The following is a 115,343-nucleotide window of genomic DNA, read 5'->3' as shown; positions in this document are numbered from 1 at the left end:
CGCTGCCGTTGAGCGCGTCGTCCAAATGGGCGCCGGTGGCGCTGGTGCGGCAGTGGCCCACGCGTTATTGAGCGAAGGCGTACAACAGCTGAGCATTTTCGACGTGGAAATCAGCCGTGCGCAGAGCCTGGCGGACAATCTGAATCAGCATTTCGGCAGCGGCCGCGCAGTGGCCGGTCACGACCTGGCACTGACGCTGGCCGAGGCTGACGGCCTGGTGAACACCACGCCCATGGGCATGAAAAAACTGCCGGGCATGCCCGTGCCGGTGGAGTTGCTGCGGGCGGAGTTGTGGGTGGCGGAGATTGTTTACTTTCCGCTGGAAACCGAACTGCTGCGCAACGCCCGCGCCCTGGGCTGCCGCACCCTGGATGGCGGCAACATGGCGGTGTTTCAGGCGGTGAAGGCGTTCGAATTGTTCAGCGGCGTGGTGCCGGATGTTCAGCGGATGCTGGCGCATTTTCAGAGCATGAATGGCTGACGTAACCTGTAGGAGCCGGCTCGCTGGCGATGGCGATCGTACAGACGCAATCGCCAGCAAGCCGACTCCTACAAAGGCGCTTCACACAGCTGAATCAGGCCTGTAGATATCGCAGAACGGACTCGCAAATCATCTCCCGATGACGCTGCTTGATGCTTTCGTCCGGCAAGTCGATCTGAAAAATCTCACCAAAGGTATGGCGGTTCGAGACGCGATAGAAGCAGAACGAGCTGATCAGCAAATGCACGTCCAACGGATCAAGCCCGGTGCGGAACAACCCTTCCTCGGCACCGCGACGCAAAATTTCGCCCAGTGAATCGAGGATGGTGTTGTTCATCGCCTTGATTGCATCGGAGCGCTTCACAAATTCAGCATTGTGAATGTTCTCGATGCTGACGATACGCACGAAATCGACATTGCGATCATGGTGATCGAAGGTAAATTCCACCAGCCGACGAATCGCGTCTACCGGTGCCAGTTCGGCCAGATGCAGGCGGTTTTCGGTATTGCGGATGTCGCCGTAGAGTTTCTCAAGCACCTCGACGTAGAGCTGTTCCTTGCTGCCGAAGTAGTAATAGATCATGCGTTTGGAGGTGTGGATGCGCTCGGCGATCGCATCGACGCGAGCGCCGGAAAGCCCCTGCTGCACAAACTCGACAATAGCCTCTTGCAGGATATTTTCGCGGGTCTTTTCCGGGTTGTTCTTGCGACTCTTGCGCGGCTCGGCAAGCGGCTGGTCGGGCGTTACGGAGAGTTCTGGAATTATCGTCATTGCGGGCTCACGGCCGTCACTGCACAGGCTGGCGATTATGGGCTGCGCCGCACACTGAAGGAAGCCGTGCGGCAGCGGATTACCCCCGCGGTTACGAATTTCCTACAACTTTGCCTGACGGACGGCACCACTGCGGGATTTGGCCATGGCCGCCAGTCGTACCGCGACGTTGGCCGCACCGTAACCGGCATAGCCGCTCTTGCGCTGGATGATCTCGAAGAAGAATCGCCCTTCAAACGGCTCGGTGTAAACGTGGAACAGTTCGCCACCCTGGGCATCGCGGTCGTACAGCACGTTGTAATAAGCCAGTTCGCTGAGGAACTCGTCGTCGAAATCGAAGCGCGCGGCCAGGTCGTCGTAGTAATTGAGCGGGATATCCAGCAGCGGTACGCCCGCCTCTTTCGCACGACTGACTTCGGCAAAGATATCGTCGCAATCGAAGGCGATGTGATGCACGCCGGAACCGCGATAACTCGACAGCGCGTGTGAGATCGCGGTGTTGCGGTTCTCGGAAATGTTCAGTGGCAGGCGAATCGAGCTGTCTCGACTGCGCAGTGCACGGCTCTTCACCAGACCATACGGGTCGGGCAACACCACTTCGTCGTCGGCCTCGAAATCCAGCAGGCTCTTGTAGAACAGCACCCAACTGTCGAGGCTGTCGGCCGGCAGCGCCATGGCCATGTGGTCGATGCGCTTGAGGCCGCCAGTGCTCACTGCGTTCGGCTGCAGATTGAAGTCGGTGCCGTAGACGTCGGCGTCCTGATCCACCAGGTAAATCAGGCTGCCATCCGGCGCGCGTACAGCGGCGAGTTCCAGTTCATTGGGGCCGACCAATCCGCGATACGGCTGACCTTTGTAGGCCACGGCCCGAGCCAAGGCACTGGCGCTGTCCTTGACCCGCACGGCCGTGGCGCACAGCGATGGACCGTGCGCCTCGAAAAAGCTGTGGCCGAATGAATAAGGCTCGGAGTTGAGAATCAGGTTGATATCGCCCTGACGCAACAGGCTGACGCTCTTGGAGCGATGCTGGCCGGCCTTGACGAAGCCCAGGCGTTCCAGCCAATGGGAGAGTTTGGCACCGAGGCTTTCGTCCACGGCAAATTCGAGAAACTCGATGCCGTTGTATTCGCTGGCTTTGGGCGTCTCGAACAGAATTTCCGGATGGCCGGCAGGCTTGGCTTCCTGCGCCAGACGCTCGCGGGTTTTCTCTTCGAGGTACAGCAACGAACGCAAACCGTCGGCGGCGTTGGCCCGTGGCGGTGCGGCGCGGAAGCCGTCGTTGAAGATTTCCAGCGACAGCGGCCCGGTATAGCCACTCTTGATGATCGGCGCGAGGAAACCCGGCAAATCGAACTCGCCCTGACCCGGGAAGCAGCGGAAATGCCGGCTCCACTCCAGCACGTCCATAGCCAGGATCGGCGCGTCGGCCATTTGCACGAAGAAGATCTTGTCGCCAGGAATGTCGGCGATAGCGCTCGGGTCGCCCTTGAGCGACAAGGTGTGGAAGCTGTCGAGCAACACGCCCAGGCTCGGGTGATCGGCCTGACGGACGATGTTCCACACCTGTTGATAGGTGTTTACGTGACGGCCCCAGGCCAGCGCTTCGTAACCAATGCGCAGGCCTCGCGCGCCGGCGCGTTCTGCCAGCAGGCGCAAGTCGTCGACCAGAATCTGTTCATCACCGATGGAATCGGCTGAGGCGTTGCTGCACACCAGCACCAGGTCGGTGCCCAGCTCCTGCATCAGGTCGAACTTGCGCTCGGCGCGCTCCAGGTTGCGCGACAGACGGTCACGGCGGCAGCCTTCGAAATCCCGGAACGGTTGAAAGAGGGTGATGGCGATCCCGAGATCGGCGCACATCTGTTTAATTTCCCGCGGGCTACCGTCGTAGTAGAGAAGGTCGTTTTCGAAAATCTCGACACCGTCGAAACCGGCGGCGGCAATGGCTTCGAGTTTTTCCGGCAGGGTACCGCTCAAGGATACGGTGGCAATGGAACGCTGCATATTTCGACTCCCGGTGATGGAGGCAATCTTGTTAGGGACATCGCACGCTTGGCTCTTTGTAGGAACCGGCTTGCTGGCGATGGCGATTTCGCGGGCGCCATCGCCAGCAAGCCGGCTCCTACAAGAATTGCGTTTAGCTTTGAAGGAATTATTGGCCTGGCAATCTCTCACGGCAATTCAAAGTGTACTACCCGGTTAGTTTTGCGTGCGATTATCGAACAAAATGCCCTTTGGCGAATTGACGATTTTTCGTCCACTGCGCAACATCAACACCACATTGGGTCCGGTCATGAATCATCGGTTCCAGTTAACAAGACCCAGAACACCACATAAAAATTTCAAAAAACGGGTATACGCTCATGCGCTCCTTCAACGCCTTGCTCGATTGCACCACCGTCATTACGCCTTGCCTGGCGTCCATCCGAATCCCGCGCACCGATGGCACCCACGTGCCGCTCGCTGAATAACTCGTCAGCCGACGAACACAGTCGATCAGTCCAGCCGCGCCTGTCGCCATCGATTGATCACGCGCCCTTGAAGTCCCGACGAGCTTCGCTTGTCAGTCATTGAACGGATGGCACACATGAATCCTACACATAGCTCACGCATGGCTCCGGCCATGAGCGCTGCCACTGGCGGCATCGGCGACAAAATCCGCGGCGCCATGGCGGTCGGCAAGACCCGTTGGGGCATGCTGGCACTGGTGTTTTTCGCCACCACCCTGAACTACATCGACCGCGCCGCCCTCGGCGTCATGCAGCCCATCCTGGCCAAGGAAATGAGCTGGACGGCGATGGACTACGCCAACATCAACTTCTGGTTCCAGGTCGGTTACGCCATTGGTTTCGTGCTACAGGGCCGCTTGATCGACCGGGTCGGCGTCAAGCGCGTGTTCTTCTGCGCCGTGCTGCTCTGGAGCCTGGCGACTGGCGCCCATGGCCTGGCTACTTCGGCGGTTGGCTTCATGGTCTGCCGCTTCATCCTCGGCCTGACCGAAGCCGCCAACTACCCGGCCTGTGTGAAAACCACTCGTCTGTGGTTCCCGGCCGGTGAACGTGCGGTGGCCACCGGTATTTTCAACGCCGGGACCAACGTCGGCGCAATGTTCACCCCGATGCTGCTGCCGCTGATCCTCCACGTGTGGGGCTGGCAGGCCGCGTTCCTGTGCATGTCGGCACTGGGCGGGATCTGGTTGCTGTTCTGGGGCCTGAAGTACTTCAACCCGGAAGATCACCCAAGCGTCAAACAGTCGGAACTGGACTACATCCAGAACGAAGTCGAACCGGAACAAACCCGCGTACCGTTCTCGAAAATCCTGCGCATGCGCGGCACCTGGGCCTTTGCCCTCGCCTACTCGATCACCGCGCCGGTGTTCTGGTTCTACCTGTACTGGCTGCCACCGTTCCTCAATCAGCAATACAACCTGGGCATCAACGTGACCCAAATGGGTATCCCGCTGATCATCATCTACCTCACCGCCGACTTCGGCAGTGTCGGTGGCGGGATTCTGTCCTCGTTCCTGATCGGCCGCGGTGTCAACCCGATCAAGGCGCGACTGATGTCCATGTTCCTGTTCGCCTGCTGCATCATCGGCGTGATCATGGCGGCCGGCTCCAGCAACCTGTGGGTCGCAGTGGCCGCCATCTCCCTGGCCATCGGTGCGCACCAGGCCTGGACCGCGAACATCTGGAGCCTGGTGATGGACTACACGCCCAAGCACATGATGAGTACGGTGTTCGGCTTCGGCGGCATGTGTGCCGCGATTGGCGGGATGTTCATGACCCAACTGGTCGGCCACATCCTGACAATCACCAACAACAACTACACCGTGCTGTTCACCATGATTCCGGCGATGTACTTCATTGCGCTGACCTGGATGTACTTCATGGCACCGCGCAAGATTCCGAAAATCGAAGACTGATGTTCCCTCGGCGCAGGCCCGGTTTCGGGCCTGCGCTTTTTTTGTGCCTGCGTTTTATGAATTCACCCTTTCGCTCAATGCCAAGGAAGTCAAACCATGTCGCCAGGTCACCTGAGCATCGCCAAACGCGCCGTGATCAGCTTCGGCCTCATCGCCCTGCTGGTTCTGTTGCAAGGCTTGTTCGCCCTCAAGCAAGTCGCCCAAGTGCGCGCCACCGGCCAACACACCGAGAACGTTTCCCTGCCCAGCACCCGCTATCTCGGGGAAATCCGCGACTACGTCCTGAGCATCCGTGTGCTCAGTTTGCGCATGGCGCTGAACCGCGAGCCAAAAGTGCTAGACGCCACCGTCACGCGCCTGCATCAAGTGCAAGGCTGGCTCGAACAAGCCCTGGAAAAATTCACCCCGCTCGTAGGTGACTACAACCGCGTGCCGTACGAAAAATTCGTCGCGACAGTCAGCAGTTACCGTCAGGCGCTGGCGCAATACGAGACCCTGTCGCAGGCCAATCGCCTGGACGAAATGACCGCGCTGCTCAACGGCAAGATCCAGGAGTACTCGACCCAGACCGGTGACCAGTTCGCCGAACTGGTGACGCTCACCGCCAACCAGGTCAGTCAGTCGGCACAGCAGGCCGACGCACTCTATACCCAGGTGAAGGTCACGGTCATCGGCGCCTTGATCGCCGTGTCGTTGCTGACCGCTCTCCTCGCTTGGCTGTTGATTCGCAGCATCGTGGTGCCGATCCGCCAGGCCGTGGCGGTGGCCGAGCAAGTGGCCGCTGGCGATCTCGGCACGCCGATCCAGAGCCACGGCGCCGACGAAACCGCGCGCCTGCTCACTGCCCTGTCGGTCATGCAAACCAGCCTGCGCGAAACCCTGCAACGGATCAGCGCCGCTTCCACGCAACTGGGCGCAGCCGCCGAGCAAATGAATCACAGCACCCATCAGGATTCCGGGCGCCTGCAACAGCAACACAATGAAATCGAACAAGCCGCCACCGCCGTGAATGAGATGACGGTTGCCGTGGAAGAAGTCGCACGCAATGCCGTCTCGACGTCTGACAGCACGCGCCAATCGACGCAGCAAGCCAGTCAGGGCCAGGCGCGAGTCATCGAAACACTTGATTCGATCCAGGCCATGAGCGCCGACGCCGGCACGGCCCTGCAACAAGTTCAAACCCTGGCCGAGCAATCCCGGGAAATCGGCAAGGTACTGGACGTGATTCGCGCCATCGCCGAGCAGACCAACCTGCTGGCGCTCAATGCCGCCATCGAAGCGGCCCGGGCCGGGGAAGCCGGGCGGGGTTTTGCGGTGGTCGCCGATGAAGTGCGTGCACTGGCCCATCGCACCCAGCAATCGACCCGGGAAATCGAACAGATGATCGGCCGGGTTCAGGGCGATACCGAGAGTGTGGTGCTGTCGATGCACGGCAACAGCCAGCGCGTTGCCGAAACCCTGTCGATCGCCGAGCAGGCCGGCATCGCGTTGGCGGAAATCACCCGGGCCATGGAGCAGATCCACGAGCGCAATCTGGTGATTGCCAGTGCCTCGGAAGAGCAAGCCGCCGTGGCCCGCGAAGTCGACAGGAATCTGCTGAACATCCGCGATCTGTCGCTGCAAAGCGCCGATGCTTCGACCCGCACCAGTGCCACCAGCCAGGAACTCTCGCAATTGGCCGCGGGCCTGCAAAACCTGGTGGTACGTTTCAGGTTTTGAGTGCGCTCAGCGGCGGCTTTGTTGCCATGCCGCCGCCAGGCCACTGCAGCAAATCACGGCGATCCCGACGACGGTGGTCAGGGTTGGCGTGTGGGAAAACAGCAGCCAGCCCAGCAGACCCGCAAACACGATCTGGCAATAGCTGAACGGCGCCAACAAGGCTGGCGCCGCAAGGCGAAAAGCCTGGGTCAGAAACAGGTGTGCAGTCATCCCGCAGGCGCCCAGCGCCAACATCATCGCGCCATGCCCCAGGGTCGGCACCTGCCAGAAGAACGGCACCAGCGCACTCATCACCAAGGTATTGCACAGCCCGGCGAAGAAGTTGCTGGTGGTCGGGCTGTCGATCTCGCTGAGCTTGCGCGTCAGCAGTTGATAGAAGCAGAAAAACAGCGCCGAGCAGAACGGCAGCAACACCGCCGGCGTGAACAAATCACCGCCGGGATGCACGATGATCAAAACCCCGATAAAACCGAAAATCACCGCCAGCCATTGCCCACGGGTCACCCGCTCCTTGAGCAGCGGCACCGACAACGCCGTGACCAGCACCGGCGCGAGGAAGTTGACCGACGTCGCCTCGGCCAATGGGATGTACATCAATCCTGTTGTGAAAAACAGGCTGGTGCCCAGCAGGCATAACGCCCGGATCAGCTGAAGCATTGGCCGTTTGGTCCGCAACACTCGCAGCCCGGATTGCGGCAGGAAAATCCCGGCCATCAACAAGGTGTGCACCACGTACCGCGCCCACACCACCATGACGATCGGATAGAACCCGGAAAGGTATTTCGACAACGCGTCATGACTGGAAAACAGGAAGGTCGCAACAACGATCAGCAGGATCCCCTTGAAGGGTTTGTTGACGCCGGATAGCGGGGTGCTGACGGTCATGAAAGCCTCTGAGTGAAATCAATATGTGGCGAGGGAGCTTGCTCCCGCTGGACTGCGCGGCAGTCCCAAAGCATGCCCGCAACGACACGAAAGCTGTGTACGGCCATAAATCCCCTGTAGGAGTTGGCTTGCCAGCGATGGCGGCGTTTCAGTCACCAGTGATGTTGGATGTGCCGACCTCATCGCGAGCAAGCTTGCTCCTACAGGTGCCCGCAGCGCACACGAAAGCTGCGGTCGAACGGGATCAAGCTCCCTCGCCACAACATCAGGTCAACGCCGCGCCAACAATTCCCGCGTCTTATCCAACGCCATCTGCGCCCGATCCAACCCACTCACACCCTGCTCCAGCAATCGCACAGTGGGAATCTCCAGGCTCAGGGGAATGTTAGCTGGCAAACAGCGCAACAGTCCCGACAGATCGCAATCACCGTCGCCCGGAAAACGTCGCTCGTTACGAGCCTGACGCAAGATCTCGGCCATATCCGCAGGCTTTGGCCCGGCAACATCACACAACTGCGCATACCGTAACCGTGAAGGGGCAACCCTGGCCAGATCTTCCAGCCGTGAACCCGAACGGTCAAAGTGAAACGCGTCAACCAGCACCGCACCATTTTCGCGCCCGGCGTTTTCGACGATGCGCTCGGCTTGCACAAGATCGCGAGCATCGGTCCAGGGCATGAACTCCAGATGCGGATGCAACCCATAATGCGCTGCCAAATCACAGAGCGCGGCAAAGTTTTCCGTCATGCGCTGTTCGTCAGAATCGTTACCGGCCACGAGCAATTCAGTGGCACCGAATTCCGCGCCGACAGCCAGAATTTTCTCGAAGTCGGCGACGACGGTGTCCGGTTTCAGACGCAGGATTTCAACATCCAGAACGCGTATGCCGGTATCGCGCAAACGCGCCAGGGTCTGACGGCGCAGTTCGCCATCGGCCACCAACGCAAAATGGTGTTCCTCCGCTGTCGCCGGCACCAGGCGCAAACCGACATGGCTGTAACCGGCCCGTGCCGCGACTTCGACCATGTCCGGTGGTGAAAGCTCCAGCACAGTCAGACTGGCCAGGGAAAAGATGCGTTCGCTCATGGTCAGCCCTCGATCAAGGATGGTGCGCAAGCGCGGCCAGTTTCGGCGGCCTCGCGGATGGCTTCGATCAATGCCAGCGTGCGGGCGGCATCAGCGACACTCACCAACGGCTCGACTTCCCGACGCGCGACGCGCACGAAGTGCTGCAACTGCAAACGCAAGGCTTCATCGGCACTGAACGTTTCCTCCGTCTGCAGCAACGACTCATGCCATCCACCGTCAGCTTCCGTGTAATGCCAGCGCTTGAGTTGCGGAATGCTCAGCGCCCCGCCCGTCCCGGCCAGCAAGTAGCAAGGCTGGTCAGCCTGACGCGGATAGACGGGGTTTTCCCCGGAATCCAGCTCCCAACTCCAGGGTGCCGCCACCGCGTCGGAACCGGTCAGGCTGCCCAGCGCGCCGCTATCGAATTGCAGCAACACCGCCGCACAGTCTTCATTGGCAAACCCGCGAATCGCGTTACTGGTGATGGCCTGAACCTGACGCACTTCGCCGCACAAATGCCGCAGCAGGTCGAGGTCGTGGATCAGGTTGGTGAGCAACATTCCCGCACCGGCCTCGCGGCGCCAGGGAATTTCAAAATAGCTGTCGGGCTTGCGCAATTGCCAGAGCGCCGTGACCGTGGTCAGTCGTCCCAGGGCACCGCTGTGGACCAGTTCATGGGCGCGGACGATCAACGGATTATGGCGTCGATGATGGCCCACCAGCACCGGCACACCCGTGGCCTTCGAAGCCGCCACCAGCTCGCGGACTTCATCCATGTGCACGCCCACCGGTTTCTCCAGAAGCACCGGCACGCCCGCAGCGAGGCAGTCGAGGGCGGTGCTGACGTGGAGCGTGTTTGGATTGGCGACGATGACGGCGTCCGGCCTCGCCTGCTCCAGCATCTGACGGTGATCGGCGAAATACGCCACGCCCCAATCAGCCGCGAGACTTGCCGCTTGCGGCCCGGGATCGGCCACTGCGCACAGGGTCGCTTCGGTCAGGGTTATCAAATGCCGGTAATGCTGCTGACCCATGTTGCCAGCACCGATCAGAGCGATGCGAAGGGGCGAACTCATGTCGCGGTCCTCTTGTGATTATTGTTGGAAGGTTTTTTCCAACAATTTAGAACCTGGTTCCAGATTCTTACACAGGCGCGAATTGAAAGTGTTCGAATAGCGCACAGCTTCTCGGACCTGCGCGATTGAAACTGTAGGAGCGAGCCTGCTCGCGATGAGGAATTTGAATTCAACATAGTCATTGACTGACACATCGCTATCGCGAACAGGCTCACTCCTACAGGGGACTTACGCAGGCCTCAACTGAATAGCTCCGAAGCCAGACTCGCCGCCGACAACTCGTCAGTAAACGCCAACAACAACGGCGCCAATTCATGCAGCCGCGCCCCCGGCATCCGTGCGCTCGGTCCCGCGATGCTCAGTACACCAATCACCCGCCCATCGCCCGGATGACGCACCACCGCAGCAATCGCCGAAGTGCCGACCGCCGAACTTTCTTCGACACAGGCGTAGCCCTGTTCCCGGGCCAGGCGCAGACGCTCAAGCAGTTCAATGTTGGAGCGCGGCGCATTTGGCCCCAGCTCCAGCGGCCGGTCTTCCGCCTGACGTTCGACCAGCGACAAGGCCTCGGCGTCACTCATGCACGCCAGCCACGCATGGCCCGAAGCGGTGTAAAACAACGGCGCGTCACGGCCCATGTCCGGGTCGTAACGCAGGCCGGATCGGGCACCTTGGGACTTGGCGATCCAGGTCTGCCGCTCGCCTTCGATTACCCCGAGGCGCACCAATTCGCCGGTCTCCTGAGCCAGGCGATCAAGCACCGGCTGCACGATATCGGCGCCGCTGCTCGACAGATAACGGAACCCCATCGCCACCAGCTTGGTCGACAAGTGGTAGCGCAGGTTCTCTGGATTCTGCCGCACATAACCCAGCCGGATCAGCTCGGCGAGCAGGCGATGGGTCGCACTTTTGGGGATGTCCAGTTGCTCCGCCAAAGCCTGCATCGGCAGGCCACGCGGGTCGCTGGTGAGGCTTTCGAGCACACTGAAAACACGTTCGATCTGACTGCCGGCCATGGGTATTTCCACGCAAAATTTTCTCGATTCTAGAAGACAAGCGGCCAAATGCGAAATGTGGAACTGAATGTCCGATAACCGCCCATTTTATCCCGCTTAAGCTTGCCCGTTACAGACGGACTCTTATATTTTTTGGAACATGATTCCAAAACAATAAACCGCTGGAGCACACACAAATGCCTGATGAACCGCACTTTCTTCCCGACGTCGACTGCGATGTGCTGATCGTCGGTTCCGGTGCGGCCGGGCTGTCCGCCGCGGTTACCGCGGCGTGGCATGGCTTGAAAGTCATTGTTGTAGAAAAGGACCCGGTGTTTGGTGGTGCAACAGCCTGGTCCGGTGGCTGGGCATGGGTACCGTGCAACCCCTTGGCCCGCCGCGCCGGCATCGTCGAAGACGTGGAGCTACCGCGTACTTACCTGAAACACGAATTGGGCGAGCGCTATGAACCGGCGATGATCGACGCATTCCTCGAGGCCGGCCCGCATATGGTCGCGTTCTTCGAGAAGTACACGTCGCTGCAATTCGCCGACGGCAACGCCATTGCCGACATTCATGGCGACACGCCCGGTGCCGGCACTGGCGGACGGTCGGTGATCGCCGCGCCTTACGACGGGCGAAAAGTCGGCAAACTGCTTAAGCGTCTTCGCAAAACCATGCGGGAAACGTCCTTCATGGGCATGCCGATTATGGCGGGCGCCGACCTCACGGCGTTTCTCAACCTGACTCGCTCAGTGTCGGCGGCCTGGCACGTCACCCGGCGTTTTACCCGGCACCTGCTCGACCTCGCCGTCCATGGCCGGGCGATGCAATTGGTCAACGGCGTGGCGCTGGTGGCACGCCTGGCGAAATCCGCCGAAGACCTCGGCGTCTTGCTTTGGGAATCGGCGCCGGTCACCGAATTACTGCGCGAGAACAATCAGGTGCGCGGCGCGATAGTCAGCACCGCCAAAGGTCCGGTGCGCATCAAGGCCCGCAAAGCCGTGGTGCTCGCGGCTGGCGGTTTCGCCAATGACATCGAGCGACGAAAAGCCCTGTTCCCGCGCACGCCCACCGGGCATGAACACCTGGCCTTGCCGCCGCTGGCGGTGTCCGGCGACGGGTTGCGCCTGGGCGAAAGCGCAGGCGCCAAAGTGAACACCGACATGGCGTCACCGGTCGCCTGGGCACCGGTTTCGCAGGTGCCACACGGTGATGGCAGCACGGGCCATTTCCCGCACATCATCGAACGCGGCAAGCCAGGCATCATCGGCGTACTGAGCAACGGCCAGCGCTTCGTCAACGAAGCCAACGGCTACTACGACTACGTCACGGCCATGGTCGCCGCCGCCCCGCCGGGCGAAGAAGTCGCCTCGTGGCTGATTTGCAGCCATGGGTTTCAGCGTCGTTATGGCCTGGGCATCTCTCGGCCGTTTCCGCTACCGGTGTCGTCCTTTGTCCGCAGCGGCTATCTGAAAACCGGCAAGACCCTTGAGGAATTGGCCTCGGCCTGCGGTATCGACCCCATCGGCTTGCGCACCACCGTGACGAACTACAACCGCCACGCAAGCAACGGTGAAGATCCGCAGTTCGGTCGCGGCTCAACGCCCTACAACCGCAAACAAGGGGACGCGTTGCAGCAACCCAACCCCTGCGTCGCGCCGATCGAGCACGGTCCGTTTTATGCCGTGAAGGTCCAGCCCGGCTGCTTCGGCACCTTCGCCGGGCTCAAGGTCAATGCCCACGCCCAAGTCCTCGACGACACAGGTCAGGCCATCGCCGGGCTGTATGCGGCGGGCGGCGACATGGCCAGCATCATGGGCGGGCACTACCCCGCTGGCGGCATCAACATTGGCCCGGCGCTTACCTTCGGCTACATCGCCGCGCGCCATATCGCAGGCATCACCGCTTATGAAAAGGAGATCGACCATGCAGCACATCGTTAATGCACAGGGTTTGAACATGCCCAAGCTGGGCCTCGGCACCTGGCCGATGCTGGGTGAGGAATGCACTCGGGCCGTGGAACAGGCCCTGGCGCTGGGTTATCGGCACATCGATACGGCGGCGGCCTACAACAACGAAGACGCTGTCGGTCAGGCGCTGGTGAGCAGTCCTACGCCGCGAGAGCAAATTCACGTCACCACCAAGGTCTGGTGGGACCAGTTGCACCCCGACGCCATGCGCCATTCCATGGAGCGCAGCCTCAAGGCGTTGCGCAGCGATTACGTCGATCTGTTCATGATCCATTGGCCGACCACCGATTGGGACCTGCCGAAAACCATCGAAACCCTGGTCTCGTTCAAGGAGCAAGGACTGGCGCGCAACATTGGCGTGGCGAATTTCCCACTGCCGCTGCTGCGCAAAGTCGTCGAGGAACTGGGCGCGCCGCTGTCAGCCATTCAGGTCGAATACCACGTGCTGCTCGGACAAAACGCCTTGCTCGATTACGCCCATCAACACGATCTGGCGCTGACGGCCTACACGCCGCTGGCACGCAACAAGGTTTCGGACATCCCGGTGATCCAGCAGATCGCCACCATACACGGCGTTTTGCCGACTCAGGTCGCGCTTAAATGGCTGCTGGATCAACCGAACGTGGCCGCCATTCCCAAGGCCAGCAGTGAGGCCAATCAACTGGCCAACCTGGCGGCGCTGCAAGTGCAACTGGACGAAGACGACCGTGCGTTGATCGCCGGGTTGTCAAAGCGCGAGCGTCAGGTCAGCCCGGACTTTGCGCCGGTGTGGGATGCGTTCGACAAGTAAGACCCCACATAAAAACCCATCGTCCGACGGAATTCGATGGGGGATCCGTGTTCAATACAAGCCTGAATGTTCTCGGTAGCCCTCCTTGGGGTTGCCGAGAATAGCCGCGTGCGCAGGAAAAGCCGGACGACCGGACTGGCGCCGCTCCCACTCAGCAGCAACACTCATCGCACGGACAACCTGAGGATTCCCACATGCTATGGAAAAAAGGCCGACGCAGCGACAACGTGGTCGATGCCCGTGGCGATGATGTCGGCGGCGGTGGCGGCGGGATGCGCTTTGGTGGCGGCAAGGGCCTGAGCCTGACCGCGATCATCCTGATTGTCGGGATCGGCTGGATCACCGGCCAGGACCCGATGCAAATCCTCGGTCAGTTGACGGGCCAGATGAGCGAGCAATCGGCGCCTGCCACTAACCAGACCCGCAAGGCGCCACCGGCCAATGATGAGGGCGCCGAGTTCGTGCGCTCGATCCTCGGCGACACCGAAGACACCTGGCGGCAGATTTTCCAGCAGGCCGGCAAGCAATACAAAGATCCGACCCTGGTGTTGTTCAGCAACCGCGTGAACTCGGCTTGCGGCCTGGCGACGTCGGCGACCGGCCCGTTCTATTGCCCGGCAGACCAGAAGGTCTATCTGGACACGAGTTTCTTTCAGGAGATGTCACAACGCTTTGCCGCCGCCGGCGACTTCGCCCAGGCCTACGTGATCGCTCACGAAGTCGGACACCACGTTCAGACGTTGCTCGGCGTTTCCGCGAAAATTCAGACAGCCCGCCAGCAAGGCCGGCAGATGGAAGGCGATGGCGGTTTGCTGGTGCGTCAGGAATTGCAGGCCGATTGCCTGGCCGGGGTCTGGGCCAACAATGCCCAGCAGCGGTTGAACTGGCTGGAACCGGGCGACATCGAAGAAGCGCTGAACGCCGCCAATGCCATTGGCGACGATCGTTTGCAGCAACAGGGTCAGGGCCGCGTGGTGCCGGACTCGTTTACCCATGGTACGTCAGCGCAACGGGTGCGCTGGTTCAAAACCGGTTTCGCCCAAGGCCAGGTTGGCCAGTGCGATACCTTTTCGGCGAAAAATCTGTAGATGAAAAAATGGTTGTTGGCGCTGCTGGTCACTTGCGCAAGTACTCAGGCTGCCGAGTTGGGGGTCAAGGAACTAAGCCCCGGTCGCCTGTTGTTGAAATCAGGTGAAATGGCGGTGGGCATCAGTCCCGCCCCGGCGAAAATCGAACGCGTGCTGATCATCGTCCACGGTCGCCCGCGCAATGCACAAACCTACCTGAAAACGGGCGAACACGCGGCCGAACTGGCCGGACAAAGTGCGACGACCCTGGTGATCGCTCCGCAATTTCTCAATGAAACCGACGTCGCGCTGCATCCCGTGTCTGACACGGTTTTGCGCTGGCAGGGCAATGAGTGGATGGCCGGGGGCGAATCTACCGCGCCGTTTCGTATGAGTTCTTATGAGGCGCTGGACGAAATCATCGCCCGACTGAGTGATCGCCAGCAGTTCTCGGACGTGAAGCAAATCGTCATCGCCGGGCACTCCGGCGGCGCTCAGGTGGTGCAGCGCTACGCCATGCTCGGCCGCGATCTGTCGGCCCTCGAAGCCGCTGGAGTGAAGGTGCGCTACGTGATCGCCAATCCGTCTTCATACGCCTATTTCGATGAGCGCCGGCCGGTGGCCTTCAACCACGCCGGATGTCCGCAGTTCAATCGCTGGAAGTACGGGCTGACAGACTTGCCTGCCTACGCTGAAGGACAAACGCCCGCGCAATTGCAGGAAAAATACCTCAAGCGCGACATCGTTTATCTGTTGGGGCAGCAGGACAACGACCCGAACCATCCGGCGCTGGATAAAAGTTGCGAAGCCAAGGCTCAGGGCCCGAATCGATTGGCCCGTGGGCGTTTTTACTTCGATTATCTGAAGCGCCTGCAACCGCAGGGGCTGAATCAGCAACTGATCGAGGTGCCCGGTGTCGGGCATAACGGGGATGGGATGTTTACATCGCCGGAGGGACAGAAGGCGTTGTTTCAGTAACCGCAAAAAGATCGCAGCCTTCGGCAGCGCCTACAGGGGTACGCGATTCCCATGTAGGAGCTGCCGAAGGCTGCGATCTTTTGACTTTAAAAAATCAAGCCGACAACATCTGCCGCAACTCGACACAATCCGCCGCATGCCAATCGGTCAATTCCGGCCACGGGTTATCCGGCAAATTCACCAACACCGTCCGCGCCCCCGCCGCTCGCCCGCAATCCAGATCAAAGCGGTAATCACCGACCATCACCAGTTCGCTCGCCGGCACGTTCCAGGCTTGTGCCAGTTTCAGCAAACCACCGGGATGCGGTTTTGGCGGTGCTTCGTCGCGACCCAATACATCGTCAACCGCGAAGCAATCGGCCAGGCCAATCGCCTCCAGCGTGACATGCGCCAGCTCGCGGGCATTGCGCGTGAGAATCCCCAGGCGATAACCGCGCCCGGCCAGGTCACGCACCAATTCCACGGCGCCCGGTGCCGGTTTCGAACCAAGCGCCAAATCCCGTTCATGCTCCAGCAACCAGGCATGCTTGGCCGCCGCTTCATCGGGCGGCAGCGCAGCGAGGTGAGTCAGGATGTCGTCTTCGGCGGGGATCGCCAACGCCACGCGAATCGCGGCGAAATCATGCACGGCCACCGTCAGGGTGCCGTCCATGTCGAACACCCAGTGGCGCACGTCGGCCAGACTCATGCCCAATCCTTGCGATGACGAATCAAGCCTTCCTGCGTCACCGACGCCACCAGTTGCCCGGCGCGGTTGAACACGCTGCCACGGGAGAAACCACGAGAGTTACCGGCCCAAGGACTGTCCATCGCGTACAGCAACCAGTCATCGGCGCGCAGATCAGCGTGGAACCACAACGAGTGATCGAGGCTGGCGACCTGCATGTCCTTATGCCAGACCGATTTGCCGTGAGGCTGCATCGAGGTGGTCAGCAGACCGAAATCCGACGCGTACGCCAGCAGGTATTTGTGCAGCGCCGGCGAGTCGGCCAACGCACCGTCGGCGCGAAACCACACGTACTTGATCGGGTCGGACGGCTGTGGGTTGTAGGGATCTTTTTCAGTGATCGGCCGGAACTCGATCGGCTTCGGGCACAGTAGCTTTTCGCGCATTTTCTCGGGGATCAGGTGCGCGCGTTGCTGAGTCAATTCCAGCTCCGACGGCAGATTCTCCGGGCCGACCACTTGCGGCATTTCGCTCTGATGCTGGAAGCCGACTTCGTCGTACTGGAACGAAGCGCTGCACGTGAAGATCGGGTGGCCCTTCTGGATGGCCGTCACGCGGCGCGTGCTGAAACTGCCGCCGTCACGCACCCGGTCAACCTGATACACCACCGGCAACCCGGCATCGCCCGGACGCAGGAAATAACCGTGCATCGAGTGCACATGGCGCGTCTCTTCGACGGTCTGACTGGCTGCCGACAAGGACTGGCCCAATACCTGACCACCGAACAACTGCCGAAAACCCAGGTCCTGACTGCGACCACGGAAGAGGTTTTCTTCGATCGGCTCCAGGGTCAGCAGGTCTACCAGATCTTCCAACACTTGGCTCATTCAGACTCTCCTCACACAACGCAATGCCGCGCAGTCTTGGCTGCGTCGGTCGATTCAGTTTCTGGCCCGGGCCATCATGAGGGCCATTGTAAACGTCCGTGACAGGTTATCCATGCAAGGTTTGCAGCCATTGTTCGCGATTGATGCGATACAGCACGTGATGGCGCAGGGGATGACCGACGGCAAGCTTCGGGTGTTCGAAATCATCAACCGGGTCATGGTGCATGCCGATGGCCTGCATGACTTTCTGCGACGGCAAATTGCTGTCAGCGGTGAAGGACACGACTTCATTCAGAGCCAAACGATCAAACCCGCAGCGCAGAGCGGTCCAGGCCGCTTCGCTGGCGTAACCCAGGCCCCAATGCTCGCGCGCCAGCCGCCAACCGATTTCGATGGCAGGGGTAAAAGGCGCATCGAAACCAACCACGCCGAGCCCGGTAAATCCGATGAACTGCCCGGTGTCCTTGCGTTCCAGCGCCCACAGGCCAAAGCCATGCTCGGCAAAATGACCGCGAACCCGCCCGATCAGCGAAGCGCTTTCCAGTCGGCTCAAGGGTGCCGGAAAATAGCGCATGACCTGTGGATCGGCGCACATCGCCGCAAACTCCGGCAAATCCTCATCGCGCCACTGGCGCAACAGCAATCGCGCGCTAGCAAGTTCCAGTATCGGCTCCATCGTGTTCCCCCGTTTCCGTGCCGCAAGTCTACATCGCTGGTAGGATCCTTCACTCATTCCCGTATGAAATCATCATGCCGCTGCCGCTGATTTATCACGAAGACTACAGCCCCGAGTTCCCGGCGGATCACCGCTTCCCCATGGACAAGTTCCGCCTGCTGCGTGACCACCTGGTGGACAGTGGCTTGACCCGCGACGCCGACCTGCTGCGCCCACAGCTTTGCCCGCCAGAGATTCTCGCCCTCGCCCATGACCCTTCGTATATCGAACGCTACATGGGCGGCGAATTGTCACGCGAGGATCAACGACGCCTCGGCCTGCCCTGGAGCGAAGCGCTTGCCCGGCGTACGGTGCGGGCAGTCGGTGGCTCGTTGCTGGCGGCCGAGCAGGCGCTGGAGCATGGCCTTGCCTGTCACTTGGCCGGCGGCACCCATCACGCCCACTACGACCACCCGGCCGGGTTCTGCATCTTCAATGACTTGGCGGTGATCAGTCATTTCCTGCTGGAAAGCGGTCGGGTCAACCGAGTGCTGATTTTCGACTGCGATGTGCATCAGGGCGACGGGACTGCACGCATCCTGCACAACACACCGGAGGCGGTGACCGTTTCCCTGCATTGCGAGAAGAATTTTCCCGCACGCAAAGCCGAAAGCGATTGGGACATTCCGCTCCCCAATGGCATGGGCGATGCCGATTACCTGAAGGTGGTGGATGACGCGCTCAATTATTTGCTGCCGCTCTATCAACCGGATCTGGTGCTCTACGACGCCGGTGTCGATGTGCATAAGGACGACGCCCTCGGTTACCTGAAGCTGACAGACGAAGGCGTCGCCGCCCGCGATGAAGCCGTCATGCGTCATTGCCTGGGTCGCGACATACCGGTAGTCGGCGTGATCGGCGGCGGCTACAGCAAGGATCGCAAGGCCCTCGCCCGCCGCCACGGCATCCTTCATCACAGTGCGCAGCGCGTCTGGCAGTCATCAGGCTGTCATTGAGTCGTGGATGCTTTACCCACAATGCCTGTGGAACTGCCTGTGGATAACCTGAGTGAAAGGGACTACAAGCCACGCGGAGCTTGGGCTACAGAACAGTGATCATTTTTTAATCACCTTTTAAATCATCTTCAACCCCCTGTGGGAGCGGGCTTGCCCGCGATGAGGCCGGCACGTTCAACATCCTCATTGACTGATAATCCGCAATCGCGGGCAAGCCCGCTCCCACAGTTATCGCGTACTGCTAGAATGCGCGGCTACTCCGCCACACCGCAGCTCTCATCATGACTCAGGCCAGCACTTCTCCCTCCTCCCAAGTCGCCATCATCGGCGGCGGCCCCGCCGGGCTGATGGCGGCTGAAGTGTTGAGCCGGGCCGGGATCAAGGTCGACCTGTACGACGGCATGCCCTCGGTTGGTCGGAAGTTTCTGCTCGCCGGCGTCGGCGGCATGAATATCACCCACTCCGAAGCCTACCCGGCGTTCCTCTCGCGCTACGCCGAACGCGCACCGCAGATTGCGCCGCTGCTGCGTAGCTTCGGCGCCGATGCGTTGTGCCAGTGGATACACGACCTGGGCATTGAAACCTTTGTCGGCAGCTCCGGCCGGGTGTTTCCCACCGACATGAAAGCCGCGCCACTGTTGCGCGCCTGGCTCAAGCGCTTGCGCGACAGTGGCGTAGTTATCCACACCCGCCACCGCTGGCTCGGCTGGAATGCCGATGGCAGCTTGAAAGTGTCGAGTCCCGAAGGTGAAAAAACCTTGACGCCTGACGCAACCTTGCTCGCCCTCGGCGGCGGTAGTTGGGCGCGTCTGGGTTCGGACGGCGCGTGGATGTTGCCACTGGAGCAACGCGGCGTAGGACTTGCTCCCTTGCAACCAAGTAATTGCGGCTTCGAGGTGCAGGCCTGGAGCGAATTGATGGTCAGCAAATTCGCCGGAGCACCGCTGAAAAACATCGCCATCGGCCTCAACGACGACGTGCCGCGACTCGGTGAATGCGTGATCACTGCCACGGGTATTGAAGGCAGTTTGATCTACGCGCTGTCGGCACCCATCCGCGAGGCGATCAACCAGCACGGTTCGGCAACCATTCACCTGGACCTGCTGCCGGGCCGGCCTGTGGATAAAATCCAGGCTGCATTGAGCAAACCGCGCGGTTCACGTTCGATGGCCAAGCATCTGCACAGTCAGTTGGGGATAGACGGGGTGAAAGCGGCGCTGTTGCGAGAGCTGACATCGGCCGAGACCTTTAGCGACCTGTCATTGCTGGCCAAGGCGATCAAGGCGCTGCCCCTGACACTGGTGAAAACCCGTCCACTGGACGAGGCCATCAGCAGCGCTGGCGGTGTGTTGTTCGAAGCAATGGATGAGCGCTTGATGCTCAAGCAATTGCCGGGGGTTTTCTGCGCAGGGGAAATGCTTGATTGGGAGGCGCCAACGGGCGGCTATCTGCTGACCGCGTGTTTTGCCAGTGGGCGTGCGGCGGGAATGGGGATGGTGGAGTGGTTGCGACGCAAGGGCTGAAAACCGAGTCGTCCCCATCGCCAGCAGGCTAGCTCCCACAGGGGATTTGCGTCGTTCACAAAAACCTGTGGGAGCCAGCCTGCTGGCGATGACGACCTACTAGACGCCGCCGCTAATCAAGGTTTGCGCTTACGCGGCCCAGTATTGAACACCGGCACTTTTCGCACAGGCTTGACCGAAGGTTCCGCCGGCGCAACTTCACCGCTATCAACCCATTTACCCAGATTGCGTTTGCCGCCACCACCCGAAGCCTTCGGCTTCTTCGGTTTTTTCGGCTTCTTGACGACCTGCCCACTGGCATCGGTATCCGGCACTCGGTGCTCAGGCTCGAAGTCAGGTTCGTTCTGACGCTTCAACGTCTGACGGGTCAACATCTCGATGGCCGACAGAAGATTCACTTCATCCGCGCAAACCAGCGAAATGGCCTCGCCGGTCGAGCCCGCACGGCCGGTACGACCGATGCGGTGGATGTAGTCCTCGGCCACGATCGGCAAGTCGAAATTGACCACCAGCGGCAAGTCTTCGATGTCCAGGCCACGAGCCGCCACGTCAGTGGCGACCAGGATCTGCACTTCACTCGCCTTGAAACGGTCCAGCGCACGCTGACGGGTCGCCTGCGGTTTGTCGCCGTGGATGCCGTCGGCATTGATGCCCAGGCCCTGAAGTTTTTCCACCAGCGCATCCACGCCGTTGCGGGTTTTGGCGAACACCAGCACCTGCTTCCACTTGCCCTTGCGCATCAGGTGCACGAACAGTTCCGGCTTGCGCTTCTTGTCCACCGTCACGATCCATTGCTTGACGGTGTTGGCAGCGACGTTGCGCGGGCTGACTTCGACTGTCAGCGGGTCGTTGAGCATCTGCCCGGCCAGCAGGCGGATCTCGTCGGAGAAGGTCGCGGAGAACAGCAGCGTCTGACGTTTCTTCGGCAGCGCGCGGTAAATGTTCGCCAGCTCCTCGGAAAAACCCAGGTCGAGCATGCGGTCGGCTTCGTCCAGCACCAGGGTTTGCAACTGGTTGAACTTCAGCGCGTTCTGGCGGAACAGATCGAGCAAACGGCCCGGGGTCGCCACCAGCAAATCGACGCCGCTGCGCAGCTTCATCATTTGCGGGTTGATGCTGACGCCGCCGTACACCGCGTACGTGCGCAACGGCAGGTTCTCGGCGTACTGGCGCACGGCTTCGTGAACCTGCTCGGCCAGTTCACGGGTCGGCACCAGGATCAGCGCACGCACCGAGTTGGCGGTGACTTTCGGCCCTTCCATCGCCAGCAATTGCAGAAGCGGCAGGGCGAAACCGGCGGTCTTGCCGGTGCCGGTCTGGGCGGCGGCCATCAGGTCGCGACCGGCCAGCACCGCGGGAATGGCTTGCGCCTGAACCGGCGTCGGAGTCTGGTAGCCGAGCGTCTCGAGGGAGCGCAGCAAGGGTTCGATCAGGCCAAGGGTGGCGAAAGTCATGGGAATACCGTAGGAAAATTCAGCGCGGTTGTGCGAAGCAAGTGTGCAAAAAAGATGCAATGCCGCGCAGTTTACCCTAATTCACACGGGATTCTGTCGGCACCACCTTCACCGTCGGTAGCGCCGGAGCACGGCGCCACTGCGGCAGGCCGATCAACACCACGGCGCTGATGATCACCGCCATCGCCAAAGCTTCTTCGATACCGATGGTCTCGCCGACGAACGCGATCCCCAGCAACACCGCCACCGCCGGGTTGACGTAGGCATAACTGGTGGCCGCCGCCGGGCGCACGTGTTTCAACAAGTACATGTAGGCGTTGAAGGCGATGATCGAACCGAACACGGTCAGGTACGCGAGTGCGGCCCAGCCTTCGATCGGCGGCACCTTTTCCAGGTGTTCACCGCTGACCGCGCTGGCAATCAGCAACACGACGCCGCCCACCAGCATCTCCACGGCACTGGCCATTGCCCCTTGGGGCAGCGGCAAGTGTTTGCTCCACACAGAACCGAACGCCCAGGTGGCCGCCGCAAAAATCAGCAACGCCGCCCCCAACGGGCTCGATTGCAGGTTGGAGCCGAGGTTGAGCATGGCAATGCCGATCAACCCGAGCACAATCCCCGCCCATTCGAGACGAGTATTACGCGCACCCCAGAAATATCCGCAGAGCAAGGTAAACAACGGCACCGTCGCCACGGCCAACGCCGCCACTCCAGAAGCCACACCGGTGTGCTCAGCCACGCTGACCGCACCGTTGCCACAGGCCAGCAACAAAATCCCGATGATCCCGGCGGCTTTCCACTGCGCCCAGGTCGGTGCCGGCGCGCCACGCCAGCGCAGGAAGGCGTACATCAAGGTCCCGGCAATCACGAAACGGATGCCCGCCAGCAGCAACGGCGGCCAGTACTCCACGCCGATACGGATCACTAGGTAAGTCGACCCCCAAATCACATACAAGGCGAAGAAGGCAGCGATCAAGGGCAAGGGAAAGCGACGAAGGCCGGACATGGGGGCAGCTCACAGGCAAGTACAAGTGAACGGCTATTCTAGAAAGGCCAGCGCCGGAAAATAAGTTACAAAACCTGTTTAAACCGCCAGTACACTTTTCAAAGCACGGAGTTCAGCGCTATATACCGTGTTTTCGAAAGTCGGCCATTTTCAGGAGTTCCCCCGATGGATAAGTACGACCGCATGCTGCTCAGCGCCCTGCTGGAAAACGGTCGCGCGTCCTACGCCGACCTCGCGCGCAAGGTCAACCTGTCCGCCCCGGCCGTGGCCGAACGCGTGGCCAAGCTCGAAGCCAGCGGCGTGATCACCGGTTATCAGGCAAAAGTCGACATGGCCAAGCTCGGACTGCCGATCCAGTGCGTCATCGAACTGCGCCTGAACCAGCACGGCAATCAGAAAGCCTACGACGACCTGATCAAAATCCCGCAGCTGACCGAATGCCACCGGGTGACCGGCGATCCGTGCGTGATCATGCAGGCGGCGGTGGGTTCGATGCCGGAGCTGGAAGAGTTGATCAACCGGATTGCCACGTTTGGGTTCAGCAAGACGTCGATTGTGTTGTCTAGCGCCATCGAAAAGCGCGTGCCGTTGGGCCACATCGAAAGCAACGGCAAATAACGTCCTACAGGATTAGCGATAGCGCTGGAGGTGCTCGGTTACTTTGGCCGCCGGCACTTTCTGCAGCTTGCACAGCAAATCATGGGACAGCTCGCGCAAGCCATGTTTGTGCCGCAGCTCTTCAGCCAGATGCGCCGTCAGGTTGGCTGCCATCTCGGCATCCGCCATCGCCCGGTGAGCCTTGCCGGTGTGCGGCAAGTTGGCAAACGTGGTGAGGGTGCCGAGTTTGTGGTTCGGCGCCGCAGGCATCAGGCGGCGGGCCAACAGTAGCGAACAGGCAAAGTTTTGCAGGCGGGTGCGTTTGATCCGGCCGAGTTCGAAGTCCCAGAACTTCTGGTCGAACGCAGCGTTATGCGCCAGCAACGGCGTGATGCCGACGAACTCATTCACTTCGTTCATCACCTGCTCCGCCGACGGTGCGGTGCGCAACATGGCGTTGCTGATGCCGGTGAGTTGTTCGATGAAGGCCGGGACGCGCACGCCGGCGTTCATCAGGCTCTGGTAACGCTCGACGATGCGCCCCTGTTCAAGGATCACCACGGCAATTTCCGTGGCCCGGCAGCTGCTGCTCGGGGAGATCCCGGTGGTTTCAAAGTCGATGACTGCGATGCGTTCCAAACCTGTTTCAACTCCGTAAAAATCAATTCTTGAGCAGCAAGGCGCCTTCGATCGGCACGTAGCGGCTGGCGGCGCGGATCAGCGAATTGGCGGTCAGGCCCGGTACGCCATAGGCCACCGCTTGTACGCCGTGCTTGCTGATGATGCGTTCCAGCAGCATGTCGAAATCACCGTCACCGGAAGCCAACACCACTTCGTCGACGTGGTCGGCGGCGTCCATGATGTCGAGGGTGATGCCCACGTCCCAGTCGCCCTTGGCCGAGCCGTCGCTGCGCTGGATGTACGGTTTGAGCTTCACGGTGAAACCGAGGTTGCGCAGGATCTGCTGGAACTGCTGCTGCTTGCTGTCACCACGGTCGATCGCGTAGGCGTAGGCCTCGACGATCTCGCCCTGTTTGCTGACATCAGCCCACAGCGCGGCGTAGTTGAAGTGACAACCATAGGCCTGACGCACGGTGTAATAGAGGTTCTGGACATCGGCGAACACTGCGATTTTTTTCACCGGAGTTCCTCAAGGCTGACTCAGGCACCAGGCCCGAAAAGTCGCCCAGTATGCCAGCCTGAAGGAGGGTTCCGCGAATAATCGGCCGCAAGCGCTTGGGCAGCCCAGACGAATGGCACTATGAAATGAAAACCCGTGGCGAGGGAGCTTGCTCCCGCTGGGCTGCGTAGCAGACCCGCTTCTTTCTAAACACAGAGCAGGATGCCGCTTCGCGACCCAGCGCGAACAAGCTCGCTCGCCACAGGTTCGGGGTTTTCAGACGTAGGAGTCGTCGTCTCCGCCAAAGAACGATGAGCTGTCATCGCTGTAGTTGGCGTCAGCAAAACCGCCCTGGTCATTGCCGTAGGAATCGTTACCGGCCATGCGCTGGTCGTCGCCCCAGCCGTTGTTGCTCTGGTCGTTGACCTGGGCCGGTTCTTCCTTGATGACTTCGACGATTTCTTCCGGTTGCTGATTGTGATGGAACAGGCTGCTGATGCCTTGTGCCAGCATCACGCCACCCGCGACGCCGGCCGCGGTTTTCAGCGCGCCACCGAGGAAACTGCTGCCCGCCGCTGCCTGCTGTTGCGGTGCGTAGTTTTGCTGCGGCGTGCCGAAGTTTTGCTGGGGCGGCTGCGAGTTGAATGCCGGACGCGCCGGCTCACGCCAGCCGCCACCGCTCGACACCGGCGCACTTTGCGCGGGCGCAGGTTGCGGATCACGATTGCCGCCACCAAAGATGCTCGACAGGAAACCACCGCCACTCGGCGCCGGAGCCGGCGCCGCTTGCGCCTTGGCCTGTTGCAGGTCGGCCTGCAATTGCCGGACTTGCGCGGTCAGTTGCTTGTTCTGTTCATCAAGGCTCTTGATCGCCGCCTCTTGCACCAGAATCGCCTGGGTCATGAAATAACCTGCCGCCGGCTGGCGTGTCAGGTGTTCCTTGATCCGCGCCTCGGCCTGGGCGTCGCGCGGGGCTGAGTCCGTTTCGGCCTGTTGCAGCCGGGAAAACAGTCCATCGATCAGGGTTTGTTCTTCGCTGTTCATGGCGACCTCGTAGATTGCCGGGGAAATCGTTGCCTTTATCCACAGAGGATAAGGTGCCCGACCTTAATGGAGGCTGAAACAAGTCGTTTCAATGTCCTTTACCGAACGTTTACGTTTGCGCCCTCCCTCACATCATCGGTTAAAGTGGGCCACTGCTTTCCACCTGCGATACCGACTGATGAATCCGTTAGATGTGCTGCGTGACTCCCTTTATTTCTTCAAGCGCAATCTGGGCCAGATCGTGCAGCTGTGCCTGCCGCTGGTGATTTTCGAGGCGCTGTTGCAGCTAGTGGTCGACCGCTCCACCGAGCCGGACAGTTTTCCCGGTATCAGCGTGATGGTCGGCCTGCTGGTTTATCCGCTGTACACCGCCGCGCTGATTCTGTTTCTCGACGCCCGCAGCCGTGGCGAATCGCCGAGCACTCGCGCCCTGCTGTCGAGGTCCGCTTACCTGTGGCCGCGCTTCGCCGTGCTGACGGCGCTCAATACCTTGCTGATTCTGCTCGGCCTGTCGCTGTACTTCCTGCCGGGTATCTACCTGATGGTGACCCTGGCGTTCGGCGAATACCTGTTGGTGTTGCGTGGCCTAGCCCCGCTGGCGGCAATGAAGGAAAGCCTGCGCCTGACCCGTGGGCATTTCCTGCGCATCCTGGTGTGCATCCTGTGTGTGATGGCGCCTTTGTGGCTGCTCAAGGGCGCGACGCTGGCGGTCTACCCCGAGCCGCAAAACCCGGTGGTCTCGCTGTTGATCGACAGTGCCCACAGCTTCCTGCAACTGTTCACCAGCGTGGTGCTGTTCCGGCTGTTCATGCTGATCAGCGAAGTACCGGAAAAAATCGATGGGCCACGTTGACCGTGGGCGACCGCCCGTCAGTCGGGTATGCTCGGGGTCAACTTTCGTAACGCTATAAGCCGAGCCATGACCCGACTACTGCGCTACACCCTGCTGGGATCGTTGATCGTCATCGGCCTGATCGTCGTGATGATCTACAGCCTGACCTGGCGCCCCGACGCCAAGGAAGTGTTGCCGGTCAGTTGCAGCACTCAGGCACCGACCCTGGCTCCCGGCCAGGCGCTGAAAGTCATGACCTGGAACGTCCAGTACCTGGCGGGCAAGCGTTACGTGTTCTGGAATGACCTGGCGGCCGGAACCGATGAATCCCCCACGACGGAAGACATGGCTTTCAGCCTCGATGAAGTGGCGCGCGTGATTCGCGATGAGGAGCCGGACGTCGTGCTGTTGCAGGAGCTCGATGACGGCGCCAAGGCCAGCGCTTATCAGAACCAGCTCAAATTGCTCCAGGAACGGGTCGCCGATCTTTACCCCTGCAGCACCCATGCCTTCGACTGGAAAGCCGACTTCGTCCCTGACCTGCACATCTTCGGCAGCGTCGGCCGGCAACTGGCGACCCTCAGCCGCTACCAGATCGAACACGCCGAACGCCTGCAACTGCCAGTCATCCAGGGCAACCTCGTCAGCCGCCAGTTCAGCCCGAGAAACGCCTTGCTGGTCACTTACCTGCCATTGAGCGACGGCGGCCAGATGGCCATTCTCAACACCCATCTGGACCGCGTAGCGCAACCTGACGATAGCGTGAACAGGCAAATCTCGGCCGTGGCCAGGTTCCTCGACAAATTTGAAAGCCGTGGCACGCAGTGGTTGATCGGCGGCGATTTCAATTTGCTGCCGCTGGGGCAATTTCAGCGCCTGCCCGACGAACAACGCACGCCCTACTCCGCCGACAGCGCGCTGCATCTGCTGTGGGACAAATACCCGATGATCCCCACCAACAACGAAGCCGGCGGAGCCGACCGCGCGCGCTGGCTGACCCATTACCCGAACGATCCGGGTGTGAGCGGCCCGGACCGCACGGTCGACTACCTGTTCTACAGCCCGCGCATCAAACGGGTCGAGGCAACGGTGAGACAGGACGATACCTTGCGCATCTCCGATCATCTGCCGGTGATTGCGCGGTTCCTCCTGCCCGCCGCGCCATAACCCGCCGGACACAAAACCTGTAGGAGCTGTCGAGTGAAACGAGGCTGCGATCTTTTGATCTTGATCTTAATAATCAAAGTCAAAAGATCGCAGCCTCGCTTCGCGAGACAGCTCCTACAAGTCAGTCTTTTTTCCAGTCGTCCGGGATGACCGCGATCACGTCGATTTCCATCAGCCATTGCGGTTGGCCGAGCCCGGAGATGACCAGGCCGGTGGAGATCGGGAACACGCCCTTCAACCACTTGCCCACCACTTGATACACCGGCTCGCGGTAGCGCGGGTCAATGATGTAGGTGGTGGTTTTGACGATATGGGACAGATCGCTGCCCGCCTCTTCCAGAAGCTGTTTGACGTTTTTCATCGCCTGTTCCGCTTGCGCGCCCGGATCACCAAGGCCCACCAGGTTGCCGTCGAAATCGGTGCCGATCTGGCCGCGTACATACACCGTGTTGCCAGCGCGTACGGCTTGGCAAAGATCGTTATCAAGCGACTGATTGGGATAGGTGTCTTTGGTATTGAACATGCGAATTCGCGTGTGAGTAGGCATCAACTGACTCCCCTGAAACTTGATTGATAAGGTTATGGGAATGGCCGGCAGGCCATTCCTTCGATCGATTCTCAGCGCTGCGATGGGTCGCGGTATTCCAGGTACTGGCGCTGGGTCGCGATGTGCCCGGCGACGTGTTTGGCGTCGTGCCAAACGCCCCAGATAAAGCTCGAACCCCGGCGCGACAGCCACGGCAGACCGACGAAATAAACCCCGGGCTCGCTCGACACGCCACGTTGATGACGAGGCTTACCCTTGTCGTCGAAGGCGTCGACTTGTAGCCAGCTGTAATCGACTGCATAGCCGGTGGCCCAAATGATCGAGGTGATACCCGCTTCCGCCAGATCCAGTTCAAGAATCGGGTTTGTAACGCAGTCAGGATCAGGAAGGGTGAAGCGAGCTTCGGGCTCTTCCGGCAGGTCGAGGCCGTTGCGCGCCACGTAGGCATCTGCGGCATCCAGCAGCGACAGGTAATTCTCGTCTCCGGCAGCGATGTTGCGCGCGAGGTCCTGCTGGAACGTCACCACGCCGTCGTTGAACGACTGGGTCAGCCCCACCAGTTTGACGCCTTGCTGGGCCAGCACTCTGAAATCCACGGTCTGCCCGCCACGCGCGCCGCTCACCGCAATAGTGACGTGCTCACGACCCGGCTCCATGGTTTCCAGATCCCACAGCCCCAGAACCCCGAGCCACCAGCAGAAGTCACGGTTGCGATAGGCGCGAGGCGGACGGTCATGCTGGCCGACCGAAAGATAAACCTGTTTACCGGCGCGCTGTAACTCATCAGCGATCTGCACCCCGGAAGAGCCTGCGCCTACCACCAGCACGCCGCCCTCGGGCAGTTGCTGCGGGTTGAAATATTGAGCCGAGTGAATCTGCGTGATCGTGCTGTCTTTCGGCGCAATCGGTGGGATGACCGGGCGCTGGAAAGGGCCGGTCGCGGCCACCACGCGATTGGCCTGAATCACGCCTTCGGAGGTTTCGATGGTGAAGCCTGGGCGATCGGCGTTGCGTACAACCTTTTTGACTTCTACACCGGTACGAATCGGCGCTTCGAATTTCTCGGCATAGGCTTCGAAATAAGCCGCCACCTGATCTTTTGAGGCGAAGGCATCCGGTTCCAGGTCTTCGAAAGACAATCCGGGAAAGCGGTCGTGCCAGACCGGGCCGTTGGCAACCAACGAATCCCAGCGCCCGGTGCGCCACGCTTCTGCGATGCGGTTACGCTCAAGGACGAGATGCGGCACACCGAGTTTGCTCAGGTGCTCGCTCATGGCGACGCCAGCCTGGCCGGCACCGACAACAAGCGTATCTATTTCTATCTTTTTATCATTCATGCTTGTGTCCTTCAGAGAGGCGACTATGGCGCGACATGTCGCGACAGTTCTGCTGTTTGAATAATTAATTCCGCGTAAACAACTTTGCAGGCGGGGTAGTTTTATTGTGCTTAGCGAATGCCAAGAACGAAATTATGATTTTTGTAGTTGCTGCCCATGAAAAAACTAACCAACAACTAAGTTCGGTACTTTCTGGATAAACACAGTCACTGTAGGAGCGAGCCTGCTCGCGATGAACTTGAAAGCACCGCATTCATTCATGCAATACGCATTATCGTTAACGACCATCGCGAGCAGGCTCGCTCCTACAGTAATGGAGCGAGCCTGCTCGTTATTTAGAGCACGTCGATTTCTTTAGCGGTTCTATCGACGGCAATTTTAGTCTTACCAACCAATTCATCAATTTCAGCGCGGGTCGCGATCAATGCCGGTGCCATGATCATGCGGCCAAGCGTCGAGCGAATAATCACGCCCTCTTCAAAGCCAATCGTGCGGCAACGCCAGGCGATGTCGCCTTCGTTGGCGAAGCGCTTGCGGGTCGCCTTGTCCTCGGCAAACTGCAACGCCGCGACCAGGCCGACACCCTGAATCTCACCCACCAGCGGGTGATTGCCAAACACCTCGCGCAGGCACTGCTGAAAGTACGGGCCAGTGTCGCTCTTCACTTGGCTGACCACGCCCTCATCGCGCAACGCCGTGAGGTTGGCAATCGCCACGGCCGCCGCCACCGGGTGACCGGAATAGGTCAGGCCGTGGGCAAACACACCGCCCTGCTCGACCAGCACTTCGGCCATGCGCCGACTCAGAATCAGTCCGCCCATGGGGATGTAACCCGACGTCAGGCCCTTGGCGATCGACAGGGTGTCCGGCTCGAAATCAAAGTGCTGGTGCGCGAACCACTCGCCGGTGCGTCCGAAGCCACCGATCACTTCGTCAGCACACAACAGCACGTCATACTTGCGGCAGATTCGCTGGATTTCCGGCCAGTAGCTCTCTGGCGGGAAGATCATGCCGCCAGCGCCCTGGAACGGTTCGGCGATGAAGGCAGCGACGTTCTCCGCGCCCAGTTCGAGAATCTTGCTTTCCAGTTGTTGAGCGGCGCGCAGGCCGAATTCGGCGGGCGTCAGATCACCTTCATGGCCGAACCAGTAGGGTTCATCGATGTGCGCGACGTCAGGAATCACCCCGCCCATTTCGTGCATGAACTTCATCCCGCCCATCGCGCTGGCCGCCAGGGTAGAGCCGTGGTATCCGTTCCAGCGACCGATCATGACCTTCTTCTGCGGCTTGCCGAGCACCTGCCAGTAACGGCGCACAGTGCGGATCAGCACCTCGTTGGCCTCGGAGCCGGAGTTGGTGTAGATCGCGTGGCTGTAGTGCTTGGGCAGCAAGCTGAACAGCAGTTCGGAAAGCTCGACCACGGCCGGGTGAGTGGTGTGGAAGAACATGTTGTAGTACGGCAACTGTTCCAGCTGACGGGTCGCCGCTGCGGCGAGATCCTTGCGCCCATAACCGAGGTTGGTGCACCACAAACCGGACATGCCATCGAGGTAACGATTGCCGTCGTTGTCCCACAGATGCAGACGGTCGCCACCGACGATCACGCGCGGCCCCTCTTCGTTCAACGCCTTCTGATCGAGGAATGCGTGAATGTGGTGGGCGGCGTCGGCCGCTTGATAGTCCTTGGTTTCGCGCTGGGGTTTGTAGTCAGTTGTCATCTCTTATTCTCCTGAATTGAATAAAGGTTCAGTTCCCGGACACCGTGGCGATCGGTGTCATCTTCGGCACGTCGTTGCCCTGGGATTGGTTTTGAATGAGTGGCTCTGGCGTGAACAGTGGTTTGCGCATCACGAACTTGACCCACACCACGGCAATCACCGATATCACGCCCAGCACCACACCGGCGCAACCGAAAATGCTGGCGGTCATCTCTGGCGTTGGCGACACGTGGTAGATCGCAAACAGCATGCCCAGAATGCCGACGACCTGTGGCCATGGATAAAACGGTGAGCGGAATGGACGGGCCAGATGGGGATAGCGCCGGCGCAAGGCGATTACATCGATGTGCACGATGATGTAGGCCAGTAACCAGGCGAGCGCGGCGGCTAACAGCAGCAAGCTGATCGCGGCAGCGTCGTGCCCCAGAATGAGGATCGGCAGGCCGGTGATCGCTGCAACGAACAACACCGCCACCCACGGCGTACGACCACGCGCCGTAAGCTTCTTGAATTGCGGAAATGCCTGACCATTTTGCGCCATGCCGTAGAGCATGCGCGGCAAGGCCGCCAAGGACGAATTCACGGTGCTGCAAGTCGCGGTAATGGCCGCTACCACCAGGAACAACTTGCCGGCCTCACCGAAAACCGTGGTGGCCAGCAGGTAATGAGGCAAGGCATCACTGGCCAATTGCTCACGCGGGATGCACAGCAAAGCGCCGAAGCAATACAAGGCAATCACGCCGAAAATCACCGTCAAGCCAATGGTCATCGAGCGTGGAATATTGCGCTCCGGATTGCGGGTTTCTTCCACCAGCGGGCAGACGAATTCCGCCCCGACAAAACCCCAGACAGCCATGGCCGCCAAGGTGATTGCGCCGAACTCCAGCGGGTTCCAGCCCTGATCCAGCGGCAGTTGCAAACTCGCCTGGCCGTTACTCAGTGACGCCAGGCCCATGGCGACGAGTATCACCACCATCACCAGCGCCAGCACATTCTGCAGTTTGGCGAAGACATCAATGCCGAACAGGTTCAAAACGGTGAACAACCCCAGCAAGCCGTAGGCCACCACCATGTGCGGAATGACATCGGGATAGACCTTGCTGATCACCAGATCCAGCAACAGCAGTTCGGCGGACAGCGCAAACATCGCCACCACCATGTAGCCCGAGAAGGTCGCGAGAATCGCCGGGAAATGCCCGATCGCCACTTCGGTGTAACTGCTGAGGCTGCCCGCCCGCGGGATCATCAAGGCCAGCTCGGAAAACGACCAGGCATAAGTGATCGCCAACACATAGGCGATGGCCAGCGGAATGATAAAACCGAAACCGGCGATGCCCGCGCCTTGCAGCATCAGCACCATCACGCCTTGCGACACCACGACGCCCACCGCAACGGCCAGCAACGAGCCCAGCCCCAGGACCCGGCGCAAACCACCGGACGGCGCCTGGATGGACGCGGTTGTACTTGAACTCATGACAAACTCCCCGTGTTTTCTTGTTGTTGATCGCCTTCGCGTGGAAGGCAGGGATAAACATCGCGACTCATCCTTGAGTGGCGATTGATGAGAGCAGCGGCTTAGCGGGCCGCCCAGGCGTTGAAACGTTCCTCCAACTCTTCGCCGTGATCGACCCAGAACGTGGCATCCACCAGTTGGCCTTCAGACAAATTGGCTTGAGCCGTGGGCAGTTGGGCGAGCGTGTCGGCCGGTAGTTGCGCCAGCACGTCCTTGCGGATCGGACCGTAAGGAATCTGCGTGGAGAAAGATTTCTGGCCGCTCGCCTGGCTGGCAAACACGATGAAACGCTCGGCCAGCGCCTTGTTCGGACTGCCGCGCACGATGGCCCAGTGATCAGGATCGTAGAGGTGACCGTTCCAAGAGATGGCCAGTTTCGAACCTTCCTTTTGCGCCACGGCAATCCGGCCGTTGTAGGCGGCCGACATCACGACGTCACCGGCCGCGAGCCATTGCGGCGGCTGGGCGCCGGCTTCCCACCACTGGATCGATGGCTTGATCTGGTCGAGCTTGTGAAACGCCCGGTCCACGCCTTCCTTGGTGCCCAGCACTTTGTACAGGTCATCCTGTTTGACCCCGTCGGCGAGCAGCGCCACTTCCAGCGTGTATTTGGCGCCTTTGCGCAGGCCGCGCTTGCCGGGGAATTGCTGCAGGTTCCACATGTCCGCCCAGGACGTGGGCGCTGCGCTGACCTTGTTCGAGTTGTAGGCGAGCACCATCGACCACACGTAACTGGCCACGCCGCACTCGCTGACCGCGCCCGGCAAATAGTTTTTTGAATCGCCGATCAGCGCCGGGTCCAGCCGCTCAAACAATCCCTCTTCACAGCCACGCAGCAGCTCAGGGCTTTCCACTTCGACCACGTCCCAGCTGACCTGGCCGACATCGACCATGGCTTTGACTTTGGACAGTTCTCCGCTGTACTCGCCGACCACCACTTTGCCAGCACCACTTTGTTCGAAGGGTTTGAAGTAAGCCCCCTCCTGCGCCGCCTTGGTCGCACCACCGAACGAAATAACCGTGAGACTTTCGGCCTGTGCAATAACCGGCACCGTACCGACCAGTAGCGCAGTTAAACCAGCCGCTGCTGTAACACTCGAAGTTGAATATTTGAACATGGAAGCTCCCTCACTTTTTAATTGTGATTAGTTACTGAGGCAGTCACGACCACGCGGCCGCAAGTACGCGCACTACAAGCCGCGCGAGAACATCTTTTTATTCTTTAACCGCACGCAAATAACGTGCGGCTATTCACTCAGGAAACACTCAACGCAATTGAAACCAGGTGGTTTTCAACTGGGTGTATTTATCAAACGAGTGCAACGACAGGTCCCGGCCGAAACCCGATTGCTTGCCACCACCGAACGGCACGCTGACATCGAGGGCGTCCACGGTATTCACCGAAACCGTGCCGGCCTTCAGTGCACGCGCCACTCGGTGTGCGCGATTCAGATCGTCGCTCCACACCGAAGCGGCCAGGCCATAGATGCTGTCGTTGGCCAGGCGCACCGCTTGTTCTTCGCTGTCGAAGGTGGAAATCGCCAGCACCGGCCCGAACACTTCTTCACGGGACAGGTGCGAGTCATGATCAACGTCGGCAAAAATGGTCGGCTCGATAAAGTTGTCGGAGCCGTTGAAGCTCAAGCGACGGCCACCGGTAAGCAGTCGGGCGCCGTCTTCGTGGGCGCGTTCGATCGCACTCATCACGCACGACGCCTGGGTCGAATCGACGATCGCGCCAGCCGGGCTTGCAGGGTTAAGTGGATCGCCGGGCATCCAGGCTTTGGCTTTCTCCAACAGACGCTCGATAAACTCATCTTTGACCGAGTTCTGCACATACAGCCGCGAGTTGGCCGAGCACACCTCGCCCTGATTGAAGAAGATGCCGAACGCCGCTTTCTCCGCCGCCAGATCAAGATCACGGCAATCATCGAACACCAGGCTCGGGCTCTTGCCGCCACACTCCAGCCACACCTGTTTGAGGTTCGATTGCGCGGCGTACTGCATGAAGTATTTGCCCACCTGAGTCGACCCGGTGAACACCAGGCAGTCGACGTCAGGATGCAAGCCCAGCGCCTTGCCGGCGGATTCGCCCAGCCCCGGCAGCACGTTCAGCACGCCCGGCGGCAAACCGGCTTCCAGCGCCAGTTCGGCCAGACGCAGCGCCGAGAACGGTGATTGCTCGGCAGGCTTGAGCACCACGCTGTTGCCGGCCGCCAGCGCCGGGGCAAGTTTCCAGGCAGCCATGTCGAGCGGGAAGTTCCACGGCACGACGGCCGCAACAACGCCCAGCGCTTCACGGGTGATGGTCGCCAGTGCCGATGACGCGGTCGGGGCGACCTGGTCGTACAGCTTGTCCAGCGACTCGCCGTACCAGGCGAACACATGGGCGGCACCGGGGACGTCGATGTTGTAGGCGTCCATCACTGGCTTACCCATGTTCAGCGAATCCAGCAGCGCGAGCTCTTCGCGGTGAGCCAGCACCAGCTCGGACAGACGCAGCATCACCCGCTTGCGCTCGACCGGTGCCATCCGTGCCCACGGGCCTTCGTTGAAAGCGCGACGCGCACTGCGCACGGCCAGTTCCACTTCCACTTCGCCACACGCGGCGACACGGGCAAGCAACTGATGGGTCGCCGGGTTGATCGAATCGAAGGTCGCGCCTGAAGCGGCAGCGACCTGCCGGCCATCGATCAAGGCTTTATCAGAGAAGGTTTGCCGGGCAGCTCGTTGCTGCCAATAGTCGAGGTCGAACACGCTACGCTCCCTTTACGACCGCCTGGGTGGTCGGGGTTGTTATCAGAGGTTGGAGAGATAGTGCGGCAACCGTACGCAGAGGAAAATTATTAAAAATGTGCTCGGGGTATAAGAAAAAACTGGGTAAGCGCTGCCCCAGTCCAGAACCCGCATAGGGTAAGGTTCAGTCAACAATCTGTGCGACGGCCATCCGGTCTTTCAGCGCAAAACAGTGCAAAACGAGGTGCGTGTGGCTTCCTATACATTGCGGCAACTCAAGTATTTCGTCACAACGGTAGAAGCCGGCAGCGTCGCCGAAGCCTCGCGACAGCTGTACATCGCGCAGCCTTCCGTTTCCACGGCGATCAAGAGTCTGGAAGAGTCATTCAACGTCCAACTGTTCATCCGCCACCACGCCCAGGGCGTTTCCCTGACGCCCACCGGCACGCGCTTCTACCACAAGGCGCAGGAACTGCTGCGGATGGCCCGGGAGTTTGAACAGAATGCGCTGGCGGATAACGACACGGTGTCCGGACAAATCGACATCGGCTGCTTCGAGACCGTCGCGCCGTTGTATTTGCCACAACTGATCGCCGGTTTTCGCAAGCTGTACCCGGGCGTGGACATCCGCATTCGCGATGGCGAACAACAAGAGCTGGTGCAAGGCCTGACCGCAGGCACTTTCGACGTGGCCTTCCTCTACGATCACGGGCTGGACGGCACCATCCAGACCACGCCGCTGATGCCACCGCAAAAGCCTTACATCCTGCTGCCTGAAGGCCACCGCTTTGCCGACCAGAAAGAAGTATCGCTGCGGGACCTGTGCAGCGAGCCGATGATTCTGCTCGATGTGCAGCCGAGCCGGACTTATTTCGTGAGCCTGTTCCACGAACTGGATCTGACGCCCAACATCGTGTTCAGCTCACCTTCGATCGAGATGGTGCGCGGCATGGTCGGCCAGGGTTTCGGCTTCTCGATCCTGGTCACCCGCCCGCACTCGGAATGCACCTACGATGGCAAGAAGGTGATCTCGGTGAACATCAAAGAACCGGTGACAATGTCCGGCCTGGCATCCGCCCACCTCAAACGCAGTCAACTGACCAAGCCTGCGCAGTTGTTCGTGGATTTCTGCCGTGAGCAACTGACCCAGAAAGTAGCAGAACCCCTGTAGGAGCGAGCCTGCTCGCGATGGTCGTTAACGATAACGCGTGTTTACTGGCTAAACGCGGCGCTCTTGAGCCCATCGCGAGCAAGCTCGCTCCTACAGTTAGATGTCGCCACACAGGTAGTCAGCCAATCGCACCAGCATCGCATCACAACCGCTCAACTGCTCCAGCGCAATAAACTCATCGGGCTTATGCCCCTGATCCATGCTCCCCGGCCCACACACCACCGTGGGAATCCCGGCCTGATCAAACAACCCGCCCTCAGTGCCAAACGCGACCGTTCCAAACTCTGATGAATTGCTCAACAGCGCCAGCAGCCGCGCCGCCTCACTCTCCGGCGGCGTCGCCAGCCCGGGGTAAGCGCTCAGTGGCCGCAATCGAATATCCGTGTCCGCCTGCACCGCGCGCATCTTCGGCAGTACATGTTCCTTGGCGTAGGTTTGGAGCTGGTCCGCAACGACTTGAGCATCAAAGTCCGGCAGCGCCCTGACTTCAAAATCGAACTCGCATTCAGCAGGAACAATATTCAACGCCCGGCCACCTTTGATCACACCCGTTTGCACCGTCGAAAACGGTGGATCAAATCGTTCGTCATGCTGATCAGGATGCGCGAGCCCGGCACCGATAACGCCCAACTGGCCAATCAACTGCGCGGCATATTCAATCGCGTTCACCCCGTACGGCGCATACGCCGAATGGCACGCGGCACCGCGCACCTCGCAGCGCATCGCCAACTTGCCCTTGTGACCCAGCACAGGTTTCAGCTCCGTCGGCTCGCCGATCAGGCACAGTCGGGGCTTGAACGGACGCTTCTCCAGCTCGGCGAGCATCGGCCTGACACCCAGGCAACCGACTTCTTCATCGTAGGAAAACGCCAGGTGCACCGGCCGCAGAAGCGGACGCTGCACAAAGCTCGGCACCGCCGCGAGCACCGAGGCAATAAACCCTTTCATGTCCGCCGTGCCGCGACCGTACAGGCGTCCATCCTTTTCCGTCAGCCGGAACGGATCGACCGTCCAGGCCTGCCCGTCAACCGGCACCACATCGGTGTGACCGGAGAGCACCACGCCACCGGAAATGAGCGGGCCGATAGTCGCGAACAGATTGGCCTTGGTCCCTTCTTCGTTGAAAAAGAGCTCGCTCTGAACGCCATGCCCGGCCAGATACGCCTCGATGAAACGAATCAATTCCAGGTTGGAATCGCGGCTGACGGTGGCGAAACCGATCAGGCGTTCCAGCAGGTCGCGGCTGGACGCCTCACTCATCGCCCGGCACTCCGTAGCTCGGCGCCGTCGTCGGGTTGAGTGCGCGCGTCAGGTAGTCCTGCATTTGTGGCTGATAGGCTTGCCAGAGGCCGTCAAGCTGTCCGATGGGATCTTCCTCGGCCCAGTCAACCCGCAAGTCGATGATCGGCCACGTATGGTCACCCACCACTTTCAGCGCGGCGGAATGAACCGGCCCTGCCTCGCCACCGGCCGCCATCGCCGCGTGCATGGCCGCCAGTAAACGGTCCGCCAACTGACCCGGCTCGGCCTCGAACGCCACGACCATGGCCTCGATGACCCGCACATCGCTGAGCAGGTTACCCGCCGCGACACACTGCTCGCCTTTCACCGCGTTGTGCACACCCAGCGACTCCTTGCCGCTGAACAGCGCAATCCGGCCCGACGCATCGATCACCGTCACTTGCCGGTACTGACTCCAGCCGTTGGACGTCAGCGCCCTGTCCAGCGCCGCTTCAGGTTCCAGATGCTGATGCTCCAGCAAGTCCAGGATCTGCGGCCCCAGCGCCGGCAGCGTAATGTTCTGCGTAGACACCGCACCGACACCCGCCCGCGCCCATGGGCAGCGAGCGCCAACCGCAATGCTTGAAGAGCTGATGGCAATACCGAGCTGCCCGGTTTCAGGGCAGCGTCCGATAATCGAGAACGTCATGACTCACTCCTTAAAATTCCAATGCACGCGCAACTGCATTCTGTGCATGCACTGGAATGGGAGAAAGCAGGTTTTTTGTGGCTTTGGGGAAGGAAAAAACTGGTCAGGCCTGTCGTGTTATTCAGGCGGATCAATCTGATCCAGCACGCGATTGGCCGTGATCTCCGCCAGCATCACGCTGTTGGAAATCCCTAGCAGGGCATTGCGTGAACCACCGTCCAGGTGATCGACCAATTGATGGACCATCACATCCACCGAGGCCAGCGTTTCGACCAGATACACCATAAGGGTTTCGGTCGTGGCTTCTGGGTCGACGGTGAACAGGGTGCTGACGGTACGCGGTGTAGCTTTGATGTCGGCGGTCGAGGGGAAGTGGAAGTTGAGGGCGCGTTCGGCGGCCTCGTTGAGTTTTTTGGAATCGGGGTCGTATGGGGATGCCGGATCGGTGTCTGGCGGGTTCGGTGTAGGTTTGAACATGGGCAATTAACCTCAAGTGAGGCCGTGACCATCTCGCGACTAAACGAAAGGGAGGCGGCTGTGCGCAAGTTAGTCGACCGGTAAACCACCCAAACCCGGCGCGCCCGAGGGCGCCATGCGCACAGCCACCATCAAGTACAGGTGAACACCTGACTGGATGACACTTATGCAACCGTGAATGGATAGCCGGGCGACTAAACCCGGTCACTGATGAGCAGTGACACGAATCAAGTTACCGATGGCCTCCAAAGCGCACAAGCCGGCGGATTCTGGCGTACCCGTAGGCAACGGCGCAAGGTCTTGTAGCTTGCAGGAAGTATCCTTAAACGCCTTTAAACACGAGCCCTGCGCCGGTAAACCTGTAGGAGCGAGCCTGCTCGCGAAAGGCTCAAGGACGCCGCTGAGCATCTGGATTTACGCGTTATCGTTCACGACCATCGCGAGCAGGCTAGCTCCTACAGGGGACGTGGGATTATTTGCGCGGTTTGATGCGTGCCGTGGCTTCGGCCACCAACGGATCATCCGGCCAATAGTGTTTCGGATACCGCCCCTTTAAATCCTTCTTCACCTCGGCGTAGGTACTGCGCCAGAAGTTCGCCAGATCCTGCGTCACCTGCACCGGTCGCCGCGCCGGGGACAGCAGGTGCAGCTTGACCACTTGCCGGCCACCGGCGATGCGCGGGGTTTCGGCCAGGCCGAACAACTCCTGCAAACGCACCGCGAGGATCGGCGGCTGCTCGCTGTAATCCAGGCGAATCGACGAGCCCGACGGCACGCTCAAATGATGCGGCGCCTGCTCATCGAGCCGCTGCGGCAGCGGCCACGGCAGCAGGTTGTGGACGATGCTCGACAGGTCGAGATTGGCGAAATGACTGAGCCGCGAAACTTTGCCCAGATACGGCATCAGCCAGTGTTCGAGGTTTTTGAGCAGCGCAGCGTCGCTGACGTCCGGCCATTCGCTTTCGCCCTTGCCGGCCATATCCAGCTGACGCAACAACGCCACCCGCGCCTGCCATTGGCGCAGGTCCGGTGTCCACGGCAACAGCTCCAGACCTTTGCGTCGCACCAAATTGACCAGCGCCTGACTGCGTGCAGTTTCATCGAGCCCGGTCAGCGGTTCGCGGCTGAGGATCAGCTCACCAACCTTGCGCTGGCGCTCGGCGCGCAACACGCCTTCGCGCTCGTCCCAATCCAGTTGGTCGACAACGCGCACCTGTTCGGCCAGCACCGAATCGAACAGCGCCGGATCGAAATCCGCCGCCAGGTAAATCCGCTCTTCACGCTGCCCCTGACGACTGCCCAGATCGGCAATCACCAGCCACGCTTGCTTCATCAAACTGTCTGCTTCAGCGAACAACGCCGCGCGACCGTTGGCCAAACGATACTCGGCACCACCGGCCCGCCGTTGCTGGGCAACGCGGTCGGGATAGGCCAGCGCCAGCAGCGCCCCGAGCCAACGCGGATGGTCCGGATCGCTGACCGGTTCCGACGCCTTGCCACGCAGATAACCGCGATATTGCCGCGCCAGTTGCCGCGCTCGCTGCACCCCGCCCTGAGCACCGCGAGCGGCGCGTTCTTCACCGGACAACAGCACCAGCCGACTGTGCAAATCCGCGCCAGCGCCGCGCAAGATATCGCGCTCGCCCAGCAACGCCGCGACATCGCAAGCCATGTCCGCCAACCCCAGCGCCTGACCGCGCAACAACAAATGGCCGATGCGCGGATGCGCCGGCAATTCGGCCATGGCCTGACCGTGACGGGTCAGCGCTTCGCCCTCCAGAGCACCCAGTCGATCCAGCAAGTCCTGCGCCTGTGCATACGCGGCAGCGGGTGGCACATCGAGCCACACCAATTGCCCGGGCGTCACGCCCCAACGACCGAGTTGCAAGGCCAATCCGGCCAGATCCGCCGAAAGAATTTCCGCACTGCCGTAGGCCGCCAGTTGCTCGTGCTGATCCTGCGACCACAAGCGATAACACACACCCGGCTCCAGTCGCCCGGCCCGACCCGCGCGTTGCGTGGCGCTGGCCTTGGAAATGCGCTGGGTGTCGAGGCGGGTCATGCCGCTGCCGGGATCGAATCGCGGCACCCGCGCCAGCCCGGCGTCGATCACCACGCGCACGCCATCGATGGTCAGGCTGGTCTCGGCGATGTTGGTGGCCAGCACCACTTTGCGCTTGCCCGGTGGCGCCGGATCAATCGCCGCACGTTGCGCGGCGAGGTCCAGTTCGCCGTGCAACGGGCAGAGTAAAACCTGAGGGTTATCGCCCAGCGCATCGGCCAATTGCTGATGCACGCGCCGTATTTCCGCCTGCCCCGGCAGGAACACCAGCACGCTGCCGGTTTCGTCGTTCAAGGCTTCGAGAATGGTCTGCACCAGTCGCGGCTCGATGAATTCACCGGCCTGAAACGGTCGGCCCCAGCGCATCGCCACCGGGTACATGCGCCCTTCGCTACGCAAAATCGGCGCGTCGTCGAGCAGCCCGGCCAAGCGTTCGCCTTCGAGCGTTGCCGACATCAAGAGGATTTTCAGCGGCTGGTCGTCACGGAACAGTTCCCGACCGTTCAGGCTCAGGGCCAACGCCAGATCGGCGTCGAGACTGCGTTCGTGAAATTCATCGAAGATCAGCAACCCCACGCCTTCCAGCGCCGGGTCATCTTGCAAGCGCCGGGTGAGAATGCCTTCGGTGACCACTTCAATTCGCGTCTTGGGACCCACCTTGCTGTCGAGCCGAATGCGATACCCCACAGTCTCGCCAACCTTCTCACCCAGCTCACTGGCTAACCGCTCCGCCGCCGCCCGCGCCGCCAAACGGCGCGGTTCGAGCATCAGAATGGTTTGCCCGGCCAGCCAAGTCTCATTGAGCAAGGCCAACGGCACGCGGGTGGTCTTACCGGCGCCAGGCGGTGCTTCGAGCACGGCTTCATGGCGCGTAGCGAGTGCTTCACGCAGGGCGGGTAAAACTTCATCAATCGGCAAAGAAATCATGCTGGCTCCCAAACAGAGGGCGCGAGTATACGGCGAACAAGCCCTATACCTTGAATGCTGAACGTATGCGCTCTGCGACTTCAGCGATAGTGACGCCACGGAGCCCCAAGGCTTTCATGTCGACGTCCAGAGAGGGCATAACGGCGAGAAATTTGCGCAAGTCAGTCGCGATGTCCTCCGGAAGACTGATATCTGAATCAGCCGACAGAAGACGAGACAAAAGCACAATGTCCAGGTCTCGCGTGGAACGGAACTCAATGCCCGCCTCTTCAAGGGCCAGGCTGGCTGCAACACCACCGATGAGCACATAACGCTCCGCGTGACCGGCAAAAGCTTCGCGGAAAGTATCCAATCCCTTCACCATTCAATCTTCTCCATCATTTCATCAAGGCTCAACTGAACTCTGTCGTCGACGTTGTCCCTCAGGCTCAGATAGAGAGACAGGGGATCAACGCTTTCTGGCGGCAATGGAATCCGGGTTCGACCTGACACGTGATCAGGGGAATAGCTCCAGATCTCGACCTCGACAACAGGGTCGTCGATGGGGTCAATTTCCGCACGACCTGAGCGAGCGACTTCCGAATCCCAACTTTCTTTGGTGAAGGCAATAACGGGTATCGATGGCTCGCCCAGCAAGGACGCCCTGCTGAGCGCTGACAACCCGGCAGCTCGTTGCACCGATGGATGCCAGTCTGCGTACACAACCCGTTTCACCGGACTTTGCAGAATAGGAAGGGATTTTTCCCATATCGCTTTTGGGTCTGCCACGAAATGCCAACGCGATGATTTCCCACTGGATGCTGGCTCTATCAATCCGAACGAATAAAGCTCTTTCATCGCCCTGGATATCGTCATTTTTGAGTAGAGGTCTGCGTCAGCGAGGTCCGTACCCCGAAAGGTTTGATTCTCCTCCCATCCTCGATTGAGGGTTGCGATCAGCACGGCCTGGCTGGCCGGACTCAAGGCTTCTTTTTCTATCTGCCTGCTGCGGTAGAACTCACGCAGATCGAGTCCAAGTTGTGGCGCGAACAGCTGGTTGCCAGGAACAACAAACTGAATCGCGGACTCGATGAGACGTTTACGCTCAAATGACTGGAGTGCGCCGGTCGCATAGAGAATCGGGTAATCGACCGTCTTTTTCAGTACGTCGATGTGCTTGCGAATCTTCGCTGCATTTTCGAAGGGTTCGTGAGCAAGTAGCAGCAGGCATTGGCAGCCATGCAACATCACGACGTCGAAGGTGTATTCATCCAGGAGATAGAAAGGCAAACCCTTGGATTTCGCCCAACGTTTGATCTCGGGCTTCGCCCCGAAAATCTGCTCGAAGTAATTCTGAATTTCTTGCCGACTGGTTTTCATCTCAGCACCAAGTAACACGATTTACGCACAGTAACAGCGACGATGTTACCGTGCAATAATCGCGTTACGAGCCTAAATGCTTTGCTTGATATTACTTGAGCACAGCTTCATGGCGTGTAGCGAGGGCTTCACGCAGGGCGGGTAAAACTTCATCAATCGGCAAAGAAATCATGCTGGCTCCCAAACAGAGGGGCGAGTATAACGGCGAACTGTTTGGCGTAGTCTGAGCTCAAACCAGTAACGCTCTTAGCGTTCTACTCAGGAGATTTCATATGCGTGTTCCCTTTCGCCTGATCGGCGGTGTTCTGGTCGCGACCCTGCTGACCCAGGTCACCGCGTGCGGTTCGATTTTCTACCCGGATCGTCGTGGCCAGATCGATGGCAAGATCGACCCGGCCATTGCCGTGCTCGACGCCGTGGGCCTGCTGTTCTACATCATTCCCGGCCTGATCGCGTTCGCCGTGGACTTCGCCACTGGCGCAATTTATTTCGAACCGGGCAAGACTGCGCAAGTCGACCCGGAAAAACTCAAGGACGCCATCGGCGCCGACGGCAAGGTCGATAATCTCAAGCTGCAGACTATTCTGGAGCGTGAGTTGGGTCGCAGCCTGCCGCTGGACGATCCGCGTCTGATCCAGCACAAGGGCAGCACCCAGCAACTGGCCATGTTCGGCCTGCAACCCGCCGCGTAATCGGGGCACGACAAGGAACATCCGCACCCATGATCTCAAGCGTTGAACACGCCCGCCTGCTGCGGCTGGCGACCCGTGCCTCGGTGGCGGTGGCCTGCGCGCTGATCATCGCCAAAGCCATCGCCTGGTGGCTGAGCGGTTCGGTGAGCATGCTCGCCGGGTTGACCGACTCGACACTCGACGGCGTCACAGCGCTGCTCAACCTGCTGGCGGTGCACTACGCCCTGCGCCCGGCCGATGACGATCATCGCTACGGGCATGGCAAGGCCGAATCGCTGGCTGGCATGGCGCAGGCGTTGTTCATTGGTGGCAGTGCGGTGCTGATTGCGTTGCAGGCCTTCGACCGACTCAAGCATCCGGAACCGGTGGGCGCGCCGTGGATCAGCATCGGGGTGATCGTGTTTTCCCTGGGCCTGACTTTGGCACTGCTGATGTTGCAACATCGGGTGGTCAAGGCCACTGGCTCCAACGCGGTGCGCGCCGACTCCCTGCATTACCGCTCGGACATGCTGCTTAACGGCAGTATTCTGGTGGCGCTGGTATTGGCCGGATTCGGCTGGCATCAGGTCGACGCCTGGTTCGGCTTGGGCATTGCCGCGTACATCCTCTGGAGCGCAATCACAATCGCCCGGGAAAGCTTTGCGGTGTTGATGGATGAAGAGCTGCCGCCGGACGTCAGCCAGCACATGCTGGAACTGGCGTGCAGTGTGCCGGGTGTCTTGGGTGCGCATGATTTGCGTACGCGGATTTCCGGCAATCAGTGGTTTGTGCAGTTGCACCTGGAACTGCCGGGGGAATTGACCTTGTCAGTCGCCCACGGCATCAGCGATCAAGCCGCCGATGCGATCCATGCCGCTTATCCGCGAGCCGAAGTGCTGGTGCACGCCGACCCGCAGGAAGTGGTGAAAGCCGCCAAGGCTCAGAAACTTACCTGATAGCCGCGACTGCTCAGGCAGTTGCCCTGGGCCTGGCGATAGTTCTGCACCACCGAAGGGTCCGGCTGATAGGTCGCGGTTCGCGGGTCGAAACCACTCTGTTGCACCGCGTATTGATAGCACTCGAAACCGTCCTGATTGACCTGTTCCTGAGACTGACCGTTGGCCGGATACGCTTCCACGTCATAACCGTTGCTGGCAGCTTGCGGCGGCTGTTGCGCTTGCAGGTTGCCCACCGGCGGCTCGACCACGACGTAATCCTGGGTGCTCTCTTGGTAGGCGTAATACGAACCCGCCGCCAGGAACAACACCGACCCGCCGATCAAGACTTGTTCGGCGTAATCCGGCAAGTAGCGAACGCGAATTCCGCGCGGTGGTTCGACCACCACATAGCGTGGCCCCAGCGGGCGATACCAGTAACCGCCGGAATAGAAATAGTCCATGCCACGGTAAGGCACGCGGTATTCGCGGTCCGGGAAGCGATCGATCACGTGCCCCGGGCGATATTGCGGGCCTGGGCCCCAACCATTGCCATGCCCGCTTGGGCGGCCTTGCCATTGATTGTTACTCGACGGCGCGCCGATGTAGCCGTTCCAGTGCTGGTTGTTATCGTTACGACGGGGCACGTCCTGATAGTAACCACGCTGCGGCGGCTGGGTCTGGCGCACGGCATCGGGCCGCGGCTGGATCGGTAAGTCATTGGCTGGCAGTTGTGGGGGTGGCGGTGGCGACCGAACCGGGCTGTTGAAGTCTGGCTGTTGACGAGGCGGGTGCTGGCCATTGTTCTGATTCTGGCCGTTGTGCTCGAACTGGCGACTGTTGTCGCCACGAATGACGTCGTTGTTCTGCTGGTGCGGCTGATTCTGTTGCTGGCCATTCTGCTGGTGCGGCTGATTGTTGCCGCCATGGCCTTGATTATTGTTGCCCTGATGGCCGCCCTCCCCGTGCTGCCCGCCGTCGGGACCCCGGTTCTGCGGCTCATCGGCGAACGATTGCGCAGTGACACTGACACACAGCAAACCAACACCGGCCAAACGCCAGATGCGCGACTTCATGCTTTTCCTCACTGAGGGTTAGGGCCTGTAGGTAAGACTTGGAAAGCACAGGCCGGTTCTGCAACAGGTTATCAGTCGCGAAACTTATTTATTGAGGCCGGAGGTCAAATTCCAGGCAAAGAAAAGGGGAGACCCGTCGGCCTCCCCTTGAGAACTTCGTCCGTGCTCGACGCTTTTGACGTCGGCTCACCTCACGCCGTCTTCTGGACAGTGTGTAGCTCGGGGGCCTGCGCATCCCCGGTGGGGGTGGTGGCCGCGACTGGCCTGATTGGGCGAGTCGCACTGGACTGTTTGTCCGAGCAGTGATTCTGGTGATAAGAATAAGCTCGAGGCGCTGGCAGAGGATTGCGAAGATTGCTGAAATAAACATCACTTGCGCAATTTTTAACCCTGGATAGATAATCTGTCGCAATAGTTACGACAAGGGACCGTTTGATGAGCAAACTCGACCGTTACGACCTGAGCATTTTGGCTGAATTGCAGCGCGATGCGCGCATCTCCAACCAGGAGCTGGCCGAACGCATCGGCCTGTCCCCTTCGCCCTGCTCACGTCGAGTCAAACAACTGGAAGACGACGGCTACATCTCCCGCCAGGTCGCCCTGCTCGACCGCAAGATGCTCGGCCTGAGCCTGACCGCTTACGTGCTGATCGGCATGGATCGACACACCCCGGAGCGATTCGAGAATTTCGAAGCGGCGATTCGCACGTTGCCGCAGGTGTTGGAATGCAGCCTGGTGACCGGGATGGATGCCGACTACCAGCTCAAGGTGGTGGTGCCGGACATGGATCACTATCAGAAATTGCTGCTGGGGCATCTGACACGGATTGAAGGCGTGACCAGCGTGCGTTCGAGTTTTGTGTTGAACCAGGTTCTGAACAGTACTGAACTGCCTTTAACTCATTTGCGCAGCTGATAGAGGGTGTGGGGCTGACTGTGGCGAGGGAGCTTGCTCCCGCTCGGCTGCGAAGCAGTCGCAGGCCCGATACATGCGGTGTGCCTGAGATAACTCGATTGCAGATTTCAGGGCCGCTCCGCGCCCCGGCGGGAGCAAGCTCCCTCGCCACAGCTGCGACACACTGCCGCAGGTCAATACTTCGCGCAACCTGCGAGGCGTATACTCCCCGCGCCCTTTTAGCCTCGTCCGCGCTGGAGATGTTCAATGGATCCTGCAGTTTTCGAAGAGTGGATGATGACCGGACTGGTCAGCATCCTGATCATTTTCATGGGTTTCATCGTCTGGGATCTGGCGAAGAAGTCCAAGGCCGGGCGCTTTGGCTCGTTCATTCTGTTCTTCGTGCTGGGCCTCGGCGTGGCCGCATTCGTGATCAAGAGCGTGGTGATCGGCCTGATCGAGTCCGGCACTTTATAAGCGCGCCGGCACTTCTTTCCACTGGCCCTGATCGAGCCCTTCGATTGTCCAGTCGCCGATCCTGACCCGTACCAGCCGCAATGTCGGCAGCCCGACCGCCGCCGTCATGCGCCGCACCTGCCGATTACGGCCCTCGCGAATCACCAACTCCAGCCAACTGGTCGGCACGCTTTTGCGAAAGCGTACCGGCGGGTTGCGTGGCCACAGCTCCGGCTCATCCAGTTGCCGCGCCTCGGCGGGCAAGGTCATGCCGTCGTTCAACTCCACGCCATCGCGCAAACGCTGCAATTGCTCGGCGCTCGGTTCGCCTTCTACCTGCACCCAATAAGTCTTGGCCAGTTTATGTTTCGGGTCGGCGATGCGTGCCTGAAGCTGGCCGTCGTTGGTCAGCAGCAGCAAGCCTTCGCTGTCGCGGTCCAGTCGTCCTGCCGGGTAGATCCCGGGAATCTCGATGTAATCCTTGAGCGTCGCGCGCCCTTCGCCGTCGCTGAATTGCGTCAGCACGTCGAACGGCTTGTTGAACAGGATCAGTTTCGGCTCCGCCGGTGGTGCCTTGGCGACACGACGCGGGGCTGAAGGGGTTGGCTTCGCGCCAGGGCGGCGGGAAACGGGACGTTGGGGACGGGACATGGCAGAGAGAACATCTAGCGATCAGGGCTGCTAATGCTAGTGCCCCGACCGCCAAATGACCATGACAACCGTTAGCGGAACGGCGGCTCGTCGAAGCTGCGCAGTTTGCGCGAGTGCAGAGAGTTGAGCTCGGTACGCAGCAGATCCACCGCCTCGATACCGATCTTCAAGTGCTGGCTGACCGCACGCTCATAAAACGCGTTGGCCGAACCCGGCAACTTGATCTCGCTGTGCAGCGGCTTGTCCGAAACGCAGAGCAACGTGCCGTAGGGCACGCGCAAGCGATAGCCTTGCGCTGCAATCGTGCCGCTTTCCATGTCCACCGCCACGGCGCGAGACAGGTTGATCAACGGCCGCTCCTGGGCCCAACGCAGTTCCCAGTTACGGTCATCGTAGGTCAACACGGTGCCGGTACGCAGGCGTTTCTTCAGCTCATCGCCCTTCTCGCCGGTGATGTTGGCCGCCGCTTGCTGCAAGGCCATCTGCACTTCGGCCAGGGCCGGGATCGGAATGTTCGGCGGCACCACGCGATCAAGAATCCCGTCGCGACGCATGTAAGCATGCGCGAGCACGTAATCGCCGATGGTCTGGGACTGACGCAAGCCGCCGCAGTGCCCGATCATCAGCCAGCAATGCGGACGCAGCACGGCCAGGTGGTCGGTGATGTTCTTGGCGTTGGACGGGCCGACGCCGATGTTCACCAGCGTCACGCCGTGGCCGTCGGTGGCGATCAGGTGATAGGCCGGCATCTGGTAGCGGTGCCAGACCACGCCCGCGGCAATCGCCGAGGCTTCGCCGTGGTCCATGCTCTTTTCGATGATCACGTTGCCCGGCAACACCATGCGCACGAAACGCGGATCGCTGCGCAGTTGTTCCAGGCCATGGACGATGAACTGGTCGACGTAACGGTGGTAGTTGGTCAGCAGAATCCACGGCTGCACATGCCGCCAGTCGCTGCCGGTGTAATGCACCAAGCGGCGCAGGGAGAAATCCACACGCGCGGCGTCAAACAGCGCCAGCGGCAGCGGATCGGTGTTTTCCCAATCGTACAGGCCATCGGCGATGCCATCGGTCGCCGCCGAAAGGTCGGTACTTGGGAACACCCGCGCCAGCACGGCAGCGGTCACGCCGGAGCCGGCCAGCTCATCGCCCTGCTCGACCACGTACGGATAAGGAATGTTCTGCTGGCTGACACCGACTTCGACGGTCACGGTGAAGTCGTGCATCAACGGCACCAGCTGTTCCAGCAGGTATTTACGGAAAGCCGATGGATGGGTGACGGTGACGCTGTAGGTGCCCGGCAACTGGACCTTGGCGTAGGCGCGGGTGGTCTGCGGGACTTCGCCATGGCAATGGTAGGTCAGGCGCAATTCGGGATAACGAAACAACGCACGCTGCTCGGCGTCCGGCTCAACTCGATCCTTGAGGTAACGCTTGAGCGCCTGATTGAGCGCTGTGGTTGCACGATTGTGCAAGAGTGCAAGCCGATCCACGGCTTGCTCGGCGGTTTGAACGACAATAAAAGCTTCGGTCACGATCAGCATCCTGTGTTCTGACTTGCAGACCTTCATCTTGCCTGCATCGTCGCTTCACGGGAACAGTGGCATGCAGGTACAAAATACTGAACACACCAAAAAAACTGTGGGAGCGGGCTTGCCCGCGATGAGGGTGTATCAATCGACATATTTGTTGACTGATACACCGCCATCGCGGGCAAGCCCGCTCCCACAGGTTCATGCAGTGTTTGAATGTACCTAATTAGAAACCTTGAGGCGTCGAACGGGCGACTATGGCCTCCACATCCAGCCCCCGCGGCAACGCACCATAGACCCGACCGCCGCCGTTCAGACGACTGGCGATAAAAGCATCACTGACCGCCGTATTCCCCGCTTCCAGCAACAGCTTGGCCTGCAGCCCCAACGCAATGTCTTCGGTCAACTGCCGGGCGCGATATTGAATGTCGCTGGTGTCCTTGAAAGCGACCTGCAATTGGCTGATGTGCGCAGCCAGTCGCTTGTCGCCATGTCCATCGCCCAATTCGCTGAACAACGCATCCAGCACGCCCGGCTCCTTCGACAGGGCGCGCAGTACATCGAGACACTGCACGTTGCCGGAGCCTTCCCACGTCGAGTTGACCGGCGCCTCGCGGTAGAGGCGCGGCAGGATGCTGTCTTCGACATAACCGGCACCGCCCATGCATTCCGCCGCTTCGTTGATCATGGCCGGCGCCCGTTTGCAGATCCAGTACTTGCCCACCGCCGTGACAAGTCGGGCGAATTTGGCTTCCTGCGAATCGTCCAGATGGTCCAGCGCCCGGCCCATGCGCAGACTCAACGCCAGCGCCGCTTCGCTCTCCAGCGCCAGGTCCGCCAATACGTTTTGCATCAAGGATTGTTCACTGAGCAACTTGCCGCCGACCGAGCGGTGAGCGCAGTGATGGCTGGCCTGGGTCAGCGCTTGGCGCATCAGGGAACTGGAACCGACCATGCAATCGAAACGGGTCATCGCCACCATTTCGATGATGGTCGGAACGCCACGCCCCTCTTCACCGACCATCCACGCCAACGCGCCACGAAACTCCACTTCGCTGGACGCGTTGGAGCAGTTGCCGAGTTTGTTTTTCAGGCGCTGGATGTAGAACTGATTGCGCGTGTCGTCCGGGCGATGGCGCGGCAACAGGAAGCAGGTCAGTCCCTTGTCGGTCTGTGCCAGGGTCAGGAAGGCATCGCACATCGGCGCCGAACAGAACCACTTGTGCCCCACCAGTTCGTAAGCCTGGCCGGGACCGCTGGCACCCACCGGATACGCCTTGGTGGTGTTGGCCCGCACGTCGGTGCCGCCCTGTTTCTCGGTCATCGCCATGCCGATGGTGACACCGGCCTTGTGCGCCATGCCGACGTTGCGCGAGTCGTATTCGGTGCTGAGGACTTTCGGCAGCCATTTATCCGCCAAATCCGGTTGCAGGCGCAGCGCGGGGACACTGGCGAAGGTCATGGTCAACGGGCAGCCGCTGCCGGCTTCCGCCTGACTGTGCAAATAAGTCATGGAGGCGCGGGCGACGTGGGCGCCGTCCTGCAGATGCGCCCAGGGCAACGAGGTCAAACCGTGCTCGACCGCCGTGCGCATCAGTTCGTGATAGGCCGGGTGAAACTCCACCAGGTCGATACGGTGGCCATAGCGGTCGTGACTGCTGAACAGCGGTTTGTTCTGATTGGCCAGAAACCCCGCTGCCATCAACGGCCCGCCGGCCAGCGCACCATAAGCATCGATCCGCGATTCGGCCCAACCGGCCCCGAAACGCCGCGACCATTCCTGCAGCGGCAAGTCGATGCGATACAGGTTGGCACCATCCAGTGACGGCGGCTGGTTGGTGACTTCGTGGGTTTCGGCGAACTGATGCAGGTTCATGACGGGGCTCCTTTGGTCAGCCAAGGGATTTCAGTTAAGCACCGCCCCCCGGCCGATCAAAGTGTCATATCTGCCTAACTGTCGGCGCTTTCGCCTTGTTGCGAGCAGAGTACGCGACGATAGAGCGCCGCCTGCAAATCCTCGAATTTCACCGGTTTGCTCAGGTGATCAATCAGCGCGCCGGTCGGGCAGCGCTCTCGATCAGTGCCCTGGGCAATCATGAACAAGGGCAAGTCCGCGCAGCCCGGCAAGGCGCGGATCTGGCAGCAGACCGACGCCCCGTCCGATGACTGCGACTGACAGTCGAGCAGCACCGCATCAAAGGTTTCACGCTGCAAGCAATCGAGCGCGGCGGCGCCACTGTCAGCGGTGCGCACCCGAAAACCGAGCTTGAGCAACATGCCGCGCATCACCAACTGATTGATGCTGTTTTCATCCACCAGCAACACAGTGCAATCCTGCGGCAGTCGCAGCCGCGTAAAGTCGCCAGCCATCAGGGGCACCGGCGGACGCTCCAGCACTGGCAAATCGAATTCCACATCGAGTTGAAAGCGGCTGCCACTCCCGGGCTCCGAACGGTGCGTCAGGCGCCCGCCTAGCAACTCCACCAACTGTCGACAGATCGCCAGGCCGACACCCAGTCCGCCGTACTCGCGGGTCATCGAACCGTCGAGCTGGAAGAACCGCTGATACATCGTCGCCTCCCCCAGATCGGTGAACCCGATGCCCGTGTCGATCACCGCAAAGGACAACGCCATGCGCTCGTTATCCAGCGCTTTCCCGCTCACTCGCAGCGCCAACCCGCCAATCCGGGTGAACTTGATGGCGTTGTCCAACAGGCATTCGAGGCATTGCGCCAACTTGGCGCTGTCGCCGTGCAGGCGATCCGGGACACCCGGCGCCACGTCGACCTTGAAGTCCAGCGACTTGCTCGCCGCATTGCCGTCGAACTGCACGCGCAATGCCTCGACCACACCGCGCAGGCTGAAGGTCGATGGGGCGGCCTTGAGCTTGCCGGCCTGCAACTCGGTCAGGGTCAGAATGCCGTTGACCATGCGCATCATGTCTCGTGCCGACCCGGCGGCTGTTTGTTGGTATTGCTCCAGCTCCGGGTCCATATCGACGGTTTGCATCAGCTCCAATGAACCGATCACACCGTTCATGGGGGTGCGCAATTCGTGGGTCAGGGTGGCGAGAAATTCGTCCTTGAGCTTGTTACTGCGCGCCAGTTGCTGGTTCAGCACCTCAAGCTTTTGCCCGGCGTCGAGCAGGGTTTGCGCCTGCTGCTCGCGCATGGCGTTGATGCGGTCGGCCAGTGCCAGGGACAGCAAAGCCACTTCGATGGCCGAGCCGATTTGACTGGAATACATGGTGAGGAAAACGTTCGGCAGATAACCCAGGACCATGAGCGTATTGATGATGCCGCCCAGCAAGAACGCCGACCAGGCAATGATGAAATACCGCGCCACTCGCAGGCCACGCAGCCAGGCAAAAATGCCCGCGGCAAAAATCACCACCGTGAAGGTCAGCGCCAGCGCCGTGGCCAAGCGCAGGGCCAGGGCGTAACTGGTCATCAACGACAAACCAACCACGACTGCGCTGAACACTACCAACGCCAGAAGCACCCAATCCAGACGGCGACTGTGCATAGCCGTCTGCAAGAAACTGCGGGCAAACTGACTGCCGAACAGCCCTGCGCAACCGATGAAAAATGGCGTCGCCGCGTTGGCCCACCAAGGATTGTCCGGCCAGAAATACTGCACGGCTGCACCGTTCACCGACAGCTGATACAAGCCAAACGAAGCAATGTAGAAGATGTAATAGAGGTAGCTGGTGTCGCGCACGCTGAGGTAGATGAACAGGTTGTAGACCAGCATCCCCAGCAACACGCCGTAGATCAGCCCGAGTACATAGAGGCGCACGGGTTGTTCTTCGAGGTACGCGGTGCTCGACCACAAGGTGACGGGTGCCTGGATCGACCCTTGGCTTTGCAGGCGCAGGAAAACGGTTTGCGTTTGCTCAGGGATGAAATCCATATTGAACAGGTAGTTGTTCTGTCGAATCTCGCGACTGGCGAACGGCAAGGCATCGCCGGTCTGCCGGACCAGTTGATAGTTGCCGGCAGCGTCAGACAAGTAAAGATCCAGGTGATCGAGCGGCGGATAGGCCAGTTCCAGCAGCCAGGTGCGTTGCGCCGTCGGGTGGGTCGGGCGGTATTGCAGGTCGATTTTCAGCCAGAACACTGAACGCGAATACCCGGCGTTGAGGGTGGCCTGATCGTGGGGCTTGAAGTTGCCGGCCGCGGCTTGCGCGCGCACATCGGCGACGGAGGCCTGACCGCTCACGTCTTCGAACACTTGCAGGGAGCGGCCCAGGGGAAGGCTTTGGGTGAACTCATCGAATTCGACGGCGTTCGCCAAATAGGGCAAACACAACATCAACATCAGCAAATAGCGCATTTATGCCCCAGCGTGGCCTGTCCGGTCCTGTCAGGAAGCCCCCCATTCCTTTTGAGTAGACGTAAAACCGGTGATACCTGTTATTGGTTTGGATCCACTCTAGCATAGCCGTTGATGGCTAATGAGCACTACAGAAATTTTTCCTACAAAGGCTCTAGAACGGGCGTTCCAGCGAAGATTGTTGAGATAGAGCTGTTGACTTGATGAGATTCTTCAAACGCACCGTGGACATTAAGCAACCCGTGGCGAGGGAGCTTGCTCCCGCTGGGCTGCGAAGCGGCCCCCAATACACTCTGTCAGTGATACCACGCCGCCTGACTTTACGACTGCTTCGCAGCCGAGCGGGAGCGAGCTCCCTCGCCACAATGTATCGCCCGGACTGCTTGTCGCAACAACCGAAAAAACATGTTTGGTGGTAAGCTCGCGCACCATGAATATCTACAGCTCTCGCCCCGTTGTCCTCTGTCTCTCCGGCCACGACCCAAGTGGTGGCGCCGGCTTGCAGGCAGATATCGAAGCCCTGCTCGCTCAGGGTTGCCATGCGGCTCCGGCCGTCACCGCCCTGACCGTGCAAGACACAGTCAATGTCACTGACTTCCGCGTCCTCGACCGTGAGTGGGTGTTGGCCCAGGCCAATGCCGTGCTTAACGACTCCGAAGTGGCGGCGGTCAAACTGGGCATGCTCGGTTCCCTGGAAATGGTCGACACCGTGGTCGAACTGCTTTCAGCGCACCCGCATTTGCCGGTGGTCTGCGACCCGGTGCTGCGCGCCGGCGGCGGCGGGCGACTGGGCAAGGACGAAGTGGGCTACGCCATGCGCGAACGCCTGCTGCCGCTGTCGATCATCGCCACCCCTAATCTTCCCGAAGCCCGCATCCTCGCCGAACTGCCTGAAGGCACCGCGGACGAGTGCGCGGAAAAACTCCTGCCGTTCGTCAAACACCTGCTGATCACCGGCGGCCATGGCGATGAAACCGAAATCCACAATCGCCTCTATAGCCGTGACGGTCACCGCGACACGTTTACTTGCCAGCGCCTGCCGGGCAGTTATCACGGCTCGGGCTGCACGCTGGCCAGTGCGCTTGCCGGTCGTCTGGCCCAAGGCGAAAACCTCGCCAGTGCCGTACAGACCGCGCTTAACTACACGTGGCGCACCCTGCGCGATGCCGAGCAGTTGGGCAAAGGCCAATTCGTGCCACGCCGTCTGCCGCTGGACTTCTGTTCGTAACTTTCCATTAGCACTGCGGTGAGGCTTGTCCGATGAAACTACGTGGCCTGTACGCCATTACCGATAGCCAGTTGCTGGCCGGTAAATTTCTTTCGTACGTGGAGGCGGCGCTGGAAGGCGGCGTCACCCTGCTGCAGTACCGCGACAAAAGCAGCGATGAGGCCCGTCGGCTGCGCGAGGCTGAAGCCTTGCGCGATTTGTGCGAACGCTACAAAACCCAGCTGATCATCAACGACGACGCCGAACTGGCGGCGCGCCTGAACGTTGGTGTGCACCTGGGACAGACCGATGGTCCGCTGTCGCCGACCCGCGCCCTGCTCGGCTCCAAAGCCATCATCGGTTCGACCTGCCACGCGCAACTCGAACTCGCCGAGCAAGCCGCCAAAGAAGGCGCTACTTACGTCGCCTTCGGCCGCTTCTTCAACTCCAACACCAAACCCGGCGCGCCGACCTGCAGCCTCGAATTACTCGACCAGGCCCGCAGCAAATTGCACCTGCCAATCTGCGCGATCGGCGGCATCACCCTCGATAACGCCGCCCCGCTGGTGGCCCATGGGGTCGATCTGCTGGCGGTGGTGCATGGCCTGTTTGGCGCCGAGAGCACGGCTGAAGTGACCCGCCGCGCCCGCGCATTCAACGAATTACTAAAAGTCTGAGAGCCCGATCATGTCTCGTTCCGAAACCCTGTTTGCCAATGCCCAGAAACACATTCCCGGTGGCGTAAACTCGCCGGTCCGCGCGTTCAAGAGCGTTGGCGGCACGCCGTTGTTCTTCAAGCACGCCGAAGGCGCCTACGTCACCGACGAAGACAACAAGCGCTATGTGGATTACGTCGGCTCCTGGGGCCCAATGATCCTCGGCCACAGCCATCCGGACGTGCTGGATGCAGTGCGCAAGCAACTGGAACACGGTCTGTCCTACGGCGCGCCGACCGAGATGGAAACCCAGATGGCTGATCTGGTCTGCTCGCTGGTGCCATCGATGGAGATGGTACGCATGGTCAGCTCCGGCACTGAAGCGACCATGAGCGCGATCCGCCTGGCCCGTGGTTTCACCGGTCGCGACAGCATCATCAAGTTCGAAGGCTGCTACCACGGTCACTCCGACAGCCTGCTGGTCAAGGCCGGTTCCGGCGCCCTGACCCAAGGCGTGCCAAGTTCGGCCGGCGTACCTGCCGCGTTCGCCAAACACACCCTGACCCTGCCGTTCAACGACATCGACGCCGTTGAAGCCATGCTCGCCGAAGTCGGCCAGGACGTGGCCTGCATCATCGTCGAACCCGTGGCCGGTAACATGAACTGCGTCCCGCCAGCGCCAGGCTTCCTCGAAGGTTTGCGGAGCCTGTGCGACAAGCACGGCGTGGTGCTGATTTTCGACGAAGTGATGACCGGTTTCCGTGTCGCCCTCGGCGGTGCCCAGGCGCACTACGGTGTGACACCTGACCTGACCACCTTCGGCAAGATCATCGGTGGCGGCATGCCAGTCGGCTGCTTCGGCGGCAAACGCGAAATCATGCAGCGCATCGCGCCGCTGGGTCCGGTTTACCAGGCTGGTACGTTGTCGGGTAACCCGTTGGCGATGGCCGCCGGCCTGACCACCCTGCGCCTGATCAGCCGTCCGGGTTTCCACGACGAGCTGACCGACTACACCACCCGCCTGCTCGACGGCCTGCAAGTACGTGCCGATGCCGCGGGCATTCCGTTCGTGACCACTCAGGCCGGTGGTATGTTCGGCCTGTACTTCAGCGGTGCCGACGACATCGTGACGTTCGATGACGTGATGGCCAGCGACGCAGCTCTGTTCGGTCGTTTTTTCCACTTGATGCTGGAAGGCGGTGTGTACCTGGCACCGAGTGCGTTCGAAGCCGGCTTCACCTCGATCGCCCACGGCGACGCCGAACTGAAGTTGACGCTGGATGCCGCCGAGCGCGCATTCGCCGCACTGAAATAACGTTGTCATGCTGACGTTGGCCATGGCCAGCGTCGGCTTTCACCTGCATTCCCGCGTTTTTTCTTACTCATCTGCCAGTCATCCCCCGCAAAGTGGGCGATATATTTCCCGTGCAGCAGAAAAACGAGTAAAGACTTTGTAAGGTTGGCCCTGCTTATTTCATAATGCGCGCTTATTGGATCCCCTCGATGGGTCCGCGCGCCCTTCAGAGGTAAGTCGATTCCCATGAACCGCACCGGCCGCGCCCTTTCACTGGGCTGCCTGTTGCTCCTTCAGCCCCTGCTCGCGCTCGCACAAGCAGGCGGTAACTCGTTGTTAATCCCAGCGATGGGTCGTTGCACCCTCAATACCCAGCCGCAAGACCTGGCACAGGCGCTCGCCGCCTGCCAAAAAGCGTCGGATGAAGGGGATGCGCAAGCGCAATACGAGTTGGGTGAGTTCTACTACGAAGGCAAAAACACCCCGCGCGACCTCAATCAAGCCCTGAGCTACTTCGAAAAAGCCTCGCTGCAAGGCCACGCCCAGGCGCAATTCAAACTCGGCAGCATGTTTTTCCACGGCGAAGGCGTACCGGCCAATAATATTCAGGCGTACATCCTGCTGAAAATGGCAGCGGTCAATGGTGCCGAAGATGCGCTGGACACTGCCGATGAAGTCACCGAGAAAATGCCCCGCGAAGAACTCGAAGTTGCCACCCAGGTGCTCGGGCAGATCTTCCGCAAATACCTGATGGAATTGCAGAGCGCCGACGGGCGTACGCCATTTTCGCCATTACCCTGAATTGACAGCGGTTCCCAGTGGCGAGGGAGCTTGCTCCCGCTCGGCTGCGCAGCAGTCGCAAAATCAGCAACCGAGGTGTATCAGAAAGAATCCGCCGGCTGATTTCAGGGCCGCTTCGCGCCCCAGCGGGAGCAAGCTCCCTCGCCACAGGTTATTTCCTTCATCTCAAAATCTTTCTGTTTACTTCTCAGGCATCGGCATCGGAAACGGCATGACATTGCCGACCGCACCGCGGGCTTCGCTGATTTTTGGCGTGCCCAGGCGCTCGACTTCATCGATGCGCACAATCGAATGCATCGGCACAAAACTGCGCACCACGCCTTCGAACTGAGCCTTGAGCTTCTCTTCGCTCGGATCGACGACCACTTGCGTGCGCTCGCCAAAGACGAACTCTTCCACTTCCAGGAAGCCCCACAGATCGCTTTGATAGATCTGCTTGGCGTACATTTCGAACACCTGGCCCTGGTTGAGGAAAATCACCTTGTAGATTGGAGCTTCACGTTTGGTCATGGTGGGCGGGTAACACATCGAGGGATAAAAAAGAGGGCGCGAACTATAGCATAGCCGTCGGACGCGCAGCGGTAGGAACCTGGGTACATGTTCCCTATAATGCGCGGTTCTTTGAATCACGTGATGACTCTTTCCATGGCCAAGAAGCTTTACATCGAAACCCACGGTTGCCAGATGAACGAGTACGACAGCTCGCGCATGGTCGACTTGCTGGGCGAACACCAGGCCCTGGAAGTGACCGCCCGTGCTGAAGACGCCGACGTGATCCTGCTCAACACCTGCTCGATTCGCGAGCGCGCCCAGGACCGTGTCTACTCACAACTGGGCCGCTGGCGCGAGCTGAAACTGGCCAACCCGGACATGGTGATCGCCGTCGGCGGTTGCGTGGCCAGTCAGGAAGGGGCGGCCATTCGCGATCGTGCCCCGTACGTTGACGTGGTGTTCGGCCCGCAGACTTTGCACCGTCTGCCGGAAATGATCGACGCCGCGCGCATCACCAAACTGCCGCAAGTCGACGTCTCGTTCCCGGAAATCGAAAAATTCGACCACCTGCCAGAGCCGCGCATTGACGGCCCGAGCGCCTACGTGTCGGTGATGGAAGGTTGCAGCAAATACTGCACGTTCTGCGTGGTGCCTTACACCCGTGGCGAAGAAGTCAGCCGGCCGTTCGACGACGTGATTGCCGAGATCATTCACCTGGCTGAACACGGCGTGCGCGAAGTGACCCTGCTGGGGCAGAACGTCAACGGTTATCGCGGGACCACCCACGACGGTCGCCTGGCCGATTTGGCCGAGCTGATCCGGGTAGTCGCCGCCGTCGATGGCATCGACCGCATCCGCTACACCACTTCGCACCCGCTGGAGTTCTCCGACAGCCTGATCCAGGCCCACGCCGAAGTACCGGAACTGGTGAAGCACCTGCACCTGCCGGTGCAGTCGGGCTCGGACCGCATCCTCGCGGCGATGAAGCGCAACCACACCGCGCTGGAATACAAATCCAAACTGCGCAAACTGCGCGCCGCCGTGCCGGGTATTTGCATCAGTTCGGACTTCATTGTCGGCTTCCCCGGCGAGACCGAGAAAGACTTCGAACAAACCATGAAGCTGATTCAGGACGTGGGTTTCGACTTTTCCTACTCGTTCGTCTACAGCCAGCGCCCGGGCACCCCGGCCGCCGACTTGGCCGACGAGACGCCGGAAGAGCTGAAAAAAGAGCGCCTGAATGCCCTGCAACATCGCTTGAACCAGCAAGGTTTCGAGATCAGCCGACAAATGGTCGGCTCGATCCAGCGGATTCTGGTCACCGATTATTCGAAAAAAGATCCGGGCGAGTTGCAAGGCCGGACCGAAAATAACCGTATCGTCAACTTCCGCTGCGACAATCCGACTTTGATCGGCCAGTTCGCCGACGTACACATCGATGCCGCGCAACCGCACTCGCTGCGGGGCTCGCTGATCCAATAACACCGATCCCTGTGGGAGCTGGCTTGCCAGCGAGAGGGCCAGCAAGCCCGACAACGATGTCGCCCGTTACATCGCCATCGCTGGCAAGCCAGCTCCCACAGTGAAATGCATTGTTCTTGAGAATGGGTTGATCCATTTAAGAGCTTTCGCACCCACGCCACTGGCGCTATCCTTGAACTCATCACTATTGCCCCAGGGCGGCTAAATACGACCTTGAACGCACCCATCGAACCACATCGTTTTATCCTCGAGCCTTTTGAGGCCCGTCGCTTCGCCAATCTGTGCGGGCAATTCGACGAGCACCTGCGCTTGATCGAACAGCGCCTGACCATCGAGATCCGCAACCGCGGCAATCAGTTCGAGCTGATCGGCGAGCCCAAACACACCACCTCCGCGGAAAACCTCCTGCGCCGCCTGTACCGGGAAACCAAGGGTACCGAGCTGTCGCCAGACATGGTTCACCTGTTCCTGCAGGAATCCGCCGTCGAGGCACTGGACAACCACTCGCCCGCTGAACCGTCCGTCGCCCTACGCACCAAAAAAGGCATGATTCGCCCTCGCGGCTTGAATCAGCTGCGCTACGTGAAGGAAATCCTCGGTAACGACATCAACTTCGGCATCGGCCCGGCCGGTACCGGCAAGACCTATCTGGCCGTTGCCTGTGCGGTGGACGCCCTGGAACGCGAGCAAATTCGCCGCATCCTGCTGGTTCGTCCGGCGGTCGAGGCTGGCGAAAAACTCGGCTTCCTGCCCGGCGACCTGAGCCAGAAGATCGACCCATACCTGCGTCCGCTCTACGACGCGCTCTACGAAATGCTCGGCTTTGAATACGTCGCCAAGCTGATCGAACGCCAGGTAATCGAAGTTGCGCCACTGGCCTATATGCGCGGCCGGACGCTGAACAACAGTTTCATCATCCTCGACGAAAGCCAGAACACCACCGTCGAGCAAATGAAAATGTTCCTGACCCGGATCGGCTTCGGCTCGACCGCCGTCATCACCGGTGACATCACCCAGGTCGACCTGCCGAAAGGCACCAAGTCGGGGCTGCACCATGTGATCGAAGTGCTGAAAGACGTGCCGGGCATCAGCTTTACCCACTTCATGCCCAAGGACGTCGTGCGTCACCCGCTGGTGCAGCGCATTGTCGAAGCCTACGAGCGCTTCGAGAATCGTGTGGCCGATGAAGCGCCAAAGGACAGCCGACGCGATGCTTGAGCTTGATCTGCAACTCGCGACCGAAGCGCCCGCCCCCAGCGAAGCCGAGTTCCGCCAATGGTGCGAACTGGCCCTGCGCCAGCGCACCGCCGACTCCGAGATGACCATTCGCCTGGTCGACGAAGCCGAAGGCCGCGAACTGAATAACACCTGGCGGCAAAAGGATTACGCCACTAACGTCCTGTCGTTCCCGGCAGACGTTCCGGACGAGTTTCTCGACATCCCGCTGCTGGGCGATCTGGTGATCTGCGTGGCAGTGGTCGAGCGCGAAGCCGCCGAGCAAGGCAAGGAACTCAAGGCCCACTGGGCGCATCTGGTGATTCACGGCTGCTTGCATCTGCTCGGTTACGACCATATAGATGATGACGAAGCCGAAGAGATGGAAGCACTGGAACGAACGTTGCTTGCAGAACTGGGCTTTCCCGATCCGTACGCGGACGACGAAATCGAAGTCCCCCCTACCGAAACAACAAAGGATTCAGAGTAATCGCTATGAGCGAAGATCGATCGAGCAACGGGCAGAAGTCTTGGCTGGGTAAGCTCACCCAGGCTTTTGCCCACGAGCCGAAGAACCGCCAGGAGCTGCTGGAGCTGCTGCGCGATGCACACCAGAACAAACTGTTGGACAGCGAAGCGCTGGCCATCGTCGAAGGCGCCATCCAGGTCGCTGACCTGCAAGTACGGGACATCATGGTCCCGCGCTCGCAGATGATCAGCATCAAGGCGACCCAGACACCTCGCGAGTTCCTGCCGGCCGTGGTCGACTCGGCCCACTCCCGCTACCCGGTCATCGGCGAAAGCCACGATGACGTGATGGGCGTGTTGCTGGCCAAGGACTTGCTGCCGTTGATCCTCAAGGAGAACGGCGACAGCTTCAACATCAAGGACCTGCTGCGACCGGCCACTTTTGTGCCGGAGTCCAAGCGTCTGAACGTGCTGCTGCGCGAGTTCCGCGCCAATCACAACCACATGGCCATCGTCATCGACGAATACGGCGGCGTGGCGGGTCTGGTGACTATCGAAGACGTGCTGGAACAGATCGTCGGCGATATCGAAGACGAGCATGACGTCGAAGAAGACAGCTACATCAAGCCGCTGCCCAGCGGTGACTTCCTGATCAAGGCCCTGACGCCGATCGAGAACTTCAACGAGTTCTTCGACAGCGAATTCTCCGACGACGAGTTCGATACTGTCGGCGGTCTGGTGATGAGCGCGTTTGGACACTTGCCGAAACGCAACGAAATCACTGAAATCGGCGCCTATCGCTTCCGCATCCTGAACGCCGACAGCCGTCGGATTCATTTGCTACGTTTGACGCCTATCGCCCGGTAAAACCTAAGGATTGAAATGCGCTGGACAACCCGCCCCGGCTGGCCCGGTAACCTGCTGGCCGTGGCGGCCGGTGCAATCACCACCCTGGCCCTGGCGCCATTCGATATCTGGCCGCTGGCATTGCTGGCGGTCGGGCTTTTCTATGCCGGCTTGCGTGAACTGAGCCCACGCCAGGCCTTGGGTCGTGGCTGGTGCTTCGGTTTCGGCCTGTTTGGCGCCGGCACCAGCTGGATCTACTACAGCATTCACCACTTCGGCGGCGCTTCAGTGCTGCTGGCCGGGTTCCTGATGCTGATCTTTACAGCCGCGATTGCCTGGTTCTTCGCCCTGCCGGCCTGGCTTTGGGCGCGATGGCTGCGTCGCAACGAAGCGCCGCTGGCCGATGCCCTGGCGTTCGCGGCACTTTGGGTTGGCCAGGAAGCCTTCCGTGGCTGGTTCCTCACCGGTTTTCCGTGGCTCTACTCCGGTTACAGCCAACTCGACGGCCCGTTGACCGGGCTCGCCCCCGTCGGCGGGATGTGGCTGATTTCCTTTACGCTGGCCCTGACCGCCGCACTGATCTACAACGGCATGCGCCTGGTTCGCACGGGCCGCAAGGCTTTCATCGCGATGGGCGCCCTGCTGCTGGTGGGTCCTTGGGTCGCCGGCCTGGCACTCAAGCATCACGCCTGGACCAGCCCGGCCGGTGCTCCGCTGAGTGTGGCGGCGATTCAGGGCAACGTCGAACAAAGCATGAAATGGGACCCGGCGCAGCTCAACGCGCAGTTGGCGCTTTACCGCGACATGAGTTTCAGCTCCAAGCGCGTCGACCTGCTGATCTGGCCGGAAACCGCGATCCCGGTACTCAAGGAGTCCGCCGAGGGCTACCTGGACATGATGGGCAAATTCGCCTCCGATCGGGATTCGGCGTTCATCACCGGCGTGCCCATCCGCGAAGTCGTGCGTCATGAAAAACGCTTCTTCAATGGCATCACTGTGGCCGGTGAAGGCGATGGCACTTACCTCAAGCAGAAACTGGTGCCATTCGGCGAATACGTACCGCTGCAGGATGTGCTGCGCGGGCTGATCGCCTTCTTCGACCTGCCGATGTCGGACTTTGCCCGAGGCCCTGCAGATCAGCCTATGCTGCAAGCCAAGGGCTATCAGATTGCGCCGTTCATCTGCTACGAAGTGGTGTATCCGGAGTTCGCCGCCAGCCTCGCCGCCCAGAGCGATCTGTTGCTGACGATCAGCAACGACACCTGGTTCGGCACGTCCATCGGCCCGCTGCAACATTTGCAAATGGCTCAGATGCGCGCGCTGGAGGCTGGTCGCTGGATGATCCGCGCGACCAATAACGGCGTGACCGGCCTGATCAACCCGTTTGGGCAGATCACCACGCAGATCCCGCAGTTCGAACGCGGCATCCTGTACGGCGAAGTGGTGCCGATGCACAACCTGACGCCCTATCTGGAATGGCGTTCGTGGCCGCTGATCATTGTTTGCGTGCTGCTGTTTGGCTGGGCGTTGATTGCCAGCCGGATGGCCAAGACTGTCTGAAGATTCGTAGCGCCTGCAAAAGATCGCAGCCTCGTTTCACTCGACAGCTCCTACAGGGGATTGCATTCCAACTGTAGGAGCTGCCGCAGGCTGTGATCTTTTACCGATAAAACAACGAATACCCGATCTGCCCCACCGCCTCATTCAACAGTTGCCCGCTCTGCCAGATCGATTTGAACTCTGGCATCCAGCCACCCAGTGGCCGGGCGTTGTCCACGCCTAAAAATCCAACCGGTGCTGGCACCACCTCAAACCCGGCCTTGCGGAAACTCCAGACCGCTCGTGGCATATGCCAGGCTTGCGTCACCACCACCACGCGCTTGATCCCTTCGGGCAGCAACACTTCGGCGCTGAACTGCGCATTCTCCCAGGTCGTGCGGCTGCGTCCTTCCTGCCAGCGCACGTTCACGCCGAAATCATCGCGCAGTGAATCTGCCATCAATTTCGCCTCGGTCGGCGGCGTACCATAATGCAGGCCGCCACTGGTCAGAACCGGTAGGCCCGAGGCCTTGGCCAGGCGGGCCGCATAACGCTGGCGTTCCAGTCCCACCCCGGTTGGCTGGTCGGCGCCCCACGCCGGATCGCCTCGCTCGCGTCCCGAACCCAGAATCACGATGGCATCCGCGCGCTGCCCCAGCGTTGCCCATTCGTTCATGGCCAGCGGCGGCTCACGTTCCAGCAACTTGGCACTCCACTGCACCACGACGGGCAGGCTCATCAGCCAGAAGCCGCCCAAACCCAGAGCAAAACACAAACCGGCGAGCCTCGGCCTTGAGCGACGCAACCACCAGGCAAGCGCCAACAGCAGCAACAAAATGCCGGGAGGCAATAGAAGTTGTTTCACGAAATAACGAAAAGGCATCGAGCATCTCCATGAAGATGCTCGAAGCCTAAGTGGGTTGACGCGATGGGACAATAAATACGGAAGGACTATGCTTCAAAAAAGCCCCTGGAGCGCGGCTCTATACCCTTACTTGAATTGCAGAGACCGGACCTTTACCGCGTCTCTACCGGGTACTTTGTCCTTGAGCCAGATAATCTTGGCCGAACGTGGTGCGTCGAGTTGCTTCACTGCTTCAGACAAGCATCCGTGCGTCTCACGCTCACAACGATCCAGATACGCCTTGACCAGGGCAAACTCTGCGGGGCTCAGGCCACGCAATTCCAGCTCCAGCGGGCGTTCATCACGCAGACGGCCAGCGGTTTTTGCCGCTTCCAGGGCCATTCCAAGACGATCGATCAGTCTTTCGTACAACTCCGGTTTTGTAGCTTTTCGCTGTGACTCAACCATCCCTCACCTCATTGGAAGATAAGACCTACTCCCCAGTTAGAGCTTAGCTTCCATGAACAAACCGGCTGAACGCCGCGACCAACGGCCCTCGCAGCCGTTTTCGCGAGACGCGCGGCCGTAATCAGGGTTTCCCTCGATAGAGTGCGGTCATGTATGCTACGGCGCTTCCTGTAACTCCACTTCCAGCTCGTCTGGACACCGAAACGCCGAATTGGCGCGTTCACCGTCCAGCGTCGCATTGAAGAGGATTAGGCCACCCCTATTCAGTTCAAAAGTAGCCATGCACGAACAATATCAGCCCCGTGAAATTGAAGCCGCCGCCCAGAAATTCTGGGACGAGCAAAAGTCCTTTGAAGTCAGTGAACAGCCAGGCAAGGAGACTTACTACTGCCTGTCGATGTTCCCTTACCCCAGCGGCAAACTACACATGGGGCACGTGCGCAACTACACCATCGGCGACGTGATATCCCGCTACCAGCGCATGCAAGGCAAGAACGTCCTGCAACCCATGGGTTGGGACGCCTTCGGCATGCCGGCGGAAAACGCCGCGATGAAGAACAACGTAGCGCCCGCCAAGTGGACCTACGAAAACATTGCCTACATGAAATCCCAGCTGCGCAGCCTGGGCCTGGCGGTGGACTGGTCCCGTGAAGTGACCACCTGCAAGCCGGATTACTACCGCTGGGAACAATGGCTGTTCACCCGCCTGTTCGAAAAAGGTGTGATCTACAAAAAAAGCGGCACCGTAAACTGGGACCCGGTCGACCAGACCGTCCTGGCCAACGAACAGGTGATCGACGGTCGCGGCTGGCGTTCCGGCGCGCTGATCGAAAAGCGCGAAATCCCGATGTACTACTTCAAGATCACCGCCTACGCGGATGAGCTGCTGGAGAGCCTCGACGATCTGACTGGCTGGCCTGAACAGGTCAAGACCATGCAGCGCAACTGGATCGGCAAGTCCCGCGGCATGGAAGTGCAGTTCCCGTACAACGTCGATTCCATCGGCGAAACCGGCGCCCTGAAAGTCTTCACCACCCGCCCGGACACCCTGATGGGCGCGACCTACGTTGCCGTGGCCGCCGAACACCACCTGGCCACTCTGGCCGCGCAGAACAACCCTGAGCTGCAAGCGTTCATCGCTGAATGCAAGGGCGGCAGCGTGGCCGAAGCCGACGTTGCCACTCAAGAGAAAAAAGGCCTGCCGACCGGCCTGTTCGTCGAGCACCCGCTGACCGGCGAAAAACTGCCGGTCTGGGTCGCCAACTACGTGCTGATGCACTACGGCGATGGCGCGGTGATGGCTGTTCCAGCTCACGACGAGCGCGATTTCGAATTCGCCCACAAGTACAACCTGCCGGTCAAATCCGTGGTGCGCACCAGTTCCGGTGACACCAATCCTGCCCCATGGCAGGACGCCTACGGCGAGCACGGTACGCTGATCAACTCCGGCGAGTTCGATGGTCTCGATTTCGCTGGCGCCTTTGATGCCATCGAAGTCGCGCTGATCAAGAAAGAACTGGGCGCCTCGCGCACCCAGTTCCGCCTGCGCGACTGGGGCATCAGCCGTCAGCGCTACTGGGGCTGCCCGATCCCGATCATCCACTGCGATAGCTGCGGAGATGTGCCGGTTCCAGAAGATCAATTGCCTGTTGTACTGCCGGAAGACGTCGTTCCCGATGGCGCCGGCTCGCCATTGGCGCGCATGCCCGAGTTCTACGAGTGCAGCTGCCCGAAATGTGGCCAGCCTGCCAAGCGTGAAACCGACACCATGGACACCTTCGTCGAGTCCTCGTGGTACTACGCCCGTTACGCCTCGCCGCACTTTGAAGGTGGCCTGGTAGAAAAATCGGCGGCTGACCACTGGTTGCCGGTGGACCAATACATCGGCGGTATCGAACACGCGATTCTTCACCTGCTTTATGCGCGCTTCTTCCACAAGCTGATGCGCGACGAAGGCCTGGTGAGCTCCAACGAGCCGTTCAAGAACCTGCTGACCCAGGGCATGGTGATTGCCGAGACCTACTACCGTCGCGAAGCCAACGGTGCCTACACCTGGTTTAACCCGGCGGACGTCGAGCTCGAACGCGACAGCAAAGCCAAAGTCATCAGCGCCAAGCTCATCGCGGACGGCCTGCCGGTGGAAATCGGCGGCACCGAGAAGATGGCCAAGTCGAAGAACAACGGCGTCGACCCTCAGTCGATGATTGACCAGTTCGGTGCAGACACCTGCCGCCTGTTCATGATGTTCGCCTCGCCACCTGACATGAGCGCGGAATGGTCCGACTCCGGCGTAGAGGGTTCGCATCGCTTCCTCAAACGCGTCTGGCGTCTGGCTCAAGCGCACGTCACCCAGGGCCTGCCGGGCAAACTGGACGTTGCGAGCCTGAACGACGAACAGAAAGCCATTCGCCGTTCTATCCACCAGGCCATCAAGCAGGCCAGCCACGACGTCGGCCAGAACCACAAATTCAACACCGCCATCGCCCAGGTGATGACGCTGATGAACGTACTGGAAAAAGCCCCGCAAGGTACCGAACAGGATCGCGCACTGGTTCAAGAAGGCCTGGAAACCGTGACGCTGCTGCTGGCGCCGATCACCCCGCACATCAGCCATGAGCTGTGGAGTCAACTGGGTCACGCCGATCCGGTGATCGACGCTGGCTGGCCGGTGCTGGACGACAGTGCACTGGTGCAGGACAGCCTGACGCTGGTCATCCAGGTCAACGGCAAGCTCCGCGGCCAGATCGAAATGCCTGCCGGCGCGACACGTGAAGAAGTCGAAGCCGCTGCCCGCGCCAACGAAAACGTGCTGCGTTTCGTCGATGGCCTGACTATTCGTAAAGTGATCGTGGTGCCCGGGAAACTGGTCAACATCGTCGCCAGCTAATTGGATCAGGCGCCAGGTCATGCCTGGCGCCGCGTAAAACCTTTCGGGCCGCCTGATCGGCCCACATGGTTTCAAGGGGAGCAACACAATGATCAAACGCAACTTGCTGGTGATGGGCCTTGCGGTCCTGCTGAGCGCCTGTGGTTTCCATCTGCGCGGCACCGGTACCACCGAACTGGCGATCAAGGAACTCGACCTGACCGCGCGTAACTCCTACGGTGAAACCGTGAAGCAACTGCGTCAGGTGCTGGAAAGCAGCGGCGTCAACGTCTATACCGGCGCACCGTACAAACTGGTGCTGACCGATGAGCAGGAAAGCCAGCGCATCCTCAGCTACGCCGGTGCCGGCCGTACTGGCGAGTACCAGGTGACCACGGTCCTCAACTACGACATTCGCGGCAAGGGCGACCTGGACCTGCTGAGCGACAAGCTTGAAGTGCAGAAAATCTTTATCCACGACGGCAACAACCTGGTAGGTTCCGATCAGGAAGCCGCAACTGCCCGGACAGAAACCCGTCGCGAGCTGGTTCAGCGGATGATGCTGCGCCTGCAACAACTGACGCCAGCCCAACTGGATCAGCTGCAGCAGACCGCCGATGCCAAGGCCAAGGCTGAAGCCGCGGCACTGGAAGCGGCGCGCAAGGCTGAAGCGGAAACGCCGCGTCAGTCGCCTATCGAACTGCCGCAGCAGTAAGACTTACGGGGCGCTCAGGCGCCCCGTTCGCCCTCTCTTATGAAGCTCGCTCCCGCCCAACTCGCCAAACACCTGCAAGGCGCCCTCGCGCCGGTCTACGTCATCAGTGGCGATGATCCTTTGCTGTGCCAGGAAGCCGCCGACGCTATCCGCGCCGCCGCCCGCCGACAGGACTTCGATGAACGCCAGGTCTTTGCCGCCGACGCCAGTTTCGACTGGGGCACGTTGCTGCAAGCCGGTGCGAGCATGTCGCTGTTCGCCGAAAAGCGCCTGCTGGAATTGCGGCTGCCCTCCGGCAAGCCCGGTGACAAAGGTGCCGCTGCGCTCATCGAATACTGCTCGCGACCCGCCGAAGACACGTTGCTGCTGATCAGCCTGCCAAAACTCGATGGCAGTGCGCAGAAAACCAAGTGGGGCAAGGCGCTGGTCGAAGGCCCGCAAACCCAGTTCGTGCAGATCTGGCCGGTGGATGTCAGTCAGCTGCCGAGCTGGATCCGCCAGCGTTTATCCCAGGCCGGGCTTTCCGCCAGCCAGGACGCTGTCGAGCTGATCGCCGCACGGGTCGAGGGCAACCTGCTGGCCGCGGCCCAGGAAATCGAAAAGCTTAAATTGATGGCCGAAGAAGGCCAGATCACCGTGGAAACCGTGCAGGCGGCGGTAGCCGACAGCGCGCGTTTCGATGTCTTCGGGCTGACCGATGCGATTCTCAACGGTGAAGCCGCCCATGCCCTGCGCATGCTTGAAGGGCTGCGTGGTGAAGGTGTCGAACCACCGGTCATTCTCTGGGCCCTGGCCCGGGAACTGCGCCTGCTGGCTAATTTGTCACTGCAATACAGCCAGGGCGTGCCCTTGGACAAAGCCTTCAGCCAGGCGCGACCGCCGGTCTGGGACAAGCGCAAACCGCTGATGAGCAAAGCCCTGCAACGCTATTCGGCGCAACGCTGGGCGCAACTGTTGCTCGAAGCGCAGCGCATCGATGCGCAGATCAAAGGTCAGGCGGCCGGTTCGCCGTGGATGAGCTTGAGTCGGTTATCGCTGTTGATGGCTGGGCAAAGATTGTCGTTGCCTGCTGAATAAGGCGTTTTGTGGCGAGGGAGCTTGCTCCCGCTGGGTTACGAAGTAACCCCAAACCAAACGCCGAGCATTTTCTGTTAATACGCGCTTACAAGTTTACGACTGCTCCGCAGCCGAGCGGGAGCAAGCTCCCTCGCCACAGATCATCATTCCCTACACATCGCGGGACTGGACAGAACCCCAACTTCGGCCGATGATTTGCCCCGCAAAAACCCATCACTTGCGAGAGACCATCATGAGCAAAAAGCCGTCCAAACACGGCCCCAACAAGGCCAAATCCATCATCGCCCAGCCATTGTTCCGCAGCCGCCAGGAACGAGCCGGCAAGGGCAAAGGCAGCTACCGCCGCGAAGCCTTCCAGTCTGATAGCTGGGAGGCTTCTTACTTTCTGGCGGCCTGAAAGGCATGCATCCGCTCAACATGTTAAGGTCTGCACTTGATACGTACTTCCTGGACCTGTGCATGCCCTTTTGTCTTTCCCATCGTTGGCCCGTACGCCAATTGATTGCTGCCTCCAGCCTCATTTTGCTAGTCGCCTGCGCGGAAAAACCCACCGCCGCTGACGCCCAGCCGATTCAGTCACTCCCCGTTGCCACCGCCCCAGCGGTCATCCCGCCTGTGGTGCCGAGCGGCGAAAATCTCGATATCCAGCCTACCCAGACCTTCGCCGAGTGGCAGGCCGGTTTCCGCAAGGACGCTCTGGCCGCCGGCATCCGCGCCGATCTGTTCGACCGGGCCTTTGCCAACGTCAGCCTCGACCCCAGCGTCATTCGCGCCGACCGCAGCCAACCGGAATTCGCAAAACCGGTGTGGGAATATCTCGATGGCGCCCTGTCCCCCCTGCGCGTACGCAAAGGTCAGGCGCTGATCAGCGAATACGACGGCATTCTGCGAAGCATCGAACAGCGCTATGGTGTCGACCGTCAGGTACTGGTCGCGGTGTGGGGCATGGAGAGTAATTTCGGCCAGTTCCAGGGCAGCAAGTCGGTGATCAACTCGCTGGCGACCCTGGCCTACGAAGGTCGACGTCCCGGCTTCGCCCACGCGCAATTGATCGCCGCCCTGCAGATCCTGCAACAAGGCGACATCGAACCCGAGAAAATGCTCGGTTCCTGGGCCGGCGCCATGGGCCAGACGCAGTTCATCCCGACCACTTACAACACCCACGCAGTGGACTTCGATGGTGACGGTCGCCGCGATATCTGGGGCAGCACCGCTGATGCGCTGGCCTCGACCGCGCATTACCTGCAAAGCTCCGGCTGGCAGAAAGGCCAGCCGTGGGGCTTCGAAGTGCAACTGCCGAGCAGCTTCAACTACGTGCTGGCCGATGGCACGATCCGCAAGAGTGTCGCCGAATGGCGGCAACTGGGCGTGATGATGCCTAACGGCGGCCAGGTTCCGCCAGGCACCGAACAACTGTCCGCAGCGTTGTTGCTGCCGGCCGGTTATCGTGGTCCGGCATTCCTGGTGCTCGACAACTTCCGGGCGATCCTCAAGTACAACAACTCGTCGTCCTACGCCCTGGCGGTGAGCCTGTTGTCCGAGCGCTTCAATGGCGGGGGCCTGATCAGCGGCACCTGGCCGAAGGATGATTTGCCGTTGAGCCGCACCGAGCGAATTGAATTGCAAAACCTGCTCAGCGCGCAGAACTACGACGCGGGCACCGCCGACGGCATCATCGGCGCCAATACACGCAAGGCGATCCGCAGCGCCCAACAGTCATTCGGCTGGCCGGCGGATGGTTATCCGACGCACAAGTTGCTGGAAGGATTGCGTAACCGCTAAAAAGAAAAGATCGCAGCCTGCGGCAGCTCCTACAGAGTTTCGTGTAATTCTGTAGGAACTGCCGCAGGCTGCGATCTTTTTTGTTATTTACCGGGTAACAACATCCTGCTCCAACACCAACACCTTGTTCCCCGCGTCCAGCTTCACCAACGCCCCCATCGGCAACGTCAGGTTCGGGTCGCAATGCCCACTGCGCCAACCCGACAGTACTGGAATCTGCAACGGCTCGAACGTCTGCTTGAGCAACCGCTCCAGCGCTGTCACCTCTACCCCTGCCACATCCCCCACCAGAACCCCGCGCAATTTGTGCAGCGTGCCCGCCAACCGCAGATGGGTCAGCAACCGGTCGATGCGATACAGCGGCTCGTTGATGTCTTCGATAAACAGGATGACGCCCTCGGCATCGATCTCGTAGGGCGTGCCCATGGTCGCGGCGATCATCGACAGATTGCCCCCCAACAAGCGCCCATGAGCGATGCCAGGCTCGATTGTGGTCAACGGATAAGCCTTGGGGTGCGCCAGCACGCTACCTGCCTTCACCTCGCCACTCAGCATGTTGAAGAATGAAAACTCGGTGGGCGGCTGCCGGTTTCCCAGCAAGTCTGCGTTCAGCAGCGGACCGTGGAATGTCACGAAGCCGGCATAGCGGCTGATTGCCAGGTGCAACGCCGTGATGTCGCTGTAACCGATGAACGGCTTGGCGTTGTTGCGCAACAGATCGAAGTCGATTCGGTCGAGCAGCCGTGGCGTGCCGTAGCCGCCGCGCAGGCAGATGATTGCATCGACCTCGCGGTCGGCGAACGCGGCGTGCAAATCATTGAGCCGCACGTCGTCACTACCGGCCAGGTAGCCACTGGTCTCATAGACGCCTGGAAACACTTTCAGCGTATAGCCCCGTGCGCGCATCCATTGCACCGCTTTACGCGTGTCCAGCGCCGCGGGACCGGCCGGTGCGATAACGCCAATCTGCCCTTCTGACGGCAATAGCGGGACCGGGGCATTAGGGCAAAGGGTGTGGGTCGGTCGAGCGGTCATCCATATCTCCCTGGCGTGAAACCTCTACACACAGTAATCAGGAACGGGAACAAACAGAAGAGGGTTTGTTGCGCCGCTGATTACAAAAAACACTGCAGTTGCCGTATCCGGGACAAAAAAACGCCCGCAAGGCCTAAAGCCGTGCGGGCGTTTTAAACTCATGCGATGGATCAGGACGACATCAGCTCGGCCTTGACCAGCTTCGCCTGCTCGTCAGCGTGGTACGACGAACGCACCAGCGGACCCGAAGCAACGTTCTTGAAGCCCATCTTGTAACCTTCCTCGGCGAACCAGGCGAAGGTGTCCGGGTGCACGAAGCGCTGCACCGGCAAGTGGCTGCGGGACGGTTGCAGGTACTGGCCCAGGGTCAGCATGTCGATGTCGTGCTCGCGCATGCGCTTCATGACTTCGATCACTTCGTCGTCGGTCTCGCCCAGACCCAGCATCAGGCCGGACTTGGTCGGGATGTGCGGCATCATTTGCTTGAAGCGTTGCAGCAGGGTCAGCGACCACTGGTAATCCGAACCCGGACGCGCAGCCTTGTACAGGCGCGGCACGGTTTCCAGGTTGTGGTTGAACACATCCGGTGGCTCGGCCGCGGTGATTTGCAGGGCGATGTCCATGCGGCCACGGTAATCCGGAACCAGGGTCTCGAGCTGTACGTTCGGCGACAGTTTGCGGATTTCGCGGATGCAGTCGGCAAAGTGCTGGGCACCGCCGTCACGCAGGTCGTCGCGGTCTACCGAGGTGATTACCACGTACTTCAGACGCAGATCGGCAATGGCGATGGCCAGGCTTTCCGGCTCGTTGACGTCCAGTGGCTTCGGACGACCGTGACCAACGTCGCAGAACGGGCAGCGACGGGTACAGATGTCGCCCATGATCATGAAGGTCGCGGTGCCGCCGGAGAAGCACTCACCCAGGTTCGGGCAGGAGGCTTCTTCGCAGACGCTGTGCAGCTTGTGTTTGCGCAACAGGGCCTTGATGCGGTCGACTTCCGGAGATACCGGAATGCGCACACGAATCCAGTCAGGCTTTTTCGGCAGCTCAGTGGTCGGAATGATCTTTACCGGGATGCGTGCAACCTTCTCGGCGCCGCGCAGCTTTACGCCGGCTTCAACCTTGGCACGCGGGGCCGGACGCTCGGTGACATCCTGCGTCGGGATCATGGTTTGCACTGCATCAGTAGTCATATCAGTCGATTCCGCCCGTTAGGGTCGTCTGCTCAGCATAGTCGAGGTGTTTGACGAGCTGCGCACGCAGCCGGGCACTTACCTCGGCAAATTCAATCGATCCTGCGTGATCGCTCAGCTGGGTCATCGCCAGCCCGGCATAGCCGCAGGGATTAATCCGTCGAAACGGTTCCAGGTTCATGTCCACGTTCAGGGCCAGGCCATGAAAGGAACAACCGTGGCGGATCCGCAGACCCAGAGAAGCGATTTTCGCCCCATCGACATAGACACCCGGCGCATCCGGCTTGGCGGCGGCGGTCACGCCATAGCTGGCGAGCAGCTCGATCAGGCACGACTCCATGCGGCTCACCAGGTCTCGCACGCCGAATCCCAGCTTGCGCACATCCAGCAGCAAATAAGCCACCAGTTGCCCGGGACCGTGATACGTCACCTGACCACCGCGATCGACCTGCACCACCGGGATATCTCCCGGCAGTAACAAGTGCTCGGCCTTGCCGGCCTGACCCTGGGTGAACACCGGCGGGTGCTCGACCAGCCAGATTTCGTCGGCGGCATCGCTGCCGCGTTCGTTGGTAAACCGTTGCATGGCATGCCAGACCGGCTCGTAAGCCATCTGGCCGAGCTCGCGAAAGCCCAGCGTGCCAGACATCACAACACCATGTGCACGAAGCCGGTAGCCCGCAGTTCGCTGTTGATGTTGTACAGCTGGTCCTGGTCGGTGGCGACGATGTGCAACTGAATCGTGGTGTATTTGCCGTTGGTGCTTTGGCGCTCATCAACACGGTCATGGTTGATCGTCGCGTGTTTCATGACGATCTCGATGATCTTGTCCTTGTTGCCTACACCGGTATCGCTGATCACCTTAACCGGGTAATCAACGTTGGGGAATTCGATCTTAGGCGCCTTTACTTCGGTATCGGTCATGGCGTAACGGCCTCGTAAGCGTAAGCCGTGGCGACGGGCATAGCCCCACGCCGGATGAGCGCGGGGCCATGCAGGTGCACACTATCAGTTGAACAAGCCGTAGAAGAATAGACGGATGCTATCCCACATGCGGCGGAAGATACCACCCTCTTCGACGCCATCCAGAGCGATCAGGTCGGCGCTGTGCACCACCTTGTCGTCCAGTTTGACTTCGACTTTACCGATCACGTCGCCCTTGGCGATTGGTGCGACCAGTTGCGGGTTCATGGTCATGCTGGCAGCGAGCTTTTTCAGCTGGCCTTTCGGCAGGGTCATGGTCAGGTCTTCAGCCAGGCCGGCCTTGACTTGATTGGTCGCGCCTTTCCAGACAGGAGCCTGAGCCAGCTCGGCGCCTTTCTGGTAGAAGGTCTGGGTTTCGAAGAAACGGAAACCGTAGGTCAGCAGCTTCTGGGTCTCGGCGGCGCGAGCCACTTCGCTGTTGGTGCCGAACACCACGGCGATCAGACGCATGCCATCACGCACGGCCGAAGACACCATGCAGTAGCCCGCTTCGTCGGTGTGGCCGGTTTTCAGACCGTCGACAGTCTTGTCGCGCCACAGCAGCAGGTTACGGTTAGGTTGCTTGATGCCATTCCAGAAAAACTCTTTCTGCGAGTAGATCGCGTAGTGAGCCGGGTCTTCGTGAATGATTGCGCGAGCCAGCACGGCCATGTCGTGAGCCGACGAGTAATGCTCCGGGTTCGGCAGACCGGTCGGGTTCATGAAGTGGCTGTTGGTCATGCCCAGGTCGCCAACGGTTTTGTTCATCATGTCGGCGAACGCGTCTTCGCTGCCGGCGATGTGCTCGGAGAGCGCAACACTGGCGTCGTTGCCCGACTGGATGATGATGCCGTGCAGCAGGTCACTGACAGTGACTTGCGAGCCGACCTTGATGAACATCCGCGAACCGCCGGTACGCCAGGCGTTCTCGCTGACGGTGACCGGATCGTTTTCACCGATCTGGCCGCGACGGATTTCCAGGGTCGCGATGTAAGCCGTCATCAGCTTGGTCAGGCTGGCTGGCGGCAGACGCTGGTCACCGTTGTTCTCGACCAGCACGTTGCCGCTGCTGGCGTCCATGAGCACGTAGGCCTTGGCGGCCAGTTGCGGTGGCGACGGCATCATCTCGACCGCGAATGCGGCAGGCGAGAGGAGCAGCGGGACTAGAAGGCACAGGCGTTTGGCAAAGGTGGTGATGTTCATCCGTCTCTCGAAATCGCTAATGGAAACTTGCCCGAAGGCAAAAACTAATCAAATAACCTCTAACGGGTTATCGCGTGTTCAGTCGTTCACTCTGCAACCCTTGCCGGGCTTTTGTTCTTCGACGAGCCAACAACCTGATTCATCCCCGACTGCGGATGAACCGTCAAACAAGTCCTACGTATTACTCGGTGACCACACTTGGCGAACCCAGATTGGCCAGGCGCACACTGTTCTGCACTTGCTGTATTTCACCCGGCGAACCAATTGGCCCCAGGCGTACCCGATGCAGCGTTTGTTGATTGCGCACGATTGAACTGATGAACACCGGAGCGCTCACCATTCCGCTGAGCTTCGATCTCAAGAGTTCGGCAGCGTCCGGGTTGGCGAAAGCACCTACTTGCAGGTACTGGCCAGTGGCAGCGGCGGATGGTTTTTTCGTGTCGATCTGTACAGGCACGACAGCGGCGGCGTGTTGCTGCGGCGGCGGCGTCCATTGCTCGACCGTACCGGCCTTAGACGTAATCACCGGGGCGCTATTCTGCGCGACTTGCGGCTCGTTGAGCATCAAAGGCGCCGGACGCCCCTTGGCTGCCCAGTATTGCTGCGGGTCAATGCCTTCGACCTTGACCCGCGCCGTGCCGGTTTCGGCATAGCCAAGTTTCTTGGCCGCGGCGTAGGACAAATCGATGATCCGGTCCGAATAGAACGGCCCGCGGTCGTTGACTCGCAGGATCACGGTCTTGTTGTTGTCCAGGTTAGTCACCCGAACGTAACTCGGCAGTGGCAAAGTCTTGTGTGCGGCGCTCATGCCGTAGAGGTCATAGACTTCGCCGTTGGCGGTGTTCTGACCATGGAACTTGGTGCCGTACCAGGATGCAGTGCCCGATTGAACGTAAGTCTTGGATTCTTGCAACGGGAAGTACGTCTTGCCCAGCACGGTGTACGGGTTGGCCTTGTACGGGCCGGTGTGCAGGGTTGGCGTGGCATCCGGGATGCGCGACACATCGACATCCCACCATGGCGCGCCATCCTTGTGAGCGCGGTTGATGTCCAGCCCCGGCGCCGAGCGCACGGCGGTCGTGGATTTCTGCGTCGGCGCGCGACTGGTCGAGCAACTGGCGACCAGCACTGCCAACGCGGCCAATGCCATCAGCTTCAGGGGTTTATTCATAGGCAATGCCCGCATTACTTGACGCCCCGTGCTTGGACCAGCTGTTCAGACAGTTGATGTACGGCCATGGCGTACATCACGCTGCGGTTATAACGCGTGATTGCGTAGAAATTCTTCAGGCCCATCCAGTATTCGGGACCCTTGTCGCCTTCCAGCCGGAAAGCGGTAACCGGCATATCATCGCGCAGCGCATCATGACTTGACCAGCCCAGGGCCCGCAACTCTCCGACGGTTTTAGTCGGCTCGATGCCTGTGGTCAAACCTTCGTCCGCCTGATCGCCGCGCACATCAGCGCGGCTGACCACCGACTCACCGGCGACCCAGCCATGACGCTTGAAGTAACTGGCAACGCTGCCAATCGCATCGTCAGGATTGGTCCAGATATTGATGTGGCCGTCACCGTCGAAATCCACCGCATAGGCGCGAAAGCTGCTCGGCATGAACTGAGGCAAGCCCATGGCACCGGCGTAGGAGCCTTTGAGGGTCAACGGATCGACCTGCTCTTCACGGGCCAGCAGCAGGAATTCACGTAATTCCTTGCGGAAAAATTCGGCACGGGGAGGATAGTCGAAACCCAGGGTCGACAAGGCATCAACTACCCGGAAATTGCCGGTATTACGTCCGAAAAAGGTCTCAACACCGATGATCGAGACGATCACCTGGGCCGGCACACCGTATTCCTGCTCCGCCCGGGCCAGGACCGCCTCATGCTGACGCCAGAAATCCACACCACGGGCGATGCGCGCATCGGTGATGAACATCGGGCGATATTCGCTCCACTGCTTGACCCGTTCTGCGGGTTTCGAAATCGCGTCCAGAATCGACTGCTTGCGCTCGGCTTCGCGGAACACGCCCATCAGTTGTTCGCCGGCGAAACCGTAGTCGCGGGTCATTTCACCGACGAATTCGGCCACCTGAGGCGAGCCTTCGTAATCGCCGGCCAACGCTTCCTGCGCAGTGCCAAGGATGCTTACCAGGCCGACCCATGGCGCGTATCGAGTCGCCCAGCCACGCATTACTTGCATTGAAATCTTCACCTTATTCAAACCTGCGCGATCCACTTACGATGGGTATGGATCGACATCAAAACCCCAAACGCTGACAGCAGCGTCACCAGCGAAGTTCCTCCGTAGCTAATGAATGGCAACGGCACCCCCACCACCGGCAACAGGCCACTGACCATACCGATGTTGACGAAAACATATACAAAAAACGTCATGGTCAGCGCGCCCGCCAGCAACTTGCCGAACAAAGTCTGGGCCTGGGCGGTAATCACCAGGCCACGACCGATCAACAGCAGGTAGATCAGCAGCAGTGCGCAAATGCCCACCAGACCGAACTCTTCACCCATGACCGCAATAATGAAGTCGGTGTGGCTTTCCGGCAGGAAATCCAGGTGCGACTGGGTGCCGAGCAACCAGCCCTTGCCGAACACGCCGCCGGAGCCGATGGCCGCCTTGGACTGAATGATGTTCCAGCCAGTGCCCAGTGGATCGCTTTCCGGGTCGAGGAAGGTCAGGATCCGTTGCTTCTGGTAGTCGTGCATGATGAAGAACCACATCGCTACGGCGACTGGTACGGCAGCGGCGAGAACGCTGAGAATCCAGCGCCAGCGCAGGCCGCCCATGAACAGCACGAATGCGCCGCCGGCGAGGATCAGCAGCGAAGTGCCAAGGTCCGGTTGGCGCACGATCAGGATGAACGGAACGCCAATCAGCATCAGGCTGATGCCGACATGCTTGAGTTGCGGCGGCAAGGTGCGTTTGGACAGATACCAGGCGATGGTCGCCGGCATCAGGATCTTCATGAATTCCGAAGGCTGGAAGCGGATTACACCGGGGATGTTGATCCAGCGCGTGGCACCCATGGCGTTGTGCCCCATCACGTCCACCACCACCAGCAACAGCACGCCAACCACGTAGCCGACCGGTACCCAGCGAGCCATGAAGCGCGGCTCGAACTGGGCGATGACGATCATCGACACCAGACCGATGCCGAACGAAGTGGCTTGCTTGGCTAACAGATCCCAGCTTTTGCCACTGGCGGAATACAGCACGAACAGGCTGCCGGCGGCGAGAGTCAGCAGCAAAATCAGCAGCGGCCCGTCGATGTGCAGGCGTTGCAGCAGCGTCGCGCGGCGACGCATCACATCCTCACTGGAGAGCATGCGGTCAAAATTATTCATCACGGGCGGTTGCCTCTGCACTGATAGGGCTGGCGTATTCGGGCTTCAACCGGCCGTCCTGGCCCAGGAGCCAGGCGTCCATGATCTGCCGCACCACCGGCGCAGCAACGCCGGAGCCGGACTCACCGTTTTCGACCATCACCGAGACCACGATTTTAGGGTCGTCGGCCGGTGCAAAACCAACGAACAAGGCGTGGTCGCGGTGGCGCTCCTGAACCTTGGAGCGGTCGTACTTCTCGCCCTGCTTGATCGCGACCACCTGGGCCGTACCGCTCTTGCCGGCGATGCGGTATTGCGCACCGATCGACGCTTTGCGCGCCGTACCGCGGGCGCCGTGCATCACCTGTTGCATGCCGTGGTTGACCTTGTTCCAGTCGGACGGGTCACGCAGGATGATGTCCGGCATCGGGTTCTCATCCACCGGTTTCTCGCCTTCGATGGTCTTGGCCAGGTGCGGACGGTTCCAGATGCCTTTGTTGGCCACCAGCGCCGTGGCCTGGGCCAGTTGCAACGGAGTCGACTGCATGTAGCCCTGGCCGATCCCCAGAATCAGCGTTTCACCAGGGAACCACGCCTGGCGGCGCGTCGCACGCTTCCACTCCCGCGTCGGCATCAAGCCCGGCGACTCTTCGAACATGTCCAAAGAGACTTTCTGACCGATGCCGAACTTGGTCATGTATGCCGACAACCGATCGATCCCCAGCTTGTGGGCCAGGTCATAGAAGTAGGTGTCGTTGGAACGCATGATCGCCGTGTCGAGGTCGACGAAGCCGTCACCGGTGCGGTTCCAGTTGCGGTACTTGTGATCGTAGTTGGGCAGCATGTAATAACCGGGGTCGAACACCCGGGTCGAAGCCGTCACTACGCCGGCGTCCAGACCGGCAATCGCCACCGCTGGCTTGATCGTCGAGCCCGGCGGGTACAGACCGCGCAGCACGCGGTTGAACAGCGGTCGATCAATGGAATCGCGCAGTTCGGAATAAGCCTTGGAGCTGATGCCGGTAACAAACAGGTTCGGGTCGAAACTCGGCTGACTGACCATCGCCAGTACTTCGCCGGTTTTCGGGTCCAGGGCTACCACTGCGCCACGGCGACCACCGAGCGCGGCTTCGGCGGCTTCCTGCAGTTTGATGTCCAGGCTCAGGACGATGTCTTTGCCGGAAATCGGTTCGGTACGCTTGAGCACCCGCAATACACGGCCCCGAGCGTTGGTCTCGACTTCCTCGTAACCGACCTGACCGTGCAGCTCCGGCTCGTAGAAGCGCTCGATGCCGGTTTTACCAATTTGATGGGTGCCGCTGTAGCTCACTGGATCGAGCGTTTTCAGCTCTTTCTCGTTGATCCGCCCCATGTAGCCCACCGAGTGCGCAAAGTGCGCGCCCTGCGGGTAGTGCCGAACCAATTGCGCGACCACTTCCACCCCCGGCAACCGGAACTGGTTCACGGCGATGCGGGCGATCTGCTCTTCGGTCAACTCAAACAGGATCGGCACCGGCTCGAACGGCCGACGCCCCTGGCGCATGCGCTTCTCGAAAATCACCCGGTCTTCAGGCGTCAGTTCCAGCACCTCGACGATCACGTCGAGCACTTGCTGCCAATCGCCGGAGCGTTCGCGGGTCATGCTCAGGCTGAAGCTCGGCCGGTTGTCGGCAATCACCACGCCATTGCGGTCGAAAATCAACCCGCGGGTCGGCGGAATCGGCTGCACGTGGACGCGGTTGTTTTCCGACAGGGTCGAGTGGTAGTCGTACTGGATCACCTGGAGGAAATACAGGCGCGCAATCAACACGCCGATCAGCGCCACGACCGCAATTGCCCCGAACACGACGCGGCCACGCACCAGACGGGCGTCTTTTTCGTGGTCCTTGATGCGGATCGGCTGAGGCATGAGGGCAGAACTACTTGTGGTAAGGGTGGCCGGACAGCACTGTCCAGGCACGATACAGCTGTTCGCCGATCAGGATTCGCACCAGCGGGTGCGGCAACGTCAATGGCGACAACGACCAGCGCTGATCCGCACGGGCACACACTTCCGGCGCCAGCCCTTCGGGGCCGCCGACCATGAAATTCACCGTGCGCGAGTCCAGCCGCCAGCGATCGAGTTCGACCGCCAGTTGCTCGGTGCTCCAGGGCTTGCCGTGGACTTCGAGGGTCACAACGCGCTCGTTAGGCCCGACCTTGGCCAGCATGGCTTCGCCTTCCTGACGGATGAAGCGCGCCACGTCGGCATTCTTGCCCCGGGTGTTGAGCGGAATTTCCACCAGTTCCAGCGCCAGCTCGGACGGAAGACGCTTGGCATATTCATGCCAGCCCTCTTCCACCCATTTGGGCATGCGTGAACCGACGGCGATCAGTCGCAGTCGCACAGCCGTTCCTTATTCCTGGTCTTTGTTGAGCTTGTTGAAATGCTCGTGACCAACTTCAGGACTGTGGTGTTTGCCATCGGCGGCACGGCTCTGCTCGGCACCTTTCCACAGGCGCTCCAGGTCGTAGAACTGACGGGCGTTGGAGGTCATCATGTGGACGATCACGTCGTCCATGTCCAGCAGCACCCAGTCACTGTCGCCCTTGCCTTCTTCACCCAGTGGCTTGATGCCCAGGGCTTTGACGGCTTCACGGACCTTGTCCAGCATCGCGCCGATCTGACGGTTGGAGGTACCGGTAGCGATGATCATGTAGTCAGTGATGCTCTGCTTGTCGCGAACGTCGATGACCAGCACGTCCTGGGCCTTGACGTCTTCCAGGGCGGCTACGGCGATTTTGACCATCTCGTCGCCTTTAGGCGGCTCGGCAGCGAGCACCTTTTCTGGCAGCGGAGCGCTCTTGAACGTGCCTTTGCGCTTAACTTTGTTTACTTCGTTGTTCGTCATATAAAACTCGTTTTGCTCGTATGTTCGGGCGCTTCAATACACGTTGTTGCTACGTGCCTTGAGGCACTCCTATTCAGTTCGACGCACGGTAGAGTCCGTGCGCATCGATGTAGGCCAGGACCGCGTCGGGCACCAGGAAACGTACCGACTTACCGCTGGCCAGCAGTTGACGGATCTGGGTGGCGGATACCGCGAGCGGCGTCTGCCAGACGAATGCAATCTGTCCACTCGGCCCTTTGAGGGCCAGCGGGTCGCTCACCGAGCGCGCTGCCAGCAGGTTGCGCAAGGCATCCGGCGGTTCGCTGTCGGCATCCGGGCGTTGCAACACCAGGATATGGCAATGCTGGAGCAACTCTTCCCAGCGGTGCCAAGTGGGCAGGCCGCAAAATGCGTCCCAGCCCAAAAGCAGAAAAACCTGGGTCTCGGCGGCCATTTCGGCACGCATCAACTCCAGGGTATCAATGGTGTAGGACGGTTTGTCCCGCTGCAATTCGCGGGCGTCCACCACCAACGGCGCCACACCGGCCACCGCGCACTCGACCATTGCCAGACGGTCCTTCGCCGACACTTGCGGCGTATTCCGATGGGGCGGCCTGGCACTGGGTGTCAGACGCAGCTCATCGAGCGCCAGCGATTCGGCGACTTCCAGCGCACCACGCAAATGGCCGATGTGCACCGGGTCGAAAGTCCCGCCCAGTACGCCGATGCGTCGAGGTCGAGGCGCGCTGGCGGTTACCGGGGCTGACGGGTCGAGGTCGCCCAAGTCAGACCGACTCCTGTCCGCGCAGCTGGCCATCACCGACCACGATGTACTTCTCGCAGGTCAGACCTTCGAGGCCCACCGGTCCGCGGGCGTGCAGCTTATCAGTAGAAATGCCGATCTCGGCACCCAATCCGTATTCAAAGCCATCGGCGAAGCACGTCGGGGTGTTGATCATCACCGACGAAGAGTCGACTTCAGCCACGAAACGCCGGGTGTCGCCCTGGTGTTCGCTGACAATCGAATCGGTGTGGTGAGAGCCGTAATGGTTGATGTGTTCGATGGCCTGGTCCAGCCCGTCGACCACGCGGATCGACAGAATCGGCGCCAGGTACTCGGTGCTCCAGTCTTCTTCGGTGGCCGGTACGGCATCGATGATCGCCCGGGTGCGCTCGCAGCCACGCAGCTCGACGCCTTTTTCGCGGAACTGGGCAGCCATCGACGGCAGGAAATCTTTCGCAATGGATTCATCGACCAGCAGCGTTTCCATCGCACCGCAGATGCCATAACGGTACGTCTTGGCGTTGAATGCAATGCGTTGGGCTTTCGCCAGGTCGGCGCGCTCGCTCACGTAAACGTGGCAGATGCCGTCCAGATGCTTGATCACCGGCACGCGGGCGTCACGGCTGACGCGCTCGATCAGGCCACGGCCGCCACGGGGCACGATGACGTCGACGTATTCGGGCATGGTGATTAGGGCGCCAACGGCGGCACGGTCAGTGGTTTCGACCACTTGCACCACGGCGGCCGGCAGATCGGCCTCGGCCAGGCCGCGCTGGATGCAGGCGGCAATGGCTCGGTTCGAATGAATGGCTTCGGAGCCGCCACGAAGGATGGTCGCGTTGCCGGACTTCAGGCACAGGCTGGCAGCATCGATGGTCACGTTTGGCCGAGACTCGTAGATGATCCCGATCACACCCAGCGGCACGCGCATCTTGCCGACCTGGATACCCGACGGCCGATAGCTCATGTCGCGGATCGCGCCCACCGGGTCCGGCAGTGCAGCGACCTGACGCAGCCCGACGATCATCCCGTCGATACGCGCCGGAGTCAGCGCCAGACGCTCGAGCAGCGCCGGTTCCAGACCATTGGCGCGGCCAGCTGCCAAGTCCAGCTCATTGGCAGCGGTCAACTCGGCGCGTGCAGCGTCCAGCGCGTTGGCAGCCGCCTGCAGCGCACGGTTTTTCTGCGCAGTGCTAGCACGGCCGATGACGCGGGAAGCCTCGCGGGCAGCGCGACCCAGGCGGGTCATGTAGTCAAGAACGGGCTCAGTCATGGTCTGGCGTGGTCTTTTCCAAGGTCGTGGTAAAGAGTAAAGCGGCAGATTATAGCTGTCGCGTCCACTGACTAACAGCGGTGACGGGCGGATGGTCGAAATGGAGGGCAATTTGCCGACGTTCAGCCGTGATTAAGCTGCAAATTGTTATCATCACGACTCAATCAGCCCTGACAAACGCCGTTCATCATGTCCAACCTGACTGTTCGAGCGTCCGCCACGAGCCTGCCCACGGGCCTTGCGGACGCGTTTTTCGACCGAGACGCCCAAGTTCTGGCCCGGGAGTTACTGGGCAAAGTCATCCGCCACCGGGTCGGCGACCTGTGGCTTAGCGCCCGAATCATCGAGACCGAAGCCTATTACTGCGCAGAAAAAGGCAGCCACGCGTCGCTCGGCTACACAGAAAAGCGTAAGGCTTTGTTTCTGGATGGCGGCCACATCTATATGTATTACGCCCGGGGCGGCGATTCCCTGAATTTCAGCGCCCAGGGCCCGGGCAACGCCGTATTGATTAAATCCGCCTACCCTTGGGTGGATGAATTGAGCGGGCCGGCGAGTCTGGCGCAGATGCTGTTGAACAACCCCGACGCCCAAGGTCGCCCTCGCCCGTCACAAAAGCTCTGCGCGGGACAAACCTTGCTGTGCAAGTCTTTGGGCCTGAAGGTGCCGGTCTGGGACGCCAAGCGTTTCGACCATGAAGTGCTGCTGGTGGAAGATGTCGGCCAGACACCTGTGCATATCATCCAGACCACGCGCCTGGGCATCCCCCATGGACGCGACGAACACTTGATGTATCGCTTCGTCGACGCGACCTACGCGGCCTATTGCACGCGGAACCCGCTTCGACGGGGCCAGGTCGAAGGTCGCGATTACGTTTTGCTGTGAACACAACCCCCTGTAGGAGCTGCCGCAGGCGCGGGCCGCGGCAGCTCCTACAGTGGTTTGTGTGTTGAGTAGATTGGTGTGCGCCCGCCCAGGGTTTATTGAAGAATTGATGGAGTTGTTTTTATGGGCCCATGGCTCGATAGCGTCACCGGTTGGTTGACGGTCAACCCGCAATGGCTGGCGGCGGCGGTATTCATCGTGGCTTTCATCGAGTGCCTGGCGATTGCCGGGCTGATCGTGCCCGGCACGGTGTTGCTGTTCGCGGTGGCGGTACTGGCCGGCAGCGGTGCGCTGTCATTGAGTGAAACGCTGTTGCTGGGATTTCTCGCCGGGGTACTGGGCGACGTTGTTTCGTACTTCCTGGGGCGGCATTTCCATCAGAACATCCGGCGTCTGCCCGGGCTGCGCCATCACCCGGAATGGATCGCCGGAGCCGAGTCGTACTTTCAGCGCTACGGCATCGCCAGCTTGCTTGTAGGGCGCTTCATCGGCCCGCTGCGCCCCATGCTGCCGATGGTGGCCGGGATGTTCGACATGCCCTTCCCGCGTTTCTTCGCCGTCAGCCTGCTGGCCGGGGCCGGATGGTCAGTGGCGTATCTGCTGCCGGGCTGGGCCACCGGCGCGGCGATTCGTTTGCCGCTGCCCGAGGGTTTCTGGCCGCAGGCCGGAATAGTCGCGGCCAGCATTGCGCTGATGATCGGCCTGAGCGCAACCAGCAGTCTGCGTCGGCATCGCAAAGCCACGATGTTCATTGCCGGCATGAGTTTTCTGATTCTGGCCGGGCTGTTTATCGGCTATTCGCACCTGAGCGCCCTCGATCAGGGCGTGATGACTCTGGTGCAGGAACACCGCAGCCCGATGCTCGATGAAGTCGCCGTTGTCTTCACGCTGATCGGCGAATTCCGCAACATGCTGGTATTCAGCGCCTTGCTGGTGCTGCTGTTGCTGATTACCCGGCAATGGCGGCAGGCGATCTTCGCTTGCAGCACTCTGCTGTTCACTGCACTGGGTAATACCGCCACCAAACATTTTTTCGCCCGGGTGCGCCCGGAAGTGTTGAGTGATCCGCTGACCAGTTACAGCATGCCCAGCGGCCATGCCTCTGGATCTTTCGCGCTGTTCCTGACCCTCGCCGTACTGGCCGGGCGCGGACAACCGCCACGGATGCGCCTGACCTGGCTGTTGGTGGGATGCTTGCCGCCTCTGGCGATTTCTTTGTCCCGCGTATACCTCGGGGCACACTGGCCGACAGATGTGCTCGCCGGTGCGATGCTGGCAGCGTGTGTTTGTGCGGCGAGTTTGTGGCTAATTCAGCGTCAAACTTCTCTCAATGCCATGCCACCCAAGGTCTGGTGGCTGGTATTACCGGCGATGGTGGCGTTGTTCGGATTTTTTATATTGCGGCATTTGCCGCATACGATGTTGCGGTATGCGTATTAAGCGGAAGAAAAAAACCCGATCAATGATCGGGTTTTTTGTTAGGTCGCGCTTAGCTGTTCCATTGACGCTTACGTTTTTCCAGAATCAATGCGTCGGCCAGCTGGCATGCAATCTCTGCGGTGTCGTCGAAGGACTGGCCGGGGGTGGCGTTTTTTAGCATATAGCCCACCGCAGCAGCATCCCAGATAGAGCGTTCATGCAAGTAAACAATCATGGTGTGAATTCCTTTTAGTCAATTAATAGCCCGCTTCATGCGAGTTACTCCAAAGTAAATAAAACGCCGCCGAACAGCAATAATGGCAAGTAAACCGAATGATTACCAAATACTGCTCAAGCAAATAACTCCCCCTGCAACTCATCCAATAACGCCTGAATAGCATCCAGTCGTTGCTGCGGATCATCAAGTTGCAACAGGTCGATCTTGTCCAGTTCAGCGAACGGCAGCAGGTACGCCAACTGATTGGCCAGTGACTGTTGCCCAACCGCTTCGGTGCCCATGTTCAGCGCTTCAACCATCGGGTGTTCGGCCAGGGCCTTGAGCAAGGCCACCAGATCGGCATCCTCATCCTGCAGCGGCTGCTCCGGTTCGTCCTCCAACCACTCGACTTCAGCGACGGTCAACTGATCGCGCTGAACCTCGGTCCTTAACACGTGAAAGCGCCGCCCGCCCTGCACCCGAATTCCCAGCAGACCATTGTCCTGCTGCTTGAAATCGGTGATCAGCGCCTCGCACCCGACCAACGCGTAACCTGCCGGGGCAATGCCGACTTCTTCGCCGTCAAGGATGCAGACCACGCCGAAACCGCCGCCCTGTTTCATGCAGCGGCCGATCATGTCCAGATAGCGCGCCTCGAAAATCTGCAAATCTAGGATGCAACCCGGAAACAGCACCGTGTTCAGCGGAAAAAGCGGCAGACTCATAGACATTTCCCTTACACCACCATCGACACCGCCAACGGCAGCAACACCGCCGTGGCCACACCCATCAGACTCATCGCCAGCGCCGCGAAGGCGCCGCACTCTTCGTTTTCCTGCATCGCCACCGCCGTGCCGACCGCATGGGCGGTCATGCCCAGGGCCATGCCTCGGGCCTCGGGGCTGTGGACTCCGAGGCGGGTCAACAGACTTGGACCGAAGATCGCCCCGATCACGCCGGTGATCAACACGAACACCGCCGCCAGCGCTGCGACACCACCGATCTGCTCGGCCACCAACATCGCAATCGGCGAGGTCACCGACTTCGGCGCCATGGTCATCAGGATCATGTGCTCAGCGCCAAACCACCAGCCCAACAGCACGCCCATACCCGTGGCGACCACCCCGCCTATCACCAGCGTAGTAAATATCGGCCAGAACAACTGCCGAATCCGCCGCAGGTTGAGATAAAGCGGTACCGCCAGCGCAACCGTGGCCGGGCCGAGCAGGATGCTGAGGATCTCGGTGCTCTTGCGGTACTCGGCGTAGGTCAGCCCGCAACCCACCAGCACACCGATCACCAGCAACATGGAGACCAGCACCGGCTGCAAAAAGATCCAGCGGGTTTTCTCGAATGCCGCCAACACCAGCTGATAGGCGCCGAGGGTAATGCCGATGCCGAACAATGGATGATGAATTACCGACGCCCAGGCGCCGTGCCAGTCGAGGATCATTGGCTGTCCTCAGGATGGTGCGTGTGGCGCTTGATCATGCGCTGCATCAGCACACCCGCGAACGCCATGGACAGTAACAGCGACAGCACCAACGCGCCGACGATGGCCCAGAAATCCGCCGCAATGTCCTTGGCGTAAACCATCACCCCCACGGCCGGCGGTACCAGCAGCAATGGCAAATAGCGCAACAGGCTGCTGGCCGCGAGGTTCAGCGGTTCACCGACCTGGCCACGGCAGATCAGGTACACCAGCAATAGCAGCAGGCCGATGATCGGCCCCGGCAACACCGGTAAAAACAAATGGTTGATCGCCGTGCCGAGCAATTGGAACAGCACCAGCCAGGTCAAACCTCGTAACAACATCCTTCATCTCCCGCAAAAACCGTCACCCGCATTAGCCCGGGCATTATAAGCACGCCTGCGCTATAGATCGGCATTCGCCAAAAGCATGGTCGGTTGACCGCTGCCATTTGCCATGTTGATCTAAAGTGGTAATTCGGGCGGCCAAATCCCCCACCTCAAAACTATAAAAGCGATGAACCCAAGGAGAGTCTCAATGCCCTATGTTCCAGTTGCAGAGCTCAAAGATTATGTCGGCAAGGAACTCGGATGTTCCGAATGGCTCACCATCGATCAGGAGCGCATCAACCTGTTCGCCGAAGCCACAGGGGATTTCCAGTTCATCCACGTTGACCCGGTCAAGGCCGCGCAAACGCCATTCGGCAGCACCATTGCCCACGGTTTCCTGTCGCTGTCGCTGATTCCAAAACTGATGGAAGACATCCTCGTCATGCCCGAAGGCTTGAAGATGGTGATCAACTACGGTCTCGACAGCGTGCGTTTCATTCAGCCGGTCAAGGTCAATTCGAAAGTGCGCCTCAAGGTCGACCTGACCGACGTCACCGAGAAAAAACCCGGCCAATGGCTGCTCAAAGCCACCGCCACCCTCGAAATCGAAGGTTCGGAAAAACCGGCGTACGTCGCCGAGCCATTGTCCCTTTGCTTCGTCTGATACCCACCCGATTGCGAAACAGCTCACGCTGTTTCGCGCCTGCTTCCTTTCTACCGGCTATATAAGGACACATAGCTGCGGCATACTCCGTCGCCTAATTGCCCGGATCCCGCTATGCGCTCACTTGCACTCCTTGCCTTGACCCTGATGCTCACCGCTTGCGGCGACGGCGAATCGCCATTGCCTCCCGATGCGCGCCTGCCGGACGGCGGACGCTATCGTGGTGATCTGGTCAACGGATTGCTGCAAGGCCAGGGCCGCATCGATTACCCGAACGGCAGCTGGTACGCCGGCGAGTTCGACCAAGGCCAGTGGCATGGCCAGGGCGAATGGCACGGTAGCAACGGTGAGATCTATCGCGGGCAATTCAGTCAGGGCCTGTTCGACGGTCAGGGCAGTCTGACCACCAGCGTCAGCAGCTACACCGGGGGCTTCAAACTCGGTCGTCGTGACGGTGAAGGCACGCTCAAAGAAAACGGCATGACCTACCGCGGCGAGTTCAAGGGCGATCAATATTCAGGACTCGGCCGTCTGGAGCTCGAAGACGGCAGCGCCTATCAAGGCCAGTTCAGCCGCGGCAAACCCAACGGCGAAGGCCAGCGCAGCGACGGCAACGGCAATCAGTTCACCGGGCGTTTCGTTGACGGTCAGCTGGAAGGAAACGGGACCTTCAACAGTGCCGATGGCGACATGTACGTCGGCAGCTTCAAGAACAATCAACTGCACGGCAAGGGGCGCTACGAGAACGCGGACGGCGATGTCTGGCTGGGTCAATTCAAGGAAGGCTCGCTGAATGGCAAGGGCGAGTTGATCGGCGCCGATGGCAGCCATTACATTGGCAACTTCAACGACTGGCGCTTCAGCGGTCAAGGCCGCTTGAACCTGGCCGACGGCAGTTTCTACGTCGGCCAGTTCGACAACGACAGCTATTCCGGACGCGGCACCCTGGTACTGACTGACGGGACGGTGCAAAGCGGGACGTGGGCCAACGGCCAAAGGGTGCGCGATGCCGATGGCAAGTTGCTGCCCGACACCCTCGAACTCGGCTTGCTGGCCCAGGGCAGACTACTCGAAACCGCGCTGAGCAACGTGCCCGCGTCGACCCCGGCGGTGGAGCTGTACACCTTGACCCTGGGCGGTGACGGCAAGCAGAGCGTGTTCCTGCGCGAATCCGACTACGTCGCCAACATGCTCACCAGCCGTTTCGGCGCCTTTGGCCAGATTCGCCTGGTGAACCATCGCGATCACATCGGCGACCGACCGATGGCCACCCGGGAAAACCTGCGTCGCGCCGCCATGACCCTGGCTGAACGCAGCGGCCCGGAGGATTTGATCTTCATCTACCTCACCAGCCACGGCACCAGCGAACACGAACTGGTGCTCGATCAGCCACGCATGGAACTGGCCGACCTGCCAGCCGATGAACTCGCTGCGGTCCTCGCTCCGCTGAAAAACCGCGACAAGATCGTGGTGATCTCGTCTTGCTATTCGGGCGGTTTCATCCCCGCGCTCAAGGACGAACGCACCCTGATCATGACCGCCTCACGGGCCGATCGCGTGTCCTTTGGCTGTTCAGAAGAAGCCAACTTCACCTACTTCGGCGACGCCCTGTTCGCCCAGGCATTGAACCAGACCGACGACCTGGAACAAGCCTTCAAACTGGCCAGGGCCACCGTCGCCGAACGCGAGCTGGCGGATAACTTCGAAGCCTCCGAACCACAGATCTGGGCACCCAAAACCGTCCTCTCACACTGGCAGTTGTTACGTAAGCAGCAGGCACGAAAAGCACTACAAAGTGTCTCCATTGACGGCAAGGATGCAAAGAACAACTAAGCTGACAGTATCAAGGGAGAAACACTATGTACTTGACGCCTCAGCACGTGCTGCTCGCCGGAGCCACCGGTTTGACCGGTGAACACTTGCTTGATCGCCTGCTCAACGAGCCAACGATCTCGCGGGTCCTGGCCCCTTCACGCCGGCCGCTGGCCAAACATCCCCACCTCGAAAACCCGGTGGGTGACCCGGCAGTATTTCTGCCGCAACTGAACGGTCGTGTCGACATCGCCTACTGCTGCCTGGGCACCACCATCAAGCGGGCCGGCTCGGAACAGGCGTTTCGCGCAGTGGACCTGGACATGGTGGTGGCATTCGCCAAACGCGCCCGTGAGATGGGCGCAAGGCACCTGATCGTGATCAGCGCCCTGGGGGCCGATCGCAGGTCCTCGATTTTCTACAACAAAGTCAAAGGCGAGATGGAGCACGCACTGCGCGCGCAGGACTGGCCGCAGCTGACCATTTGCCGTCCGTCGCTGCTGCTGGGTGAACGTCTCGAACCGCGCCTGGGTGAGCAGTTCGCCGGACCATTGTCGCGCCTGATTCCCGGCAAGTATCGCGGTATCGAAGCCTGCCAACTGGCCCGCGCCATGTGGCGTCTGGCGCTGGAAGAGCAGGATGGGGTTCGGGTTGTCGAGTCGGATGAACTCAGGAAATTAGGAAAATAATCGACGAACCTTGTGGCGAGGGAGCTTGCTCCCGCTGGGTGGCGAAGCCGCCCCAATGAGGGACTGCTGGGCAGTCCAGCGGGAGCAAGCTCCCTCGCCACAAAAAGCCAAGTTCGCCTCTACAACCCGCCCGTCGCCTGAAAACTCACGCCTAAAACCGTAAGCAACGACAGCGGCAACAACAGCGTGTCGAGCAATGCACTGGCCGGCAGGTCTACACCGGGATAGCTCGGCGCTTCGGCACCGAATCGGTCCATGGCGCAACAGCCGCCGTTCATGGCATACAAATCCAGCCGCGTGCCCGAATACACCACCGGCGCCCCCGGCTTGGCAGCATCGAGGGTGCGCGCCGTTGCGCACCCTGCCAGCTGGAGCGCCAGCAGGATGATCAGCAGCTTATTCATCGCTGGTCAGATGGTGTTCGCCCCAACGCGGCAGCATGTCCTGGGGAATGTTCAACAGGTTGAGAATCCGCGCCACGACGAAGTCGACCAGATCGTCGATGGTTTGTGGCTGATGATAGAAACCCGGCGATGCCGGCAGAATCGTCACGCCCATGTTCGACAACTTGAGCATGTTCTCCAGATGGATGCTCGAATACGGGGCCTCACGCGGCACCAGAATCAGCTGCCGGCGCTCTTTCAACGTCACGTCGGCGGCACGCTCGATCAGGTTATTGCAGGCGCCGGTGGCGATGGCCGACAGGGTGCCGGTGGAACACGGCACCACTACCATCGCCGCTGGCGAACCGGAGCCCGAAGCCACCGGCGACATCCAGTCTTCCTTGCCATACACGCGAATCTGCCCGGCGGTTGCGCCGGTGTATTCGGTGAGGAACGCCTGCATCATCTGCGGCTTGGCCGGCAGCGTGACGTCGGTTTCGGTGGCCATCACCAGTTGCGCGGCTTTGGATATCAGGAAGTGCACTTCGCGGTCTTCACGCACCAGACAGTCGAGCAGGCGCAAACCGTATTGGGCACCGGAAGCGCCGGTCATCGCCAGCGTGATGCGGTCCGGGCCGTTGTTCATTTCAGCGCCTCGGCGAGTTTGCCGTGGAGGCCGCCGAAGCCGCCGTTGCTCATGATCACCACGTGAGTGCCCGGTTGCGCCTGGCTTTTCACGCGCTCGATGATGCCTTCCAGCGAGTCGCTGACAATCGACGGCACGGTGCACAGCGCCGCCGTGCCTGCCAGATCCCAGCCGAGGTTGGCCGGTGCGTACCAGATCACCTGATCGGCATCGACCACGCTTTCCGGCAAGCCGTCGCGGTGAGCGCCGAGCTTCATGGAATTGGAGCGCGGCTCGATGATCGCGATCAACGGGGCGTCGCCAATACGTTTGCGCAGGCCATCAAGGGTGGTGGCGATGGCGGTAGGGTGATGGGCGAAATCGTCATAGATGGTGATGCCACGGACTTCCGCGACTTTCTCCATCCGGCGTTTCACGCTTTTGAACGCGCTCAACGCGGCAATACCCATGGACGGCACGACACCGACATGACGGGCCGCGGCCAAGGTAGCCAAGGCGTTGGCGACGTTGTGCTGACCGGTCATGTCCCACTCGACTACGCCTTGGGAAACACCTTCGAACATGACTTCGAACTTCGAGCCATCCTCACTGTGTAACTTGACCTGCCATTGGCCGCCGGCACCGGTGGTTTGCACCGGGGTCCAGCAACCCATCTCGATCACGCGCTGCAACGCTGGCTCGGTGGTCGGATGGATCACCAGGCCTTCGCTCGGGATGGTTCGAACCAAGTGGTGGAATTGCCGCTCGATCGCTGGCAAGTCCGGGAAGATATCGGCGTGATCGAACTCCAGGTTGTTCAGGATCGCCGTACGCGGGCGGTAGTGAACGAACTTGGAGCGCTTGTCGAAAAAGGCGCTGTCGTATTCATCGGCTTCGATGACGAAGAACGGCGTACCGCCCAGCCGTGCCGACACCGAGAAGTTCTGCGGCACGCCGCCGATCAGGAAGCCCGGGCTCATGCCCGCGTGCTCCAACACCCAGGCGAGCATGCTGCTGGTGGTGGTCTTGCCGTGCGTACCGGCCACCGCCAGCACCCAGCGACCTTGCAGGACGTGGTCAGCCAGCCATTGCGGGCCGGAAACATACGGCAAGCCTTTGTTCAGCACGTATTCGACTGCCGGGTTGCCGCGCGACATGGCGTTGCCGATCACCACCAGGTCAGGAGCCGGGTCGAGCTGCGCCGGATCATAGCCTTGGGTCAACTCGATACCCTGAGCCTCAAGCTGAGTGCTCATCGGCGGATAGACGTTGGCATCGGAGCCCGTCACGTGATGGCCCAGCTCTTTGGCCAGAACCGCCATCGAACCCATGAAAGTGCCGCAGATACCAAGAATATGAATGTGCATAGTCGACCTCGTAAAACATGGCCGCAGGTTAGCTTAGGGTGGGAAAATTCGCACTCTTTAGCTGAGATTCACAGCGATCCATGTGGCGAGGGAGCTTGCTCCCGCTGGGCTGCGCAGCAGCCCCAAAGGGTGCCCACGGATGCTTTGGCTAATCGCATGATGGGATGGCGACGGCTTCGCCGCCGAGCGGGAGCAAGCTCCCTCGCCACAAAAGCACTTTACCGGGCGATACCGTGTTTACGCAGCTTTCGATAGAGGGTGTTGCGGCTTACGCCAAGCTGCTCGGCGGTATGGGTCATATGCCACCGCGTATGCTCCAGCGCATTCAACAGCGCCAGACGCTCGGCATCTTCCAGTGGATGTTCGGTCACTGGAGTGTCCACTTCGGTCAGGGGCCGCACCTGGCGAATCATCACCGGCAAATCCTCGAGCCCGATCCGCCCGTCGTCACACAACGCCGCCAACGTGCGCAGCACATTACGCAACTGCCGCACGTTGCCCGGCCAGGCAAATCCCAGCAAAGCTTCCCGCGCCGGCCCGTCAATCAACACCGTTTCACCGCGCGCTTCTTCTGCCAGTAAAAAGTCCAGCAACTGCGACTTGTCACTGCGTTCGCGCAACGCCGGCAACCTGACCTCCAGCCCATTGAGCCGGTAATACAAATCCTCGCGAAAACTGCCGTCCTGCACCCGTTCCAGCAGATTGCGGTGCGTGGCGCTGATGATCCGTACATTGACCGATTCGGGCTCACCGCCGATCGGCACCACCTGACGATCCTCCAGCACCCGCAACAGTCGTGTCTGCAAGGCCAGGGGCATGTCGCCGATTTCATCAAGGAACAACGTCCCACCATCGGCCTGCTGTAACTTGCCGCGCATGCCTTCCTTGCGCGCGCCGGTGAAGCTGCCGCCGCGATAGCCGAACAGCTCGCTTTCGATCAGGCTTTCCGGGATGGCCGCGCAGTTGAGGGCGACGAAGGCTTTTGAGGACCGCTGACTGGCGTGGTGCACGGCTTTGGCGAAAGCCTCTTTGCCTGAGCCGGTTTCGCCGTTGATCAGCAAGGGCACATCACGCTCGTACACGCGCAACGATTTACGGAAATCCGCCTGCAACGCGGCATCGCCCAGGCAGATCCCTGACAGCGGCGCAGGCTCTTCAATCACCGGGCCGGGTATCAGCGGCACCGGCACACGCCGAGGCTGCCCACGCAAAACGGCGAACAGCCCCCGCCCATCCCGGGTGCGCAGCGGCCAACTGGCGCTGGCATTCACGCTGGCGCGACCGAGCAATTCGTCCAGCGAGCAATCGAAAAACGCCTCCACCGGTTTGCCCAGCAATCCGCCGCGAACATGCCCCAGCAAGTTCAATGCACTCTGGTTGACCGCGCAGATCCGCCCTTCACCATCAAACGCCAACAATCCTTCGCTGAACAGTCCGACGGACTCGGCCTGCAAATGAAAACGCAGCAACCATTGATTGTCGAAGCAACGCAGGAAGTAGCAACTCTCGATCATCTTCGCCGACAGATTGACCAAGGCCATGGTGTGGAACTGACTTTGACGCGATACGTCATGCCGCGCCGAGGACACATCGAGTACCGCCAGCAATTCGCCGTGGGGATCAAAAACCGGACTCGCCGAGCAGGTCAGGCCGGTGTGGCGGCCACGGAAGTGTTCGTCCTGATGGATGGTCAGCGACTGGCGCTCCACCAGGCAGGTGCCGATGCCGTTGGTGCCTTCGCAGGCTTCGCTCCAGTCCGCGCCGAGCCAGAGCCCGGCGCGCTCGAAAATCTTCCGCTCGGTGGGCGCGGTTACGCAGTTGAGGATCACGCCGCGTGCGTCAGTCAGCAACACCGCGTGTCCAGCACCGGAAAGCTGCTGATGCAGGCTGGTCATCTCATGGCCGGCGATGTGCAGCACTTGCTGCAGGCGTTCGCGGCTTTCGAGGACACGGCCATGCTCCAGCACCGTCGGCGCCATGGTCAGGGCCGGGTCGAGGTGATAGTCCTCAAGACAGCGCAACCACGAGCGGGCGATGGACGGATCGCTGCCAGGACCGTGCAGGTGGGTTTTCCCTTGCGTCACGGTCAACACTTGCCGGGCATGGCGACTCAAATGGTTGTCGTGCATTTCTTATTATTCTCCCCCTCTAGAGGTTCACCCGTCCCCCTGTAGGAGCTGCCGAAGGCTGCGATCTTTTGATCTTAAAAATCAAAAACAAAGATCGCAGCCTTCGGCAGCTTCTACAGAGGTTGCGACCGAGCATCCTCCAGCCTAGCGCGCATTGCAATGCTGGCAAGACTGCCCGGTCACAGGCTGTGCCACAAACGGTACAAAGTGTCACAGGGGCTGTACCGAAACCGTCACAGACGTCGGCCATCGGTCCGACAAAACCCGTGTAAAGCCTTGATTTGCCTGACCTGCAAGGCAGTGGCCCAACCTTTGCTCTACGCTTATAGCAAGCGCACATGCGCCTCTCTTATAAGTACAAAAGCCAAGGAGAAAACATCATGCGTTACGCTCACCCCGGTACTGAAGGCGCTATCGTTTCGTTCAAAGCCAAATACGGTAACTACATCGGCGGCGAGTTCGTCGCGCCTGTCAAAGGTCAGTACTTCACCAATACCTCGCCAGTGAATGGCCAACCAATTGCCGAATTCCCCCGTTCCACGGCCGAAGACATCGACAAGGCCCTGGACGCTGCCCACGCGGCGGCCGATGCCTGGGGCGCTACGTCCGCCCAGGCGCGTTCGCTGGTGCTGCTGAAAATCGCCGACCGCATCGAACAGAACCTGGAACTGCTGGCCATCACCGAATCCTGGGACAACGGCAAAGCCGTACGTGAAACCCTCAACGCCGACATCCCGCTGGCCGCCGACCACTTCCGCTACTTCGCCGGTTGCATCCGTGCGCAGGAAGGCAGCGCCGCCGAGATCGACGGCAACACCGTGGCCTATCACATCCATGAACCGCTGGGCGTGGTCGGGCAGATCATCCCGTGGAACTTCCCGATCCTGATGGCCGCCTGGAAACTCGCCCCGGCCCTGGCTGCCGGCAACTGCGTGGTGCTCAAGCCTGCCGAGCAAACCCCGCTAGGCATCACCGTGCTGGTCGAACTGATCGGCGACCTGCTGCCGCCGGGCGTGCTGAACATCGTGCAAGGTTTCGGCAAAGAAGCCGGCGAAGCCCTGGCGACCAGCAAACGCATTGCCAAGATCGCCTTCACCGGCTCGACCCCGGTCGGTTCGCACATCATGAAATGCGCGGCCGAAAACATCATTCCGTCCACCGTGGAGCTGGGTGGCAAGTCGCCGAACATCTTCTTCGAAGACATCATGAAGGCCGAACCATCCTTCATCGAAAAAGCCGCCGAAGGCCTGGTGCTGGCGTTCTTCAACCAGGGCGAAGTCTGCACCTGCCCTTCCCGCGCACTGGTGCAAGAGTCGATCTACGACGAGTTCATGGCCGTCGTGATGAAGAAAGTCCTGCAAATCAAACGTGGCGACCCGCTGGACACCGACACCATGGTCGGCGCCCAGGCGTCCGAGCAGCAATTCGATAAAATCCTTTCCTACCTGGAAATCGCCAAGGGCGAAGGCGCCGAGCTGCTGACCGGCGGCAAAGTGGAAAAACTCGAGGGCAACCTGGCCAGCGGCTATTACATCCAGCCGACGCTGCTCAAGGGCACCAACAAAATGCGCGTGTTCCAGGAAGAAATCTTCGGCCCGGTGGTGAGCATCACCACCTTCAAGGACGAAGCCGAAGCCCTGGCCATCGCCAACGACACCGAGTTCGGCCTCGGCGCCGGCCTCTGGACCCGCGACATCAACCGCGCCTATCGCATGGGCCGCGCCATCAAGGCCGGTCGTGTGTGGACCAACTGCTACCACCTGTACCCAGCGCACGCCGCGTTCGGTGGCTACAAAAAATCCGGCGTCGGCCGTGAAACCCACAAAATGATGCTCGACCACTATCAGCAGACCAAAAACCTCCTGGTGAGCTACGACATCAATCCGTTGGGTTTCTTCTAAGCGCGTAATTGCTATCGCCAGCAAGCCGGCTACTACAGACCGCGTAAACCTGTAGGAGCCGGCTTGCTGGCGATAACGCCCTAAATGACACAACACTCCTGGCCTGGCCGCTCTGGCACGGGCCTTGCGTGCCCGCTCTACACGCAAATGCAGCTCCCGAAAGTCCAACAGATCAAAAAATAAAAAAGACAGCGAGGACTTATGACTTCTTCCACACAGCTCAAACCCACACTCGGCACCCTGCATTTATGGGGCATTGCCGTCGGCCTGGTGATTTCCGGCGAATACTTTGGCTGGAGTTACGGCTGGGGCACCGCAGGCACACTGGGTTTTCTCGTCACCGCGTTGATGGTGGCGACGATGTACACCTGCTTCATCTTCAGCTTTACCGAATTGACTACTGCAATTCCCCACGCTGGCGGACCCTTTGCCTACAGCCGCCGCGCCTTTGGTGAGAAAGGCGGATTGATCGCCGGCATCGCCACGCTGATCGAATTCGTTTTCGCGCCCCCGGCAATCGCCATGGCGATCGGCGCCTATCTCAACGTTCAATATCCGGAACTGGACCCGAAGATCGCCGCCGTTGGCGCCTATTTCGTCTTCATGGGCCTGAACATACTCGGCGTCAGCATCGCGGCCACCTTCGAATTGGTGGTCACCGTGCTGGCGGTCGCCGAATTGCTGGTATTCATGGGCGTGGTCGCTCCGGGCTTCAGCTTCAGTAACTTCGTGCTCAACGGCTGGGCCGGCTCAAATGAGTTCACGATGGCTTCGATTCCCGGCATTTTCGCGGCCATTCCCTTCGCTATCTGGTTTTTTCTTGCCATCGAAGGCGCGGCCATGGCCGCCGAAGAAGCCAAGGACCCGAAACGCACGATTCCCAGGGCCTATGTCAGTGGCATTTTGACCTTGGTGTTCCTGGCCATCGGCGTGATGGTGATGGCCGGTGGCGTCGGCGACTGGCGTCAGCTGTCGAACATCAATGATCCGCTGCCCCAGGCCATGAAAGCGGTGGTTGGCAACAATTCAACGTGGATGCACATGCTGGTGTGGATCGGCCTTTTCGGGCTGGTGGCGAGTTTCCACGGGATCATCCTCGGCTACTCGCGGCAGTTCTTTGCGCTGGCTCGCGCCGGATATCTGCCTCGTGGCCTGGCTAAACTGTCGCGCTTCCAGACACCGCACCGGGCGATCCTCGCCGGCGGCGTGATCGGTATCGCGGCCATATACAGCGACGGACTGGTCAACCTGCAAGGCATGAGCCTGACGGCGGCAATGATCACCATGTCGGTTTTCGGCGCCATCGTGATGTACATCATCAGTATGCTGAGCCTGTTCAGGCTGCGTAAAACCGAGCCGAACCTGGAGCGCACGTTCCGTGCCCCTGGCTACCCGATCGTGCCGGGCATAGCGCTGTTTCTGGCGGTGGTGTGTCTGGTGGCGATGGCTTGGTTCAATACCTTGATCGGCCTGGTTTTCCTCGGTTTCATGGTGGTCGGTTACCTGTATTTCCAACTGACCGCCCGGCAGCGCTCCGAAGCACCGGCGGACGCTATGCTCGAAGGTATCTAGTTGCACCGGCGCCGGGCCTGTTGCCCGGTGCCGCTACATTGAAGTGCACACCACCTGTAGGAGCTGTCGAGCGCAACGAGGCTGCGATCTTTTGATCTTGCCTTCAAAGATCGCAGCCTCGTTGCACTCGACAGCTCCTACAGGGATTAGCGGTGAAACAGAATCAGAAGGAAACCCATCCCATGGCCGTATTTGCCCATTCCATCGGCGCTCAGACCTACCGTTTCGAGAGCCTCAAGGAAGTCATGGCCAAGGCCAGCCCGGCGCGTTCCGGGGACTTTCTGGCCGGTGTCGCCGCCCTCAATGATGGCGAGCGCGTAGCCGCGCAGATGGCGTTGGCCGACATTCCACTGAGCCACTTCCTTGAAGAAGTGTTGATTCCGTACGAAGCCGACGAAGTTACCCGGCTGATCATCGATACCCACGACCATCACGCTTTCGCCGTGGTCAGCCACCTCACCGTCGGCGGCTTTCGTGACTGGCTGCTCAGCGACGCCGCCGATGAACAGGTCCTGCGCGCCCTCGCCCCAGGCCTGACCCCGGAAATGGTCGCCGCCGTATCGAAGATCATGCGCGTGCAGGACCTGGTGCTGGTGGCGCAGAAAATCCGTGTGGTCACCCAATTTCGCGGCACCCTGGGCCTGCGCGGTCGCCTGTCCACGCGTCTGCAACCCAATCACCCTACCGACGAACCAGCCGGTATCGCCGCGAGCATTCTCGACGGCCTGCTACACGGCAATGGCGATGCCATGATCGGAATCAACCCGGCCACTGACAGCATCGCTTCGATCTGCGCGATGCTGGAAATGCTCGATGCGATTATTCAGCGCTACGAAATTCCGACACAGGCCTGCGTGCTGACCCATGTCACCACGTCGATTGAAGCGGTGAATCGCGGCGTTCCGCTGGATCTGGTGTTCCAGTCGATCGCCGGTACCGAGGCGGCCAACGCCAGTTTCGGTATCAATCTGAACGTGCTGAAAGAAGGTTACGACGCCGGTTTGAGCCTCAATCGCGGCACCCTCGGGCGCAACCTGATGTATTTCGAAACCGGCCAGGGCAGCGCCCTGTCAGCCAACGCCCACCACGGCGTAGACCAACAGACCTGCGAAACCCGGGCCTACGCCGTGGCGCGCCATTTCAACCCGTTCCTGGTGAACACCGTCGTAGGATTTATCGGCCCGGAATATCTCTACAACGGCAAACAGATCATCCGCGCCGGCCTCGAAGACCACTTCTGCGGCAAGTTGCTGGGCGTGCCCATGGGCTGCGACATCTGTTACACCAACCATGCCGAAGCCGACCAGGACGACATGGACACTCTGTTGACCTTGCTGGGCGTGGCCGGGATCAACTTCATCATGGGCATCCCCGGCTCCGACGACATCATGCTCAACTACCAGACCACCTCGTTCCACGATGCGCTCTACGCCCGGCAGACCCTGGGATTGAAGCCCGCACCGGAGTTCGAACAGTGGCTGGCAAAAATGGGCATATTCACTCAGGCGGACGGCAAGGTTCTGTTCGGCAACAACCTGCCGTCAGCCTTCCGCCAAGCCTTGGCGCAACTGGGATGAGTGTTGACATGGATAAGCCCCCTTTCGATCCGCACAACCCTTGGCTTGAACTGCGACGCCTGACACCGGCGCGGATTGCTCTGGGACGCACCGGCACCAGCATGCCTACCCGCGCCCAGCTGGATTTCCAGTACGCCCATGCCCAGGCGCGGGATGCTGTGCACTTGCCGTTTGATCATGTGGCACTCAGCGCGCAACTGGCCGAACGCGGGCGTGAAAGTATTTTGCTGCACAGCGCGGCAATAGACCGTAACAGCTATCTGCAACGCCCCGATCTGGGGCGAAAGTTGAGCGCTGGATCGGCTCAAGCTTTGCGCGACTACGCCTCAGCCAACCCTGGCGGGGTCGATCTGGCCATCGTGGTCGCCGATGGCTTGTCAGCGTTGGCCGTTCATCGGCATACCCTGCCATTTCTGGCGCGCCTGGAGGAGCAAGTTGGCGCTGAAAACTGGTCGGTAGCCCCGATAATATTGGTCGAACAGGGCCGCGTTGCGGTCGCCGACGAAGTGGGCGAATTGCTGGGGGCAAAAATGACGGTGATTCTGATCGGGGAACGGCCGGGCCTCAGTTCGCCGGACAGTCTGGGTTTATATTTCACCTACAACCCCAAGGTCGGCCTGACGGATGCTTACCGCAACTGCATCTCCAACGTGCGCCTCGAAGGCCTGAGTTATGGCATGGCGGCACACCGTTTGCTGTATTTGATGCGCGAAGCCTGTCGGCGTCAGCTGTCCGGGGTCAATTTGAAAGACGAAGCGCAAGTTCAGACATTGGAGTCAGACGCAGGTGCAGACATGAAAGGTAATTTCCTACTCAGTCCGCCGGATGCGTGAACCGCTTCCGCATTGCACTTTCGTTCCATTTTCAGGCAGGATCGACGCACGGCTGCCAGTGAGTACCTTTTGCCGTCAGAGCACGTGAAGACAGCCACTTGAGACGAGACCTACCATGCGGATTATTCAAGCGACCCTCGAACACCTGGACCTGCTGACCCCGTTGTTCGTCAAATACCGCGAGTTTTATGGCTCCCTGCCGTACCCGGACTCGTCCCGGGCGTTCCTCGAGAAACGCCTGCGTCGCAAGGAATCGGTGATCTACCTGGCACTGTCCGATGACGACAACAACAAACTGATGGGTTTCTGTCAGTTGTACCCGAGTTTTTCGTCGCTCTCGCTCAAACGCGTGTGGATCCTCAACGACATCTACGTCGCCGAAGACGCCCGCCGCCAATTGGTAGCCGACAACCTGATCCGCACCGCGAAGAAAATGGCCAAGGAAACCAATGCCGTGCGCATGCGCGTTTCCACCAGCAGCAATAATGAAGTCGCACAGAAAACCTACGAATCCATCGGGTTCAAGGAAGACACCGAGTTCAAAAACTACGTGCTGCCGATCAGCGACGAACTCTGATCAACATCAAACCTGTAGGAGCAAGCTTGCTCGCGATTGCGATGTGTCACTCGACACATTTATCGGATGCAAAACGGCTATCGCGAGCAAGCTTGCTCCTACAAATCAGACTGCGCCCACCGTCCGAGTGACATCCCCCGCTACAAACTCGACGCGCTTTTCACTAGCCTACCCGTATAATGCCGACCTTCCTGGCTTGTAAGAAAAACTACACCCGTCTGTAGCCTTACGCGAAGTCATCCGCACAGGCCTGCCGAGTCGGGCCGTCATCACAGGTGCTCCTCCATGGATTTCAACCCACTCGACCTTATCCTGCATCTCGATGTTTACCTCGATTTGCTGGTCACCAACTACGGGCCATGGATCTACGCCATTCTGTTTCTGGTGATTTTTTGCGAAACCGGTCTGGTGGTCATGCCGTTCCTGCCGGGTGACTCGCTGCTGTTTATCGCCGGTGCCGTAGCAGCCGGCGGTGGCATGGACCCTGTTCTACTCGGCGGCCTGCTGATGCTGGCGGCGATTCTCGGCGACAGCACCAACTACATCATCGGACGAACGGCCGGGGAACGCCTGTTCAGTAACCCCAATTCGAAGATCTTCCGCCGCGATTACCTGCAACAAACCCACGATTTCTATGACAAGCACGGCGGCAAAACCGTAACCCTCGCGCGTTTCCTGCCCATCATTCGTACGTTTGCACCGTTCGTCGCCGGTGTAGCGAAAATGCCTTACCCGCGTTTCTTCGCCTTCAGCATCCTCGGCACCATCCTGTGGGTCGGCGGCCTGGTTACCCTCGGCTACTTCTTCGGCAACGTACCGTTCATCAAGTCCAACCTGTCGCTGCTGGTCGTCGGCATCATTCTGCTGTCGTTGGTACCGATGATCATCGGTGTGGTCCGCAGCCGCTTCGGTGGCTCGAATTCCAAAGCTGAATCCCGCTGATTGGCGATGTGGTCCCTGAGCGCCTGGCGCCGCCAGCGCACCCTGACCAGGCACCCGATTGCCGACGACATGTGGCAGCGGGTGCGCCAGCACCTGAGCTTCCTTGATGGCATCACGGCCGCCGAAGACCAATGGTTGCGCGAAGCCTGCGTGCTGTTCCTGCAAGACAAACACCTGACCGCCCTGCCCGGCGTCGAGCTGCATCAGGAACAACGCCTGCTGCTGGCAGCCCAGGCGCAATTGCCGCTGCTACACCTCGGTAATCTCAACTGGTATCAGGGTTTTCACGAAATCATCCTTTACCCCGACGACTTCCTGAGCCCCCAGCGTCACCGTGACGCCAGCGGCGTCGAGCATGAATGGGACGGCGAGCACAGCGGTGAAGCCTGGCAACAAGGCCCGATCATCCTGGCCTGGCCGGGTGTGATGGCCAGCGGCGGCTGGGAAGGCTACAACCTTGTCATCCATGAACTGGCGCACAAACTCGACATGCTCAACGGCGATGCCAACGGCCTGCCGCCGCTGCATGCCGACATGCGGGTCAGCGACTGGGCCAAAGTCATGCAAGAAGCCTACGACGATCTCGACCGGCAACTGGATCGCAACCCGGATGCAGAGACGGCTATCGATCCCTATGCCGCCGAAAACCCAGCGGAGTTCTTCGCCGTGACCAGCGAATACTTCTTCAGCGCCCCGGACTTGCTGCATGAGGCTTATCCACAGGTCTACGAGCAACTGAAGCTGTTTTATCGCCAGGACCCGCTCGTAAGGCTGCGGCAACTTCTCGCCGAGAACCCGGTCTATCAGGCACACGACTAAGGTCTACACGACTTCTGGTACGTGGCGTCGACGTAGGAATATGCCTATAATCGCCGCCACTTTTTGGTCAATCCGGCCAAGTGTTTCTGGTCAACTAACGGGGGCAAAGCCCAATGAGCTACAGCAAGATTCCGGCTGGCAAAGACCTGCCGAACGACATCTACGTCGCGATCGAGATTCCGGCCAACCACGCGCCGATCAAATACGAAATCGACAAAGACAGCGATTGCCTGTTCGTTGACCGTTTCATGGCCACCCCAATGTTCTACCCGGCCAACTACGGTTACATCCCGAACACCCTGGCTGACGACGGTGATCCCCTCGACGTGCTGGTCGTGACCCCTTACCCGGTTGCTCCAGGTTCGGTGATCCGCGCTCGTCCAGTCGGCATCCTGAACATGACCGACGACGGCGGTGGCGATGCCAAAGTCATCGCAGTTCCACACGACAAGCTGTCCCAGCTGTACGTCGACGTGAAGGAATACACCGACCTGCCTGCGCTGCTGATCCAGCAGATCGAGCACTTCTTCGCGAACTACAAAGATCTCGAAAAAGGCAAATGGGTGAAAATCGAAGGCTGGGCCGGTGCAGACGCCGCCCGCGAAGCGATCACCAAGTCGGTTGCGGCCTATAAAGGCTAAGAGCAGCGGCTAGCGTCAAGCTGCAAGCCTTAAGAGAAACCCCGGTAAATCCGGGGTTTTTTGTGGGTGCCCGTAAAGCGTCGTCAACATGCCGTTTAAGATCTGGCCGCTTGAGTTTTTCCTTGTTTAATTTCCTCCATTAGCGTCTTACATCCAGTCTTAAATTTCCCTCGAAATTTGAACGGTTCGTTGAATCAAAGCCTTATGCCGCGCGGGTAGACTCGCGTTTATGAAAAAGAACAAAACCTGCGGTGCGCGATTCAAAATGCTCCTCGAAGAGGCGAATATCACGACGACGGAATTTGCCGAGTTCTTGAAAATCAAGAAGCCACAAAACGTCCACAACTGGTACACCCGAGGCGTGCCCCACTACCGAATGGAAGAGGTCGCCAGACGTCTCTCTGTAAACAGTGAGTGGCTGAAAATCGGCGAAGGTCCGAGAAACTCGAAAGAACTGCGCCTGCTCGACGAATCCGGCAACGTCTTCGACGCCCAAGCGATCCGGGGCTGTTACAGGGTCATCGAGCCGACCGATGTCGAACTGCCCTTCTACAAAGAAACAGTCATCACACCCGACTCCAACAAAACCCATGTCATCAAAGACCCCGGTCAGTCCATCCGCCTTCCCCGCAGCGATCTCGACTCCCTGGAAATCAACCATGCCGACGCCATCTGTACTCGCATGATCGGCAACAGCATGGCGGAGAAAATTGAAAATGGTTCGATCCTCGCCATTGACCGCGGGCTCACGCAAATTATTGATGGCGAGATCTACGCCATCGAGCATGACGGCATGTTGCGGATCAAATACCTGCATCGCGTTCCGGGCAACTCGCTGCGCATGCGCAGCCACAACAGCGCTGAATACCCGGATGAGGTCTTTAGACCCGCACAAATCGAGGAACAAAATATCAGGGTACTGGGTTGGGTGTTCTGGTGGTCGACGCTGAACAAGCGCAGGCCAGAGGTGCCGTTCCTGTAGCACCATGGCTTGCCCGCGCTATTGACTCAAAAGATCGCAGCCTCCGACAGCTCCTACAGGGATTCACGTTTTCATGTAGGAGCTGCCGAAGGCTGCGATCTTTTGATCTTGTCCTTCCTAGAGGGAACATTCACCCCAAGCTGGGAATTCCCCAAAAAAATCAGTATGCTGCGCCCCACATTTGCATCGACCCGCCCCGCGGCTCCGATCGCACCGACAAGGCAGATGATTTTCTCGCCGAGTCCCACAGCCGGACGCAAGATCCGGGTGTACGTTTTGAAGGCTGGCGCGGTTTACCAAAAATGAACCAAGCCAGTCCCCGAGAAGCCGGCCACAAGCCGGCTTTTTAATGCCTGAAAGCCACGTAGAGTGCGGGCCGAATACAAAACACCATCTTTGACCCACACTTTGACCCACACCCAAACGCTTGGTTAGCCGCTGCTCCATCGACTCGATTTCTGTGGCACCAACGATCTGTGTCGTCTCATAGCTCACTCCTATAGCCACGCCTCACAGAGCGTCTCCGCCTGATTGAGTATCAACTGGGCCGCTTCCTCGGCTTGATCCGGCGGGTACTTGTACTTGCGCAGAATTCGACGCACCAGGATGCGCAATTTGGCCCGCACGCTTTCACGGCTGCTCCAATCGACACTGACGTTAGCCCGCAAGCTGGCGGTCAGTTCGTGGGCAATTTTGGCCAGGATCTTGTCACCCAGTTCACGTACCGAAGCCTCGTTGTTGGCCAAGGCATCGTAGAACGCCAGTTCGTCATCGTTGAGTCCAAGTGCATCGCCGCGCTGACTCGCGGCGGCGAATTTCTTGGCCATTCCGATCAGCTCTTCGATGACCTGGGCGGTTTCGATCGAGCGGTTTTGGTAGCGTTGGATCACATTGGCCAGCAGCTCGGAGAACTTCTTCTCCTGGGCCAGGTTGGTGCTGTAACGGCTCTTGATCTCGCCTTCGAGCAAACGCTCCAGCAGCTCGACCGCCAGGTTCTTCTCAGGAAGATTGCGCACCTCAGCGAGAAACGCGTCGTCGAGCAGGCCGATATTGGGTTTATCCAGGCCCACCGCCTGGAAAATGTCCACCACCTCGCCGGAGACCACGGCATTGCCGATGATCTGGCGGATGGCCAGCTCGCGCTCTTCGTCGGTTTTTTTCTGCTGGCTGACTTCACGCTTGATCAAGATCACCTTGATCGCCTGGAAGAACGCCACTTCCTCACGGACAGCTTTGGCTTCATCCAAGGTGCAGCACAGGGTGAAGGCCTTGCCCATGGCCAGCGCGGTGTCGGCAAAGCGCTTCTTGCCATCTTCCAGCCCCAACACATGGTTGGCGGCCCCGGCGAGCAGCTTGTGGCCGCCGGTGAGGAAATCGCTGTAATCGTAGCCATGCAGCAAGTTGCGCAGGACGTCGAGCTTCTCCTCCAGTACCGAATAGGCTTCATGGGCATCCACGGTCGGCCGTCCCTTGCCCTTGCTGCCGGTGTATTCCTTGAGCGCGGCTTTCAGCTCATTGGCGATACCGATGTAGTCGACCACCAGGCCGCCCAGCTTGTCCTTGAAGACACGGTTAACCCGGGCAATGGCCTGCATCAGGTTATGGGCCTTCATGGGCTTGTCCACGTACAGGGTATGGACGCAGGGTGCGTCGAAGCCGGTCAGCCACATGTCACGGACGATCACCAGCTTGAGTGGGTCGAGCGGGTCCTTGAAGCGTTTTTCCAGACGCTTTTTAAGTTGACCGGAATAGATGTGCGGTCGCAACAAGGCTTTATCCGAGGCGCTGCCGGTCATGACGATCTTGATCGCACCTTTCTCCGGATCTTCGTCGTGCCATTCAGGACGCAAGGCGACAATCTCGTTGTACAGGTGCACACAGATCTCGCGGCTCATGGCCACCACCATGGCCTTGCCGGGCATCTGCCCCATGCTCACCAGCCCCTGATTACGCTCTTCAAAGTGTGTGACCAGGTCGGCCGCCACGCTGTGAATCCGAGGCTCGGCGCCGACCACTTTTTCCAGGGCGGCCCAGCGGCTTTTTAGGCGTGACTGCTGGTCGTCCTCTTCATCTTCGGCCAGTTCATCGACCTGATCGTCGATCGCGGGTAGCTCGCTGTCTTTCAAGGACAACTTAGCCAGACGTGATTCGTAGTAGATGGCGACGGTCGCACCGTCTTCGGTGGCCTGCTGCATGTCGTAGACGTGAATGTATTCACCAAACACCGAACGGGTGTCACGGTCTTCGCTGGACACCGGGGTGCCGGTAAAGGCCACGAAAGTGGCGTTTGGCAACGCATCGCGCAGGTGCTGGGCATAGCCCACCTGGTAACGGGTCTGGCTCGTGATGTCAGGCGTTGCTTCTGAGACTTTCAACTCAGCACCAAAGCCGTATTGGGTGCGATGCGCTTCGTCGGCAATGACCACGATATTCGAGCGGTCGGACAGCACCGGGAACGTGTCTTCGTCTGCACCCGGCATGAATTTCTGGATGGTGGCAAAGACAATGCCGCCACTCGGTCGATTGGCTAGTTTGCTGCGCAAGTCACCGCGTGACTCCACCTGGACGGGCTGCTCACGCAGCAGATCCTGGGACAGCGAAAACACCCCGAACAACTGGCCGTCCAGGTCGTTGCGATCGGTGATCACCACGATGGTCGGGTTTTCCATCGCCGCTTCCTGCATCACCCGGGCGGCGAAGCAGGTCATGGTGATGCTCTTGCCCGAGCCTTGGGTGTGCCAGACCACCCCGCCCTTATGGCTGCCGCCAGGACGCGAGGCGCTGACCACCTGCCCAATGGCGGCGCGCACGGCGTGGAACTGGTGATAGCCGGCAATCTTTTTCACCAGCCGGCCGTCATCCTCAAACAGCACGAAGTAGCGCAGGTAATCGAGCAGCATCTTCGGCGCCAGGGCACCACGTACCAGGGTCTCCAGTTCGTTAAATTGACCCAGCGGGTCGAGATCCTGGCCATCGATGGTGCGCCAGTTCATGAAGCGTTCGGAATCGGCCGACAACGAGCCCATGCGCGCTTCGCTACCGTCGGCAATCACTAGGATTTCGTTGTACTGGAACAGATCCGGGATCTGCTCCTTATAGGTCTGGATCTGGTCGAAGGCTTTGTCCAGGTCAGCTTTCACATCGGCCGGGTTCTTCAGCTCCAGCAACACCAACGGCAGGCCGTTGATGAACAGGATGATGTCAGGACGCCGGGTGTGTTTCAGCCCCTGGATGCTGAACTGATTGATGGCCACCCAGTCGTTGGCTTTCACCTCAACCCAGTCGATCAAACGGACGAAGTCGCCGCGGGTTTCACCTTCTTTTTGGTACTGTATCGGTACGCCGCTGACCAATAGACGATGGAACAGGCGGTTGGCCGACAGCTGCACCGGCAGGCCCAGCTCGAGTACCTGCTTGAGCGCATCTTCGCGTGCGGCCAGTGGCACCTTGGGATTGAGCCTGGCCATGGCGCTGCGCAGGCGCTCGACCAAGACCACCTGACGGTAGTTGTCACGCTCAGGGCTTTCGCCGTCATAGGCGATAGTCGGGCCGTACAGGTGGGTGTAGCCCGCCTCTGCCAGCCAGCCGAGTGTTTCCTGTTCTAATTGGTCTTCGGTCATACGCTAGGCTCCCCAGCCAAGGCCTCGGGCTCAGGGCCGCCTGCCCACCCGTTGTACAATAAAGCTAATGTCATCACGCGCTGGCTTCCCACTCCCTGGCCGACAGTTCGCCGGTCTGGTGGAAGCGACGTATGCGGCCAATGAACTCGGCGAAGTCGCCATTCTCTTCAGTCAGTCGGTTACACATATCCCAGTCGATTTCGCTGCGTTCACGAGCAGGGATCAGAATCTGGCTTTCCGTAGGACTCTGTACATCGAGCTGAATAACCCCAATGCCATGAGCTGCGGCGAGCATGCGTAATTCTTTGAGCGTGCCGTCGCCCTCCACCGTGGCTGCCACTAGGTAGCCAAAATTTGCCCAAGATGAATTGGACACGGCCTGGAAGAAACTCTTGCGTGCATTGGAACGATTGAGCAGTAGTTTGGCTTCAAAGGACCACAAGCGGGCACGACGCTCACCCTGCACACCGACGCAATCGCGTAACTCACGAGTCCAACCAGCAGTCAGGTCTTCCATGCCAACCAAGTCTGGGTGCAGCCAGTCGTTGCCACCGCTACCCAATCGGTTGGAAGAGCGTTTTTCGTCGATTCGCATGGCGTACACCCGCTGCTCATCCGTTAACAGGTACTGAGCCAGCAAGGGATAAAGTGCATGCTCACGTACGACAGAACGCTCTGCCTGGTGGGTGGTTGGCTCGGTAATTCCTTCAGCAGCTGCCACCTCGGCACTGGCATCCATCTCCGACCAATAGTAGCGGCGCGGGCGGCCTTCGGTCGTCTTGAGCTGGAGATGTTTCTGCTGCCAGCGTGGACGGGACCCAGAAATTTCCGCCACTAACTGTTGAACCAAGTCGGCGTCGGTTTGCATATAGCTGGCACTACCCGCTTTCTTGACCGCGCATTCGGCAGGAAATTGCTCGAATATCCACTGCGCCAGTTCGCGGGCGGTTTGTTGGGTATCTGGCAGGCTTTGCAAGCGTTCGATGACACGTTGACGGAGATTCAGGGCCATATCAGACAGCCACCGACAACATATTATCGATGGCGGCTTCCGTTTCCGGCAGGCGCATCTGGCCGGAGATCAGGCGCGGCAGCAAGGTATCGCGGATTTGGGTGAGGGTTTTGACTCTTTTGTGATTTTCAATCCATCCTGAAAAAATTATGGATGCTATGTCGTCAAACGCCTTTAGAACCTCATCATTTATCGGGAGAACTAACCTTGCGCTTTCAATCCCAGTGGTACTTATATTTGCCTGAGCACTACCGCTCGCCCCATTTACTATTTGATCAATCATAAATAAATTTTTAAATGCGATATATACTAGCCATCTATTGCTTTGATTTGATAACTTAGGTTCGAATTTAGCTACGCGCTGATTGAGAAGCGGTGTTTCGCCCTCGCACGTAACAACCACTCCCGTCTTCCCAATTGTAGCCCCCGTCATAGCCATCAAGATATCACCATCTTGCAAAGCAAATTTTTTAGATTTTTGCGCTTGATCATGATCAACGTACTGCACGTTTTCTAGATCAACGGTTCCGTCACCAACAATGTTTTTAATTTTTACTACGGGAATACCCGACTCACAAAAAACATTACTTTTAAATGCAAATCCGCTTTTAACGACAGCAATATCACCAATAGAACCAGCCTTCCATCCCTTTGGCACCAACCCCAGCTCGGACTCTTCAAAGCTATCCGGAAACAGCGCGGCGGTGGCCGCATCCATCCCTTCCGGCTCAAGCCCTTCTGCCTTGGCCCGCACCGGGTCGAAATCGACGAACCAGGACTTGAACAGCGCTTGGGCGATGGCTTCCAGGGTGGCGTTGGTTTCGCGTAGCAGGGTGATGCGGTCGTCAAGCGCTCCCAGAGTTTCAGCAACCTGTTGTTGCTCACTCAAGCTCGGAATTCTGACAGGAAGCTGATAAAAATCGTCCCGACTTGTCGATGGAATCGCTGAGCCAGAATCCATTCCATTGATGTCATAAGTCAAAATTGAGTAGTAGGCCCATTTTATATTGAGTCCAATCTTAGGCTTCAAATAAAACGCAGTATCGATCACAAAAAACGGAATCTGGCTGTAATGAACGCCTCTATACGCTCCTTTCCGCCCTATTACTATACCTGCACACGGACATAGCGGAGTGTGATGCCAACCAATAGGCCCATTAGTTCCGTAAACAGGGAAACCTCCCCCTGCGTTTTTATAGTCACGAATAGACTTACCATACTCAAGGGTAGCAATATCACCCCATGTTGCTTCCTGCCACTCAGAACTCATAGCCTATCCTCTCTAGCGTCTGGCGGATCGACTGATCGAGTTCCGCGCCCTTGGCCAACTGCTCACCAAGTAGCGCTGTGAGATTCTGCATCTTTTCAGCAAAAGCTTCGTCGTCGTCTTCGATCGCTTCGGCGCCGACATAACGCCCTGGGGTCAGCACATGGCCGTGCTCGGCGATTTCCGCCAGAGGTACGCTGCGGCAGAAGCCGGGGATGTCAGCGTATTCGGCGATTTCACCGCCGACATCCAGCGGTACCCCGCGCCAGTTGGCTACGGTTTGGGCAATGCGCTCGATGTCGCTGTCGAGCAGCTCGATCTGCACCCGGCTTACGTTAGTACCGAGCTTGCGCGCATCGATAAACAGCACCTCGCCAGGACGAGCGACCTTCTGTTTAGTGAGGAACCACAAGCAGGCGGGGATCTGCGTGTTGAAGAACAACTGACCGGGCAACGCGACCATCACTTCGACCACATCGGCCTCAACCATGGCGCGGCGGATGTCGCCTTCGCTGTTCTGGCTGGAGCTCATCGAGCCGTTGGCCAGGACGATGCCGGCGCGGCCGCTGGATTTTAAGTGGTAAAGCATGTGCTGCAGCCAGGCGTAGTTGGCATTGCCTGGCGGCGGCGTGCCATACACCCAGCGCGGGTCACCTTCGAGGCTGCCGTGCCACCAGTCGCTGATGTTGAACGGCGGGTTGGCCAGGACGAAATCGGCGCGCAGGTCGCTGTGCTGGTTGCGGATAAAGGTGTCGGCGGGCTCACGGCCAAGGTTGAAATCAATGCCGCGGATCGCTAGGTTCATTGCCGCCAAACGCCAGGTGGTCGGGTTGGACTCCTGGCCGTAGATCGACACGTCGCCGAGCTTGCCGCCGTGGGACTCAATGAATTTTTCCGACTGCACAAACATGCCACCCGAGCCGCAGCAGGGGTCGTAGACCTTGCCATGGTGCGGGTTGAGCACCGCGACCAGAGTTTTGACGATACTGGCCGGGGTGTAGAACTGTCCGCCGCGCTTACCTTCGGCACTGGCAAACTGGCCGAGGAAGTATTCATAGACCTGGCCGAGCAGGTCGCGGGCCTGGTGGACATCGCCACCAAAGCCAATGATAGAAATCAGATCGACCAGTTCGCCGAGTTTGCCGTCTGGCAAATGAGCCCGGGCGTAGCGCTTGTCGAGGATATTTTTCAGTGGCGGGTTTTCCGCTTCAATATCGGCCAGGGCGTCATCGATGCGCTTGCCGATGTCCACCTGTTTGGCGTTGGCACGGATGGATTCCCAACGCGCCACTTCCGGTACCCAGAACACATTCACTTCTTTGTAGTAGTCGCGCTCTTCCAACTCGCTGGCCAGCAGTTCGGCGTCGTCACTGCCAAGGTAGTAGTCGTCGCCGGCATCGGCAAAACGCCGTTCCAGCTCGGCACGACGGCCGGCGAAGCTGTCGGAGATGTACTTGAGGAAGATCAGGCCGAGCACCAGGTGCTTGTATTCGGCGGCGTCCATGTTGGCCCGCAGCTTGTCGGCAGTGGCCCACAGAGTTTTTTTTAGATCTTGCAGTGTATTGCTAGGCTGACTGGCAGCGGCTTTGCGCCCGGTCTTCTGTTTGGGGATTTCGGGCTCGGTGCTGGCGATGGCTTCGCTGGGGGCCAAACGGGCGCGTGCGGCGCTAAGCGCTTGTTCGGCCAGACTGTTGGCTTGCTCGGCTTCGTGGTGATCCGCCATGGATTGCTCCTAACCTTCGACGCAGCTGCACTGCGCGCTGAAAACGAAAACCCGAGCGCGGAGCGCAGGGGCAAAATATGGTCTGCATGATAACGGTCAGCTCGATCAGTGTCTGGCCGGCTTTGGCCGAGCGCTGAGTAGCGGCATGCCATCATCCTTTTTATATGTGATAATGTCCTTTATCACACGTAGTAACGCCAAACAGCGAAATGTTTACTATGACAGATACCTGCCTTCTCCTAAGGGGAAGGTTGGCAGTTCGAACCTGCCCTGGGAAACCATATTTTACAAGGCCTCCAGCGCTCCATAAAAAATAAAAAACAGTTCATGGGTGCATCGTGGGTGCTTCTAAAAAGGATTTGAGTATTTTTATTGGTTATCCGGCTCATTCATATCGTCTCACCCTCAACGGATTGAGAAGCACAAATGTTAGAATTTCTGATTAATAACTGGCTATCGATCGTTTCCATACTGATTGGTCTCCTGGTCGCATACGTCTCTTATCGTGTGCAGAAAAAGGATTCGGTTTCAGCCTCCGTCGAAAGGAAGAAACACGCTCACTCTGAGCTGCTGGATGTAATTGAGAGCTACCTGATCAATAAACAGCAGCTTTCCGAAAGCGTCATAGAAAATCTGATCTACGCAGCTGAGCGGGCTCACTTCGTTGCTCTGCGCCCCGAATGTACAACTATCTCTCTTCTTCAGGATGTTGCGTTGCGCCTGCAACGTAGTAGACACCTCGACATCCCTCAAAAATCTGAGTACTCCGTTGCGATCGACTCCTTGATTCGGGATGTGAGGGCCAGCTCTCAGCCTCTGACTTGGGAAAAAATGAAAGACGAAAGCTCGGGGATCATCACGGAGGTCGTAGGGTTAGTTCCAGAAGACAGGCGGATGGATGTAGAAGACAAGCTTCTAACTTTGGGCGCGATCGGAACCCTTGCTAAAAGCTTCGGTGAGGTGACCATGATAGAGGATAGAAGCACCAGGCTTACATGGTTCACTGCCGCTGTTTCCGGGGTTGCAGCGACATTGGCTGCGTCCTCAGTTGGCACAAAGCTACTCATGGGGGGAGAGGGCCTGAGTGGCTTCTTTGCAAATAGGATAGTAATCCTCAGCATTTTGGGAATGCTCATGATCGCTCTAGTGGCTACTGTCTTCGCTTGGCGCAATATGGAAAAACAATCAAATAGAGCCTGAGGTGCGCAGAGTTGCAAGTTTATCCCGAATTTTCAGCACGGTCGTGGTAGAGCAACCCGCATGCTTAGCTGTTGTACGAATGCCAAGACCGGCGCCGAGTAATTCTGTAACGCGCTTATGTAGGTCATACCTATAACTGCCGTAGTCGTATGATGGCGCCTGTGATGTCTTGAGCATTCCGGTCTAGCGTTTCCATGGCCGCAATTGCATTAGCGGCAACGCTCCCCACTCCATTGTAAGCGTCCGGCCAACACA

The 115,343-nt window shown here is 59.9% G+C and carries 105 protein-coding genes and 2 pseudogenes (1 of these 107 running past the window's edge); 47 read left to right on the top strand and 60 right to left on the bottom strand.

The window, feature by feature from the left end:
• Positions 1-481, top strand: partial view of a shikimate dehydrogenase gene (locus NL64_RS11395; RefSeq protein ID WP_034148189.1) — the 3' portion only. 374 nt of this gene lie to the left of the window's left edge; only the last 481 of its 855 coding nucleotides appear in the window; the start codon falls outside the window, past its left edge; it ends in the stop codon at positions 479-481.
• A gap of 94 nt (positions 482-575) precedes the next feature.
• Here the strand turns inward: NL64_RS11395 and NL64_RS11390 are convergent, their stop codons facing one another.
• Complete coding sequence (locus NL64_RS11390) at positions 576-1,253, bottom strand: TetR/AcrR family transcriptional regulator (RefSeq protein ID WP_034148188.1); 678 nt, start codon at positions 1,251-1,253, stop codon at positions 576-578.
• 102 nt (positions 1,254-1,355) lie between these two features.
• Positions 1,356-3,257, bottom strand: a complete 1,902-nt coding sequence (gene quiC / locus NL64_RS11385; protein ID WP_034148187.1) for a 3-dehydroshikimate dehydratase QuiC — start codon at positions 3,255-3,257, stop codon at positions 1,356-1,358.
• 583 nt (positions 3,258-3,840) lie between these two features.
• Between quiC and NL64_RS11380 the strand changes: the two genes are divergently transcribed.
• The 3 genes and pseudogenes from NL64_RS11380 to NL64_RS31055 all read left to right on the top strand — a co-directional run bounded on the left by NL64_RS11380 (position 3,841) and on the right by NL64_RS31055 (position 6,897).
• Entirely contained in the window at positions 3,841-5,178 is a 1,338-nt protein-coding gene (locus tag NL64_RS11380) for an MFS transporter (RefSeq protein ID WP_034148186.1), read from the top strand.
• Between the two features lie 96 nt (positions 5,179-5,274).
• A pseudogene (locus NL64_RS31060) lies at positions 5,275-6,042 on the top strand (MCP four helix bundle domain-containing protein); the annotation flags it as partial.
• Positions 6,034-6,897: a methyl-accepting chemotaxis protein gene (locus tag NL64_RS31055; RefSeq protein ID WP_437176911.1), complete on the top strand. Its 864-nt coding sequence runs from the start codon at positions 6,034-6,036 to the stop codon at positions 6,895-6,897. The pseudogene NL64_RS31060 and the gene NL64_RS31055, both read left to right, overlap by 9 nt.
• 6 nt (positions 6,898-6,903) lie before the next feature.
• On the opposite strand, the gene NL64_RS11370 is transcribed toward NL64_RS31055, so the two are convergent.
• The 4 genes from NL64_RS11370 to NL64_RS11355 all read right to left on the bottom strand — a co-directional run bounded on the left by NL64_RS11370 (position 6,904) and on the right by NL64_RS11355 (position 10,942).
• Positions 6,904-7,782, bottom strand: coding sequence for a DMT family transporter (locus tag NL64_RS11370; RefSeq protein ID WP_034148184.1), 879 nt, complete (start codon positions 7,780-7,782; stop codon positions 6,904-6,906).
• A 270-nt stretch (positions 7,783-8,052) separates the two neighbouring features.
• Positions 8,053-8,868, bottom strand: a complete 816-nt coding sequence (locus NL64_RS11365) for a sugar phosphate isomerase/epimerase family protein (RefSeq protein WP_034148183.1) — start codon at positions 8,866-8,868, stop codon at positions 8,053-8,055.
• A gap of 2 nt (positions 8,869-8,870) precedes the next feature.
• A complete protein-coding gene (locus NL64_RS11360; RefSeq protein ID WP_034148182.1) occupies positions 8,871-9,926 on the bottom strand; it encodes a Gfo/Idh/MocA family protein in 1,056 nt (351 codons plus the stop codon).
• A gap of 239 nt (positions 9,927-10,165) precedes the next feature.
• Positions 10,166-10,942, bottom strand: coding sequence for an IclR family transcriptional regulator (locus NL64_RS11355; RefSeq protein ID WP_034148181.1), 777 nt, complete (start codon positions 10,940-10,942; stop codon positions 10,166-10,168).
• A 176-nt stretch (positions 10,943-11,118) separates the two neighbouring features.
• Between NL64_RS11355 and NL64_RS11350 the strand changes: the two genes are divergently transcribed.
• The 4 genes from NL64_RS11350 (at position 11,119) to NL64_RS11335 (ending at position 15,729) form a co-directional block, all read left to right on the top strand.
• Positions 11,119-12,867, top strand: coding sequence for an FAD-dependent oxidoreductase (locus NL64_RS11350; RefSeq protein WP_034148180.1), 1,749 nt, complete (start codon positions 11,119-11,121; stop codon positions 12,865-12,867).
• Positions 12,851-13,684 (top strand): aldo/keto reductase, encoded by an 834-nt coding sequence (locus tag NL64_RS11345; protein WP_034148179.1) that lies wholly within the window; start codon positions 12,851-12,853, stop codon positions 13,682-13,684. The genes NL64_RS11350 and NL64_RS11345 overlap by 17 nt, the downstream gene beginning before the upstream one ends.
• 194 nt (positions 13,685-13,878) lie before the next feature.
• A complete protein-coding gene (gene ypfJ, locus NL64_RS11340) occupies positions 13,879-14,772 on the top strand; it encodes a KPN_02809 family neutral zinc metallopeptidase (RefSeq protein ID WP_034148178.1) in 894 nt (297 codons plus the stop codon).
• A complete protein-coding gene (locus NL64_RS11335; protein WP_034148177.1) occupies positions 14,773-15,729 on the top strand; it encodes an alpha/beta fold hydrolase in 957 nt (318 codons plus the stop codon).
• A 94-nt stretch (positions 15,730-15,823) separates the two neighbouring features.
• Here the strand turns inward: NL64_RS11335 and NL64_RS11330 are convergent, their stop codons facing one another.
• From NL64_RS11330 to NL64_RS11320, 3 genes are all read right to left on the bottom strand, one after another.
• A complete protein-coding gene (locus NL64_RS11330) occupies positions 15,824-16,417 on the bottom strand; it encodes an HAD family hydrolase (protein WP_034148176.1) in 594 nt (197 codons plus the stop codon).
• The gene (tesB, locus tag NL64_RS11325) at positions 16,414-17,283 is read right to left on the bottom strand and encodes an acyl-CoA thioesterase II (protein ID WP_034148175.1); all 870 of its coding nucleotides are present in this window, start codon (positions 17,281-17,283) and stop codon (positions 16,414-16,416) included. The genes NL64_RS11330 and tesB overlap by 4 nt, the downstream gene beginning before the upstream one ends.
• 106 nt (positions 17,284-17,389) lie before the next feature.
• A complete protein-coding gene (locus NL64_RS11320) occupies positions 17,390-17,959 on the bottom strand; it encodes a GNAT family N-acetyltransferase (protein ID WP_034148174.1) in 570 nt (189 codons plus the stop codon).
• Positions 17,960-18,033: 74 nt separating this feature from the next.
• Between NL64_RS11320 and NL64_RS11315 the strand changes: the two genes are divergently transcribed.
• Complete coding sequence (locus NL64_RS11315) at positions 18,034-18,954, top strand: histone deacetylase family protein (protein ID WP_034148173.1); 921 nt, start codon at positions 18,034-18,036, stop codon at positions 18,952-18,954.
• A gap of 281 nt (positions 18,955-19,235) precedes the next feature.
• Positions 19,236-20,477 carry a TIGR03862 family flavoprotein gene (locus tag NL64_RS11310; RefSeq protein ID WP_034148172.1) on the top strand — a complete coding sequence of 414 codons (1,242 nt, stop codon included), beginning with the start codon at positions 19,236-19,238 and terminating at the stop codon, positions 20,475-20,477.
• A 116-nt stretch (positions 20,478-20,593) separates the two neighbouring features.
• Here the strand turns inward: NL64_RS11310 and NL64_RS11305 are convergent, their stop codons facing one another.
• Entirely contained in the window at positions 20,594-21,931 is a 1,338-nt protein-coding gene (locus NL64_RS11305; protein WP_034148171.1) for a DEAD/DEAH box helicase, read from the bottom strand.
• A gap of 76 nt (positions 21,932-22,007) precedes the next feature.
• On the bottom strand, positions 22,008-22,937 hold the full coding sequence (yedA, locus tag NL64_RS11300; RefSeq protein WP_034148170.1) for a drug/metabolite exporter YedA: 930 nt from the start codon (positions 22,935-22,937) through the stop codon (positions 22,008-22,010).
• A 165-nt stretch (positions 22,938-23,102) separates the two neighbouring features.
• On the opposite strand from yedA, the gene NL64_RS11295 reads away from it, so the two are divergent.
• Positions 23,103-23,555 (top strand): Lrp/AsnC family transcriptional regulator, encoded by a 453-nt coding sequence (locus NL64_RS11295; protein WP_034148169.1) that lies wholly within the window; start codon positions 23,103-23,105, stop codon positions 23,553-23,555.
• 12 nt (positions 23,556-23,567) lie between these two features.
• On the opposite strand, the gene NL64_RS11290 is transcribed toward NL64_RS11295, so the two are convergent.
• The 3 genes from NL64_RS11290 to NL64_RS11280 form a co-directional block, all read right to left on the bottom strand.
• Positions 23,568-24,173, bottom strand: a complete 606-nt coding sequence (locus NL64_RS11290) for a 3'-5' exonuclease (RefSeq protein ID WP_034148168.1) — start codon at positions 24,171-24,173, stop codon at positions 23,568-23,570.
• Between the two features lie 22 nt (positions 24,174-24,195).
• Positions 24,196-24,675, bottom strand: a complete 480-nt coding sequence (locus NL64_RS11285; protein WP_034148167.1) for a LabA-like NYN domain-containing protein — start codon at positions 24,673-24,675, stop codon at positions 24,196-24,198.
• Between the two features lie 255 nt (positions 24,676-24,930).
• Positions 24,931-25,698 (bottom strand): DUF2076 domain-containing protein, encoded by a 768-nt coding sequence (locus NL64_RS11280; protein ID WP_034148166.1) that lies wholly within the window; start codon positions 25,696-25,698, stop codon positions 24,931-24,933.
• A gap of 178 nt (positions 25,699-25,876) precedes the next feature.
• Here NL64_RS11280 and NL64_RS11275 point away from each other — a divergent pair, with 178 nt between their 5' ends.
• Both NL64_RS11275 and NL64_RS11270 read left to right on the top strand, forming a co-directional pair.
• A complete protein-coding gene (locus tag NL64_RS11275; RefSeq protein ID WP_034148165.1) occupies positions 25,877-26,551 on the top strand; it encodes a YciC family protein in 675 nt (224 codons plus the stop codon).
• 66 nt (positions 26,552-26,617) lie between these two features.
• Positions 26,618-27,697 carry an endonuclease/exonuclease/phosphatase family protein gene (locus NL64_RS11270; RefSeq protein ID WP_034148164.1) on the top strand — a complete coding sequence of 360 codons (1,080 nt, stop codon included), beginning with the start codon at positions 26,618-26,620 and terminating at the stop codon, positions 27,695-27,697.
• Positions 27,698-27,818: 121 nt separating this feature from the next.
• Here the strand turns inward: NL64_RS11270 and NL64_RS11265 are convergent, their stop codons facing one another.
• The 6 genes from NL64_RS11265 to NL64_RS11240 all read right to left on the bottom strand — a co-directional run bounded on the left by NL64_RS11265 (position 27,819) and on the right by NL64_RS11240 (position 35,569).
• On the bottom strand, positions 27,819-28,244 hold the full coding sequence (locus NL64_RS11265) for a RidA family protein (protein WP_034148163.1): 426 nt from the start codon (positions 28,242-28,244) through the stop codon (positions 27,819-27,821).
• Positions 28,245-28,315: 71 nt separating this feature from the next.
• A complete protein-coding gene (locus NL64_RS11260; protein WP_034148162.1) occupies positions 28,316-29,581 on the bottom strand; it encodes a flavin-containing monooxygenase in 1,266 nt (421 codons plus the stop codon).
• 335 nt (positions 29,582-29,916) lie between these two features.
• Positions 29,917-31,299, bottom strand: a complete 1,383-nt coding sequence (locus NL64_RS11255) for an aspartate aminotransferase family protein (protein WP_034148161.1) — start codon at positions 31,297-31,299, stop codon at positions 29,917-29,919.
• A 28-nt stretch (positions 31,300-31,327) separates the two neighbouring features.
• Positions 31,328-32,773: an APC family permease gene (locus NL64_RS11250; RefSeq protein WP_052321240.1), complete on the bottom strand. Its 1,446-nt coding sequence runs from the start codon at positions 32,771-32,773 to the stop codon at positions 31,328-31,330.
• 101 nt (positions 32,774-32,874) lie between these two features.
• The gene (locus NL64_RS11245; protein WP_034148160.1) at positions 32,875-33,930 is read right to left on the bottom strand and encodes an ABC transporter substrate-binding protein; all 1,056 of its coding nucleotides are present in this window, start codon (positions 33,928-33,930) and stop codon (positions 32,875-32,877) included.
• A gap of 148 nt (positions 33,931-34,078) precedes the next feature.
• Entirely contained in the window at positions 34,079-35,569 is a 1,491-nt protein-coding gene (locus NL64_RS11240) for an aldehyde dehydrogenase (protein ID WP_034148159.1), read from the bottom strand.
• Positions 35,570-35,798: 229 nt separating this feature from the next.
• Here NL64_RS11240 and NL64_RS11235 point away from each other — a divergent pair, with 229 nt between their 5' ends.
• Complete coding sequence (locus NL64_RS11235; RefSeq protein WP_034148158.1) at positions 35,799-36,719, top strand: LysR family transcriptional regulator; 921 nt, start codon at positions 35,799-35,801, stop codon at positions 36,717-36,719.
• 96 nt (positions 36,720-36,815) lie between these two features.
• Here NL64_RS11235 and argE read toward each other — a convergent pair whose 3' ends face one another.
• From argE to NL64_RS31050, 7 genes and pseudogenes are all read right to left on the bottom strand, one after another.
• On the bottom strand, positions 36,816-37,979 hold the full coding sequence (argE, locus tag NL64_RS11230) for an acetylornithine deacetylase (protein WP_034148157.1): 1,164 nt from the start codon (positions 37,977-37,979) through the stop codon (positions 36,816-36,818).
• On the bottom strand, positions 37,972-38,649 hold the full coding sequence (locus NL64_RS11225) for a DUF1028 domain-containing protein (protein ID WP_034148156.1): 678 nt from the start codon (positions 38,647-38,649) through the stop codon (positions 37,972-37,974). Before NL64_RS11225 ends, argE begins: the two co-directional genes overlap by 8 nt.
• Positions 38,650-38,766: 117 nt before the next feature.
• Complete coding sequence (locus NL64_RS11220) at positions 38,767-39,126, bottom strand: DUF6124 family protein (RefSeq protein WP_034148155.1); 360 nt, start codon at positions 39,124-39,126, stop codon at positions 38,767-38,769.
• 472 nt (positions 39,127-39,598) lie between these two features.
• On the bottom strand, positions 39,599-42,115 hold the full coding sequence (gene hrpB, locus NL64_RS11215; RefSeq protein WP_034148154.1) for an ATP-dependent helicase HrpB: 2,517 nt from the start codon (positions 42,113-42,115) through the stop codon (positions 39,599-39,601).
• Between the two features lie 43 nt (positions 42,116-42,158).
• Positions 42,159-42,479, bottom strand: coding sequence for a hypothetical protein (locus NL64_RS11210; protein WP_034148153.1), 321 nt, complete (start codon positions 42,477-42,479; stop codon positions 42,159-42,161).
• A complete protein-coding gene (locus tag NL64_RS11205; protein ID WP_034148152.1) occupies positions 42,473-43,474 on the bottom strand; it encodes a hypothetical protein in 1,002 nt (333 codons plus the stop codon). Before NL64_RS11205 ends, NL64_RS11210 begins: the two co-directional genes overlap by 7 nt.
• Positions 43,475-43,568: 94 nt before the next feature.
• Positions 43,569-43,646 (bottom strand): annotated as a pseudogene (locus tag NL64_RS31050) (DEAD/DEAH box helicase); the annotation flags it as partial.
• Between the two features lie 100 nt (positions 43,647-43,746).
• On the opposite strand from NL64_RS31050, the gene NL64_RS11200 reads away from it, so the two are divergent.
• Entirely contained in the window at positions 43,747-44,166 is a 420-nt protein-coding gene (locus NL64_RS11200; RefSeq protein ID WP_034148151.1) for a hypothetical protein, read from the top strand.
• Positions 44,167-44,195: 29 nt separating this feature from the next.
• Positions 44,196-45,101 carry a cation diffusion facilitator family transporter gene (locus NL64_RS11195; RefSeq protein ID WP_034148150.1) on the top strand — a complete coding sequence of 302 codons (906 nt, stop codon included), beginning with the start codon at positions 44,196-44,198 and terminating at the stop codon, positions 45,099-45,101.
• Here NL64_RS11195 and NL64_RS11190 read toward each other — a convergent pair.
• The gene (locus tag NL64_RS11190) at positions 45,086-46,156 is read right to left on the bottom strand and encodes a DUF6515 family protein (protein ID WP_034148149.1); all 1,071 of its coding nucleotides are present in this window, start codon (positions 46,154-46,156) and stop codon (positions 45,086-45,088) included. The genes NL64_RS11195 and NL64_RS11190 overlap by 16 nt on opposite strands.
• A 435-nt stretch (positions 46,157-46,591) precedes the next feature.
• Between NL64_RS11190 and NL64_RS11185 the strand changes: the two genes are divergently transcribed.
• Positions 46,592-47,071 carry an Lrp/AsnC family transcriptional regulator gene (locus NL64_RS11185; protein ID WP_007937367.1) on the top strand — a complete coding sequence of 160 codons (480 nt, stop codon included), beginning with the start codon at positions 46,592-46,594 and terminating at the stop codon, positions 47,069-47,071.
• 246 nt (positions 47,072-47,317) lie between these two features.
• Positions 47,318-47,527 (top strand): DUF2788 domain-containing protein, encoded by a 210-nt coding sequence (locus tag NL64_RS11180; protein ID WP_007937369.1) that lies wholly within the window; start codon positions 47,318-47,320, stop codon positions 47,525-47,527.
• Here NL64_RS11180 and NL64_RS11175 read toward each other — a convergent pair.
• The 4 genes from NL64_RS11175 to NL64_RS11160 all read right to left on the bottom strand — a co-directional run bounded on the left by NL64_RS11175 (position 47,522) and on the right by NL64_RS11160 (position 54,024).
• Entirely contained in the window at positions 47,522-48,157 is a 636-nt protein-coding gene (locus tag NL64_RS11175; protein ID WP_034148148.1) for a pseudouridine synthase, read from the bottom strand. The genes NL64_RS11180 and NL64_RS11175 overlap by 6 nt on opposite strands.
• Before the next feature lie 71 nt (positions 48,158-48,228).
• Positions 48,229-49,728, bottom strand: a complete 1,500-nt coding sequence (gene amn, locus NL64_RS11170; protein WP_172668662.1) for an AMP nucleosidase — start codon at positions 49,726-49,728, stop codon at positions 48,229-48,231.
• 187 nt (positions 49,729-49,915) lie between these two features.
• On the bottom strand, positions 49,916-51,565 hold the full coding sequence (locus tag NL64_RS11165) for an acyl-CoA dehydrogenase family protein (protein WP_034148147.1): 1,650 nt from the start codon (positions 51,563-51,565) through the stop codon (positions 49,916-49,918).
• A gap of 74 nt (positions 51,566-51,639) precedes the next feature.
• A complete protein-coding gene (locus NL64_RS11160; protein WP_034148146.1) occupies positions 51,640-54,024 on the bottom strand; it encodes a hybrid sensor histidine kinase/response regulator in 2,385 nt (794 codons plus the stop codon).
• 430 nt (positions 54,025-54,454) lie between these two features.
• Between NL64_RS11160 and NL64_RS11155 the strand changes: the two genes are divergently transcribed.
• The 4 genes from NL64_RS11155 to NL64_RS11140 all read left to right on the top strand — a co-directional run bounded on the left by NL64_RS11155 (position 54,455) and on the right by NL64_RS11140 (position 57,982).
• On the top strand, positions 54,455-55,252 hold the full coding sequence (locus tag NL64_RS11155) for a hydroxymethylpyrimidine/phosphomethylpyrimidine kinase (protein ID WP_034148145.1): 798 nt from the start codon (positions 54,455-54,457) through the stop codon (positions 55,250-55,252).
• Positions 55,253-55,284: 32 nt separating this feature from the next.
• Positions 55,285-55,908 carry a thiamine phosphate synthase gene (gene thiE / locus NL64_RS11150; RefSeq protein WP_034148144.1) on the top strand — a complete coding sequence of 208 codons (624 nt, stop codon included), beginning with the start codon at positions 55,285-55,287 and terminating at the stop codon, positions 55,906-55,908.
• Positions 55,909-55,918: 10 nt separating this feature from the next.
• The gene (hemL, locus tag NL64_RS11145) at positions 55,919-57,202 is read left to right on the top strand and encodes a glutamate-1-semialdehyde 2,1-aminomutase (protein ID WP_034148143.1); all 1,284 of its coding nucleotides are present in this window, start codon (positions 55,919-55,921) and stop codon (positions 57,200-57,202) included.
• Between the two features lie 225 nt (positions 57,203-57,427).
• Complete coding sequence (locus NL64_RS11140) at positions 57,428-57,982, top strand: tetratricopeptide repeat protein (RefSeq protein WP_034148142.1); 555 nt, start codon at positions 57,428-57,430, stop codon at positions 57,980-57,982.
• Between the two features lie 180 nt (positions 57,983-58,162).
• Here NL64_RS11140 and NL64_RS11135 read toward each other — a convergent pair whose 3' ends face one another.
• Entirely contained in the window at positions 58,163-58,492 is a 330-nt protein-coding gene (locus NL64_RS11135; protein ID WP_003185742.1) for a DUF1820 family protein, read from the bottom strand.
• Positions 58,493-58,627: 135 nt separating this feature from the next.
• Between NL64_RS11135 and miaB the strand changes: the two genes are divergently transcribed.
• The 5 genes from miaB (at position 58,628) to lnt (ending at position 64,045) form a co-directional block, all read left to right on the top strand.
• Complete coding sequence (miaB, locus tag NL64_RS11130) at positions 58,628-59,956, top strand: tRNA (N6-isopentenyl adenosine(37)-C2)-methylthiotransferase MiaB (protein ID WP_034148271.1); 1,329 nt, start codon at positions 58,628-58,630, stop codon at positions 59,954-59,956.
• Positions 59,957-60,169: 213 nt separating this feature from the next.
• Positions 60,170-61,174: a PhoH family protein gene (locus NL64_RS11125; RefSeq protein ID WP_034148141.1), complete on the top strand. Its 1,005-nt coding sequence runs from the start codon at positions 60,170-60,172 to the stop codon at positions 61,172-61,174.
• Complete coding sequence (ybeY, locus tag NL64_RS11120) at positions 61,167-61,661, top strand: rRNA maturation RNase YbeY (protein WP_034148140.1); 495 nt, start codon at positions 61,167-61,169, stop codon at positions 61,659-61,661. The genes NL64_RS11125 and ybeY overlap by 8 nt, the downstream gene beginning before the upstream one ends.
• A gap of 5 nt (positions 61,662-61,666) precedes the next feature.
• Positions 61,667-62,506 (top strand): HlyC/CorC family transporter, encoded by an 840-nt coding sequence (locus NL64_RS11115; RefSeq protein WP_007909641.1) that lies wholly within the window; start codon positions 61,667-61,669, stop codon positions 62,504-62,506.
• 15 nt (positions 62,507-62,521) lie between these two features.
• Positions 62,522-64,045: an apolipoprotein N-acyltransferase gene (gene lnt, locus NL64_RS11110; protein WP_034148139.1), complete on the top strand. Its 1,524-nt coding sequence runs from the start codon at positions 62,522-62,524 to the stop codon at positions 64,043-64,045.
• 100 nt (positions 64,046-64,145) lie between these two features.
• On the opposite strand, the gene NL64_RS11105 is transcribed toward lnt, so the two are convergent.
• Positions 64,146-64,907, bottom strand: coding sequence for a YdcF family protein (locus NL64_RS11105; protein ID WP_034148138.1), 762 nt, complete (start codon positions 64,905-64,907; stop codon positions 64,146-64,148).
• 108 nt (positions 64,908-65,015) lie between these two features.
• The gene (locus tag NL64_RS11100; protein ID WP_034148137.1) at positions 65,016-65,336 is read right to left on the bottom strand and encodes a hypothetical protein; all 321 of its coding nucleotides are present in this window, start codon (positions 65,334-65,336) and stop codon (positions 65,016-65,018) included.
• Positions 65,337-65,616: 280 nt separating this feature from the next.
• Between NL64_RS11100 and leuS the strand changes: the two genes are divergently transcribed.
• From leuS to NL64_RS11075, 5 genes are all read left to right on the top strand, one after another.
• Positions 65,617-68,223 (top strand): leucine--tRNA ligase, encoded by a 2,607-nt coding sequence (leuS, locus tag NL64_RS11095; RefSeq protein ID WP_034148136.1) that lies wholly within the window; start codon positions 65,617-65,619, stop codon positions 68,221-68,223.
• Positions 68,224-68,311: 88 nt separating this feature from the next.
• Positions 68,312-68,917, top strand: coding sequence for an LPS-assembly lipoprotein LptE (gene lptE / locus NL64_RS11090; RefSeq protein ID WP_034148135.1), 606 nt, complete (start codon positions 68,312-68,314; stop codon positions 68,915-68,917).
• A 39-nt stretch (positions 68,918-68,956) separates the two neighbouring features.
• Positions 68,957-69,994, top strand: a complete 1,038-nt coding sequence (gene holA / locus NL64_RS11085) for a DNA polymerase III subunit delta (RefSeq protein ID WP_034148134.1) — start codon at positions 68,957-68,959, stop codon at positions 69,992-69,994.
• A 232-nt stretch (positions 69,995-70,226) separates the two neighbouring features.
• Positions 70,227-70,391, top strand: coding sequence for an alternative ribosome rescue factor ArfA (gene arfA, locus NL64_RS11080; protein WP_003237016.1), 165 nt, complete (start codon positions 70,227-70,229; stop codon positions 70,389-70,391).
• Positions 70,392-70,453: 62 nt separating this feature from the next.
• Complete coding sequence (locus tag NL64_RS11075; RefSeq protein WP_034148133.1) at positions 70,454-71,776, top strand: lytic murein transglycosylase; 1,323 nt, start codon at positions 70,454-70,456, stop codon at positions 71,774-71,776.
• Positions 71,777-71,863: 87 nt separating this feature from the next.
• On the opposite strand, the gene NL64_RS11070 is transcribed toward NL64_RS11075, so the two are convergent.
• From NL64_RS11070 to NL64_RS11010, 13 genes are all read right to left on the bottom strand, one after another.
• The gene (locus tag NL64_RS11070; RefSeq protein WP_034148132.1) at positions 71,864-72,811 is read right to left on the bottom strand and encodes a S66 peptidase family protein; all 948 of its coding nucleotides are present in this window, start codon (positions 72,809-72,811) and stop codon (positions 71,864-71,866) included.
• Positions 72,812-72,981: 170 nt separating this feature from the next.
• Complete coding sequence (gene lipA, locus NL64_RS11065; RefSeq protein ID WP_034148131.1) at positions 72,982-74,004, bottom strand: lipoyl synthase; 1,023 nt, start codon at positions 74,002-74,004, stop codon at positions 72,982-72,984.
• A 1-nt stretch (position 74,005) separates the two neighbouring features.
• A complete protein-coding gene (gene lipB / locus NL64_RS11060; RefSeq protein WP_034148130.1) occupies positions 74,006-74,653 on the bottom strand; it encodes a lipoyl(octanoyl) transferase LipB in 648 nt (215 codons plus the stop codon).
• Entirely contained in the window at positions 74,653-74,928 is a 276-nt protein-coding gene (locus NL64_RS11055) for a DUF493 domain-containing protein (RefSeq protein ID WP_034148129.1), read from the bottom strand. The genes lipB and NL64_RS11055 overlap by 1 nt, the downstream gene beginning before the upstream one ends.
• Positions 74,929-75,012: 84 nt before the next feature.
• A complete protein-coding gene (locus NL64_RS11050) occupies positions 75,013-76,170 on the bottom strand; it encodes a D-alanyl-D-alanine carboxypeptidase family protein (protein ID WP_034148128.1) in 1,158 nt (385 codons plus the stop codon).
• 181 nt (positions 76,171-76,351) lie between these two features.
• On the bottom strand, positions 76,352-77,356 hold the full coding sequence (locus tag NL64_RS11045) for a septal ring lytic transglycosylase RlpA family protein (RefSeq protein ID WP_034148127.1): 1,005 nt from the start codon (positions 77,354-77,356) through the stop codon (positions 76,352-76,354).
• Entirely contained in the window at positions 77,356-78,366 is a 1,011-nt protein-coding gene (gene mltB / locus NL64_RS11040) for a lytic murein transglycosylase B (RefSeq protein ID WP_034148126.1), read from the bottom strand. The genes NL64_RS11045 and mltB overlap by 1 nt, the downstream gene beginning before the upstream one ends.
• 17 nt (positions 78,367-78,383) lie before the next feature.
• Entirely contained in the window at positions 78,384-79,487 is a 1,104-nt protein-coding gene (rodA, locus tag NL64_RS11035; protein WP_052321239.1) for a rod shape-determining protein RodA, read from the bottom strand.
• Positions 79,488-79,518: 31 nt separating this feature from the next.
• Positions 79,519-81,414, bottom strand: a complete 1,896-nt coding sequence (gene mrdA, locus NL64_RS11030; RefSeq protein WP_034148124.1) for a penicillin-binding protein 2 — start codon at positions 81,412-81,414, stop codon at positions 79,519-79,521.
• Between the two features lie 10 nt (positions 81,415-81,424).
• Complete coding sequence (gene rlmH, locus NL64_RS11025) at positions 81,425-81,892, bottom strand: 23S rRNA (pseudouridine(1915)-N(3))-methyltransferase RlmH (RefSeq protein WP_007937439.1); 468 nt, start codon at positions 81,890-81,892, stop codon at positions 81,425-81,427.
• Between the two features lie 9 nt (positions 81,893-81,901).
• Entirely contained in the window at positions 81,902-82,396 is a 495-nt protein-coding gene (gene rsfS, locus NL64_RS11020) for a ribosome silencing factor (protein WP_034148123.1), read from the bottom strand.
• 73 nt (positions 82,397-82,469) lie between these two features.
• Entirely contained in the window at positions 82,470-83,159 is a 690-nt protein-coding gene (gene nadD / locus NL64_RS11015; protein WP_155292747.1) for a nicotinate-nucleotide adenylyltransferase, read from the bottom strand.
• Position 83,160: 1 nt separating this feature from the next.
• Positions 83,161-84,432 (bottom strand): glutamate-5-semialdehyde dehydrogenase, encoded by a 1,272-nt coding sequence (locus NL64_RS11010; RefSeq protein WP_034148121.1) that lies wholly within the window; start codon positions 84,430-84,432, stop codon positions 83,161-83,163.
• 189 nt (positions 84,433-84,621) lie between these two features.
• Between NL64_RS11010 and NL64_RS11005 the strand changes: the two genes are divergently transcribed.
• Together NL64_RS11005 and NL64_RS11000 are read left to right on the top strand one after the other, a co-directional pair.
• On the top strand, positions 84,622-85,317 hold the full coding sequence (locus NL64_RS11005) for a DNA-3-methyladenine glycosylase (protein WP_034148120.1): 696 nt from the start codon (positions 84,622-84,624) through the stop codon (positions 85,315-85,317).
• 123 nt (positions 85,318-85,440) lie between these two features.
• A complete protein-coding gene (locus NL64_RS11000) occupies positions 85,441-86,757 on the top strand; it encodes a bifunctional DedA family/phosphatase PAP2 family protein (protein WP_034148119.1) in 1,317 nt (438 codons plus the stop codon).
• Positions 86,758-86,806: 49 nt separating this feature from the next.
• On the opposite strand, the gene NL64_RS30105 is transcribed toward NL64_RS11000, so the two are convergent.
• The 4 genes from NL64_RS30105 to NL64_RS10985 form a co-directional block, all read right to left on the bottom strand.
• Positions 86,807-86,971, bottom strand: a complete 165-nt coding sequence (locus tag NL64_RS30105; RefSeq protein ID WP_155292746.1) for a hypothetical protein — start codon at positions 86,969-86,971, stop codon at positions 86,807-86,809.
• Between the two features lie 116 nt (positions 86,972-87,087).
• On the bottom strand, positions 87,088-87,678 hold the full coding sequence (locus NL64_RS10995) for an LON peptidase substrate-binding domain-containing protein (protein WP_034148118.1): 591 nt from the start codon (positions 87,676-87,678) through the stop codon (positions 87,088-87,090).
• A gap of 11 nt (positions 87,679-87,689) precedes the next feature.
• Positions 87,690-88,406: an LrgB family protein gene (locus NL64_RS10990; protein WP_034148117.1), complete on the bottom strand. Its 717-nt coding sequence runs from the start codon at positions 88,404-88,406 to the stop codon at positions 87,690-87,692.
• Positions 88,403-88,768, bottom strand: coding sequence for a CidA/LrgA family protein (locus NL64_RS10985; protein ID WP_034148116.1), 366 nt, complete (start codon positions 88,766-88,768; stop codon positions 88,403-88,405). The genes NL64_RS10990 and NL64_RS10985 overlap by 4 nt, the downstream gene beginning before the upstream one ends.
• A 193-nt stretch (positions 88,769-88,961) precedes the next feature.
• On the opposite strand from NL64_RS10985, the gene NL64_RS10980 reads away from it, so the two are divergent.
• The 3 genes from NL64_RS10980 (at position 88,962) to NL64_RS10970 (ending at position 91,918) form a co-directional block, all read left to right on the top strand.
• Entirely contained in the window at positions 88,962-89,417 is a 456-nt protein-coding gene (locus NL64_RS10980) for a MaoC family dehydratase (RefSeq protein WP_034148115.1), read from the top strand.
• Positions 89,418-89,531: 114 nt separating this feature from the next.
• Entirely contained in the window at positions 89,532-91,250 is a 1,719-nt protein-coding gene (locus NL64_RS10975) for a C13 family peptidase (protein ID WP_034148114.1), read from the top strand.
• A gap of 26 nt (positions 91,251-91,276) precedes the next feature.
• On the top strand, positions 91,277-91,918 hold the full coding sequence (locus NL64_RS10970) for an oxidoreductase (RefSeq protein WP_034148113.1): 642 nt from the start codon (positions 91,277-91,279) through the stop codon (positions 91,916-91,918).
• Between the two features lie 119 nt (positions 91,919-92,037).
• Here the strand turns inward: NL64_RS10970 and NL64_RS10965 are convergent, their stop codons facing one another.
• The 4 genes from NL64_RS10965 to NL64_RS10950 form a co-directional block, all read right to left on the bottom strand.
• Positions 92,038-92,322, bottom strand: coding sequence for a YceK/YidQ family lipoprotein (locus tag NL64_RS10965; protein WP_034148112.1), 285 nt, complete (start codon positions 92,320-92,322; stop codon positions 92,038-92,040).
• Positions 92,315-92,947 (bottom strand): flavin prenyltransferase UbiX, encoded by a 633-nt coding sequence (gene ubiX, locus NL64_RS10960; RefSeq protein WP_034148111.1) that lies wholly within the window; start codon positions 92,945-92,947, stop codon positions 92,315-92,317. Before ubiX ends, NL64_RS10965 begins: the two co-directional genes overlap by 8 nt.
• A complete protein-coding gene (gene mpl, locus NL64_RS10955) occupies positions 92,944-94,293 on the bottom strand; it encodes a UDP-N-acetylmuramate:L-alanyl-gamma-D-glutamyl-meso-diaminopimelate ligase (protein WP_034148110.1) in 1,350 nt (449 codons plus the stop codon). Before mpl ends, ubiX begins: the two co-directional genes overlap by 4 nt.
• A gap of 218 nt (positions 94,294-94,511) precedes the next feature.
• Entirely contained in the window at positions 94,512-96,422 is a 1,911-nt protein-coding gene (locus NL64_RS10950) for a sigma-54-dependent Fis family transcriptional regulator (protein WP_034148109.1), read from the bottom strand.
• Positions 96,423-96,802: 380 nt separating this feature from the next.
• On the opposite strand from NL64_RS10950, the gene exaC reads away from it, so the two are divergent.
• The 9 genes from exaC to NL64_RS10905 all read left to right on the top strand — a co-directional run bounded on the left by exaC (position 96,803) and on the right by NL64_RS10905 (position 106,266).
• Complete coding sequence (gene exaC / locus NL64_RS10945) at positions 96,803-98,323, top strand: acetaldehyde dehydrogenase ExaC (protein ID WP_034148108.1); 1,521 nt, start codon at positions 96,803-96,805, stop codon at positions 98,321-98,323.
• 201 nt (positions 98,324-98,524) lie between these two features.
• Positions 98,525-99,895 carry an ethanolamine permease gene (gene eat, locus NL64_RS10940; RefSeq protein ID WP_034148107.1) on the top strand — a complete coding sequence of 457 codons (1,371 nt, stop codon included), beginning with the start codon at positions 98,525-98,527 and terminating at the stop codon, positions 99,893-99,895.
• A gap of 182 nt (positions 99,896-100,077) precedes the next feature.
• On the top strand, positions 100,078-101,472 hold the full coding sequence (locus NL64_RS10935; protein WP_034148106.1) for an ethanolamine ammonia-lyase subunit EutB: 1,395 nt from the start codon (positions 100,078-100,080) through the stop codon (positions 101,470-101,472).
• Between the two features lie 8 nt (positions 101,473-101,480).
• A complete protein-coding gene (eutC, locus tag NL64_RS10930; RefSeq protein ID WP_034148105.1) occupies positions 101,481-102,305 on the top strand; it encodes an ethanolamine ammonia-lyase subunit EutC in 825 nt (274 codons plus the stop codon).
• A 115-nt stretch (positions 102,306-102,420) separates the two neighbouring features.
• Positions 102,421-102,882, top strand: a complete 462-nt coding sequence (locus NL64_RS10925; protein ID WP_034148104.1) for a GNAT family N-acetyltransferase — start codon at positions 102,421-102,423, stop codon at positions 102,880-102,882.
• A 285-nt stretch (positions 102,883-103,167) separates the two neighbouring features.
• Entirely contained in the window at positions 103,168-103,824 is a 657-nt protein-coding gene (locus NL64_RS10920) for a DedA family protein (protein WP_034148103.1), read from the top strand.
• A gap of 6 nt (positions 103,825-103,830) precedes the next feature.
• Entirely contained in the window at positions 103,831-104,643 is an 813-nt protein-coding gene (locus tag NL64_RS10915) for a zinc-dependent peptidase (protein WP_034148102.1), read from the top strand.
• 113 nt (positions 104,644-104,756) lie between these two features.
• Positions 104,757-105,284 (top strand): inorganic diphosphatase, encoded by a 528-nt coding sequence (gene ppa, locus NL64_RS10910; RefSeq protein ID WP_007990564.1) that lies wholly within the window; start codon positions 104,757-104,759, stop codon positions 105,282-105,284.
• A 229-nt stretch (positions 105,285-105,513) separates the two neighbouring features.
• Positions 105,514-106,266, top strand: coding sequence for a S24 family peptidase (locus tag NL64_RS10905; protein WP_034148101.1), 753 nt, complete (start codon positions 105,514-105,516; stop codon positions 106,264-106,266).
• A gap of 497 nt (positions 106,267-106,763) precedes the next feature.
• Here NL64_RS10905 and NL64_RS10900 read toward each other — a convergent pair whose 3' ends face one another.
• The 4 genes from NL64_RS10900 to NL64_RS10885 all read right to left on the bottom strand — a co-directional run bounded on the left by NL64_RS10900 (position 106,764) and on the right by NL64_RS10885 (position 113,888).
• On the bottom strand, positions 106,764-109,886 hold the full coding sequence (locus NL64_RS10900) for a type I restriction endonuclease subunit R (RefSeq protein ID WP_034148100.1): 3,123 nt from the start codon (positions 109,884-109,886) through the stop codon (positions 106,764-106,766).
• Positions 109,887-109,959: 73 nt separating this feature from the next.
• On the bottom strand, positions 109,960-110,898 hold the full coding sequence (locus NL64_RS10895; RefSeq protein ID WP_034148099.1) for a COG2958 family protein: 939 nt from the start codon (positions 110,896-110,898) through the stop codon (positions 109,960-109,962).
• A gap of 1 nt (position 110,899) precedes the next feature.
• A complete protein-coding gene (locus NL64_RS10890; protein WP_034148098.1) occupies positions 110,900-112,168 on the bottom strand; it encodes a restriction endonuclease subunit S in 1,269 nt (422 codons plus the stop codon).
• The gene (locus NL64_RS10885; protein ID WP_034148097.1) at positions 112,158-113,888 is read right to left on the bottom strand and encodes a type I restriction-modification system subunit M; all 1,731 of its coding nucleotides are present in this window, start codon (positions 113,886-113,888) and stop codon (positions 112,158-112,160) included. Before NL64_RS10885 ends, NL64_RS10890 begins: the two co-directional genes overlap by 11 nt.
• Positions 113,889-114,314: 426 nt before the next feature.
• Here NL64_RS10885 and NL64_RS10880 point away from each other — a divergent pair, with 426 nt between their 5' ends.
• Entirely contained in the window at positions 114,315-115,088 is a 774-nt protein-coding gene (locus NL64_RS10880; protein WP_034148096.1) for a hypothetical protein, read from the top strand.
• The last annotated feature ends 255 nt before the right edge of the window (positions 115,089-115,343 follow it).

The organism is Pseudomonas fluorescens, assembly GCF_000802965.1.
Classification (GTDB): domain Bacteria; phylum Pseudomonadota; class Gammaproteobacteria; order Pseudomonadales; family Pseudomonadaceae; genus Aquipseudomonas; species Aquipseudomonas fluorescens_A.
The sequence above is the reverse complement of the archived record's forward strand: the minus strand, read 5'-3'. Positions and strand labels throughout refer to the sequence as shown.

Excerpts from the sequence above, each read along its gene's own strand:
- NL64_RS11390 (WP_034148188.1), bottom strand. The coding sequence starts at position 1,253 with ATGACGATAATTCCAGAACTCTCCGTAACGCCCGACCAGCCGCTTGCC.
- quiC (WP_034148187.1), bottom strand. The coding sequence starts at position 3,257 with ATGCAGCGTTCCATTGCCACCGTATCCTTGAGCGGTACCCTGCCGGAA.
- NL64_RS11380 (WP_034148186.1), top strand. The coding sequence starts at position 3,841 with ATGAATCCTACACATAGCTCACGCATGGCTCCGGCCATGAGCGCTGCC.
- NL64_RS31055 (WP_437176911.1), top strand. The coding sequence starts at position 6,034 with ATGCAAACCAGCCTGCGCGAAACCCTGCAACGGATCAGCGCCGCTTCC.
- NL64_RS11370 (WP_034148184.1), bottom strand. The coding sequence starts at position 7,782 with ATGACCGTCAGCACCCCGCTATCCGGCGTCAACAAACCCTTCAAGGGG.
- NL64_RS11365 (WP_034148183.1), bottom strand. The coding sequence starts at position 8,868 with ATGAGCGAACGCATCTTTTCCCTGGCCAGTCTGACTGTGCTGGAGCTT.
- NL64_RS11360 (WP_034148182.1), bottom strand. The coding sequence starts at position 9,926 with ATGAGTTCGCCCCTTCGCATCGCTCTGATCGGTGCTGGCAACATGGGT.
- NL64_RS11355 (WP_034148181.1), bottom strand. The coding sequence starts at position 10,942 with ATGGCCGGCAGTCAGATCGAACGTGTTTTCAGTGTGCTCGAAAGCCTC.
- NL64_RS11350 (WP_034148180.1), top strand. The coding sequence starts at position 11,119 with ATGCCTGATGAACCGCACTTTCTTCCCGACGTCGACTGCGATGTGCTG.
- NL64_RS11345 (WP_034148179.1), top strand. The coding sequence starts at position 12,851 with ATGCAGCACATCGTTAATGCACAGGGTTTGAACATGCCCAAGCTGGGC.
- ypfJ (WP_034148178.1), top strand. The coding sequence starts at position 13,879 with ATGCTATGGAAAAAAGGCCGACGCAGCGACAACGTGGTCGATGCCCGT.
- NL64_RS11335 (WP_034148177.1), top strand. The coding sequence starts at position 14,773 with ATGAAAAAATGGTTGTTGGCGCTGCTGGTCACTTGCGCAAGTACTCAG.
- NL64_RS11330 (WP_034148176.1), bottom strand. The coding sequence starts at position 16,417 with ATGAGTCTGGCCGACGTGCGCCACTGGGTGTTCGACATGGACGGCACC.
- tesB (WP_034148175.1), bottom strand. The coding sequence starts at position 17,283 with ATGAGCCAAGTGTTGGAAGATCTGGTAGACCTGCTGACCCTGGAGCCG.
- NL64_RS11320 (WP_034148174.1), bottom strand. The coding sequence starts at position 17,959 with ATGGAGCCGATACTGGAACTTGCTAGCGCGCGATTGCTGTTGCGCCAG.
- NL64_RS11315 (WP_034148173.1), top strand. The coding sequence starts at position 18,034 with ATGCCGCTGCCGCTGATTTATCACGAAGACTACAGCCCCGAGTTCCCG.
- NL64_RS11310 (WP_034148172.1), top strand. The coding sequence starts at position 19,236 with ATGACTCAGGCCAGCACTTCTCCCTCCTCCCAAGTCGCCATCATCGGC.
- NL64_RS11305 (WP_034148171.1), bottom strand. The coding sequence starts at position 21,931 with ATGACTTTCGCCACCCTTGGCCTGATCGAACCCTTGCTGCGCTCCCTC.
- yedA (WP_034148170.1), bottom strand. The coding sequence starts at position 22,937 with ATGTCCGGCCTTCGTCGCTTTCCCTTGCCCTTGATCGCTGCCTTCTTC.
- NL64_RS11295 (WP_034148169.1), top strand. The coding sequence starts at position 23,103 with ATGGATAAGTACGACCGCATGCTGCTCAGCGCCCTGCTGGAAAACGGT.
- NL64_RS11280 (WP_034148166.1), bottom strand. The coding sequence starts at position 25,698 with ATGAACAGCGAAGAACAAACCCTGATCGATGGACTGTTTTCCCGGCTG.
- NL64_RS11275 (WP_034148165.1), top strand. The coding sequence starts at position 25,877 with ATGAATCCGTTAGATGTGCTGCGTGACTCCCTTTATTTCTTCAAGCGC.
- NL64_RS11270 (WP_034148164.1), top strand. The coding sequence starts at position 26,618 with ATGACCCGACTACTGCGCTACACCCTGCTGGGATCGTTGATCGTCATC.
- NL64_RS11265 (WP_034148163.1), bottom strand. The coding sequence starts at position 28,244 with ATGCCTACTCACACGCGAATTCGCATGTTCAATACCAAAGACACCTAT.
- NL64_RS11260 (WP_034148162.1), bottom strand. The coding sequence starts at position 29,581 with ATGAATGATAAAAAGATAGAAATAGATACGCTTGTTGTCGGTGCCGGC.
- NL64_RS11255 (WP_034148161.1), bottom strand. The coding sequence starts at position 31,299 with ATGACAACTGACTACAAACCCCAGCGCGAAACCAAGGACTATCAAGCG.
- NL64_RS11250 (WP_052321240.1), bottom strand. The coding sequence starts at position 32,773 with ATGAGTTCAAGTACAACCGCGTCCATCCAGGCGCCGTCCGGTGGTTTG.
- NL64_RS11245 (WP_034148160.1), bottom strand. The coding sequence starts at position 33,930 with ATGTTCAAATATTCAACTTCGAGTGTTACAGCAGCGGCTGGTTTAACT.
- argE (WP_034148157.1), bottom strand. The coding sequence starts at position 37,979 with ATGAGTGAGGCGTCCAGCCGCGACCTGCTGGAACGCCTGATCGGTTTC.
- NL64_RS11225 (WP_034148156.1), bottom strand. The coding sequence starts at position 38,649 with ATGACGTTCTCGATTATCGGACGCTGCCCTGAAACCGGGCAGCTCGGT.
- NL64_RS11220 (WP_034148155.1), bottom strand. The coding sequence starts at position 39,126 with ATGTTCAAACCTACACCGAACCCGCCAGACACCGATCCGGCATCCCCA.
- hrpB (WP_034148154.1), bottom strand. The coding sequence starts at position 42,115 with ATGATTTCTTTGCCGATTGATGAAGTTTTACCCGCCCTGCGTGAAGCA.
- NL64_RS11210 (WP_034148153.1), bottom strand. The coding sequence starts at position 42,479 with ATGGTGAAGGGATTGGATACTTTCCGCGAAGCTTTTGCCGGTCACGCG.
- NL64_RS11205 (WP_034148152.1), bottom strand. The coding sequence starts at position 43,474 with ATGAAAACCAGTCGGCAAGAAATTCAGAATTACTTCGAGCAGATTTTC.
- NL64_RS11200 (WP_034148151.1), top strand. The coding sequence starts at position 43,747 with ATGCGTGTTCCCTTTCGCCTGATCGGCGGTGTTCTGGTCGCGACCCTG.
- NL64_RS11195 (WP_034148150.1), top strand. The coding sequence starts at position 44,196 with ATGATCTCAAGCGTTGAACACGCCCGCCTGCTGCGGCTGGCGACCCGT.
- NL64_RS11190 (WP_034148149.1), bottom strand. The coding sequence starts at position 46,156 with ATGAAGTCGCGCATCTGGCGTTTGGCCGGTGTTGGTTTGCTGTGTGTC.
- NL64_RS11185 (WP_007937367.1), top strand. The coding sequence starts at position 46,592 with ATGAGCAAACTCGACCGTTACGACCTGAGCATTTTGGCTGAATTGCAG.
- NL64_RS11180 (WP_007937369.1), top strand. The coding sequence starts at position 47,318 with ATGGATCCTGCAGTTTTCGAAGAGTGGATGATGACCGGACTGGTCAGC.
- NL64_RS11175 (WP_034148148.1), bottom strand. The coding sequence starts at position 48,157 with ATGTCCCGTCCCCAACGTCCCGTTTCCCGCCGCCCTGGCGCGAAGCCA.
- amn (WP_172668662.1), bottom strand. The coding sequence starts at position 49,728 with ATGAAGGTCTGCAAGTCAGAACACAGGATGCTGATCGTGACCGAAGCT.
- NL64_RS11165 (WP_034148147.1), bottom strand. The coding sequence starts at position 51,565 with ATGAACCTGCATCAGTTCGCCGAAACCCACGAAGTCACCAACCAGCCG.
- NL64_RS11160 (WP_034148146.1), bottom strand. The coding sequence starts at position 54,024 with ATGCGCTATTTGCTGATGTTGATGTTGTGTTTGCCCTATTTGGCGAAC.
- NL64_RS11155 (WP_034148145.1), top strand. The coding sequence starts at position 54,455 with ATGAATATCTACAGCTCTCGCCCCGTTGTCCTCTGTCTCTCCGGCCAC.
- thiE (WP_034148144.1), top strand. The coding sequence starts at position 55,285 with ATGAAACTACGTGGCCTGTACGCCATTACCGATAGCCAGTTGCTGGCC.
- hemL (WP_034148143.1), top strand. The coding sequence starts at position 55,919 with ATGTCTCGTTCCGAAACCCTGTTTGCCAATGCCCAGAAACACATTCCC.
- NL64_RS11140 (WP_034148142.1), top strand. The coding sequence starts at position 57,428 with ATGAACCGCACCGGCCGCGCCCTTTCACTGGGCTGCCTGTTGCTCCTT.
- NL64_RS11135 (WP_003185742.1), bottom strand. The coding sequence starts at position 58,492 with ATGACCAAACGTGAAGCTCCAATCTACAAGGTGATTTTCCTCAACCAG.
- miaB (WP_034148271.1), top strand. The coding sequence starts at position 58,628 with ATGGCCAAGAAGCTTTACATCGAAACCCACGGTTGCCAGATGAACGAG.
- ybeY (WP_034148140.1), top strand. The coding sequence starts at position 61,167 with ATGCTTGAGCTTGATCTGCAACTCGCGACCGAAGCGCCCGCCCCCAGC.
- NL64_RS11115 (WP_007909641.1), top strand. The coding sequence starts at position 61,667 with ATGAGCGAAGATCGATCGAGCAACGGGCAGAAGTCTTGGCTGGGTAAG.
- lnt (WP_034148139.1), top strand. The coding sequence starts at position 62,522 with ATGCGCTGGACAACCCGCCCCGGCTGGCCCGGTAACCTGCTGGCCGTG.
- NL64_RS11105 (WP_034148138.1), bottom strand. The coding sequence starts at position 64,907 with ATGCCTTTTCGTTATTTCGTGAAACAACTTCTATTGCCTCCCGGCATT.
- NL64_RS11100 (WP_034148137.1), bottom strand. The coding sequence starts at position 65,336 with ATGGTTGAGTCACAGCGAAAAGCTACAAAACCGGAGTTGTACGAAAGA.
- leuS (WP_034148136.1), top strand. The coding sequence starts at position 65,617 with ATGCACGAACAATATCAGCCCCGTGAAATTGAAGCCGCCGCCCAGAAA.
- lptE (WP_034148135.1), top strand. The coding sequence starts at position 68,312 with ATGATCAAACGCAACTTGCTGGTGATGGGCCTTGCGGTCCTGCTGAGC.
- holA (WP_034148134.1), top strand. The coding sequence starts at position 68,957 with ATGAAGCTCGCTCCCGCCCAACTCGCCAAACACCTGCAAGGCGCCCTC.
- arfA (WP_003237016.1), top strand. The coding sequence starts at position 70,227 with ATGAGCAAAAAGCCGTCCAAACACGGCCCCAACAAGGCCAAATCCATC.
- NL64_RS11075 (WP_034148133.1), top strand. The coding sequence starts at position 70,454 with ATGCCCTTTTGTCTTTCCCATCGTTGGCCCGTACGCCAATTGATTGCT.
- NL64_RS11070 (WP_034148132.1), bottom strand. The coding sequence starts at position 72,811 with ATGACCGCTCGACCGACCCACACCCTTTGCCCTAATGCCCCGGTCCCG.
- lipA (WP_034148131.1), bottom strand. The coding sequence starts at position 74,004 with ATGACTACTGATGCAGTGCAAACCATGATCCCGACGCAGGATGTCACC.
- lipB (WP_034148130.1), bottom strand. The coding sequence starts at position 74,653 with ATGTCTGGCACGCTGGGCTTTCGCGAGCTCGGCCAGATGGCTTACGAG.
- NL64_RS11055 (WP_034148129.1), bottom strand. The coding sequence starts at position 74,928 with ATGACCGATACCGAAGTAAAGGCGCCTAAGATCGAATTCCCCAACGTT.
- NL64_RS11050 (WP_034148128.1), bottom strand. The coding sequence starts at position 76,170 with ATGAACATCACCACCTTTGCCAAACGCCTGTGCCTTCTAGTCCCGCTG.
- NL64_RS11045 (WP_034148127.1), bottom strand. The coding sequence starts at position 77,356 with ATGCGGGCATTGCCTATGAATAAACCCCTGAAGCTGATGGCATTGGCC.
- mltB (WP_034148126.1), bottom strand. The coding sequence starts at position 78,366 with ATGCAAGTAATGCGTGGCTGGGCGACTCGATACGCGCCATGGGTCGGC.
- rodA (WP_052321239.1), bottom strand. The coding sequence starts at position 79,487 with ATGCGTCGCCGCGCGACGCTGCTGCAACGCCTGCACATCGACGGGCCG.
- mrdA (WP_034148124.1), bottom strand. The coding sequence starts at position 81,414 with ATGCCTCAGCCGATCCGCATCAAGGACCACGAAAAAGACGCCCGTCTG.
- rsfS (WP_034148123.1), bottom strand. The coding sequence starts at position 82,396 with ATGACGAACAACGAAGTAAACAAAGTTAAGCGCAAAGGCACGTTCAAG.
- NL64_RS11010 (WP_034148121.1), bottom strand. The coding sequence starts at position 84,432 with ATGACTGAGCCCGTTCTTGACTACATGACCCGCCTGGGTCGCGCTGCC.
- NL64_RS11005 (WP_034148120.1), top strand. The coding sequence starts at position 84,622 with ATGTCCAACCTGACTGTTCGAGCGTCCGCCACGAGCCTGCCCACGGGC.
- NL64_RS11000 (WP_034148119.1), top strand. The coding sequence starts at position 85,441 with ATGGGCCCATGGCTCGATAGCGTCACCGGTTGGTTGACGGTCAACCCG.
- NL64_RS30105 (WP_155292746.1), bottom strand. The coding sequence starts at position 86,971 with ATGATTGTTTACTTGCATGAACGCTCTATCTGGGATGCTGCTGCGGTG.
- NL64_RS10995 (WP_034148118.1), bottom strand. The coding sequence starts at position 87,678 with ATGAGTCTGCCGCTTTTTCCGCTGAACACGGTGCTGTTTCCGGGTTGC.
- NL64_RS10990 (WP_034148117.1), bottom strand. The coding sequence starts at position 88,406 with ATGATCCTCGACTGGCACGGCGCCTGGGCGTCGGTAATTCATCATCCA.
- NL64_RS10985 (WP_034148116.1), bottom strand. The coding sequence starts at position 88,768 with ATGTTGTTACGAGGTTTGACCTGGCTGGTGCTGTTCCAATTGCTCGGC.
- NL64_RS10980 (WP_034148115.1), top strand. The coding sequence starts at position 88,962 with ATGCCCTATGTTCCAGTTGCAGAGCTCAAAGATTATGTCGGCAAGGAA.
- NL64_RS10975 (WP_034148114.1), top strand. The coding sequence starts at position 89,532 with ATGCGCTCACTTGCACTCCTTGCCTTGACCCTGATGCTCACCGCTTGC.
- NL64_RS10970 (WP_034148113.1), top strand. The coding sequence starts at position 91,277 with ATGTACTTGACGCCTCAGCACGTGCTGCTCGCCGGAGCCACCGGTTTG.
- NL64_RS10965 (WP_034148112.1), bottom strand. The coding sequence starts at position 92,322 with ATGAATAAGCTGCTGATCATCCTGCTGGCGCTCCAGCTGGCAGGGTGC.
- ubiX (WP_034148111.1), bottom strand. The coding sequence starts at position 92,947 with ATGAACAACGGCCCGGACCGCATCACGCTGGCGATGACCGGCGCTTCC.
- mpl (WP_034148110.1), bottom strand. The coding sequence starts at position 94,293 with ATGCACATTCATATTCTTGGTATCTGCGGCACTTTCATGGGTTCGATG.
- NL64_RS10950 (WP_034148109.1), bottom strand. The coding sequence starts at position 96,422 with ATGCACGACAACCATTTGAGTCGCCATGCCCGGCAAGTGTTGACCGTG.
- exaC (WP_034148108.1), top strand. The coding sequence starts at position 96,803 with ATGCGTTACGCTCACCCCGGTACTGAAGGCGCTATCGTTTCGTTCAAA.
- eat (WP_034148107.1), top strand. The coding sequence starts at position 98,525 with ATGACTTCTTCCACACAGCTCAAACCCACACTCGGCACCCTGCATTTA.
- NL64_RS10935 (WP_034148106.1), top strand. The coding sequence starts at position 100,078 with ATGGCCGTATTTGCCCATTCCATCGGCGCTCAGACCTACCGTTTCGAG.
- eutC (WP_034148105.1), top strand. The coding sequence starts at position 101,481 with ATGGATAAGCCCCCTTTCGATCCGCACAACCCTTGGCTTGAACTGCGA.
- NL64_RS10925 (WP_034148104.1), top strand. The coding sequence starts at position 102,421 with ATGCGGATTATTCAAGCGACCCTCGAACACCTGGACCTGCTGACCCCG.
- NL64_RS10920 (WP_034148103.1), top strand. The coding sequence starts at position 103,168 with ATGGATTTCAACCCACTCGACCTTATCCTGCATCTCGATGTTTACCTC.
- NL64_RS10915 (WP_034148102.1), top strand. The coding sequence starts at position 103,831 with ATGTGGTCCCTGAGCGCCTGGCGCCGCCAGCGCACCCTGACCAGGCAC.
- ppa (WP_007990564.1), top strand. The coding sequence starts at position 104,757 with ATGAGCTACAGCAAGATTCCGGCTGGCAAAGACCTGCCGAACGACATC.
- NL64_RS10905 (WP_034148101.1), top strand. The coding sequence starts at position 105,514 with ATGAAAAAGAACAAAACCTGCGGTGCGCGATTCAAAATGCTCCTCGAA.
- NL64_RS10900 (WP_034148100.1), bottom strand. The coding sequence starts at position 109,886 with ATGACCGAAGACCAATTAGAACAGGAAACACTCGGCTGGCTGGCAGAG.
- NL64_RS10895 (WP_034148099.1), bottom strand. The coding sequence starts at position 110,898 with ATGGCCCTGAATCTCCGTCAACGTGTCATCGAACGCTTGCAAAGCCTG.
- NL64_RS10890 (WP_034148098.1), bottom strand. The coding sequence starts at position 112,168 with ATGAGTTCTGAGTGGCAGGAAGCAACATGGGGTGATATTGCTACCCTT.
- NL64_RS10885 (WP_034148097.1), bottom strand. The coding sequence starts at position 113,888 with ATGGCGGATCACCACGAAGCCGAGCAAGCCAACAGTCTGGCCGAACAA.
- NL64_RS10880 (WP_034148096.1), top strand. The coding sequence starts at position 114,315 with ATGTTAGAATTTCTGATTAATAACTGGCTATCGATCGTTTCCATACTG.